At 67.2% G+C, this 113877-nt stretch carries 102 protein-coding genes and 1 pseudogene (1 of these 103 only partly in view); 35 read left to right on the plus strand and 68 right to left on the minus strand.

Annotated elements, in window-relative coordinates; all coding sequences use genetic code 11:
- Positions 1-519: 519 nt before the first annotated feature.
- The 7 genes from CFB81_RS26575 to phnS are packed head-to-tail and all read right to left on the minus strand — an operon-like array spanning position 520 to position 7814.
- A complete protein-coding gene (locus CFB81_RS26575; protein WP_089437153.1) occupies positions 520-1074 on the minus strand; it encodes a phosphonate degradation HD-domain oxygenase in 555 nt (184 codons plus the stop codon).
- Positions 1075-1078: 4 nt separating this feature from the next.
- Positions 1079-2533: a phosphonoacetaldehyde dehydrogenase gene (gene phnY / locus CFB81_RS26580; RefSeq protein WP_089437154.1), complete on the minus strand. Its 1455-nt coding sequence runs from the start codon at positions 2531-2533 to the stop codon at positions 1079-1081.
- Positions 2530-3840: a phosphonoacetate hydrolase gene (gene phnA, locus CFB81_RS26585; protein WP_089437155.1), complete on the minus strand. Its 1311-nt coding sequence runs from the start codon at positions 3838-3840 to the stop codon at positions 2530-2532. The genes phnY and phnA overlap by 4 nt, the downstream gene beginning before the upstream one ends.
- The gene (gene phnV / locus CFB81_RS26590; RefSeq protein ID WP_089437156.1) at positions 3837-4697 is read right to left on the minus strand and encodes a 2-aminoethylphosphonate ABC transport system, membrane component PhnV; all 861 of its coding nucleotides are present in this window, start codon (positions 4695-4697) and stop codon (positions 3837-3839) included. The genes phnA and phnV overlap by 4 nt, the downstream gene beginning before the upstream one ends.
- Positions 4687-5607 carry a 2-aminoethylphosphonate ABC transporter permease subunit gene (gene phnU, locus CFB81_RS26595; protein ID WP_089437157.1) on the minus strand — a complete coding sequence of 307 codons (921 nt, stop codon included), beginning with the start codon at positions 5605-5607 and terminating at the stop codon, positions 4687-4689. The genes phnV and phnU overlap by 11 nt, the downstream gene beginning before the upstream one ends.
- Positions 5585-6688 carry a 2-aminoethylphosphonate ABC transport system ATP-binding subunit PhnT gene (gene phnT / locus CFB81_RS26600; protein ID WP_089437158.1) on the minus strand — a complete coding sequence of 368 codons (1104 nt, stop codon included), beginning with the start codon at positions 6686-6688 and terminating at the stop codon, positions 5585-5587. Before phnT ends, phnU begins: the two co-directional genes overlap by 23 nt.
- Before the next feature lie 34 nt (positions 6689-6722).
- Positions 6723-7814, minus strand: coding sequence for a 2-aminoethylphosphonate ABC transporter substrate-binding protein (gene phnS, locus CFB81_RS26605; RefSeq protein ID WP_069621235.1), 1092 nt, complete (start codon positions 7812-7814; stop codon positions 6723-6725).
- Between the two features lie 259 nt (positions 7815-8073).
- Between phnS and CFB81_RS26610 the strand changes: the two genes are divergently transcribed.
- A complete protein-coding gene (locus CFB81_RS26610; protein ID WP_089437159.1) occupies positions 8074-9183 on the plus strand; it encodes a 2-aminoethylphosphonate--pyruvate transaminase in 1110 nt (369 codons plus the stop codon).
- 102 nt (positions 9184-9285) lie between these two features.
- On the opposite strand, the gene CFB81_RS26615 is transcribed toward CFB81_RS26610, so the two are convergent.
- The 3 genes from CFB81_RS26615 to aroQ are packed head-to-tail and all read right to left on the minus strand — an operon-like array spanning position 9286 to position 11973.
- Positions 9286-10629, minus strand: coding sequence for an MFS transporter (locus CFB81_RS26615; protein ID WP_069621237.1), 1344 nt, complete (start codon positions 10627-10629; stop codon positions 9286-9288).
- Between the two features lie 37 nt (positions 10630-10666).
- Positions 10667-11521, minus strand: a complete 855-nt coding sequence (locus CFB81_RS26620; protein ID WP_069621238.1) for a shikimate dehydrogenase — start codon at positions 11519-11521, stop codon at positions 10667-10669.
- Positions 11518-11973: a type II 3-dehydroquinate dehydratase gene (gene aroQ, locus CFB81_RS26625; protein ID WP_050017300.1), complete on the minus strand. Its 456-nt coding sequence runs from the start codon at positions 11971-11973 to the stop codon at positions 11518-11520. Before aroQ ends, CFB81_RS26620 begins: the two co-directional genes overlap by 4 nt.
- A gap of 272 nt (positions 11974-12245) precedes the next feature.
- Here aroQ and CFB81_RS26630 point away from each other — a divergent pair, with 272 nt between their 5' ends.
- Complete coding sequence (locus CFB81_RS26630; protein ID WP_089437160.1) at positions 12246-14138, plus strand: bifunctional sugar phosphate isomerase/epimerase/4-hydroxyphenylpyruvate dioxygenase family protein; 1893 nt, start codon at positions 12246-12248, stop codon at positions 14136-14138.
- 290 nt (positions 14139-14428) lie between these two features.
- The gene (locus CFB81_RS26635) at positions 14429-14692 is read left to right on the plus strand and encodes a hypothetical protein (RefSeq protein WP_050017302.1); all 264 of its coding nucleotides are present in this window, start codon (positions 14429-14431) and stop codon (positions 14690-14692) included.
- Positions 14693-14769: 77 nt separating this feature from the next.
- Here CFB81_RS26635 and CFB81_RS26640 read toward each other — a convergent pair whose 3' ends face one another.
- Positions 14770-15564, minus strand: coding sequence for an AraC family transcriptional regulator (locus tag CFB81_RS26640; RefSeq protein ID WP_089437161.1), 795 nt, complete (start codon positions 15562-15564; stop codon positions 14770-14772).
- 563 nt (positions 15565-16127) lie between these two features.
- On the opposite strand from CFB81_RS26640, the gene CFB81_RS26650 reads away from it, so the two are divergent.
- A complete protein-coding gene (locus CFB81_RS26650) occupies positions 16128-17306 on the plus strand; it encodes a branched-chain amino acid ABC transporter substrate-binding protein (RefSeq protein ID WP_249190613.1) in 1179 nt (392 codons plus the stop codon).
- Positions 17307-17627: 321 nt separating this feature from the next.
- The gene (locus CFB81_RS26655; RefSeq protein WP_069621494.1) at positions 17628-18938 is read left to right on the plus strand and encodes an MFS transporter; all 1311 of its coding nucleotides are present in this window, start codon (positions 17628-17630) and stop codon (positions 18936-18938) included.
- A 107-nt stretch (positions 18939-19045) separates the two neighbouring features.
- Here CFB81_RS26655 and CFB81_RS26660 read toward each other — a convergent pair whose 3' ends face one another.
- The 4 genes from CFB81_RS26660 to garD all read right to left on the minus strand — a co-directional run bounded on the left by CFB81_RS26660 (position 19046) and on the right by garD (position 22337).
- Positions 19046-19483: a DoxX family protein gene (locus tag CFB81_RS26660; RefSeq protein WP_006491342.1), complete on the minus strand. Its 438-nt coding sequence runs from the start codon at positions 19481-19483 to the stop codon at positions 19046-19048.
- A gap of 192 nt (positions 19484-19675) precedes the next feature.
- The gene (locus tag CFB81_RS26665; protein WP_089437162.1) at positions 19676-20131 is read right to left on the minus strand and encodes an RbsD/FucU family protein; all 456 of its coding nucleotides are present in this window, start codon (positions 20129-20131) and stop codon (positions 19676-19678) included.
- A gap of 79 nt (positions 20132-20210) precedes the next feature.
- Positions 20211-20603: a nuclear transport factor 2 family protein gene (locus tag CFB81_RS26670; protein ID WP_089437163.1), complete on the minus strand. Its 393-nt coding sequence runs from the start codon at positions 20601-20603 to the stop codon at positions 20211-20213.
- A gap of 180 nt (positions 20604-20783) precedes the next feature.
- A complete protein-coding gene (gene garD, locus CFB81_RS26675) occupies positions 20784-22337 on the minus strand; it encodes a galactarate dehydratase (RefSeq protein ID WP_069621498.1) in 1554 nt (517 codons plus the stop codon).
- 229 nt (positions 22338-22566) lie between these two features.
- On the opposite strand from garD, the gene kdgD reads away from it, so the two are divergent.
- Complete coding sequence (gene kdgD, locus CFB81_RS26680; RefSeq protein WP_069621499.1) at positions 22567-23481, plus strand: 5-dehydro-4-deoxyglucarate dehydratase; 915 nt, start codon at positions 22567-22569, stop codon at positions 23479-23481.
- A 116-nt stretch (positions 23482-23597) separates the two neighbouring features.
- Here kdgD and CFB81_RS26685 read toward each other — a convergent pair whose 3' ends face one another.
- The gene (locus CFB81_RS26685) at positions 23598-24152 is read right to left on the minus strand and encodes a hypothetical protein (RefSeq protein WP_089437164.1); all 555 of its coding nucleotides are present in this window, start codon (positions 24150-24152) and stop codon (positions 23598-23600) included.
- 192 nt (positions 24153-24344) lie between these two features.
- Complete coding sequence (locus CFB81_RS26690; protein ID WP_069621501.1) at positions 24345-25922, minus strand: aldehyde dehydrogenase (NADP(+)); 1578 nt, start codon at positions 25920-25922, stop codon at positions 24345-24347.
- A 248-nt stretch (positions 25923-26170) separates the two neighbouring features.
- On the opposite strand from CFB81_RS26690, the gene CFB81_RS26695 reads away from it, so the two are divergent.
- Complete coding sequence (locus tag CFB81_RS26695; protein ID WP_089437165.1) at positions 26171-27562, plus strand: MFS transporter; 1392 nt, start codon at positions 26171-26173, stop codon at positions 27560-27562.
- 67 nt (positions 27563-27629) lie between these two features.
- Here CFB81_RS26695 and CFB81_RS26700 read toward each other — a convergent pair whose 3' ends face one another.
- Both CFB81_RS26700 and CFB81_RS26705 read right to left on the minus strand, forming a co-directional pair.
- Positions 27630-28355 (minus strand): site-2 protease family protein, encoded by a 726-nt coding sequence (locus CFB81_RS26700; RefSeq protein ID WP_089437166.1) that lies wholly within the window; start codon positions 28353-28355, stop codon positions 27630-27632.
- Positions 28352-29305 carry a DUF2167 domain-containing protein gene (locus tag CFB81_RS26705; RefSeq protein ID WP_089437167.1) on the minus strand — a complete coding sequence of 318 codons (954 nt, stop codon included), beginning with the start codon at positions 29303-29305 and terminating at the stop codon, positions 28352-28354. The genes CFB81_RS26700 and CFB81_RS26705 overlap by 4 nt, the downstream gene beginning before the upstream one ends.
- Before the next feature lie 194 nt (positions 29306-29499).
- On the opposite strand from CFB81_RS26705, the gene CFB81_RS26710 reads away from it, so the two are divergent.
- Positions 29500-30348, plus strand: a complete 849-nt coding sequence (locus CFB81_RS26710; RefSeq protein WP_089437168.1) for a helix-turn-helix domain-containing protein — start codon at positions 29500-29502, stop codon at positions 30346-30348.
- A gap of 32 nt (positions 30349-30380) precedes the next feature.
- Here the strand turns inward: CFB81_RS26710 and CFB81_RS26715 are convergent, their stop codons facing one another.
- The gene (locus CFB81_RS26715; RefSeq protein ID WP_069621506.1) at positions 30381-31007 is read right to left on the minus strand and encodes a LysE family translocator; all 627 of its coding nucleotides are present in this window, start codon (positions 31005-31007) and stop codon (positions 30381-30383) included.
- Between the two features lie 168 nt (positions 31008-31175).
- On the opposite strand from CFB81_RS26715, the gene CFB81_RS26720 reads away from it, so the two are divergent.
- On the plus strand, positions 31176-31640 hold the full coding sequence (locus tag CFB81_RS26720) for an Lrp/AsnC family transcriptional regulator (protein ID WP_006494255.1): 465 nt from the start codon (positions 31176-31178) through the stop codon (positions 31638-31640).
- 47 nt (positions 31641-31687) lie between these two features.
- Here the strand turns inward: CFB81_RS26720 and CFB81_RS26725 are convergent, their stop codons facing one another.
- The 7 genes from CFB81_RS26725 to CFB81_RS26755 are packed head-to-tail and all read right to left on the minus strand — an operon-like array spanning position 31688 to position 38091.
- The gene (locus CFB81_RS26725; RefSeq protein ID WP_256976370.1) at positions 31688-31903 is read right to left on the minus strand and encodes a GTP-binding protein; all 216 of its coding nucleotides are present in this window, start codon (positions 31901-31903) and stop codon (positions 31688-31690) included.
- The gene (locus tag CFB81_RS26730; protein WP_179236073.1) at positions 31896-33107 is read right to left on the minus strand and encodes an acyl-CoA dehydrogenase family protein; all 1212 of its coding nucleotides are present in this window, start codon (positions 33105-33107) and stop codon (positions 31896-31898) included. The genes CFB81_RS26725 and CFB81_RS26730 overlap by 8 nt, the downstream gene beginning before the upstream one ends.
- Positions 33104-33946, minus strand: a complete 843-nt coding sequence (locus CFB81_RS26735) for a hypothetical protein (protein WP_069621508.1) — start codon at positions 33944-33946, stop codon at positions 33104-33106. Before CFB81_RS26735 ends, CFB81_RS26730 begins: the two co-directional genes overlap by 4 nt.
- Before the next feature lie 51 nt (positions 33947-33997).
- The gene (locus CFB81_RS26740) at positions 33998-34654 is read right to left on the minus strand and encodes a methionine ABC transporter permease (RefSeq protein WP_050017321.1); all 657 of its coding nucleotides are present in this window, start codon (positions 34652-34654) and stop codon (positions 33998-34000) included.
- Positions 34647-35810 (minus strand): methionine ABC transporter ATP-binding protein, encoded by a 1164-nt coding sequence (locus CFB81_RS26745; RefSeq protein ID WP_089437169.1) that lies wholly within the window; start codon positions 35808-35810, stop codon positions 34647-34649. Before CFB81_RS26745 ends, CFB81_RS26740 begins: the two co-directional genes overlap by 8 nt.
- A gap of 18 nt (positions 35811-35828) precedes the next feature.
- On the minus strand, positions 35829-37241 hold the full coding sequence (locus CFB81_RS26750; RefSeq protein WP_069621510.1) for an LLM class flavin-dependent oxidoreductase: 1413 nt from the start codon (positions 37239-37241) through the stop codon (positions 35829-35831).
- Between the two features lie 10 nt (positions 37242-37251).
- Entirely contained in the window at positions 37252-38091 is an 840-nt protein-coding gene (locus CFB81_RS26755; RefSeq protein ID WP_074805377.1) for a MetQ/NlpA family ABC transporter substrate-binding protein, read from the minus strand.
- A 433-nt stretch (positions 38092-38524) separates the two neighbouring features.
- Between CFB81_RS26755 and CFB81_RS26760 the strand changes: the two genes are divergently transcribed.
- From CFB81_RS26760 to CFB81_RS26780, 5 genes are all read left to right on the plus strand, one after another.
- Positions 38525-39889, plus strand: coding sequence for a 2-hydroxycarboxylate transporter family protein (locus tag CFB81_RS26760; RefSeq protein ID WP_089437170.1), 1365 nt, complete (start codon positions 38525-38527; stop codon positions 39887-39889).
- A gap of 158 nt (positions 39890-40047) precedes the next feature.
- On the plus strand, positions 40048-41934 hold the full coding sequence (locus CFB81_RS26765) for an ATP-binding protein (RefSeq protein WP_089437171.1): 1887 nt from the start codon (positions 40048-40050) through the stop codon (positions 41932-41934).
- Complete coding sequence (locus tag CFB81_RS26770; protein ID WP_089437172.1) at positions 41924-43285, plus strand: sigma-54 dependent transcriptional regulator; 1362 nt, start codon at positions 41924-41926, stop codon at positions 43283-43285. Before CFB81_RS26765 ends, CFB81_RS26770 begins: the two co-directional genes overlap by 11 nt.
- 25 nt (positions 43286-43310) lie before the next feature.
- On the plus strand, positions 43311-43640 hold the full coding sequence (locus tag CFB81_RS26775) for a DUF3579 domain-containing protein (protein WP_089437173.1): 330 nt from the start codon (positions 43311-43313) through the stop codon (positions 43638-43640).
- Positions 43641-43878: 238 nt separating this feature from the next.
- Positions 43879-44730 carry an alpha/beta fold hydrolase gene (locus CFB81_RS26780; RefSeq protein WP_069621515.1) on the plus strand — a complete coding sequence of 284 codons (852 nt, stop codon included), beginning with the start codon at positions 43879-43881 and terminating at the stop codon, positions 44728-44730.
- A 92-nt stretch (positions 44731-44822) separates the two neighbouring features.
- Here the strand turns inward: CFB81_RS26780 and CFB81_RS26785 are convergent, their stop codons facing one another.
- Positions 44823-45263 carry a PACE efflux transporter gene (locus CFB81_RS26785; protein ID WP_089437174.1) on the minus strand — a complete coding sequence of 147 codons (441 nt, stop codon included), beginning with the start codon at positions 45261-45263 and terminating at the stop codon, positions 44823-44825.
- 101 nt (positions 45264-45364) lie between these two features.
- On the opposite strand from CFB81_RS26785, the gene CFB81_RS26790 reads away from it, so the two are divergent.
- A complete protein-coding gene (locus CFB81_RS26790) occupies positions 45365-46255 on the plus strand; it encodes a LysR family transcriptional regulator (protein ID WP_089437175.1) in 891 nt (296 codons plus the stop codon).
- A gap of 142 nt (positions 46256-46397) precedes the next feature.
- Here the strand turns inward: CFB81_RS26790 and CFB81_RS26795 are convergent, their stop codons facing one another.
- On the minus strand, positions 46398-47333 hold the full coding sequence (locus CFB81_RS26795) for a LysR family transcriptional regulator (protein WP_069621518.1): 936 nt from the start codon (positions 47331-47333) through the stop codon (positions 46398-46400).
- Positions 47334-47710: 377 nt separating this feature from the next.
- Between CFB81_RS26795 and CFB81_RS26800 the strand changes: the two genes are divergently transcribed.
- From CFB81_RS26800 to CFB81_RS26810, 3 genes are read left to right on the plus strand one after another with little or no spacing between them, the layout of a single operon-like run.
- Positions 47711-49147, plus strand: a complete 1437-nt coding sequence (locus CFB81_RS26800) for an NAD-dependent succinate-semialdehyde dehydrogenase (RefSeq protein ID WP_089437176.1) — start codon at positions 47711-47713, stop codon at positions 49145-49147.
- Between the two features lie 12 nt (positions 49148-49159).
- Complete coding sequence (locus CFB81_RS26805) at positions 49160-49537, plus strand: carboxymuconolactone decarboxylase family protein (protein ID WP_069621520.1); 378 nt, start codon at positions 49160-49162, stop codon at positions 49535-49537.
- Positions 49534-50529: an NAD(P)H-quinone oxidoreductase gene (locus CFB81_RS26810; RefSeq protein ID WP_089437177.1), complete on the plus strand. Its 996-nt coding sequence runs from the start codon at positions 49534-49536 to the stop codon at positions 50527-50529. Before CFB81_RS26805 ends, CFB81_RS26810 begins: the two co-directional genes overlap by 4 nt.
- A gap of 93 nt (positions 50530-50622) precedes the next feature.
- Here CFB81_RS26810 and opcM read toward each other — a convergent pair whose 3' ends face one another.
- From opcM to CFB81_RS26830, 4 genes are read right to left on the minus strand one after another with little or no spacing between them, the layout of a single operon-like run.
- A complete protein-coding gene (gene opcM, locus CFB81_RS26815) occupies positions 50623-52158 on the minus strand; it encodes a multidrug efflux transporter outer membrane subunit OpcM (RefSeq protein ID WP_089437514.1) in 1536 nt (511 codons plus the stop codon).
- A gap of 10 nt (positions 52159-52168) precedes the next feature.
- Entirely contained in the window at positions 52169-55354 is a 3186-nt protein-coding gene (ceoB, locus tag CFB81_RS26820; protein WP_069621522.1) for a multidrug efflux RND transporter permease subunit CeoB, read from the minus strand.
- 45 nt (positions 55355-55399) lie between these two features.
- Entirely contained in the window at positions 55400-56617 is a 1218-nt protein-coding gene (gene ceoA, locus CFB81_RS26825; protein ID WP_050017333.1) for a multidrug efflux RND transporter periplasmic adaptor subunit CeoA, read from the minus strand.
- A 32-nt stretch (positions 56618-56649) separates the two neighbouring features.
- Entirely contained in the window at positions 56650-57510 is an 861-nt protein-coding gene (locus CFB81_RS26830; protein WP_050017334.1) for an alpha/beta hydrolase, read from the minus strand.
- A 174-nt stretch (positions 57511-57684) separates the two neighbouring features.
- Between CFB81_RS26830 and ceoR the strand changes: the two genes are divergently transcribed.
- The 4 genes from ceoR to CFB81_RS26850 all read left to right on the plus strand — a co-directional run bounded on the left by ceoR (position 57685) and on the right by CFB81_RS26850 (position 61479).
- The gene (gene ceoR, locus CFB81_RS26835; RefSeq protein WP_069621523.1) at positions 57685-58689 is read left to right on the plus strand and encodes a putative multidrug efflux transcriptional regulator CeoR; all 1005 of its coding nucleotides are present in this window, start codon (positions 57685-57687) and stop codon (positions 58687-58689) included.
- Positions 58690-59094: 405 nt separating this feature from the next.
- On the plus strand, positions 59095-59388 hold the full coding sequence (locus tag CFB81_RS26840; RefSeq protein WP_069621524.1) for a DUF4148 domain-containing protein: 294 nt from the start codon (positions 59095-59097) through the stop codon (positions 59386-59388).
- Positions 59389-60095: 707 nt separating this feature from the next.
- On the plus strand, positions 60096-60707 hold the full coding sequence (locus CFB81_RS26845; RefSeq protein ID WP_256976342.1) for a M35 family metallo-endopeptidase: 612 nt from the start codon (positions 60096-60098) through the stop codon (positions 60705-60707).
- A gap of 13 nt (positions 60708-60720) precedes the next feature.
- Entirely contained in the window at positions 60721-61479 is a 759-nt protein-coding gene (locus tag CFB81_RS26850) for a hypothetical protein (RefSeq protein WP_089437179.1), read from the plus strand.
- Between the two features lie 82 nt (positions 61480-61561).
- On the opposite strand, the gene CFB81_RS26855 is transcribed toward CFB81_RS26850, so the two are convergent.
- The 4 genes from CFB81_RS26855 to CFB81_RS26870 all read right to left on the minus strand — a co-directional run bounded on the left by CFB81_RS26855 (position 61562) and on the right by CFB81_RS26870 (position 66252).
- Positions 61562-62641 carry a purine nucleoside permease gene (locus tag CFB81_RS26855; protein ID WP_069621527.1) on the minus strand — a complete coding sequence of 360 codons (1080 nt, stop codon included), beginning with the start codon at positions 62639-62641 and terminating at the stop codon, positions 61562-61564.
- A 230-nt stretch (positions 62642-62871) separates the two neighbouring features.
- Complete coding sequence (locus CFB81_RS26860; RefSeq protein WP_089437180.1) at positions 62872-63465, minus strand: LysE family translocator; 594 nt, start codon at positions 63463-63465, stop codon at positions 62872-62874.
- Between the two features lie 70 nt (positions 63466-63535).
- Positions 63536-64600 carry a selenide, water dikinase SelD gene (selD, locus tag CFB81_RS26865; protein ID WP_084044546.1) on the minus strand — a complete coding sequence of 355 codons (1065 nt, stop codon included), beginning with the start codon at positions 64598-64600 and terminating at the stop codon, positions 63536-63538.
- 143 nt (positions 64601-64743) lie between these two features.
- Complete coding sequence (locus CFB81_RS26870; RefSeq protein WP_089437181.1) at positions 64744-66252, minus strand: PLP-dependent aminotransferase family protein; 1509 nt, start codon at positions 66250-66252, stop codon at positions 64744-64746.
- A 120-nt stretch (positions 66253-66372) separates the two neighbouring features.
- Here CFB81_RS26870 and CFB81_RS26875 point away from each other — a divergent pair, with 120 nt between their 5' ends.
- Positions 66373-67662 (plus strand): 4-aminobutyrate--2-oxoglutarate transaminase, encoded by a 1290-nt coding sequence (locus CFB81_RS26875; protein WP_179234954.1) that lies wholly within the window; start codon positions 66373-66375, stop codon positions 67660-67662.
- Between the two features lie 90 nt (positions 67663-67752).
- Entirely contained in the window at positions 67753-69222 is a 1470-nt protein-coding gene (gabD, locus tag CFB81_RS26880) for an NADP-dependent succinate-semialdehyde dehydrogenase (protein WP_089437182.1), read from the plus strand.
- 116 nt (positions 69223-69338) lie between these two features.
- Here gabD and CFB81_RS26885 read toward each other — a convergent pair whose 3' ends face one another.
- Together CFB81_RS26885 and CFB81_RS26890 are read right to left on the minus strand one after the other, a co-directional pair.
- On the minus strand, positions 69339-70883 hold the full coding sequence (locus CFB81_RS26885) for a PAS domain-containing methyl-accepting chemotaxis protein (protein WP_089437183.1): 1545 nt from the start codon (positions 70881-70883) through the stop codon (positions 69339-69341).
- A gap of 412 nt (positions 70884-71295) precedes the next feature.
- Complete coding sequence (locus CFB81_RS26890; RefSeq protein WP_069621534.1) at positions 71296-72840, minus strand: PAS domain-containing methyl-accepting chemotaxis protein; 1545 nt, start codon at positions 72838-72840, stop codon at positions 71296-71298.
- 525 nt (positions 72841-73365) lie between these two features.
- Between CFB81_RS26890 and CFB81_RS26900 the strand changes: the two genes are divergently transcribed.
- Both CFB81_RS26900 and CFB81_RS26905 read left to right on the plus strand, forming a co-directional pair.
- The gene (locus CFB81_RS26900; protein WP_089437185.1) at positions 73366-73926 is read left to right on the plus strand and encodes a GNAT family N-acetyltransferase; all 561 of its coding nucleotides are present in this window, start codon (positions 73366-73368) and stop codon (positions 73924-73926) included.
- Positions 73927-73994: 68 nt separating this feature from the next.
- Positions 73995-74522, plus strand: a complete 528-nt coding sequence (locus CFB81_RS26905) for a DUF523 domain-containing protein (protein WP_089437186.1) — start codon at positions 73995-73997, stop codon at positions 74520-74522.
- A gap of 101 nt (positions 74523-74623) precedes the next feature.
- Here CFB81_RS26905 and pcaF read toward each other — a convergent pair whose 3' ends face one another.
- On the minus strand, positions 74624-75826 hold the full coding sequence (pcaF, locus tag CFB81_RS26910; RefSeq protein ID WP_069621538.1) for a 3-oxoadipyl-CoA thiolase: 1203 nt from the start codon (positions 75824-75826) through the stop codon (positions 74624-74626).
- Between the two features lie 227 nt (positions 75827-76053).
- Here pcaF and CFB81_RS26915 point away from each other — a divergent pair, with 227 nt between their 5' ends.
- The gene (locus tag CFB81_RS26915) at positions 76054-76842 is read left to right on the plus strand and encodes an IclR family transcriptional regulator (protein ID WP_069621740.1); all 789 of its coding nucleotides are present in this window, start codon (positions 76054-76056) and stop codon (positions 76840-76842) included.
- 229 nt (positions 76843-77071) lie between these two features.
- Here the strand turns inward: CFB81_RS26915 and CFB81_RS26920 are convergent, their stop codons facing one another.
- Positions 77072-78187, minus strand: a complete 1116-nt coding sequence (locus CFB81_RS26920; protein ID WP_089437188.1) for a succinylglutamate desuccinylase/aspartoacylase family protein — start codon at positions 78185-78187, stop codon at positions 77072-77074.
- Positions 78188-78242: 55 nt separating this feature from the next.
- Entirely contained in the window at positions 78243-79016 is a 774-nt protein-coding gene (locus tag CFB81_RS26925) for a transporter substrate-binding domain-containing protein (protein WP_089437189.1), read from the minus strand.
- A gap of 136 nt (positions 79017-79152) precedes the next feature.
- On the opposite strand from CFB81_RS26925, the gene CFB81_RS26930 reads away from it, so the two are divergent.
- Positions 79153-80073 carry a LysR family transcriptional regulator gene (locus tag CFB81_RS26930; protein WP_069621541.1) on the plus strand — a complete coding sequence of 307 codons (921 nt, stop codon included), beginning with the start codon at positions 79153-79155 and terminating at the stop codon, positions 80071-80073.
- 46 nt (positions 80074-80119) lie between these two features.
- Here CFB81_RS26930 and CFB81_RS26935 read toward each other — a convergent pair whose 3' ends face one another.
- The 5 genes and pseudogenes from CFB81_RS26935 to CFB81_RS26950 all read right to left on the minus strand — a co-directional run bounded on the left by CFB81_RS26935 (position 80120) and on the right by CFB81_RS26950 (position 84793).
- On the minus strand, positions 80120-81451 hold the full coding sequence (locus tag CFB81_RS26935) for an MFS transporter (protein ID WP_089437190.1): 1332 nt from the start codon (positions 81449-81451) through the stop codon (positions 80120-80122).
- 56 nt (positions 81452-81507) lie between these two features.
- Entirely contained in the window at positions 81508-82698 is a 1191-nt protein-coding gene (locus CFB81_RS26940; RefSeq protein WP_059487458.1) for a M20 aminoacylase family protein, read from the minus strand.
- Between the two features lie 210 nt (positions 82699-82908).
- A pseudogene (locus CFB81_RS36695) lies at positions 82909-83062 on the minus strand (2-pyrone-4,6-dicarboxylate hydrolase); the annotation flags it as partial.
- A 20-nt stretch (positions 83063-83082) separates the two neighbouring features.
- Positions 83083-84003: a type 1 glutamine amidotransferase domain-containing protein gene (locus CFB81_RS26945; protein WP_256976344.1), complete on the minus strand. Its 921-nt coding sequence runs from the start codon at positions 84001-84003 to the stop codon at positions 83083-83085.
- Positions 83984-84793 (minus strand): SDR family oxidoreductase, encoded by an 810-nt coding sequence (locus tag CFB81_RS26950; protein WP_089437192.1) that lies wholly within the window; start codon positions 84791-84793, stop codon positions 83984-83986. Before CFB81_RS26950 ends, CFB81_RS26945 begins: the two co-directional genes overlap by 20 nt.
- 42 nt (positions 84794-84835) lie before the next feature.
- Between CFB81_RS26950 and CFB81_RS36280 the strand changes: the two genes are divergently transcribed.
- Positions 84836-85003: a hypothetical protein gene (locus tag CFB81_RS36280; RefSeq protein WP_176730273.1), complete on the plus strand. Its 168-nt coding sequence runs from the start codon at positions 84836-84838 to the stop codon at positions 85001-85003.
- Between the two features lie 104 nt (positions 85004-85107).
- Entirely contained in the window at positions 85108-86055 is a 948-nt protein-coding gene (locus CFB81_RS26955) for a GlxA family transcriptional regulator (protein WP_060303536.1), read from the plus strand.
- A gap of 146 nt (positions 86056-86201) precedes the next feature.
- Here CFB81_RS26955 and CFB81_RS26960 read toward each other — a convergent pair whose 3' ends face one another.
- The 11 genes from CFB81_RS26960 to CFB81_RS27010 all read right to left on the minus strand — a co-directional run bounded on the left by CFB81_RS26960 (position 86202) and on the right by CFB81_RS27010 (position 97882).
- On the minus strand, positions 86202-86597 hold the full coding sequence (locus CFB81_RS26960) for a tautomerase (RefSeq protein ID WP_069621546.1): 396 nt from the start codon (positions 86595-86597) through the stop codon (positions 86202-86204).
- Positions 86598-86774: 177 nt separating this feature from the next.
- Entirely contained in the window at positions 86775-87707 is a 933-nt protein-coding gene (locus CFB81_RS26965; RefSeq protein WP_089437193.1) for an amidohydrolase, read from the minus strand.
- Between the two features lie 2 nt (positions 87708-87709).
- On the minus strand, positions 87710-89032 hold the full coding sequence (locus CFB81_RS26970; protein WP_089437194.1) for an MFS transporter: 1323 nt from the start codon (positions 89030-89032) through the stop codon (positions 87710-87712).
- Positions 89033-89043: 11 nt separating this feature from the next.
- Positions 89044-90282: an MFS transporter gene (locus CFB81_RS26975; protein WP_089437195.1), complete on the minus strand. Its 1239-nt coding sequence runs from the start codon at positions 90280-90282 to the stop codon at positions 89044-89046.
- Positions 90279-91559, minus strand: a complete 1281-nt coding sequence (locus CFB81_RS26980) for an MFS transporter (RefSeq protein WP_089437196.1) — start codon at positions 91557-91559, stop codon at positions 90279-90281. The genes CFB81_RS26975 and CFB81_RS26980 overlap by 4 nt, the downstream gene beginning before the upstream one ends.
- The gene (locus CFB81_RS26985) at positions 91556-92602 is read right to left on the minus strand and encodes an amidohydrolase (RefSeq protein ID WP_089437197.1); all 1047 of its coding nucleotides are present in this window, start codon (positions 92600-92602) and stop codon (positions 91556-91558) included. Before CFB81_RS26985 ends, CFB81_RS26980 begins: the two co-directional genes overlap by 4 nt.
- 11 nt (positions 92603-92613) lie before the next feature.
- Entirely contained in the window at positions 92614-93765 is a 1152-nt protein-coding gene (locus tag CFB81_RS26990; RefSeq protein WP_089437198.1) for a porin, read from the minus strand.
- Positions 93766-93814: 49 nt separating this feature from the next.
- Positions 93815-95194: an MFS transporter gene (locus CFB81_RS26995; RefSeq protein ID WP_089437199.1), complete on the minus strand. Its 1380-nt coding sequence runs from the start codon at positions 95192-95194 to the stop codon at positions 93815-93817.
- 91 nt (positions 95195-95285) lie between these two features.
- The gene (locus tag CFB81_RS27000; RefSeq protein WP_089437200.1) at positions 95286-96215 is read right to left on the minus strand and encodes an SMP-30/gluconolactonase/LRE family protein; all 930 of its coding nucleotides are present in this window, start codon (positions 96213-96215) and stop codon (positions 95286-95288) included.
- A 21-nt stretch (positions 96216-96236) separates the two neighbouring features.
- A complete protein-coding gene (locus CFB81_RS27005; RefSeq protein WP_089437201.1) occupies positions 96237-97184 on the minus strand; it encodes an NAD(P)-dependent oxidoreductase in 948 nt (315 codons plus the stop codon).
- Positions 97184-97882, minus strand: coding sequence for a methyltransferase (locus CFB81_RS27010; RefSeq protein ID WP_062885014.1), 699 nt, complete (start codon positions 97880-97882; stop codon positions 97184-97186). The genes CFB81_RS27005 and CFB81_RS27010 overlap by 1 nt, the downstream gene beginning before the upstream one ends.
- A 165-nt stretch (positions 97883-98047) precedes the next feature.
- Here CFB81_RS27010 and CFB81_RS27015 point away from each other — a divergent pair, with 165 nt between their 5' ends.
- Positions 98048-98758 carry an IclR family transcriptional regulator gene (locus CFB81_RS27015; protein WP_058902368.1) on the plus strand — a complete coding sequence of 237 codons (711 nt, stop codon included), beginning with the start codon at positions 98048-98050 and terminating at the stop codon, positions 98756-98758.
- Between the two features lie 118 nt (positions 98759-98876).
- On the opposite strand, the gene CFB81_RS27020 is transcribed toward CFB81_RS27015, so the two are convergent.
- Complete coding sequence (locus CFB81_RS27020; RefSeq protein WP_089437202.1) at positions 98877-100211, minus strand: MFS transporter; 1335 nt, start codon at positions 100209-100211, stop codon at positions 98877-98879.
- A 67-nt stretch (positions 100212-100278) separates the two neighbouring features.
- A complete protein-coding gene (locus CFB81_RS27025) occupies positions 100279-102627 on the minus strand; it encodes a cytochrome P450/oxidoreductase (protein WP_089437203.1) in 2349 nt (782 codons plus the stop codon).
- 113 nt (positions 102628-102740) lie between these two features.
- On the opposite strand from CFB81_RS27025, the gene CFB81_RS27030 reads away from it, so the two are divergent.
- The gene (locus tag CFB81_RS27030) at positions 102741-103571 is read left to right on the plus strand and encodes an IclR family transcriptional regulator (protein WP_089437204.1); all 831 of its coding nucleotides are present in this window, start codon (positions 102741-102743) and stop codon (positions 103569-103571) included.
- Positions 103572-103774: 203 nt separating this feature from the next.
- Here CFB81_RS27030 and CFB81_RS27035 read toward each other — a convergent pair whose 3' ends face one another.
- On the minus strand, positions 103775-104311 hold the full coding sequence (locus tag CFB81_RS27035; protein WP_050012119.1) for a carboxymuconolactone decarboxylase family protein: 537 nt from the start codon (positions 104309-104311) through the stop codon (positions 103775-103777).
- A 122-nt stretch (positions 104312-104433) separates the two neighbouring features.
- Here CFB81_RS27035 and CFB81_RS27040 point away from each other — a divergent pair, with 122 nt between their 5' ends.
- Both CFB81_RS27040 and CFB81_RS27045 read left to right on the plus strand, forming a co-directional pair.
- A complete protein-coding gene (locus CFB81_RS27040) occupies positions 104434-105414 on the plus strand; it encodes an AraC family transcriptional regulator (RefSeq protein ID WP_256976345.1) in 981 nt (326 codons plus the stop codon).
- Positions 105415-105464: 50 nt separating this feature from the next.
- Positions 105465-106370, plus strand: a complete 906-nt coding sequence (locus tag CFB81_RS27045) for a LysR family transcriptional regulator (RefSeq protein ID WP_089437206.1) — start codon at positions 105465-105467, stop codon at positions 106368-106370.
- An 89-nt stretch (positions 106371-106459) separates the two neighbouring features.
- Here the strand turns inward: CFB81_RS27045 and CFB81_RS27050 are convergent, their stop codons facing one another.
- The 6 genes from CFB81_RS27050 to CFB81_RS27075 form a co-directional block, all read right to left on the minus strand.
- Complete coding sequence (locus CFB81_RS27050) at positions 106460-106939, minus strand: nuclear transport factor 2 family protein (RefSeq protein ID WP_058902375.1); 480 nt, start codon at positions 106937-106939, stop codon at positions 106460-106462.
- A gap of 50 nt (positions 106940-106989) precedes the next feature.
- Positions 106990-109059 (minus strand): pyridoxamine 5'-phosphate oxidase family protein, encoded by a 2070-nt coding sequence (locus tag CFB81_RS27055; protein ID WP_089437207.1) that lies wholly within the window; start codon positions 109057-109059, stop codon positions 106990-106992.
- A 65-nt stretch (positions 109060-109124) separates the two neighbouring features.
- A complete protein-coding gene (locus CFB81_RS27060) occupies positions 109125-109742 on the minus strand; it encodes a glutathione S-transferase family protein (protein ID WP_069621563.1) in 618 nt (205 codons plus the stop codon).
- A gap of 53 nt (positions 109743-109795) precedes the next feature.
- Positions 109796-109999, minus strand: a complete 204-nt coding sequence (locus CFB81_RS27065) for a hypothetical protein (protein WP_089437208.1) — start codon at positions 109997-109999, stop codon at positions 109796-109798.
- Between the two features lie 2 nt (positions 110000-110001).
- Positions 110002-110877, minus strand: coding sequence for an SDR family NAD(P)-dependent oxidoreductase (locus CFB81_RS27070; protein ID WP_058902378.1), 876 nt, complete (start codon positions 110875-110877; stop codon positions 110002-110004).
- 153 nt (positions 110878-111030) lie between these two features.
- Positions 111031-111609, minus strand: coding sequence for a TetR/AcrR family transcriptional regulator (locus CFB81_RS27075; RefSeq protein WP_058902379.1), 579 nt, complete (start codon positions 111607-111609; stop codon positions 111031-111033).
- A 202-nt stretch (positions 111610-111811) separates the two neighbouring features.
- Here CFB81_RS27075 and zwf point away from each other — a divergent pair, with 202 nt between their 5' ends.
- Entirely contained in the window at positions 111812-113287 is a 1476-nt protein-coding gene (gene zwf, locus CFB81_RS27080) for a glucose-6-phosphate dehydrogenase (protein WP_069621566.1), read from the plus strand.
- 61 nt (positions 113288-113348) lie between these two features.
- Here the strand turns inward: zwf and CFB81_RS27085 are convergent, their stop codons facing one another.
- Positions 113349-113877, minus strand: partial view of a LysR family transcriptional regulator gene (locus tag CFB81_RS27085; protein ID WP_069621567.1) — the 3' portion only. Its footprint extends 413 nt past the window's final position; the window shows 529 of its 942 coding nt (coding positions 414-942); its start codon lies off the right edge, out of view; its stop codon occupies positions 113349-113351.

The following is a 113877-nucleotide window of genomic DNA, read 5'->3' on the forward strand; positions in this document are numbered from 1 at the left end:
AAACTCTTCAGTTCAAACCTGTTACTGTTTTCGGTTCTTTCGAACCGGTCGCTCACTCAAAGCTGACAGGAATATGAATCACTTCATAAACCTGACTTACTTTAGTGTGAGACTCTTGATACTTTCGCTTTTCTGATCCGAGGATCAGCTCGCTACCATCAAGCGCCCACACTTATCGGCTGTTAATTTTTAAAGAGCATTCTGCGAGGAACTTCGTGTTTCCCGGCAGCGCTGCGTTTTCAGCAGCAGAGAAGCGAGATTATGAACCGTGTTCCGCAGTTCGTCAACAACTTTTTACACTACATCGTTGCGACCGCCGGGCCATCTTCCTGCGCCGCCACGGCTCGCTACATCCCGAACCCGACAACACCGCTTCCCTTCCTCCCGCGCCGCGTTTCCGTTAGCGCGAAAGAGGCGTGATTCTAAGCATCCTCCGGCAATCGCACAAGGGGTTTCGCGAAAAATATAAGGCGCCGCACGCCGTCGCGTGCGGCGCCTTATATGGACGCAACCGAACCGTCAGGAGACCCCGCGCACCTGGCGCGCGACGATCTCCATATAGTGATCGAGATCCGGCGTCACCTTGCCCTCCTCCTTCGCCATGTCGTCCCAGCGGCGCAGCCGCAGCGCGTCCTCCGCGAACGGGCGCTGCAGGAATGCCGCCGTCTCCTCTTCACTGAAAATGCCGCCCTGCAACGACAGACTACGCACCGAGTCCGGCGACAGGCTCTCGAAGTAGCCGGCGTCCGTGCGGCACAGGCAGCGCTTCGCGTCGACGTGCAGCCGAATCGGCTCCAACACCGCATCGGCAAACAGCGGCCGCAGGAACGGCAGCACGTAATACTGATGCAGATCGTCGATCCCGCGCGCGCTCGGCGTTTCGCCCTGACGATTCAGCAGATGGCCGAGATCGTGCAGGAATGCCGCCGCGACCAGCGCTTCGCCCGCCCCGGATTCCTCCGCCAGCCATCCACTCTGCAGCGCATGTTCGAGCTGCGTGACCGGTTCGCCGCTATAGGCCACATGGCCATGCTCGCGATACAGCCCGTAAATCTCTTCCACCGTCAGCGCCATTCGTTTACTCCCACGGCAGCGAAAACGTCTTCAGGTTCGTGAAGCTCTTCATCGCCTCCTGAACGCCTTCCTTGTAACCGAGCCCCGAATCCTTGATTCCGCCGAACGGCGACAGCTCGATCCGGTATCCGGGCACTTCCCATACGTTCACCGTGCCGACGTTCAGTTCGTTCACGAACCGCACGACCGCCGCCGTACTATCCGTACAGACGCCCGACGACAACCCGAATGCCGTGCCATTGCTGATCCGGATCGCGTCGTCGATCGTGTCGAACGCGATGACGGGCGACACGGGCCCGAAGGTCTCCTCGCGCACGATCGTCATCGACGGATCGACGTTGTCGAGCACGGTCGGCGCATACAGCGCGCCGCGCCGCACGTTGCCGGTCAGCAGACGCGCGCCCTGCGCAACCGCCTCGTTCACGCGCGCCTCGAACAGTCGCGCCGCCGCCTCGTCGATCACCGTGCCCATTTCGTTCGCGGAATCGAACGGATCGCCGTATTTCCATGCGCGCGTCTTCTCGACGAGCAATTCGGTGAATGCGGGCGCGATCGAGCGCTGCACCAGCATCCGCTTGACGGCCGTGCAGCGCTGACCCGAATTCCGGTACGAGCCCAGCACCGCCAGCGATGCCGCACGGTCGAGATCGGCATCGGCGAGGACGATCAGCGGATCGTTGCCGCCCAGCTCCAGCACGATGCGACGGTAGCCGGCCCGCGCGGCAATCGCCTTGCCGATCGCGACGCCGCCCGTGAAGGTAATCAGCGACGCATGCGGATGCGTGACGAGTTCGTCCGCGATTTCGACCGGGCTGCCAGTCAGCACCTGCAGCATCGGCTCCGGCAGCCCGGCTTCATAGAGCAGATCGGCCAGATAGAACGCCGACAGCGGCACCTTCTCCGACGGCTTCACGATCACGCGGTTGTTGGTCGCGATCGCCGGCGCGATCTTGTGCGCGACCTGGTTCATCGGATGATTGAACGGCGTGATCGCGACGATCACGCCGTCGAGCGGCTGGCGCTGCGAGAACACGCGCCGCGTCTTGCCGTGGGGCGTCAGGTCGCATGAGAAACTCTGCGCGTCGTCGCGCAGCGCCTCGAGCGCCGCGAACTTCAGCACGTCGGCCACACGGCCGATCTCGTAGCGCGAATCCTGTTTCGACAGCCCCGACTCGAGCGTGATCAGATCGGACGCTTCCTCGGTGCGCTCGCGCAGCAACGCAGCCGCACGTTCGAGAATCTGCGAACGTACGTAGCGCGTAAGCGTCGGCCGGTAGGCCATCGCGTAATCGAACGCCGCGCGCACGTCGTCGACGCTGGCGAGCGGCACGGTGCCGACGCGTGTGCCCGTGTACGGATCGGTGACGTCGAGCGTGCGCTCGCGCATCGCGCGCGTGCCGCACCAGCGCAATGCTTCGGCACGAAACGACGGATGATCCTGCCGCGGATGAGCCATCATGTCGCGATCCGGTTCAACACGAAATCGAACACGTCGAAGTTGCGCGGCCGCCGGCTGGGATCGTCGCGCTCGATACGGCGATTGAACAGCAGCGGCACTTCCTGCTCGGACACGCCGCCATGCGAACGCAGCGGCACCGTGAGGCCCGACAGGTCGTGTTCGCGCTCGCGGGTGCCGAGCGTCATGTCGCGGCGGCCGATCACGACGAGATCGCCGATCCGGTCGGCCGGCAGTTCGAAACGTGCGGCGGCTTCCGCGTTGTCGAGCACGAGCTCGACGCCGTCGAGGCCGCCGACGCGCCACATCGCCTCGGCCCGGTCGACACCCGGCGCCAGGTAGATCGTCGCGAACGAACCGAGCGCACCGTGATGCACGACGTACGGATCGGTAATCGGCAGGATCACGCGCGCAGCCTGCGCGCCGTACCAGCCGTCGAACGCATCCTGCAGATAGATCACGTTCGGTCGGCCCGTCGCCGGATCGTGCTTCGCGTTCATCCCGTGGTCGGCCGTGAGGCCGATCGCCCAGCCAAGCGCGTCGAGCTGCGCGAGGTAGCCGTCCATCATCGCGTAGAACGCGTTCGCGCCGGCACTCCCCGGCTCGCACTTGTGCTGCACGTAGTCGGTGGTCGACAGATACATCAGGTCCACCTGCCGCGTCTGTGCGAGCCGCACGCCGGCCGCGAACACGAATTCGGACAACGCCGCGCTGTATACGTCCGGCGACGGCAGGCCGACCCAGTCGAGCACGTCGACGATCCCGTTTTCCGCGAGATTGGCCTGCGCCGCCTTCTCGGCCGAAAAGCAGATACCCTTCAACCGCCAGCCGAGCAGCCGGCGCAACTTGTCCTTCGCGGTCACGACGGCCACCCGCGTGCCGGCGTCGGCCGCCGCCGCGAGCAGCGTGCCGGCGCGCAGGTAGGCCGGGTCGTTCATCATGACTTCGGCGCCGCGCCCACCGTCGGCGGCCGGGTCCCAGAAATAGTTGCCGCAGATGCCGTGGACCGACGGCGGCACGCCGCAGACGATCGACAGGTTGTTCGGGTTGGTGAAGGTCGGCACGACGCAATCGGCACGCCACGCGGTGCCGTGCTCGATCATCCGGCCGATGAACGGCGCGACACCCGCTTCCACCGCGCGTTCGAGATAGTCGTATTCGCAACCGTCGACGCAAACGACGACGGTCGGCTCGACCGGCAGCCGGTAGCATCGGCCGTTGACGTCGATCGAGCGTCCCGCGCGATTCGTCGACCCGTTGCCGGCGGCCGCTTGCTCGCCGGGGCGCCACAACGCGAACGCGGCGTTCATGATGCCGCCCGCGTGCCGCGCGGCACGCGCGCGGCGATCAGCAGCAGCGCCGCGAGCGATGCGCCGAGCATCACCAGCGACAGCGCCGATGCCGGCAGGTAATAACCGCGCTCCACTTGCCCGATCACGACGATCGGCACGGTCGCGAAGCCCGGCGGATACACCGTCAGCGTCGCGCCGAGCTCGCCGAGCGACAACGCGAAGCCGAGCGCGAGGCTCGCGCGCAGCGCCGGCACGAGCTGCGGCAGCAGCACGCGGCGCAGCACCATCGCGGGCGGCGCACCAAGGCTCGCGGCGGCTTCGCGCAGCACGGTCAGTTCCGGGCGCAGCGCGGCGGCCGCGCAGCGATAGCAGAACGGCAGAATCAGCGCGAGCTGCACGAGCACGACGATCGCCGCCGAGCTCGACAGGTCCAGCGGCTTCTGGTGATACGCGATCAGCACCGCGAGCCCGAGTACGACGCTCGGCACGCCGTTCGGCACCATCACGAGCGCGTCGACGACCGCGCCGAGGCCGCGCCGGTCACGCCCTTCGAGCGCGAGCGCCAGCCACAGCCCGAGGGTCGTGCCGAGAACCGACACGCCGAAGCCGATTTCGAGGCTCGTCAGCAGCGCATCGTATTCCGGCGAACCAAGCCGCTCGAACCAGCGCAGGCTGTAGCCGGCCGGCAAAATCGTCCCCGACCACTGCGTCGACACGCTCGACAGCGCGACGACGATCACCGGCAGCACGAACAGCCAGAAGCACGCGAACGCGGCCAGAGCGAGCGCGGCGCGCGACGCATGCTTGAGCAGCGTGTCGCTCCAGCCGATCCGGTGGCGCGGCACGGCCTGCCCGATACGGAATTCAGCGGACATCGTTCCCTCCCGTCGCACGCCGGTTCACCCGGCGATAAACCGCATACAGCGCCAGTGACAGCGACAACATCACGACCGCGCCGGCCGATGCGGTCGGCAGGTCGAGATCGACGGTCGCGCTGCTGTAGATCGCAACCGGCAGCGTGACGAGCCGCGCGCTGCCGAGCACGAGCAGGATGCCGAACTCGTTGAGCGTCAGCAGGAAGCACAGCACGGTGCCGGCGGCGATGCCCGGCCACGCGATCGGCAGCACGACGCGGCGCGCGAGCATCCAGCCGGGCGCGCCGAGGCTGCGCGCGGCTTCGATCAGCCGCAAGTCGAGCGTCGCGAACGATGCAAGCGTCGGCCGGACGACGAACGGCGTGTAGAACACGGTCTGCGCGAGAATCACGCCGCCGATGCCGAACAGGAAATCGAGCGGCGGGTTCTCCAGATGGAACAGGTGCTGCAGCGCGATGCTGATCGAGCCCTGCGAGCCGTACAGGAAGATCAGCGTGAACGCGACGAGGAACGACGGAAACGCGACGTACAGCTCCAGGAAGCGCGTGACGAGCGACGCACCCGGGAACGGCCTGAAGAACAGCAGCGCGGCCAGCAGCACACCGAGCACCGACGCGGTGCCGGCGCTCGCGAACAGCACGCCGAGCGTCGTCAGCAGCACGTTGCGCGTGTCGGGATTGCCGAAGAAAGTCCGGTACGCGGCGAAACCGAGCCCGTGATCGCCCGACACGCTCAGCAGCACGAGCCGCACCAGCGGGTAGACGACGAGCGGGCCGAGCACGACGATCGCGAGCGCGGCCAGGTGCAGGTCGCCCATTCGCCTGCGGCGTCGCGCGGCGGCGGCATGCGCGGCGGCCGACGCGAGCACGTGCGGCGGCAGGCCGGCTTCAGGGCTCGATAAGGACGACATCGTCTGCCTCGCAATGCAGGGACACGCGTGCGCCGCGCTCGGGAGCCGCGCCGCGGCCGCGCTGCATCGTGACGCGCACGGGCTCGTCGGGCGCTGCGTCGATCACGACCGCGATCGACAGGTCCGCGCCCTGCCATTCGACCGACGACACGGTGCCGTGCAGACCGCCGGCCGCGGGCGCCATCACGGTGAGGCGCTCGGGGCGCACGCAGGCGACCTTGCCGCGTATCTCGTGGCGCGGATCGCCGAGCGGGAAGATCACGTGCGGCGGCAGCAGGTTCGCCGGGCCGAGATAGCGCGCGACGTAGCCGTCCTGCGGCGCGTCGTACAGCTGCTGCGGCGTGCCGAGCTGCGCGATGCGGCCGTCGCGCATCAGCAGCGCGCGGTCGGACAGCACGAGCGCGTCGTCGCGGTCGTGCGTCACGCAGACGACGGTCAGGTTCGGCAGGCGCTCGTGCAGCGCCTTCAGTTCGCTGCGCACCGACGCGCGCAGGTTGGCGTCGAGCGCCGACAGCGGCTCGTCGAGCAGCAGCACGTCCGGCTCGATCACGAGCGCGCGGGCCAGCGCGACGCGCTGCTGCATCCCGCCAGACAGCTGCGCGGGCAGATGATGGCCGGCGTCGCCGAGCTGCACGAGCTTCAGCGCGTCGGCGACGCGGCGCGTCACTTCCGACGACGCCATCCCGCGGGCGCGCAGCCCGAATGCGACGTTCTCGAATACCGACAGGTGCGGGAACAGCGCGTAATTCTGGAACAGCAGACCGAGGTTGCGCTTGTGCGGCGGCGCATAGGTCAGGTCGCGGCCGGCCACGGTCAGCGTGCCGGTCAGGCCATCGGCCTTCACGAACCCGGCGATGAAGCGCAGCAGCGTGGTCTTGCCGCAGCCGCTCTTGCCGAGCACGGTCAGAAATTCGCCGGCGCCGATCGACAGCGACAGATCTTCGAGCACCGTGCGCGCGCCGTAGCGCACGCTCAGGTGCTGGATCTGCACGCCGCCCGGCGCGCCGGACCGCAGCGTCGCGTGCGGTTCGGCGGCGCCGAATGCGCCGGGATGGGTCAGGGCGGTGTCCACCGGGTTCATCCTCTTGCTCGCTGATACGGGCGGCGTGCGCCGGTCATTTCGGCTTGACGACGTCGAGCTGCTTGCCCGAGCTGCCGATCACGTCCTTCTTCCAGCGCTCGATCCATTCCGGTTTCTTCGCCATCACCTGGGTCCAGTCGACCGGGATCAGATTCACGCCCGCGATCGCCTTCTTGACCGCTTCGCCGTTCTTGCCCGCCAGCGGCACGTCGGTGCGGCCCGGGATGCCGTACATGTCCGGCACCTTCGACTGCACTTCCGTCGACATCAGGTAGTCGATCAGCTTCCTGCCGGCGTCCTGGTTCGGGCCGCTCTTGATCAGGCCGATACCGTACGGCAGCTGGAACGTGGTCGGCCGGTCGCCGTCCTTCGCGGCCAGGAAGATCGGCTTGACCGACAGCGCGCCATGTTCGGCGTCGTCGAGATCCATCTGCAGATCGCCATTCGCGACGCTGATCTCGTTGCGCGACAGCAGCACGTTCAGGTAGCCCGTGCCCTTGGTGTGGAACTTCACGCTCTGCGACAGCTTCGCGAGGTAGTCGAACGCCTTGTCCTCGCCCATCAGCGACGTCGTCAGGATCAGCACGGCCATCCCGTCACCGGCCGTGGCCGGGTTCGAGTACGCGACCTTGCCGGCGTAGGCCGGCGCGAGCAGGTCGGCGAACGTCTTCGGCTGGTTCTTCACGACGTCCGGGTTGATCGCGAACGAGAAGTAGTTGTTGACGAAGGTCGCCCACGTGCCGTCCTCGGCCTTCGCGATGGCCGGCACGTTCTTGTAGTTCACGCTCTGGTACGGCTGCAGCAGGCCCATCTGGCCGGCTTGCTGGATGAACGGCGGCAGCGTGACGATCACGTCGGCCTTCGGGGAATGCTTCTCGATGTTCGCGCGGTTCACCACCTCGCCACTGCCCGCCGTCACGATGTTGACCTTCACGCCTTCCTTCTTCTCGAAAGCCGGCAGCACATCGCGATAGAGGTTCTCGAGGCCGTCCGCCGTGTACAGCACGACCGCATTCGCCGCATGCGCCGACATCGCGGCGCCTTGCAGCAGACCGGCGGCGCAGGCGGCCAGCGCGAGCTTGCGGAATGCGCCGGCGGCGGCGCGCGAGGGTTTCTGCAGTGTCATCTCACTTCTCCGTAGGCGGAACACCAAACGGCCGGGGCACGATCCGGCTCTCCTGTTATCTGGGGGCAGGCCGCTGAACGACCGCCGTGTTGCCGCGCTCGGCTGGGTGTCGCGCGGCAACCGAAGGATCACAGCGTTCGATGACAAAGCCGTGACGAATGCCACAATTTCCAAAAAATGACACATTTTGCCACTATCATGCAAGTCATCCGGAAATGCCGCCCGGCGTTTCGCTCGCCCTTTGCTGGAGATAAAAGCCATGCCCGACCCGATCCTGCTCACGCCCGGCCCGCTCACCACGTCCGCCACAACACGCCACGCAATGCAACATGACTGGGGGTCGTGGGACGCCGCTTTCAATCAACTGACGGCCAGCGTCTGCGCGGATCTCGTCGCCATCGCGCAGGGCGGCGACGCGTACGTGTGCGTGCCGATGCAGGGCAGCGGCACGTTCTCGGTCGAAGCCGCGCTCGGCACGCTGGTGCCGCGCGACGGCGTCGTGCTGGTGCCTGACAACGGCGCATATTGCGCGCGGATCCTGAAGATCCTCGGCCGGCTCGGCGTCGACGCGATCGCGTTGCCGTTCGGCGAGGACGCGGCCGTCGACGCGGCGGCCGTGGAGGCCGCGTTCGCGCGCGAGCCGCGCATCACGCACGTCGCGCTCGTGCACCTGGAAACGAGCGCGGGGATCCTGAATCCGCTCGATGCGATCGCGGCCGCATGCCGGCGGCACGGCAAGCGGCTGATCGTCGATGCGATGAGTTCGTTCGGCGCGCTGCCGATCGCGCTGGCGGACAGCGGCATCGACGCGCTGATCTCGGCCAGCGGCAAATGCCTCGAAGGCGTGCCGGGAATGGGGTTCGCGATCGTGCGGCGCGACGCGCTCGACGCGAGCGAAGGCAACGCGCGGTCGCTCGCGCTCGATCTCCACGATCAGTACGCGTATCTGCGCAAGACGGGGCAATGGCGCTTCACGCCGCCGACGCACGTGATTGCCGCGCTGCGCGCCGCGCTCGACCAGTACCTCGCCGAAGGCGGCCAGCCGGCGCGCGGGGCACGTTATGCGGAGAACTGCCGGACGCTCGTCGAATCGATGCGTGCGCTCGGCTTCGCGCCGTTCCTCGACGCGGGCGTGCAGGCGCCGGTGATCGTCACGTTTCACGCGCCCGACCATCCGGCCTACGATTTCCGCCGCTTCTACGACGCGGTGCGCGACGCGGGCTTCATCCTGTATCCGGGCAAGCTCACGCGGCTCGAGACGTTCCGCGTCGGCTGCATCGGCGCGATCGATGCGGGCGATATCCGGCGCGCGGTCGCGGCGATCGCGGCCGCGGTCGAATCGCTCGGCATCGCGATGCAGCACGCATGAAGTGGCGTACATGCCGGCCCGCCCGCCGGCGCCCGCGAACAAAAAAGCCCGGCGGCCGATTGGCCGCCGGGCGAACGCACCGTGTGTGCGGGGAACGGGTGCTTACAGCTCGATCCGCTTGATGTCGCCGACGACGAAGATGTACGACAGCGCACCGACCAGCGCGATCACGCCGATGAATACGAGCGCGCCGACGAACGAGCCGGTCGACGCGACGATGAAGCCGACGACGAGCGGGGTGATGATGCCGGCGAGGTTCGCCGCGAAGTTGAAGATGCCGCCCGTCACGCCGAGCAGGCCGTCCGGTGCGATATCCGACACGAGCGTCCAGCCGAGCGCGGCCATCCCCTGCGCGAAGAATGCGACCGACATGATCGCGATTACCGCTTCGTTGCTCTGCACGTAGTTCGCGAGAATGATCGTCGACGCGAGCAGCAGGCCCGCGATGATCGGCAGCTTGCGTGCGAGGTTCGCGGACTTGCCGCGGCGCAGCAGCCAATCGGAGAAGATTCCGCCGAACATCACGCCGACCGACGCGGCGATGAACGGCATCACCGCGAAGAAGCCGATCTTCAGCCAGCCCATGTGGCGCTCGGTTGCCAGATAGGTCGGGAACCACGTCAGGAAGAACACGAGCGTCGAGTTGCCGGCGAACTGGCCGAGGCAGATGCCCGCGAGCTGGCGCTTCTTCACCAGTCGGCCGACCATCGACCAGCTGAACTTCGGCTGCGCGGCCTTGCCGCTCTTGTCGTCGGTCTTGCGCACGCCGTGCACGAGGCCGCCGCCCGCTTCGATGTACGCGAGTTCCTCCGAGTTCGCGCCCGGATGGTTGCGCGGCTCGTGGTAGAACTTCCACCAGACGAGGCCGAATGCAATGCCGACCGCGCCCACGACCCAGAACAGCGAGCGCCAGCCGAATGCGCCCATCAGCGCGAACAGCACGGGGCTGAAGAACGCGAGGCCGATATATTCGCCGACGGTATAGGTGCCGGTCGCCATCGCGCGTTCGTTCTGCGGGAACCACGTCGCGACGACGCGGCTGTTGGTCGGGAAGCATGGCGCTTCCGTCACACCGAGGCCCAGCCGGCACGCGAGCAACGTCGCGACGCCCGGCACGAAGCCTTGCAGGAACGTGCACAGCGACCACAGCGTCATCGACCAGTAATAGGTGATCTTGCTGCCGAAGCGGTCGAGGAACAGGCCGCCGGGCACCTGCATCGCCACGTACGTCCACGAAAACGCGGAGAACATGATGCCCATCACGGCCGCGTTGATGCCGAGCTCCTTGGTGAGCTGCGGCGCAGCCACGCCCAGCACGGTTCGGTCGAGGTAGTTGATCATCGTGCCGATCGCGAGCAGCGCGAGGATCTTGTAGCGCGCCGACGTGCGCCGGACCGTGCCGGCCGCCTGCGCCGGCGCGGCGCTCGTGTGGGTGGTGTGCTGCATGGTCGTCTCCTGGTCTCTTTCTGTGTCTGTAAGGGGGTCAGCGCGCGACGAGCGACTGAAAGTGATCGAACATCCGCTCGGCGTCGGGCGTGCGCCCGGTGAAGAGCTCGAACGCGTCGACGGCCTGGTACACGGCCATCCCGCCGCCCGGCAGCGTCGCGCAGCCGGCCGCGCGCGCGGCGCGGATCAGTTCGGTTTCGAGCGGGAAATACACGATGTCGGCCACCCACATGCCCGCATGCAGCAGCTCGGCCGGCAGCGGCAGGCCCGGATGCTTGGCCATGCCGGTCGGCGTGCAGTGGATCAGGCCGGTCGCCGCGCGCATCGCGGCGGCGAGATCGCTGCCCGGCGTGACGCGGGCGGCGGGGAAGCGCTGCTGTAATTCGCCCGCCAGCGCGGTGGCGCGCGTGCCGTCGACGTCGAAAATCGTCAGTTCGGCCGCGCCCATCTGCAGCGCCGCGTGCGCGACGGCCGCGCCCGCGCCGCCCGCGCCGAGCTGGACGACGCGTTCGAGCGACGCGCCGGGCAACCCACGGCTAAACGATTTCGCGAAGCCCGACCAGTCGGTGTTGTGGCCGATCCGCTTGCCGTCCTTGAACAGCACGGTGTTCACCGCGCCGAGTGCTCGCGCGTCGTCCGACAGCGCGTCGAGGTGCTCGATCACGCGCTGCTTGCACGGGTGCGTGATGTTCAGCCCGTTGTAGCCCATCCGCTGCGCGGCGTCGAGCAGTTCCGGCAGCGCGTCGGCGGTCACGCCGAGCACGTCGAGATCGATGCGCCGGTACACGTAGCCGAAGCCCTGGCGGAATCCCTCTTCCTCGTGCATCGCGGGCGACAGCGAACCGCCGATGCCCTGGCCGATCAGGCCGATCAGGAACGACGGGCGGCTCATCGTGCGGCTCCCTTCGCGAATACCGTCGCCAGGCGCTGCAGCGCGAACACGTAGCCTTCGGTGCCGCAGCCGCAGATCACCGCTTCGGCCAGCGCCGACACATACGAATGGTGGCGGAACGCCTCGCGGCGATGGACGTTCGAGATATGCACTTCGATCACCGGCTTCGCGATCGCGGAAAGCGCGTCGGCCAGCGCCACCGACGTATGCGTGTAGGCGGCCGGGTTGATCACGATGCCGTGCGTGTCGTGACGCGCGGCGTGCAGCCAGTCGATCAGCTGGTGCTCGGCATTCGACTGGCGAAAGTCGATTTCCAGGCCGAGCCCTTCCCCCGCCGTGCGGCAGCGCTGCTCGAGGTCGGCGAGCGTTTCCGCGCCGTAGATATGGGGCTCGCGCGTGCCCAACAGATTCAGGTTCGGGCCGTTCAGCACCAGTACCTTGTGCTTGCTCATCGTGTTTCTGCTCCTGAAACAGGGGCGGACCACGATCGGCGCCGCCCCGAAGACATCGGAATTTGGCGCTAGTGTGCGCCCGTGCAAGCGGGCTGTCTTTTCGGGTTTTCGCTAATTTGTACCATCTAGTTAGTTTGTACAATACGGATGACTAGCCCAGTAAATTCGGGATATGGCGCCCGCGCCGAACTCAACGACTGGTTCATTCAGGGTCGGTTCGACACGGTCGGTTAGACCGGCGTCATGCCCCGCTCATCCGCAGGAATCGCCCCATGCAGCGCTCGATTGCCACCGTGTCACTGTCCGGCACGCTCGCCGAGAAGCTCGCCGCCGTCCAGGCCGCGGGCTTCGACGGCGTCGAAATCTTCGAAAACGACCTTGTCTATTTCGACGGATCGCCGGCCGACGTCCGGCGCATGGCCGCCGATCTCGGCCTCGACATCGTGCTGTTCCAGCCGTTTCGCGACTTCGAGGGCGTGAGCGCGGCCCAGCTTGCGCGCAATCTCGATCGCATCAAGCGCAAGTTCGACGTGATGCATGCGCTCGGCACGGACCGCATCCTCGTCTGCAGCAGTGTGGCGGCCGATACGATCGCCGACGACGGGTTGCTCGTCGACCAGCTCGGCGTGCTGGCCGAAGCCGCGCGGCAGGCCGGCGTGGTGGCCGCGTACGAAGCGCTCGCGTGGGGCCGCGTCGTGAAGCGGTACGGCCACGCGTGGAAGCTCGTGAATGCGGTGAACAGCCCGCACCTCGGCCTCGCGCTCGACAGCTTCCACACGCTGTCGCTCGACGATTCGCCGGACGGAATCGCCGATATCCCCGGCGACCGGATCGCCTTCGTGCAGATCGCCGACGCGCCGAAGCTCGTGATGGACGTGATCGAATGGAGCCGCCACTACCGCTCGTTCCCGGGCCAGGGCGACTTCGACCTGGCGCGCTTCACCGCGCGCGTGATCGAGTCGGGCTATACGGGGCCGTTGTCGCTGGAGATCTTCAACGACGGCTTCCGCGCGGCGCCGACCGCGCTCACGGCTGCCGACGGCCATCGCTCGCTGCTCTATCTGGAAGACCTGACGCGCGCGCGGCTCGCCAAGGAGGGCCGCGCGCCGGCCGCCAGCCAGCCGCTGTTCGCGCCGCCCGCGCCGCCCGCGCACGTCGGGTTCCAGTTCATCGAATTCGCGGTCGACGCGCAGGCGGCGGCGACCGTCGGCGAATGGCTCGGCCGGATGCGCTTCCGGCTCGCCGGCCGGCATCGCTCGAAGGACGTGACGCTGTTCCAGCACGGCGCCGCATCGATCGTGCTGAACGCCGAGCGCGACTCGTTCGCCGATGCGTTCTTCCAGCAGCACGGGCTGTCGCTGTGCGCGTCGGCGTTCCGCGTCGACGACGCCAAAGTGGCGTTCGAACGCGCGGCCGGCTTCGGCTATGCGCCGTTCTCCGGCCGCGTCGGGCCGAACGAACGCGTGCTGCCGAGCGTGAAGGCGCCGGACGGCAGCCTCGAATATTTCGTCGACGAAGCGCCGGATGCGCCGACGCTGTATGAATCGGACTTCGTGCTGACCGACATCGACGGGCCGACCGAAGTCGGCCCGCTGACGGGCATCGACCATGTGTGCCTCGCGCTGCCGGCCGACGCGCTCGACACGTGGATCCTGTTCTTCAAGACGGCGTTCGGCTTCGAGGCCGAGCGCAGCTGGCTCGTGCCCGACCCGTACGGGCTGATGCGCAGCCGCGCGGTGCGCAGCGCCGACGGCTCGGTGCGGATCGCGCTGAACGCGTCGGTCGACCGTCATACGGCCGTCGCCGAATCGCTCGACCGCTACCACGGCACGGGGCTGAACCACGTCGCGTTCCGCACCGACGACATCGTGAAGACGGTCGCCGCGTTCGCGGCCGACGGCGTCCCGTTCCTGCGCATTCCGGCCAATTACTACGACGATCTCGCGGCGCGCTACGCGCTGCCGGACGAACTGATCGACACGCTGAGCGCGCATCACCTGCTCTACGACCGCGACGAGCACGGCGGCGAATTCCTGCATGCCTATACGGAACTGGTCGACAACCGCTTCTCGCTCGAGATCGTCGAGCGGCGCGGCGGGTATGACGGCTATGGCGCGGCGAATGCGGCCGTACGGCTCGCCGCGCAGGCGCAGCGGCGGAAATAAGGAGGAGAGAAGTCCGGGGCCGGATCGCGCTCGCGATTCGGCGATCGATTCGGCGATCGATTGGACCGCGCGATCTCGCCGCGCCATCGTCGCCGATCGGGCAGCCAAGTACCGGCCCGCGCGGTCGGCCGCGGCCATGCCGGAACCCGCGCGCCGTCCGCCGTTACATCCCGTAACCCGTACCGCGGCGCAGCATTGCGCCGCCCGCCCCGGTTTTAAGAATCGCTTAAGTCTTCGACGGCACCATCCGCAACCAGTACCCGATGGTTATCTCGAAAAGGAGGAAAGCGATGAGCGCCGTAGAAGCACCCGCGGGCCGCCCGGCCGCGCCCCCTGCAAAGAAGACGATGCTGCGCCGCCTGCTCAGTCATCATGAAATCGCGACGTTGCTCGTGCTGCTGCATGCACCGATCGGCGCGAACGCCAAACCCGAATTGCCCGCGCTGCAGGAAGCCGGCCTCGTCGAAATGGTCAAGCTCGACCCCGATACGTCCCCGAGCTTCCGGCTGACCGAAGACGGCACGGCCGTCCTGAAAGGGCTCGGCTACCGCTGAGCCGCCGCTTCACCCTTTCCCGTTTCCCCCGCCCGACCCTGATCCCAGCGACGCGCCGGCCATGCCGGCGAGTTGCGTCACCCTGCCCGCTCCTGCAGCATCAACCGGTATTCCGTCGGCGTCACGCCGACCGTCGCCTTGAACTGGCGCGTGAACGCACTGTGATCCGTGTAGCCGCATAGCGCGGCGACGTCGGTCACCTTGTCGTGCGTGACGAGCAGCGCGGTGGCCGCGTCGAGCCGCGTCTTCAGCAGCACCTGGCGCGGCGTCAGGTGAAACACCTTGTGGAAGTAGCGCTCGAGTTGCGCGACCGACATCCCCGCCATCTGCGCGAGGTGCTTCAGGTTCAGCGGCTGCACGTAGTGATCCTGGATGTGCTGGACCACGTCGGCGAGGCGGCTGTACGCCGGGTGCGATCCCTCGTGCGCCTTCAGGTCGCGCGAGATGCCCGCGAGACCGACCACCCGGCCCGCGGCGTCGCGCAGCGGCTCCTTGCAGGTCAGGCACCAGCCCGGCTGGCGGCCCGGATACAGGTGCAGCTCGAGCTGGTCCATCAACTGCTGGCCGGCGTTGATCGTCGCCATGTCCTGCTCGAAATAGCTGCGGCCGAAGCGGCGCGGAAACACCTCGTCGGCCGTCTTGCCGAGCAGGTCGCCCTTGTCCTTGTAGCCGCAGCGCATCGCCAGCGTGCGATTGACGATCGCGTAGCGGCCACTCGCATCCTTCACGAAGAACGCGACGTCCGGCAGCGCATCGAACACCGGTTCGAGCAGGCGAAAATGCGCGAGCATCGCGCCGAAATCGGCGTTGTCGGGCTGGTAGCGCAACGTGTCGGACAGGCTCATGGGCGGTACGGCAAGCAAGGTCGTCATCCCGGCAACCGCGAAGCGAGTGGCAGATGGCGTCGATTATAGGAGCGCCCCTTCGATCGCGTCGCATCGAATGCGGGGCGGGCAAGACGGTGGCCGGCGGCATCGCGCGCCCCGATCGCGGGCGACGCTGGTTGTGCACGCAACCAATGCAATGACGTGCGGGCCAGCAGCCGTTCGCTTTCGTCGCAGCCGGCGCAGCGCGTCGCATGCCGGCACCACCCACCCGAATCCGTCATCCTAAAAATGCCGACGGCCCGCGTCTTGGCGGGTTTGCGCATTCGCCATGACGATTTCGGCATATATCAGGGTAATCGACGATATGCCGATATCGTCGCCGGCCGCGCACCGAACGCGCAAGACGCACGCATTTTCGCTAACTAGACTTCGTTTCACGGTCACGAGACGACCTCCCGTCGCTGCCGCAATCGGCACGCACGGCCCGCCGCATCCGCTGTCGCACACGCCGATTCCGGCACAGCGCGCGCGGCATGCGACGCGCGTGCATGGCCTGCGCATCGGCCTGCCGACCGAACCGTCTCGCCCGGTTTACCGGCGCCGCCCGCATGCGCGCGGCGCCCCAACCACGCCATCAAGGGGAAGTGAAAGTGAAGCTGAAGGTATCGCACGTCGCGCTGGCCGCCGCCTGCGCACTGTCGGGCGCGCACGCCGTCGCCGCCGACGTCGTCAAGATCGGTTTCGCCGCACCGCTGACCGGCCCGCAGTCGAATTACGGCACGGACATGCAGAAGGGCGTGCAGCTCGCGATCGCCGATTTCAACGCGACGCATCCGACGATCGGCGGCAAGCCCGTCACGTTCCAGCTCGACGCGCAGGACGACCAGGCCGACCCGCGCACCGGCACGACCGTCGCGCAGCGGCTGATCGACGACAACGTCCGCGGGATCATCGGCCATTTCAACTCGGGCACCAGCATTCCCGCGTCCGACCTGTACGATCGCGCGGGGCTGCCGCAGATCTCGATGGCAACGTCGCCGCAATACACGGCGCGCGGCTACAAGACGACCTACCGGTTGCTGACGAGCGACGCGCAGGCGGGCCGCATCGTCGGCACGTACGCGGTGAAGACGCTGCGCTTCAAGCGCATCGCGATCATCGACGACCGCACGGCCTACGGCCAGGGCATCGCCGACGAATTCGCGAAGGCCGTCGAAGCGGCCGGCGGCACGATCGTCAAGCGCGACTTCACGAACGACAAGGCGCTCGATTTCTCCGCGATCCTGACCAACCTGAAGGGCGTGAATCCGGACGCGGTCTTCTACGGCGGCGGCGACGCGCAATCGTCGCCGATGATCCGCAAGATGCGCCAGCTCGGGATGAAGTCGGCATTCGTGACGGGCGAGATGTCGCGCTCGCCGACGTTCCTGAAGGTCGGCGGCGACGCGGCCGAAGGCGCGATCGTCTACATGGGCGGGCTGCCGAAGGAAAAGATGCCGGGCTTCTCCGGCTACGCGGCACGCTACAAGGCGCGCTTCAACGAAGACGTGATCACGTACTCGCCGTATTCGTACGACGGCACGATCGCGCTGCTCACCGCGATGAAGGACGCGAACTCGACCGATCCGAAGGTGTACACGCCGTATCTCGGCAAGGTGTCGATCAAGGGCGTGTCGGCGCCCAGCATCGCGTACGACGCAAAGGGCGACCTGAAGGATGCGCCGGTGACGATCTACAAGGTCGAGCGCGGCGCGTTCAAACCGGTCGACACGATCGCCGGCAACTGATAACCGATACGCGGCCGCGGCCCCGCGCGGCGCGCCCCCGGCTCACCGGCCGCCCGCGTCGCGCGCATCGGCTGCATGGTCCGAAGCCGCTCCCGGCGCGCGCCCGCGCGCAGGCATTTCGCGCTCCTGTAGAATCCCCCCACCCGCTTCGACGCTTCGTCTCCGCCGTGCCCCATCCCGGTGCGGCGGCGCGTGTTGCGTGCCTCACCCGGCACGCGGCGCGCTTCGACGACGCAAGCCGCGCCTTGTCAGTCCATGCCGAAAAGCGGGCCCTGGAGACGCAGCACCGACAACTACATTCGAAAACCGATCGTCCTGACCATGCAAGCTTCCGAATTGAGCGGCGTGCCTCGCGCCGCCGAACGCGCGCTCACGCGCAGCGACTACAAGACCCTTGGCCTCGCCGCACTCGGCGGCGCCCTCGAGTTCTACGACTTCATCATCTTCGTGTTCTTCGCGCCGGCGATAGGGCAGCTCTTCTTCCCGCACGACATTCCGGACTGGCTGCGCCAGTTGCAGACGTTCGGCATCTTCGCGGCCGGCTATCTCGCGCGCCCGCTCGGCGGCGTGATCATGGCGCACTTCGGCGACCTGTTCGGCCGCAAGCGGATGTTCACGCTGAGCGTGCTGATGATGTCGGTGCCGACGCTGCTGATGGGCCTGCTGCCGACCTACGACACGATCGGCATCCTCGCGCCGGTGTTGCTGCTGCTGTTCCGCGTGCTGCAAGGCGCGGCGGTCGGCGGCGAAGTGCCGGGCGCATGGGTGTTCGTGTCCGAGCACGTGCCGTCGCGCCACATCGGCTATGCCTGCGGCACGCTGACCGCGGGCCTCACGGCCGGCATCCTGCTCGGCTCGCTCGTCGCGGCCGGCATCAACAGCCGCTACTCGACGGCCGAAGTCGGGGCGTTCGCATGGCGCATCCCGTTCCTGCTCGGCGGCGTGTTCGGGCTGTTCTCCGTGTACCTGCGCCGCTGGCTGCATGAAACGCCGGTGTTCGCCGAGATGAAGGCGAAGAAGGCGCTCGCGGCCGAGATTCCGCTGAAGGCCGTGCTGCGCGACCACGGCCGCGCGGTAATCGTGTCGATGCTGCTCACGTGGATGCTGTCGGCCGCGATCGTCGTCGTGATCCTGATGACGCCCGCGCTGCTGCAGAAACAGTTTCACCTGACGCCCGCGACGACGCTGTTCGCGAACAGCGTCGCGACGCTGTGCCTGACGGCCGGCTGCATCACCGCGGGCTCGCTCGCGGGCTGGATCGGCGCGAAGCGCGTGCTCGGCATCGGCGGTATCGGGCTGGCCGCGTGCTACTACCTGCTGTTCGTGCAGGTCGCGGCCGATGCGTCGACGCTGCCGCTCTACTACGGGATCGCGGGCTTCATGGTCGGCACGATCGGCGCGGTGCCGTTCGTGATGGTCAAGAGCTTCCCGGCCGTCGTGCGCTTCTCGGGCATCTCGTTCTCGTACAACGTCGCGTATGCGATCTTCGGCGGGCTCACGCCGGTGATCGTGTCGCTGATGATGAAGTCGAATCCGCTCGCGCCGGTCGTGTACGTCGCGGCGATCTGCGTGCTCGGCGCGATCGCCGTGCAGTTCTCGAAGGATGCGAAGGACGCGAAGGACGCACGTTGAATGTCGGCGCGCACGCGCCGGCCGGATGAACGAAGGGCCGAATCCCGCGGCGTGCGGGATTCGGCCCTTTTGTCTTGCGTCGGCGTAGCGCCGCGAATTGGCTTAGCTCAACGCAGCACGCCGTACGACGAACTCGGCCGGCGCAGCGCGTCGATGCTCGCGCCGCCGGCGCCCGTGACGAACAGCAGCAGGAACCCGCCGGCGATCGCGACGTTCTTCCAGAAGTGAATCACCATGTCGTGCTGGACGGCGGCGTTCGTCGCGTCCCAGAAATTGTGCCCGACCATCGCGGTCGCGATCGTATAGACCGCCATCAGCAACGCGAGCGGCCGCACCTTGTAGCCGACGATCAGCAGCAGGCCGCCCAGCCCCTCGATCGCGACGACGATCGGCGCGACGACCTGTTGATAGGGCACGTTCATTCCGTGCAGATACGCGACGAAATCGCTGTAGCCGAGCAGCTTCATGATGCCGCCCCACAAGAACAACGCCGCCAGCGCCAGGCGTGCGAAAAAAATGACGCCGGAATCGACGGTACGCGTCATGCCTCTCTCCTCGTATGCAATTCGGCCGCCCGCGCGGGGCGCGCCCGGGCGGTTCGGCGCCGCGCGGCCCGGAAGGGCGCGCGGCAAATGGGCCAGCATAGAGGGTCTTTCCGCGGTGTCCAAGAAAAAGGTTGTAGCAAATCTTTACACTGCGGCGGCCGCGCCGGCGGCCCGGCGCGCTGAAAAACGCGTTTAGCCCGCGTCGCTCAACAGCACGCCTTTCTTGAAGATGAAGCAGCCGTAACCGCGCGTTTCGCCGGTGACGATCACCGCATACGTCTGCTGCGCGCGCTCGTAGAACGCGAAACGTTCGACGCCGGTCAGCGGCACCGGGCGCCCTTCCGCGCGGTCGATCTCGGCCTGCACTTCGCGCTGCACGGGCGGCACCGCCGCCGCGTCGCCGACGACTTCCATCCGCCACGCGGGTGTGTCAACGAACGTGTCGAGCGGCAGCACCGACAGCACCGCGCGCACGACGCGCGCCGAATCGGCGCCGTCGACGCGCAGTGCGCGGCCGACCACCGTGTGCTCCGCGACGGATTCCGCGGGGAAGTTCGCATCGCAGATCGCGATTTCGTCACCGTGGCCCATCGCGCGCAGCGTGTGCAGGATGTCGGCGTGCAGCAGCGGGTCGAGGTTCTTCAGCATGTCGGTGGGTCTCCGGGGTGGGGAACGAATCGCATAACGTTACCCGATCCCGGCGGCCGTGGTGCATGCATCGTTCGCGTCACGACGCCGCGGCCGGCATTTCGTCGATGAAGCCCGTGACCGACGCGAGGCGGCCCGACGCGTCGACGATGCCGAAGTCCGAGCCCTTCACGATCGCCGCGCCGTCGGGCGACACGAGCGCCCACGAGAACCGCAGGTGCGGGCCGAACCCGTCGACGTCGGTCGTGCGGCGAAAGCGGTAGGCGGGAAAGCGTTGCTGCACGGCCGCGATCATCGTGTCGATGCCCGCGTGGCCGTCGCCGGTCATCAGCGGATCGCGATAGGCTGCGTCGCTTGCGTACGTCGCATCGATCAGTTCGCGGCGGCGCGCGGCGTCGGATTCGTTCCAGGCGTCGAAGTAGCGGTCGATCAGGTCGGCGTGAACGGACGAAGCGGATTGAGCGGTGTTCATGGCGAGGCTCCTTGTGTCGGTGGACGATGTCGCGGACGTTTCGGGTCCGCGTGTCGCTATCGTCGCCGGGGCCGCGCGGGCGGTCGATTACGTACGAGGTAAGAAAATCGCGTGCGCCATCCCACAAGAAAACGGGCGCCCGAAGGCGCCCGCATCGTCTTGCCGCAACCACCGCACGCGTCAGGTCACCGGCGCCGGATTGAACAGCGTCAGCGCATTCGCGAGCTTCCATTGCTCGGCCCACGTGCGGCGCTTGCCGCTCGCGACGTCGAGCATCAGCCGGAACAGCGCCCAGCCCGTGTCCTCGATCGTCGCCGCGCCGGTCGCGATCTGCCCCGCATCGAGATCCATCAGGTCATGCCAGCGGCGCGCGAGATCGCTGCGCGTCGCGACCTTGATCACCGGCACCTGCGCGAGCCCGTACGGCGTGCCGCGGCCGGTCGTGAAAATATGCAGGTTCATCCCCGCCGCGAGCTGTAGCGTGCCGCAGATGAAATCGCTCGCGGGTGTCGCCGCGTACAGCAGCCCCTTCTGCCGCGCGCGATCGCCGGGGCGCACGACGCCGGCGATCGGCGCGCTGCCCGACTTCACGATCGACCCCATCGCCTTCTCGACGATGTTCGACAGGCCGCCCTTCTTGTTGCCGGGCGTCGTGTTCGCACTGCGGTCGACGCGGCCGCGCTGCAGGTAGCGGTCGTACCAGTCCATCTCGCGGATGATCTCGCGGGCCACTTCTTCGTTCGCCGCACGCGACGTGAGCTGCGCGACGCCGTCGCGCACTTCGGTCACCTCGGAGAACATGATCGTCGCGCCCGCGCGCACGAGCAGGTCGGCCGCGAAGCCGACGGCCGGGTTCGCGGTGAGCCCCGAGAACGCGTCGCTGCCGCCGCACTGCACGCCGACGACGAGATCCGACGCGGGGCACGTCTCGCGGCGGCGGCGGTTGAGCCGCTCCAGATGCGATTCGGCCATCTTCATGATCGAGTCGATCATCGAATTGAAGCCGACGTGCGCGGCGTCCTGCAGGCACACGACGCCGCCGTTGCCGGTCGCGCCGTCGGCCGCCACCGGAATCGCGCCCGGCGGCAGCAGGCGCTCGGGCTGCAGCTTCTCGCAGCCGAGGCTCACGGTCATCACCTCGCCGCCGAAGTTCGGATTCAGGCTGATGTTGCGCAGCGTGCGGATCGGGATATCGGCGTCGGGCGCATCGATCGCGACCCCGCAGCCGTACGTATGTTCGAGCCCGACCACGTCGTCGACGTTCGGGTAGCGCGGCAGCAGCTCGTCCTTGATCCGCTTCACCGCGTGCTCGACGACGCCCGACACGCACTGCACGGTCGTCGTGATCGCGAGGATGTTGCGCGTGCCGACCGAGCCGTCCGCATTGCGGAAGCCCTCGAACGTATAGCCGTCGAGCGGCTCGAGCGGCGGCGCGGCGCGCGTGGCGAGCGGCAGGTCGTCGAGCCCCGGCGGCTCGGGCATGCGCATCGTGCGCTCGTTGACCCAGCTGCCGCGCCGCAGGTCGGTCAGCGCATAGCCGATCACCACGTTGTAGCGAATGACCGGATCGCCGGCCGCGAGATCGACGAGCGCGACCTTGTGCCCCTGCGGCACGCCTTCGCACAGCGTCAGCCCGTCGGCGAACGTCGCGCCTTCGGGCAAACCGCCGTCGTTGACGACGATCGCGACGTTGTCGTCCGGATGCACGCGGATGTAGAGCGGGGAAGCAGTCATCGGAATTCCTGGAGCCTGTCTGCGATATCGTTAGTCATCATACGACATTCAACCTCAATTGATGATGCTACGTAAACCCTTATCCGGAAAGACCCTATCCTTGACCCGCCAGCAAACCGCTTGCGCCGCTCATGCTTGCGTTGTACGATGACATACAACGACATCGCCAATTCGGCTCGTATGCCGTTCCCGACGAACCAGCACTCGCGCTAGACGGACGACCTCAACCATGACTTCACCGCAAGAACTCAAACAGATCATCTCCCACGGCCTGCTGTCGTTTCCGCTGACGGATTTCGACGCGGACGGCAGCTTCCGTCCGACCACCTACGCCGAGCGCCTCGAATGGCTGGCGCCGTATGGCGCGAGCGCATTGTTCGCGGCCGGCGGCACCGGCGAATTCTTCTCGCTCACGCAGCGCGAGTATTCGGACGTGATCCGCGTCGCGACGGAAACCTGCAAGGGCAAGGTGCCGATCCTCGCCGGCGCGGGCGGCGCGACGCGCGTCGCGATCGAATATGCGCAGGAAGCCGAGCGCCTCGGCGCGAGCGGCGTGCTGCTGATGCCGCACTACCTGACCGAAGCGAGCCAGGAAGGGATCGCCGAGCACGTCGAGCAGGTGTGCCGCGCGCTGAAGATCGGCGTCGTGGTGTACAACCGCGCGAATTCGAAGCTGAATGCGGACATGCTCGAGCGCCTCGCCGACCGTTGCCCGAACCTGATCGGCTTCAAGGACGGCGTCGGTGAGATCGAAAGCATGGTCACGATCCGCCGCCGCCTCGGCGATCGCTTCGCGTACCTCGGCGGCCTGCCGACGGCTGAAGTCTATGCGGCCGCGTACAAGGCGCTCGGCGTGCCGGTGTACTCGTCGGCCGTGTTCAACTTCATCCCGAAGACGGCGATGGCATTCTACGAAGCGATCGCGAAGGACGACCACGCGACGGTCGGCCGCCTGATCGACGAGTTCTTCCTGCCGTACCTGAAGATCCGCAATCGCCGCGCCGGCTACGCGGTCAGCATCGTGAAGGCGGGCGCGAAGCTCGTCGGCCACGACGCGGGCCCGGTGCGCGCACCGCTCGTCGACCTGACCGACGAAGAAGCGGCGGAGCTCGACGTGCTGATCAAGAAGATGGGCCCGCAGTAAGCCGGGTTCGCCGGCGGCGCGGCGCCTTCATCGGCACGGCGCGCCGGCTGCCCACGACGTCCGTATCCGTATCACGCGATGGCCGCGCGGCTCGACGAGCCGGCGCGGCCATCGCATTACATCTGCGCGATCGCGCCGATGATCCGCTGCCGCACGCTCGCGAGCGTGCGCTGCGTCTCGTCGATCCCCTTGCGCGCCGCGAGCGGCCGGCCGCGCGCCGGCGACTCGGCGCCCACGATCTGTTCCAGCACGTCGCGATCGACGACCGCATCGAAGAAGCGCCCGACGGTAAACATCGCGTACTGCTTCGCGGTCGCGAGATGCGTGTTGGCCTGCGTGAGCGCGTCGGCGCGCTGCGCGCCGTTCGGCCCGTCGATGCTGCGGCGATGCTTCAGCGCGAACACCACCGCCTCCATGTCGTACTTGAAGCGCTCGACGGCCCTGCCGAAGATCAACGAATGCGGATCGGAGCCCGCGACGGGCCGCCCCTGGTTGATCGTCACATCGAATTCGCTGCCGCCCAGCTCGCGCTGCAGCGCGAACAGCGCGTCGGCCAGCACACGCCCTTCGCTGGTTTCGCCGATCTGGGTACGGACCGATTTCGCGACGTCGCCGATCGCTTTCCACAACCCGGCCGCGAACAGGTGGTCGCCACGCTTGCTGATAGTCATCGGATGGTTCCTTGTTGGTCTTGTGATCTCTCAGGCTCGCCTGCGGGCCGGACGGCCCGCGGCTTCGCTACTGTAGGAGAAACGCGGGCAACAGGAAAGCCACCGCGAAAAAAAGCGGAGACGGCCACCGGCCGCCTCCGCTTTCGCCCATCCGGCAAGCAGCCCGGCGCTCGCCGCCGGGCCGCCGCCACGTCACTCCGCCTTGCCGTCCCGCAGCCGCGGAATCGCGAGCGGATTGCCTTCCCTCAGCCCTTCGGGCAGCAGGTCGTCCGGGAAATCCTGATAGCACACCGGCCGCAGGAAGCGCTCGATCGCGGTCGCGCCGACCGACGTGACGGCCGGGTTCGACGTCGCGGGGAACGGCCCGCCGTGCACCATCGCATCGCACACCTCGACGCCGGTCGGGTAACCGTTGACCAGCAGCCGCCCGGCCTTGCGCTCGAGGATCGGCAGCAGCCGGCGCGCGAGCGGCTTGTCGTCGGCGTCGATTTGCAGCGTGGCCGTCAACTGGCCTTCGAGCGCGTCGAGCACGCGCGCGACTTCGTCGAGATCGCGGCAGCGCACGATCAGCGACGCCGGCCCGAATACCTCGTGGCTGAACGCCGGCTCGCCCAGGAATGCCTGCGCGCCGACTTCGTACAGCGCGCCGCCCGCCTGGCAGTCGGTCTGCGCGGCCTCGCCCGCGCCGATTTCGCGCACGCCCGGCAGTTCGGCCAGCTTGCCGCGGCCATTGCGGTACGCATCGGCGATGCCGGGCGTGAGCATCACGCCGGCCGGCTTCTTCGCGAGCGCCTGCGCGGCGACCGTTTCGAAACGGTCGAGATCGGGGCCGTCGATCGCGAGCACGAGGCCCGGATTGGTACAGAACTGGCCGACGCCGAGCGTCAGCGAATCGACGAAGCCCGTCGCGATCGCGTCGCCACGCGCGGCCAGCGCGGCCGGGAACAGCACGACGGGGTTGATGCTGCTCATTTCCGCATAGACGGGAATCGGCTGCGGGCGCGCGTTCGCGAGTTGCACGAGCGCCATCCCGCCCTGCCGCGAACCGGTGAAGCCGACGGCCTGGATCGCCGGATGGCTGACCAGCGCCGCGCCGGTCACGCGGCCGGGGCCGACCAGCAGCGAGAACACGCCGGCCGGCATGCCGGTTTTCTCGACCGCGGCGCGAATCGCGCGGCCGACCAGTTCGGACGTGCCGAGGTGCGCCTCGTGCGCCTTCACGATCACCGGGCAACCGGCCGCGAGCGCCGACGCGGTATCGCCGCCGGCCACCGAGAACGCGAGCGGGAAATTGCTTGCGCCGAACACGGCGACGGGCCCGAGCGCGACTTTCTGCAGCCGCAGGTCGGAACGCGGCAGCGGCGTGCGCGCCGGCTGCGCGGGATCGATCGACGCGGCGAGGAAGCGCCCGTCGCGCACCACGCGCGCGAACAACCGGAGCTGGCCGACGGTGCGGCCGCGCTCGCCCTGCAGCCGCGCGACGGGCAGCCCCGTTTCGGCGTGCGCGCGGTCGATCAGCGCATCGCCGAGCGCGACGATCTCATCGGCAATCGCTTCGAGGAACGCCGCGCGGGCCGCGAGCGGTTGCGTGCGGTACGCATCGAACGCGTCGCGGGCGAGTTCGCACGCGCGATCGACGTCGGCCTGCGTCGCGACGCCGAACGCCGGGGCCTCGATCGGCGCGCCCTTCGTCGGATCGAATGCGTGCAAGGTGCCTGCCGAGCCGGCCACCGCTTCGGCGCCGATCAGCATCTCTCCTGTCAGTTGCATGGGGTGTGCTCCGTGGTTCGGGAATGGATGGCTCATTGTAACGCAACAGATACGATGTCTGCCGACGGCATGGGGTCATTCTCGCCGTCTGCGAGGGCGCGGACGATACACCGGCAAGCGTTGTCCGGGCCAGCAAATCCCGACGTTCCCATATTGTGAGGCCGACCTCAAAGGGAAAACCCGAGGTTTCTGAGTCCGGGCATTGTCAATACACTTTCGCCCATGTCATACGACGACGTATGTTTAAAATGAGCAATCAGTCCTCCCCTCGCGATCTTCCGCTCGATCTCGCGCGCACCGCGCGCCGAACCGCGGTGCGCTACTGGATCCTGGCGATGCTGTTCGTCGTCACGACGCTCAACTATGCGGACCGCGCGACGCTGTCGATCACCGGCACGCCGATCCGCAAGGCGTTCGGCATCGACCCGGTGACGATGGGCTACATCTTCTCGGCGTTCAGTTGGGCGTACGTGCTCGCGCAACTGCCGAGCGGCTGGCTGCTCGACCGCTTCGGCGCGCGGCGCGTGTATGCGGCGAGCATCTTCCTGTGGTCGGCGTTCACGCTGCTGCAGAGCACGATCGGCGTCGGCGGCAGCGCCGCGTTCGCGGTGGCCGCGCTGTTCGCGATGCGCTTCGCGGTCGGCATCGCGGAGGCGCCGGCGTTTCCGGCGAACGCGAAGGTCGTCGCGAGCTGGTTCCCGACCGCCGAGCGCGGCACCGCGTCGGCGATCTTCAACGCCGCGCAGTACTTCGCGGCCGTGGTGTTCTCGCCGCTGATGGCCTGGCTCACGCATGCGTACGGCTGGCATCAGGTGTATCTGTGGCTCGGCCTGGCCGGCATCGCGCTCGCGTTCCTGTGGCTGCGCGTCGTGAAGGACCCGGCCGACCATCCGGCCGTGAACCGCGCGGAACTCGACCATATCGAGCAGGGTGGCGGCCTGGTGCGGTCGACGGGCGGGGCGCGCGGCAGCGGCAGCGGCGGCGGCGCTTCCGAGGGCAGCCGCGTGGCCGGCTGGTACTACGTGCGCCAGCTGCTGTCGAACCGGATGCTGATCGGCGTGTACCTCGGCCAGTACTGCGTGAACGTGCTCACCTACTTCTTCCTCACGTGGTTCCCGATCTACCTCGTCCAGGCGCGCGGCATGTCGCTGCTGAAGGCCGGCTTCATGACGTCGCTGCCGGCAATCTGCGGGTTCCTCGGCGGCGTGCTCGGCGGAATGCTGTCGGACGCGCTGATCCGCCGCGGCGTATCGCTGACGTTCGCGCGCAAGATTCCGATCGTCGGCGGGATGCTGCTGTCGATGACGATCATCGGCTGCAACTACGTCGACAGCGAAGCGCTGGTCATCATGCTGATGGCCGTGTCGTTCTTCGGCAAGGGGATCGGCTCGCTCGGCTGGGCCGTCGTCGCGGATACCGCGCCGAAGGAAGCGATCGGCCTGTCGGGCAGCCTGTTCAACATGTTCGGCAACACGGCGGGCATCGTCGCGCCGATCGCGATCGGCTACCTCGTCGGCGCGAGCGGCTCGTTCAACGGCGCACTGGTATTCGTCGGGCTGAACGCGCTCGTCACCGTGTTCAGCTATCTCGTGATCGTGAAGGACATCAAGCGCGTCGAACTGCGTCATCGCGACGCGTGACGTTCGATGTGTCGCAAGGAACGGCGGCCGCGCAACAGCGGCCGCCGTTTTTTGCATCGGATCGACGTCAGGTCGACGCGTGCACGACGCGCAGCATGTCGTGCACGCCGGACGTCATCAGCGCGAGGAACGCGAGCAGGCCGACGTAGCAGAGCGCGTAGGTCGTCTTCGTCTCGATCGACGTCGCGTAGTACACGCGGTTCTCCGGCGCGTCGGGATCGTAGCGCCACGCACGCTTCAACTGAGGCAGCGCGAGGATCGCCATCACGATCAGCAGCGGGCTCGGCCGATACGCGAACAGCGCGATCAGCACCGGCACGCCCGCGAACCAGATGCGCGGCGACAGCACCGCGGTGATCCGCCCGCCGTCGAACGGCGACAGCGGAATCATGTTGAACAGGTTGAGAAAGAAACCCGTGTACGACAGCGCAAGCAACAGGTTGCTGTCGGTGTGCCGCGCGGCCGCATAGCAGGCCAGCGCGCCCAGCGTGCCGACGAACGGCCCGGCGAGCCCGACGTACGCTTCCGTTTCCGCGTCGTGCGGCATTTCCTTCAACTGGATCCACGCGCCGACGAACGGGATGAAGGTCGGCAGCCCGACGTCGAGCCCGCGCCGCTGCGCGGCGACGTAGTGGCCGGCTTCGTGCACCAGCAGCAAGGCGACGAAACCGGCCGCGAAACGCCAGCCGTAGAACAGCGCATAGACCGCGATCGACGCGAGCATCGTGCCCGCCGATACGAGCACCTTGCCGAGCTTCAGGCCGCCGAAGATCAGCAGCAGCAGCTTCGTCATTCCTTGCGCTCCGTGGCGACCGCGTCGGATGCGTCGGCGACGGCCGGCACCCCGGCCGCCTTCGGCTTGCGCCCGAAGAAGCGCTTGAGCGCCGCGCCGCCGGCCAGCAGCGCGACCGCGCCGATCTTGAAGAACTTCACCGCGAACGCGCCGATCAGCGCGAGCAGGCCGAGCTTTTTCGCGCCGACGCCGACGATCAGCGCCGCGAGCCCGTACTCGGCGACGTGGTCGGTCGATTGGTTGAAGTCGGCATAGCGCTTGCCGTCGTTGAAGCGGATGTTCGACAGCAGTTCGTCGGCCGAGGCCTTGTACTTCGGCAGGTCGGCGAGCGTCGACGCCATCGTCAGCGACAGGTAGCCGTCGCGGCCGAGCACGAGCGTCCGGTAGTTCACGCCGTCGTTCGCGGCATTCGGCGCCGCGCCCTTGTCGCGGATGATCGCCGACCACACGAGCCGGTGCGTGGCCGCGTCGTACGCGGGCGCCTTCGCCCAGCCGACCACCTCGGTTTCGGGCAGGCCGCGCTCCTTGCGCGCCGGGTTGCTTTCCTCGGTGCCGGCCTGCAGGCTTTTCAGCAGTTCGTCGGGCTTCCAGTCCTTCGCGTCGTCGTCGCGGATGTAGCCGCTCGGCTCGAACGACACGACCGAGATCCAGTCGGCGTCCGGATCGTCGGGCAGCACGAGGCCGACCAGTTTCGATTCGTCGATCGCGTTGCCCATCGAGCGCAGGTAGCGGCCGGCTTCGGCGGCCGGCACGAACGACTCGCCGGCCTTCAGCTTCAGCACGGCTTCGTGTTTGACGTCGATGTCGGTCGGCCCCTTCACGACCGCTTCGTTGGCGGCCGCGGCGGCGGCCCTCATTTCGACCTGCGCAGCTTCGGTCTGCGCGTGGCCGCTGGTCGCGGCGAGTGCGAGCGTCGCCACGCAGGCGAGCCGGACGGCAAGTTTTTTCATTGTTGGATTCCCCTGGAATGCCTTGTTGTCGATGTGCGCGGCGGCCGGCCCATGCGTTGTCGTCGCGAGTCCGGCGCCGCCTCTCAGGTGGCACGGGGGCTATGGTAACGCAGCGGCTGCGCGCGACCGGCGCGGCGCGATGCTTACCTCGCAGGTAATGCCGAAAACGCGCGGGATTGCCTATCATCTGCGCCATGAACCCGACCGCCCCCCTCCATTCGCTCTCTCCGTCCGCCGGCCGCGCGTCCGGCATCGGCCCGCTGCTGCGCACGTGGCGGCAACGCCGGCGCCTGAGCCAGATGGCGCTCGCGCTCGACGCGGAAGTGTCCGCGCGCCACCTGAGCTTCGTCGAATCGGGCCGCGCGCAGCCGAGCCGCGAGATGGTGCTGCATCTCGCCGAGCGCCTCGACGTGCCGCTGCGCGAACGCAATGCGCTGCTCGTCGCGGCCGGCTTCGCACCGCTGTTTCGCGAACGGCCGTTTTCCGACCCGCAACTGGATGCCGCGCGTCATGCGGTCGAAGCCGTGCTGCGCGGGCACGAGCCCTATCCGGCGCTCGCGGTGGACCGCCACTGGACGCTGCTCGCGGCGAACCGGATGCTCGGCGCGCTGGTCGCGCAGGCCGATCCGGCGCTGCTGCAGCCGCCCGTCAACGTGCTGCGGCTGAGCCTGCATCCGGACGGTCTCGCGTCGCAGATCGTCAACTGGCACGAATGGCGCGCGCATATCCTGCATCGGCTGCAGCGGCAGATCGACGCGAGCGGCGACCGCACGCTGCATGCGCTGCGCGACGAACTGGCCGCGTATCCGGCGCCCACCGAGCAGCCCGACGATTCGCACGCGCGCACCGATTTCGCGGATATCGCCGTGCCGCTGCGGCTACGCACGGCGAGCGGCGAGCTGACGTTCTTCAGTACGACGACGGTATTCGGTACGCCGGTCGACGTGACGCTGTCGGAACTCGCGATCGAGGCGTTCTTTCCGGCGAACCCGGAAACGGTGGAGGCGATGCGGGCGCTGGCGGAGGCGTTGCCGGCGGAGTAGAGCCGGCAGGCGTGCCGGCACGGTGGCCGCGATCAGCGGCGTTCGAGCGCGAGCTTCACGCCGAGCGCCAGCAGGACCACGCCGCTGACGCGATGCATGCGCGTCAGGATGCGCGGGTTGCGACGAATCGACGCCGACAGCAGGCCGGCGAACAGCGCAACCGGCCCCTTGACGAGAAACGTCAGGCCGGCAAACGTCGCGCCCAGCACGAACAGCGACAACATCGGGTGCGCGGCGCCCGCCGGAACGAATTGCGGCAGAAACGCCAGGTAGAAAAGCGCGACCTTCGGATTCGACACGTTGGACAGCGCGCCTTGCGCGAACGTCCGGAGCCGCGATTCCGGCGCGGCGCCGCTGCCCGCGAGCGTCAATTCGCCCGACGAACGCAACAGCGTGATGCCGAGATACAGCAGGTACAACGCGCCGATCATCTTCAGTGCGGTGAACAGCCATTCGGATGCCTGAAGAAGCGCGCCCAGCCCCAGCGTCGCGAGCATCGTGTGGACGAGCAGCCCGACGCTGACGCCCGCGGCGGTCACGAGGCCTGCGCGCGTGCCGCCGGACAGCGTGCGCGACATCACGAGCACCATGTCCTGGCCGGGCGTCAGGATGATCAGAAGGGAGGTGGCCATGAACGGCAACCAGGCGACGTGCGGCATCGGGAATCTCCTGAGGGCGGCGCCGCGGCGGGCGGGAATCGCGCGCTTGCGGGCCGGGGTAGTCGTCAGATTATCGGGAATTTCCCGTGGAGATTGGATGCAAACCCGGCTATTTCCAGCGTCAAATTTGGCGTTATTATCCAATATCAACTTCATTGATAGCCAAAAATGCCAATCAAACTGGACGCGATCGATCGACGCATCCTCCGTGCGTTGCAGCAGAACTCGAACCAGACGAACGCCGACATCGCGCAACAGGCCGGGCTCTCGCCCACGCCATGCCTGCGCCGCGTTCACCTGCTCGAGGAACAGGGCGTGATCGATGCGTACGTCGCGCTGCTGAATCCCGCAGCCGTCGAGTTGCGCTTCACGGCATTCGTCCGCGTCACGCTGGAGCGACAGGACAAGACGACGGTCGAACGCTTCGCGCGGGAGATGGAGCAGGCCCCCGAAGTACTCGAATGCCACCTGATGGCCGGCAGCTACGACTATCTGCTGCGCGTGATCGCGAAGGATCTCGACGACTATCAGCGCTTCCAGATGGAGACGCTCACGCAGATCGAAGGCGTACGCAACGTCGAAACCGAGATCCCGCTGAAGCGCATCAAGCAGACGGTGCGGCTGCCGATCTAGGTGTCGAGGAACGCCATCCGGATCGATGCAGGCAGCGCGCGTTCACGTCAGGCCCCGTCGCGAAACGGGTTGTCCCACGTGGTCCAGTGTTGGGGGACGGCGGCCATTTCGGCGTCAGTCAGCAGACACGCGTCGAAGCGCGCGCGCAACGCCGGCTCGTCCATGTCCATGCCGATCAGCACGAGTTCCTGCCGTGCATCGCCGACGCGCTCGTCCCAGCGCGCGGCGCCGAGCCGGCACCGCCCTGCTGCGTATTTACGTATAGAGCGACGCCGGCGGCAATTCCGCGGTCAGCGCGAACCGGCCCACGTCGCGCAGCCGGTAGTCGAGCGGGTCATGCAGCGTATGCGTGCGCGCGTTCCGCCAGAAGCGGTCGAGGCCCAGCGACGCGGCCGTCGCGCGTGCGCCGCATGCGTCGAACAGCGCCTCGCCGTTGTCGAGTGCCGCGCGCTGCGCGACGATCTTCGCTTCCGATACCGCGAGCGCGACTTCGGCGCGTTCGTCGGCCGTCAGCGCATCCTGCCGTGCCCACGCGTACTGCAACGCGCTGGCCGCGCGATCGGCCAGCGCCGCCGCGGCGATCGCGCGCACGCGCATGTCGCCGAAGCGCTGCAGCGTGTACGGATCGTCCTCGGCCCGCTCGACGCCCGAGTGAATCCACGGGCGGCCATGCTGCCGCACGTAGTCGCGCGCCTCGGCCAGCGCGCCTTCCGCCAGGCCGACGAACAGGTTCGTCAGCACGAGCTGCGACACGAGCGTGCGCAGCGTCGCGCGCGGCGTCGGAGCAGTCTCGGAACGGTGCAGCACTTCGTCCGGCGCGAGCGTCACGCCGTCGAAACGCACGCTGCCGCTGTCGGTCTGACGCTGGCCGACCGGATCCCAGTCGTCGTTGACCGTGATTCCGGCCCGATCGGTCGGCACCACGCCGAACACGGTGCGGCCGATCGCCGGATCGTGCGCGGACACAGTCATCCGCTGCGAGCCGCGCGTGCCGGAACAGAAACCCTTCACGCCGTCGAGCCGGTAGCCGCCGTCGGGCGTCGCCGTGGCGACGAGCCGCGTGTCGAGCGGATTGACCGCGTTGCCCCACCACCAGCGCCCGTCGACCGTGCCGCGCAGATAGCGCTCGCGCTGCGCGGCGCTGCCCCACACGTCGACGCTCACCACCTGCAGGCACTGGAAGCCGACGAGATGCGCGAGCGCGCTGTCGACCCGCGCGACCTGCCGGATGACGTCGTAGATCGCGGGCCACGCCGCTTCCTGCCCGCCGAACGCACGCGGCACCGCGAGCGTCAGCAGGCCCGCGTCGGCGAGCCACTGCTTCTCCTGCCCGGCGTGACCACCGGCGCGGTCGCGCTCGGCGGCGCTCACGCGCAGCGCATCGATCGCGCGCGCGAGCGCGGGGCGGTCGACGGCCGGTGTATCGGTATCCGGCGCCAGCGTCGCCGGGCCGCGTGGATCGTTCATGCGACAGCTTCCTGTTCAACGGTTTCGCCCGACAGCGGTACGAGCGCGCCAAGCTGGCGGCCGGTCAGCCGCGACAGGATCTCGCGCCGCCAGTCGTCGTAGATCGCACGATATTCGGCGATATCCGCGCCGAATACCAGTGCGGTATGTGCGTACTCGTCGTGCAGATAGCCGTCGAGTCGCGCCTGGGTTTCCTCGTCGGCCGCGATCACGCGATCGATCAGCGCGTCGCGCTCGGCCGCCGGCAGCGCCTGCAGCGTGTCGAACCACCACTGGACGATCTGCACGCGATGCCATTCCTCGTCCGGGCGAATCCGGTTCTCGCCGTGCTCGCGCATCGCGCCGTCGCCGATGCGGCCGGTCTTGCGCTGAATCCACAGCTTCGCGAGGATGTGCAGCTCGTAATGCCATTCGAACGCGAGAAAGCCCGCGACGTCGCGCACCGCGATATCGCCGATGCGCGCCCAGTGCGCGGCGACGAGCCGGTCGACTTCCGGCAGCGGATCGCGCCCCGTCAGTTCGGTCACGCGCTCACGGCCGATCACCGCGTGCGCGCCGTCGTCGCCGAGCTGGCGCGACAGGATCAGCTGGAAATGCGGATCGTCGCGGAACAGCGTGTCGATCGCCTTCGCGACGACCTGCACGATGAACAGGTCGTGCGACGCCATCTTCGTGTAGTAGTCGGCGACGGCGGCCAGCTCGTCGCCGTTGCGCGGCTCGCGCGGCGGCGTCGCCGCTTTGTCGGGGAAGTCCGGACGATGGCGTCGCGCCACCTCCAGAAACAGCGTTTCCTCGAATTGTCCGTTCCATTCGCGTGGCGCGCCGATGGGCAAGGTCATGGTTTTTCTCTCAGGATCAGGAATGAAGCGAGCGGACGCTCGTGGCGTCGCTCAGGTTCGCCGGGTCACGCGTCGGACCAGGCGGTCGCCCGTGATTTGCACGGCCGAAACGAGTGCGATCAGGATTACGATCACGGTCGCCATGACGGTCGTGTCGAAACGTTGATAGCCATAGCGGATCGCGAGATCGCCGAGGCCGCCCGCGCCGACGGCGCCCGCCATCGCGGTCGAGCCGATCAGCGCGACGACGGTGATCGTGAAGCCGCCGAGCATGCCGGGCAGCGCTTCGGGCAGCAGCACGTGCCACACGATGTGGCGGCGTTTCGCGCCCATCGCGAGCGCGGCCTCGATCAGCCCGCGATCGACTTCGCGCAGGCTCACTTCGGCGATGCGCGCGAAGAACGGGATCGCGGCGATCGACAGCGGCACGACGGCCGCCCACACGCCGATCGTCGTGCCGATCAGGATGCGCGTGAACGGCAGCAGCGCGACGAGCAGGATGATGAACGGCGTCGAGCGGAACACGTTGACGAGCGCGCCGAGCACCGCGTTTACGCCGCGCCGCGCGTAGATGCCGCCGGGCGCGGTGGTCACGAGGATCACCGCGAGCGGGATGCCGATCAGCGCCGCAATCGCGGCCGACGCGGCGACCATCGACAGCGTGTCGCGGATCGCGTCGAGCAATTCGGGCCACCAGAGCTCAAACATAGCCGAGCACCTCCGCGTGATTCGCATGGCGGCGCGCGCGTTCGAGCAGCGCGGCGACCGGGCCGGCGTCATCCGCACGCGGCGTCGCGGCGATCACGAGCCGCCCCTGCGCATGCCCCTGGATGCTCTCGATGCCGCCGTGCAGGAACCGCACGGAGCCGCCGAGCGCCGCCGCAAGCGCGCCGACGTCCGGCTCGCCGCCGCTCTCGCCCGTGTAGCGGACGTCGAGCACGATCTGCGCGCCGTCGGGCAGCGCGGCCTGCTCGGGCAGCGGCCGCACGCGCGCGGCCAGTTCGGCCGGCAGATCGTGCTGCAGCGTACTCAGCAGCGCGCGCGTCGCGCCGTGGCGCGGATCGCCGAACACGCGCCACACCGGGCCGGCTTCGACGACTTCGCCCTGTTCGATCACCGCGACCGTGTCGCACACCGCGCGGATCACTTCCATCTCGTGCGTGATCAGCACGATCGTCAGCCCGAGACGACGGTTGATGTCCGCGAGCAGCGCGAGGATCGATTGCGTGGTTTCCGGATCGAGCGCCGACGTCGCTTCGTCGCACAGCAGCACCTCCGGATCGTGCACGAGGGCCCGCGCGATGCCAACGCGCTGCTTCTGCCCGCCCGACAGGCTCGCCGGATACGCGTCGCGCTTCGCGGCGAGCCCGACGAGATCGAGCAGCGCCTCGACCTTGCGCACGCGCTCGGCCTTCGGCACGCCGGCGATCTTCAGCGGCAGCGCGACGTTCTCGAACACCGTCTTCGCGGACAGCAGGTTGAAATGCTGGAACACCATGCCGGTGCGGCGCCGCAACGCGACGAGGCCATCCTCGTCGAGCGCGCCGACGTCGACGCCCTGCACGCGCACGCGGCCCGAACTCGGCCGTTCGAGGCCGTTCAGGAGCCGTAGCAGCGTCGACTTGCCGGCGCCGCTGCGGCCGATGATGCCGAACACCTCGCCGCGCCGCACGTCGAGCGTCACGTCGCGCAGCGCGGCGGCGTGGCCGCGCGGCGTCGCGAATACCTTGCCGACCTGCTCCAGCGACACGGCCGCGCCGCCGGCCGGCACGGCCGTTCCCTCATGCGCGGTTGCATCGACGCCGGCGCCGGCGCGCACGGCCGATGCCTCGATGAAACCCAGCGTATCGAACAATTGCGTCATCGCTTCGCTCCGTCACGTTCAGGCATGCGCGGGATGCGCAGGTTCGGCGGCGGCCGCCGGCCGGTGCTGCGCGCCGGTGTGCCAGGCGGGCAGGCGCGGGCCTGCGCCGAACAGCTTCTCGCGCAGCGTCGGCGCGGGATCGTAGTCTTCCTTGTAGACGCCGCGGTTCTGCAGCTCGGGCACGACCCAGTCGACGAAATCCTCGAACGACTCGGGCATCACGGTGCGCGTCAGGTTGAAGCCGTCGATGCCGGTCTCGTCGATCCATGCCTGCAGTTCGTCCGCGACCTGCGACGGCGAACCGACGATCGGCGCATAGCGGCCGCCCAGCGACATCTGTTCGAGCATCCGGCGCACGGTCCACGTGCCGGTCGTGCTCTTGCGCGAGATCGCGTCGACGGCCGACTGGATCGAATCGGTCTTCACATACGAGATCGGCTCGTCGAGGCCGTACTTCGCGAAATCGATGCCGGTCGAGCTCGCGAAATGCGCGAGGCCGGCTTCGGGGCTTGCATAGCGCCGGTACTCGTCGAACTTCTCGCGGGCGAGCAATTCGGTCTCGGCCGTCACGACGCTCACACCGGCAAAGATCTTGATCGACGCCGGGTCGCGCCCCTGCCGCGCGGCGGCCGCGCGGATGTCGAGCGCCGCCGCGCGCGCCGCGGCCTTGCTCTGCCCGTTCACGAACACGCATTCCGCGTGACGGCCCGCGAACTCGACGCCGCGCGCGGACGAGCCGGCCTGGTACAGCACCGGCGTGCGTTGCAGCGACGGTTCGCTCAGATGGATCGCATCGATCGAATAGAACGGCCCGTCGTGCTTCACGCGCCGCACCTTGCCCGGCTGCGCGAACACGCGCGCCTGCGTGTCGCGGATCACCGCGTCGTCGTCCCAGCTCTGTTCCCACAGCTTGTAGACGACGTCCATGTAATCGTCGGCGCGCTCGTAGCGGTCGTCGTGGCCGATCTGCTGCGCGAGGCCCATCCCGCGCGCGGCGCTGTCGAGGTAGCCGGTGACGATGTTCCAGCCCACGCGCCCTTTCGTCAGATGATCGAGCGTCGACATGCGGCGCGCGAACAGGTACGGCGGCTCGTAGGTCAGGTTCGCGGTCACACCGAAGCCGAGATGCCGCGTAACCTGCGCCATCGCGGGCACGAGCAGCAGCGGATCGTTGACGGGCACCTGCACCGATTCGCGCAGTGCGGCCTCGGGCCCGCCGCCGAACACGTCGTACACGCCGACGATGTCCGCGAGAAAGATCCCGTCGAACTTGCCGCGTTCGAGCGTCTTCGCGAGATCGGCCCAGTAGTCGAGGTCGGTGTAGTGCGCGGAGCGGTCGCGCGGATGCGTCCACAGCCCGTGGTTGATGTGCCCGACGCAGTTCATGTTGAACGCGTTGAGCAGGATCTTCTTGCGGTTCGCCGTCGTCATGCCGCCTCCGTCACCACGCGATCGCGTACAGCGAGCCGAACGCGTTGTCGAGCGCACGGCGCACCGCCGGCGAATGCTGGTAGATCGAGATGAACTTGCGGATGCGCGGATCGTTCGCGCTCTCCGGTCGCACGACCCACTGGATCGCGAAGTTCTTGTTCTCGGTGCCGTCGAACAGCAGCGCGCTGTTCGGGTCGGTCGTGCCGGCCAGCTTGATGAAGCTCGGATAACCCTGCGCGAGATCGACGTCGTCGAGCGAGCGCGCGAGCTGCGACGCTTCGAGCGGGATGATCTTCAGGTGCTTCGGGTTGGCGACGATGTCGTGCGTCGTCGCGCGGTAGTCTGCGCCCGGCTTCAGCGTGATGAGCCCCGCGCGCTGCAGCAGCAACAGCCCGCGCCCGCCGTTGACCGGATCGTTCGCGATCGCGACGCGCGCGCCATCCTTCAGCTCGGCGAAGCTTTTCACCTTCTTCGAATAGAGGCCGATCTTCATGATCGTGCCGGGCGCGATCGAGATGAAGTTGTAGCCGCCCTGCTTCTTCGCGTTTTCGAGAAACGGGATGTGCTGGAAGTAGTTGACGTCGATGTCCTTGTTCGCGAGCGCCGCGTTCGGCGTATTCCAGTCGGTGAATTCGACGATCTTCACGTCGAGGCCCTGCTCCTTCGCCTCCTTCGCGGCGATCTTCAGCGCCTCGATCTGCGGGCTGGTCGAGATGCCGACCTTCAGCGGCGCGGTGTCGGCGCGCGCGCCGTTCAGCAGCACGACGCCGAGCAGCGCGGCCGTCAGCAGGCGGGCGAGGCGGGCCACTCGGCCGGCGGAAAAGCGGGCGGAAAACACGGGATGCAGCATGGGAACCACTCTCCTGTCCAAAGACGGTATCGACGGATGAGCGAAGCCGCGGCGAACGCGCGGGCGTTCTCCGGACAGTCGTCGTCGCATCGGAAAAAGATCAGCCGATGATAGAGAGCGGCGGGAAGGCGGTCTACGAAGCGATTGTGCGAAGAAAATCGCGCGCGGCGATATGGCGGGCGGTACGGCGGGCGGCTGGCATGGCAGGCGCCCGGGCCGCCACGAGGCCGAAATCTCGGCCTCATGGCCGCGGGAATTCCGAAATTTCGGCCAGCCCGCGTGGAAAACCCTTTCCGCAGACGAAACAAATCCCTTACGAATCAATGGATTGGAAATACTCCGGCAGGCCGGAATTCTGGCACGGGGGTTGCGTAATAGACGGCACACGATGCCGCGAAGCGATGCAGGCATTCCAAACATCAGGAGACACGTCTTGCAGACCTCTATCCATACCCCGTCCCATCCCGAGCCGATTGCCGCAGCCGGTCCCGCCACGCGCGAACGCTTCTGGCCGGAAGGCTGGTGGAAGCTGATGGAAATCCGCATCGGCATCATCCCGCTGCCTGTCTACGTGATCCTGTTCGGGCTGATCGTCGGCTTCGCGGTGACGGGCAAGGTGCCCGGCGAAATCTCGATGGCGATCGCCGTGCTCGCGTTCTTCGGCTTCACCTGCGCCGAACTCGGCAAGCGCCTGCCGCTCCTGCGCAACATCGGCGCGGCGGCGATCTTCGCGACCTTCGTGCCGTCGGCGCTCACGTACTACCACGTGCTGCCGAAGCCGGTGCTGAACCTGACGGTCGAATTCACGAAGTCGACCAACTTCCTGTACCTGTTCATCGCGTCGATCATCGTCGGCAGCATCCTGAGCATGGACCGCCGCGTGCTGATCCAGGGCTTCGTGAAGATCTTCATTCCGCTCGCGGCCGGTTCGGTCGCCGCGGCGATCGTCGGCACGGCGGTCGGCACCGCGCTCGGCCTCGGCGCGCGCCACACGCTGCTGTACATCGTCGTGCCGATCATGGCGGGCGGCGTCGGCGAAGGCGCGATTCCGCTGTCGATCGGCTATTCGGAACTGATGCACCTGCCGCAAGGCGAGATGTTCGCGATGGTGCTGCCGCCGGTGATGCTCGGCAGCCTGACCGCGATCATCCTGTCGGGCGCGCTCGACATGCTCGGCAAGCGCCTGCCGCACCTGACCGGCAACGGCCGCCTGCAGGTCGGCGAAAGCGGCGACATGGCGCCGCAAAGCGAGGAGATCCGCGGCCACGTCGACGTCACGCACATCGCGGGCGCCGGCATCACCGCGATCACGCTGTATCTCATCGGCCTGATGGCGCACAAGCTGTTCGGCCTTCCCGCGCCGGTCGCGATGCTGTTCCTCGCGGTGCTGGTGAAGCTCGCGCGCGCGGTGTCGCCGCCGCTGCAGGAAGGCGCGTTCGTCGTCTACAAGTTCTTCTCGACCGCCGTCACGTATCCGCTGCTGTTCGCGATCGGCGTCGCGATGACGCCGTGGGACAAGCTGACCGCCGCGTTCACGATCGTCAACGTGGTCACGATCGTGTCGACCGTCGCGACGCTGATGGGCACCGGTTTCGTGGTCGGCCGCCTGCTGAAGATGTACCCTATCGACACCGCAATCGTGAACGCCTGCCACAGCGGGCAAGGCGGCACCGGCGACGTCGCGATCCTGACCGCCGCGAACCGGATGCAGCTGATGCCGTTCGCGCAGATCGCCACCCGCATCGGCGGCGCGATCGTCGTCACGGTGACGCTGATCCTGGTCGCGCACTTCGGATAACGCGCGGCCGCGCGCACCGTCGCGCCGGCTGCTTCGCACGCGCCGCCGCCGGCCCTGCCGGCGCGCGGCGCGCGTCGTTCCGGGCGGGCGATTGCGGGCGGGCGATTGCGGACGGCCGGTTGCGGACGGCCGGTTGCGGACGGCCGGTTGCGGCTTCGATGAGGGCGAACGTGCAGAAGAGCTTCAAGGGAATCCCGTGGTGGGGCTGGGCATCGGCCGCGGTGCTGTATGTCGGCGTGGCCGGCGCGGCCGTCGATTTCGCATGGGAACGCGCGATCGACGCGCTCGAGGAAGCCGGCGCGCACCGGCTCGACCTGTACGCGTCGAGCCTGAAAAGCGAGCTCGGCCGCTTCGAGATTCTGCCCGGCCTGGTCGCGCGGCAGGACGGCGTGCGCGCGATGCTGAAAGCCGCGCCGAACGATGCCCCCGCGCTCGTGCATGCGGTGAACACCTACCTCGAAGCCGTGAATCGCGACGCGGGCAGCGGCGCGGTCGACGTGATCGATCTGCAAGGCGACGTGATCGCCGCGAGCAACTGGAACGAGACGATCAGCTTCGTCGGCACCAACGTGTCGTACCGACCGTACTTCAAGGACGCGCTCGCGCGCGGCAGCGGCCGCTTCTTCGGCATCGGGACCAACACCGGCGTGCCGGGCGTCTACTTCGCGAGCGCGGTGCGCAGCGACGGCGCGCCGATCGGCGTGGCCGCCGTGAAGATCAGCGTCGACCCGCTCGAATCGGCGTGGCGCGCGCCGGGCGTCGCCGCGCTGGTCGTCGACGGCAACGGCGTGGTCGTGATCTCGACCGAGCCCGCGTGGAAATTCACCGCGCTGCGCCCGATCACCGCGCAGCAGCAGCGCGACATCCAGGCGTCGCGCCAGTACGCGGGCCGCACCGTCGACGCGCTGCTCTATCGCCGCATCGGCGACCGCAGTTCGGCCGCGTGGTTCGGCACCTTCCCCGATCCGCGCCACGCCGGCCGCACCACGCGCTATCTCGTGATGTCGCGCCCCGCGCCGCAGGGCGGCGATTCGTTGATGGTGCTGCTCGACATCGCCGGCGCGCGGCGCCAGCAGCAGACGGCGTTCGTGTTCGTCACCGGCGCGTTCCTGATCGTCGCGCTGCTGGTCGGCTATGCGATCCAGCGCCGCCGGGCGATCCTCGCGCGGCTGAGCGCGCAGGACGCGCTGCGCCGCGCGAACGACCGGCTCGAACTGACGGTCGCGCAGCGCACGGCCGCGCTGACCGCCGCGAACGAGCGGATGCAGCGCGAGATCGTCGAGCGCGAGCGCACCGAGCAGCGGCTGCGCGATTCGCAGCAGGAAGTCGTGCACGCGGGCAAGCTCGCGGTGCTCGGGCAGATGGCCGCCGGCCTCACGCACGAACTGAACCAGCCGCTCGTCGCGATCCGCACGTTGTGCGACAACGCACGCACGTTCTTCGAACGCGGCCAGCCGGCGCCGGCGCTCGCGAACCTCGAACGGGTCGGCAAGCTGGTCGACGGCATGGCCGTGCTCACCGGAGAGCTGAAGACCTTCGCGCGCAAGCCCGACGTCGAGCGCGTCGCCGTGTCGCTGAACGAGGCCGTCGCGCATGCGCGGCTCATCTACGATGCGCGAATTCGCGACGAAGGCGTGCGGCTCGACGTGAACATCGCGCCCGGCACGACGGTCTCGGCCGAATCGAGCCAGTTGCAGCAGGTGATCGTGAACCTGCTCGGCAACGCGCTCGACGCGGTGCACGACGCGCCGGTGCGCCGCATCGTCATCGACGCGGCCGGCCCGGACGACGACGGCCGCGTGCGCTTCACGGTGGCCGACAGCGGCGCCGGCATCGCGCCCGACGTGCTGCCGCACCTGTTCGAGCCGTTCGTCACGACCAAGCCGCGCGGCCAGGGCCTCGGGCTCGGCCTCGCGATCACGTCGCGCATCGTCGAGGCGTTCGGCGCGAAGATCGCCGCGACGAACCGCGACGAAGGCGGCGCGCAGTTCACCATCGAATTCGCGGCGGCGATGCCGCAACAAAGGACAGAGCATGGAAGATGAGATTCGCGTGCTGGTCGTCGAGGACGATGAGAACGTCCGGATCGGCGTCGAGCAGGCCGTCGCGCTCGCCGGGTTCCCGGTCGACGCGTTCGCGTCGGCCGCCGACGCGCTCGCGCACGTCGCGCCCGGCGCGCCGGTGGTGATCGTGTCGGACGTGCGGATGCCGGGCATCGACGGGCTGCAGCTGCTCGACCGCGTGATGGCCATCGACGCGCAGATCCCGGTCGTGCTGATCAGCGGCCATGCGGACATCTCGACGGCCGTCGGCGCGATGCAGGTCGGCGCGTACGACTTCATCGAGAAGCCGTTTTCGTCGGACGTGATCGCCGGCCGCGTCGCGCGCGCGGTCGAGAAGCGTCGCCTGACGCTCGAGGTACAGGGCTTGCGCGCCGCGCTGAACAACTGGCAGGGCATCGAGGCGTTCGTGCTCGGCAAGTCGCCCGCGATGGCCGACGTGCGCAAGAAGATCCTGCGCCTCGCCGATACGTCGGTGTCGGTGCTGATCACCGGCGAGACCGGCACCGGCAAGGAGCTGATCGCGCGCAGCCTGCACGACTTCGGCAGCCGGCGCGACGCGCATTTCGTCGCGCTGAACTGCGGCGGCCTGCCCGAGCAGGTGTTCGAAAGCGAGCTGTTCGGCCACGAGGCCGGCGCGTTCACCGGCGCGATCAAGAAGCGGATCGGCAAGATCGAATGGGCGGACGGCGGCACGTTGTTCCTCGACGAGATCGAGACGATGCCGATCGCGCTGCAGGTCAAGATGCTGCGCGTGCTGCAGGAGCGCGTGGTCGAACGGCTCGGCGCGAACGACCTGATTCCGGTCGACTGCCGCGTGGTGGCCGCGTCGAAGGCCGATCTCGCCGAACTCGCGGTCGACGGACGTTTCCGTGCGGACTTGCTGTATCGCCTCAACGTCGCGCAGATCGAGCTGCCGCCGCTGCGCGAGCGGCGCGAGGACGTGCCGCTGCTGTTCGAGCATTTCGTGCTCGCGGCCGCGCGGCGCTTCGGGCAGCCTGCGCCGGTCGTCACCGCCGCGCAGGTATCCGAACTGATGACGCATGCGTGGCCCGGCAACGTGCGCGAACTGCAGAACGTGGCCGACCGCTTCGTGCTCGGGCTGACCGGCGACAGCCTGCTGTCGTCCGGCGGCGCGCCGACGGCCGGCAGCACGCTCGCGGAACAGCTCGCGTATTTCGAACGGATGCTGATCGAGGACATGCTGCGGCGTCACAACGGCAACGTCGCGGACGCGAGCGACGCGCTCGGCATGCCGAAGAAAACGCTCTATCACAAGCTGCGCAACCTGCGGATTCCCGCGCGCGGCGACGCGGCGGCCGACGGCGGCGAATGACGCGCACGAGGACACGCACCACAGCATGGATCGCATCGACATCACCGAACACGGTCGTATCGCCGGCCACCTGATCCGCGGCGTCACGCGCGCGCAGAAAACCTTCCGCCCGAGCGACTGGCCCGAGCGGCTCGCGGGCGTCATCACGCTGTTCGTCGGCGAACGGCGGTCCGGCTATCCGTGCGCGCTGTCGCGGCTCGCGATGCCGGTCGTCGACGGCAGCGTCAAATGCCTGTTCGTGTCCGACGAATTGCGGGCCGTGTGTGCGGATGCGTTCGAGTTCGCGATGCAGTTCGCGGCCGACAACGATCTGCCCGTCGAGCTTCGGACCGCGCCCGCGCTGGCGGTGCGCTGACGCGCCCCCTTCCCTTTCTCTACGTAAAGACGCGTGCGCGCACGCCGCCGCATGCCCTTTCCACGTCGCACTCAATCGTCAGACGATTGAAGGCTTGGGCGCATGACCACGCTCCGACAAGGGTTTCCGGCGCAGCCATCAATAAAATTGATCGTCACGATGAAAATTATGCGTTTTCCTTGCAGGTCGCCGTGATGCATAGTTGCGTCGTGTTGACGCACCTTTGAGTCTTTCAGTCATGAACATGCGAATCGAGCCGTCCGTGCTCGCGAACCCCGACCTGCAATTTGCGACGCTTTCGTCAGGCATCAGCCTGCCGTATGTCGAGCGGGGCAGCGGTGCGCCGATGGTGTTCGTGCACGGCTCGCTGTGCGACTACCGCTACTGGGATCCGCAACTCGCGGCGCTGTCGGCCCACTACCGCTGCATCGCGCCGAGCCTGAGCCACTACTGGCCGGCCGTCGAAGCGGGCATCCAGGACGAGTTCAGCTGGCAGAACCACGTCGACGAGCTCGCCGAATTCATCGACGCGCTCGATCTTGGCCCCGTGCATCTGGTCGGCCATTCGCGCGGCGGCAGCGTCGCGTTCAACGTCGCGCGGCAGCATCCGCACCTCGTCGAATCGCTGACGCTCGCCGATCCGGGCGGCCCGCTCCAGCAGCCGGGCGTACGCGAAGCCGCGCTGCCGGCCGCCGCACTCGCGCTGCGCACGACGGCCGTGAACCTGATCGATCGAGGCGAAGTGGAAGCCGGCCTCGAGATGTTCGTCGATTCCGTGAGCCTCCCCGGCGCATGGAAGAAGAGCACGTCGCGCTTCCGCACGATGGCGATCGACAATGCAAGCACGCTGCCGAAGCAGCTGCGCGACCCGCTGCCCGCGTATTCGCAGCACACGGCCGGCGATATCGCGTGCCGCACGCTGCTGATCGACGGCCAGCGCAGCCCGAAGATGTTCCGCCACAACGTCGATACGCTGTCGCAGTGGATCGGCAATGCGCAGCGGCAAACCGTCGCCGGTGCATCGCACGGGATGAATGCGGCGAGCCCCGCGGTGTTCAACCGTTACGTGCACGAGTTCGTCGCCGCGTAACGCGAGCGGGCGGCATGCGCGCCACCCGTCTTCCTCTCTCTTGCAGAAGCGAAACGGCGCGGGCGGTCCGCGTCGTTTCGCATCCCGCTGCGTCACGCCCCCGACGCTGCCTTGCGCGTCACCGCGTCCGGCAACCCGAACACGCTGTCGAACGCCCAGTTGTACGTGAACGTGAAGATCGGGAAGAACACGATCAGCACCGCGTCGTACAGGAAAGCCTGCCATAACGACACGTCGAGCCACCACGCGATCAGCGGGATCAGGAACGTCACGAGCGCGACCTGAAACCCGATCGCATGCACGACACGTCGCCCGACGGTGCGCGTCGTTTCGGTGCGCCGCCGCTCCCACGCCTCGAACCCGAGGTTGTACAGAAAATTGACGGTGACGCCCGTCGTCGAGATCATCACGCCGAGCAGACCGCTCGCCGCCGCGCTCGCGCCGCTCAGCATGCCGAGCACCGACGATGCGACGAGGATGCCGAGTACCTCGAACAGCACGACGTAGACTATGCGTCTCTTCCATCCTTGCATGACCGACCACCTTCGTTTCGAACAAGGTGGCGAGACTACAGCGGGCACTGCGTCCGCAAAAGTCAGGACCTTTCAATTTTTCTGACAGGAGGCGGCGGACCATGCTGACCAGCGACCACATCGACATGCTGCTGACGGTCATCGACAAAGGCTCGTTCTCGGCGGCCGCGCGTGCGCTCGGCCGCACGCCGTCGGCGGTCAGCATGGCGATCGCGAACCTCGAGGCCGAACTCGACCTCGTGCTGTTCGATCGCGGCTCGCGCGAGCCGACGCCGACCGCCGCGATGGCCGCGCTGCTGCCCGACGCGCGCGCGATCGCCGAACGGCTGCATGCGCTGCGTGCGCATGCGCAGCACTTGTCAGAAGGGGTCGAGGACACGCTGCGGCTCGGGCTCGCGGCCGAAATCGACGGCGCGCCGATTGCCCGCGCGCTGACCGCCGTCGCCGCGAAATATCCGGCACTCGCGGTCAGCGTCGTCACCGCGCCGCAGGATGCGATCGTCGATGCGCTGCATCGCGGCGCCGTCGATCTTTGCGTCGCGTACGGCGGGCTCGATCTTCATCCTCAGGAACGGATTCACGCGCTGTGGACCGAGACGTTGATCGCGGTCGCCGCGCCCGATCATCCTGCGATTGCCGAGGCCGCGCATCCGGAGGCGATCGAGCGGTTGTCGGGGTTCCGGCAGATCGTGATCGCCGATCCGGAGCGGCCGCTCACCGACGTGCGGCCGCTGATCGGCAACCGCACGTGGAAGGTGACCGACATGGCGACCGTGATCGCGCTCGTGAAGGCCGGGCATGGCTGGGCGAACTTGCCGGAATCGATCATCGGCCGGTATGTGGCCGACGGCGAACTCGCGCCGCTCGTGTTCGCGAACATTCGCAACGGGCTGCCGCTACCTGTGTATTTGCGGCGGCCGAAATATACGGGACTCGGCAAGGCCGCCGGGGAACTCGTGCGGGCGCTGCGGGCTGAAGACGGTCCGCATTGAGCGGTGCGGCGATGGCGTCGCCGCACCGTCCGTCAACACGCGACGGATTGACCGTTAGTTGCGATCACCGGGCCGCCGCGCACGTTCGGCGCCAGAAACGCATTCCCGGTCGATCCCTAGACCTGCCCGACCATGAGACGGATCATACGACCGTGATAGCGAGTTCCTCCGCATACGCCGCCAACCGGTCGCCTACCCGCACCTTCAGGACATCGATGAACCGTTTGATCTTCGCGTCGACGAACTGACGGGACGAATACACCGCATAAACGTTGCGCTGAGCGGTGTGAAATTCGGGCAGGACGCGAACGAGCGAGCCTTGACGCAAATCGTCGATTGCCGAGAAGGCGGCGATCAGCCCGATCCCCGCGCCCTCGCGCAGCACCGTGGACATCGCATCCATGTCGTTGACGCTGAAGTGCGACCCCGCTGGACGATACACCGCCTCGCCGGCCCTGCCTTGCAGACGCCATTCGTCCGGCGCGTAATCGACCGTGCTCAGGCGCACACATGTGTGATCGACGAGGTCTTCCACACACGCGGGAGCCGGACGACGTGCCAGATAATCGGGCGACGCCGCCAGAATGCAATGGCTGACGCCGATCTTCTGGCTCACATACGCCGAGTCCGGCAGCGTGCGCGCAATCACGATCGCCACGTCGAGTTGCTCTTCGAGCAGGTTCGGCATCCGCTGCGACAGCATGAGATCGACCGATACTTCCGGATATGCGTTCCGATAGGCCAGCACGGCTTGCGAAACGAGCTGACGGCCCAATCCCGGCACCGCATGCACGCGCAATACGCCACGCGGCTCCAGCAGCGCATCGCGCGCTTCCGCTTCTGCCCGTTCGATGTCCGAGAGGATCGCCACGCTGCGCTCGTAAAACCGTCGCCCCGCATCGGTGACGACGAGCCGTCGCGTCGAACGCTGCAGCAACCGGGTGTTGAGATTGTCCTCGAGTACCGAGACCGCTCGGGAAATGTTGCCGACCGTCGTATCGAGGTGGTTTGCGACAGCCGTGAAACTGCCCATCTCGACCACCTTCGCAAACACCGACATGGTGTGAACCTTGTCCATTACGCACCCTGGTTTTGAATTGATCGCCGCATCGCCGCGTATCGGCCCTCGCGAGCCCGTTGATCATAGGGCCCGCGCTCGTTTCGCGCAGGCAGCGCGCAATCCTCTGTCGTTTTTGCGCATCCTTTCAACACGCTTTCACATTGGCCGGGGATTTTCTCTCCCGAGACAAGATTCATTCTTTCCGGCCCCTCTAAGTTGCGGGCCGCTTCACGCCTAGACTGGGTCCCGAAGTCAGGCAATCAGAACGCGGACGTATCGAACCCGAGCTTGGCCCGCCACGGCGAATCATCCAGAGACGGCGTGGCGCAGGTTTCCCTGTCGGGCTCGAGGCGAACACACATTGAATCGCAATCCTAATCATAAAGGTGACTACCATGGACATCCATTACGACGCACTTCATCTTTTCATCAACGGCGAATGGATCGCTGCGAGCGAACGCGAAACGGCGCCGGTGATCAACCCGGCCACGCAAATCGAGATCGGGCGCGTCCCACTGGCGACGGCAGCCGATCTGGATCGCGCGCTGCAGGCCACCGCATCGGCTTTTGACGTCTGGCGCAACACCGTGCCAGCCGAACGCGCACGCATCCTGAAGCGTGGGGCGGAACTGATGCGCGAGCGCGCCGAGCACATCGCTACCGTCATGACGCTCGAGGAAGGCAAACCACTGGCAGAAAGCCGCGACGAAGTCCTGCGCGCCGCCGACTATTTCGAATGGTTCGCCGAAGAGGCGCGCCGTATCGACGGCCGCGTGGTGCCATCCAACCGCCCGGGCGTGCAACAGCTCGTGAAGAAACAGGCGATCGGGCCGGTCGCCGCATTCACGCCGTGGAATTTTCCCGCGATCACCCCGGCGCGCAAGCTCTCCGCCGCACTCGCCGCCGGATGCAGCGTCATCATCAAACCCGGCGAGGAAAGCCCCGCAACGGCGCTCGCGCTGGCACGCGCACTGGATGACGCCGGTTTGCCGAAGGGCGTGCTTCAAGTCGTATTCGGCGTGCCCGACCAGGTGTCGAAGCATCTGATCGCTTCCCCGGTCATCCGGAAGGTGACGTTCACGGGCTCGGTGCCGATCGGCCGCCTGCTGTCGGCACGCGCCGCCGAAGGCGTCAAACCCATCACGCTGGAGCTGGGCGGCCACGGGCCCGTCCTCGTATTCAACGATGCGGATGTCGAGAAGGCCGCGGTCGACGGTGCGGCGAATCGCTTTCGCGGCACGGGCCAGGTCTGCATCTCGTCGACGCGCTTCCTGATCCAGCGCGAAGTCTACGACACGTTCGTCGGGCACTTCGTGCGCGCGACCCTGGCCCTCAAGGTCGGGAATGGCCTGGACGCCGGCACGCAGGTCGGGCCGCTGGCCAATCCGCGCCAGCTTGCCAAGATGGAAGAACTCATCGCCGATGCGGTGGAACGCGGCGCAACGGTCCTCGCCGGCGGAAAGCGCATCGAGGGCGAAGGATATTTCTTCGAACCCACCATCCTCGCCGACGTACCGAAGGATGCGCGCGTGATGCACGAAGAACCGTTCGGCCCGATCGCGCTGCTGCTGCGCTTCGACGCCCTCGCCGACGGGCTCGCCGAAGCGAACCGGTTGCCCTACGGGCTCTCCGCCTATGCGTTCACGCGCAGCGCGCGCACGGCCATTGATGTCGCAGACGGTCTCGAAGCCGGCATGATCGGCATCAACCAGTACCGCATCGTGTCGACCGAACTGCCGTTTGGCGGCATGAAGGAAAGCGGCCACGGCTCGGAAGGCGGCACCGAGGGCATCGAGTACTACCTCACGCACAAGTTCATCAGCCAGGCTTGAAGGAGTATCGCCATGTCTCATACGCATTTCGACAGTCCGCGCGAGGCCGCGCGGGCCTTCACGCCGACGCTCGCGGCATTCGTCGACGACACGCTCTATCCGCGCATCTGGAGCGATCCGGCGCTCGCGCCGCGCGACCGCAGCCTCGTGACCGTCGCCGCCCTGATCGCGGGGGGCCATCTCGACGAATTGCCGGCGCACCTGCGGCGCGCGTTGGCGAACGGCGTCACCCGCGAAGCGCTCTCCGCGGCAATCACTCACCTCGCGTTCTATGCCGGGTTTCCCGCGGCAATCTCCGCGTCCGCCGTGGCGCAGGCAACGCTGGGCGCGCAACCCCGGTCCGACGATCTCGCCGGTAATTCAGCTACGACGCAGGAAGGCATGAAATGAAAGCCATCACATTCAAGGAATTCGGCGAGGCCGAAGTTCTCCAGCTGGCCGAAGTCCAGGCACCCGAGGTTCGCCCCGACGATCTGCTGGTACGCGTGCATGCCGCGGGCGTGAATCGCGCGGATCTGACCCATCGGCGAGGCGGATACGGCCAGCCGAATTTCGGCGACTCCACCCTCATGGGGCTCGAAATCGCCGGCGAGGTGATCGAGACCGGAAGCGCCGTGCAGGGCTACAAGGTGGGGGATCGTGTAATGGGCGTCGTGGGCGGCGGGGCCTATGCGGAACTGGCGCGCATCGACTGGAGAATGGCGATGCCCATTCCCGCACAGATCGACTACGTGCACGCGGCTGCCATACCGGAAGTCTTCGTCACCGCACACGAAGCGTTGTTGCATCTGGGCCGCTTGCAGCGCGGCGATTCGGTGCTGATTCACGCGGCGGCGGGCGGGGTCGGTTCCGCAGCGGTCCAGCTCGCCTACGCAACCGGCGCGACGATATTCGCGACCGCCGACGCCTCGAAACTGGAACGGATCGTTCAACTCGGCGTGGACCATGCGATCGACTACAACGCGCAGGATTTTTCGGAAGTCGTCGCAAGCAGGACAGGCAAACGCGGGGTCGACATCGTTATCGACTTCGTGGGCGCGCCGTATTTTTCGCGGAATGTCGCGTCATTGGCCAACGGCGGCCGGCTGGTGCAGGTCGGCATACTCGGCGGCGGCGGCGACGTGAGCGTTGCGCTCGATCAGATTCTGTACCGCCATCTGCAAATCATCGGCACGGTGATGAAGTCGCGCGACCCGCGCGAGAAACACGCGATGGTTCGGCGATTTCGCGAGCATTGGCTGGAGCGCTTCGCGGGTGGCGCGGGCCTCGAGCCGGTTGTCGACAGCGTGTTTCCGCTCGCAAATGCCGCGGCGGCTCATCGACGGATGGAGTCGGCCGTGAACGTCGGCAAGATCATCCTGACGATGAACGAAAACGCCTGACGCCATAAAAAACCCCGGCATGCAGACCTGAGCCTGCATGCCGGGGTTCTTCGCTTCACTGCCGGCGAGCGACGCATCGCCCGCCGTGCGCACTCACCGCGCAGCCATGTCAGCCCTGACGGCCCCCGCATCGCCGACCGCCGTCGGCGCCGGGCCCCAACCGCCGCCGAGCGCGCGAATGAGGTTGACGGTCGACACCGCCTGCGCCCCCGTCAACTGGTTCGCCTGCAGTTGCGACTGCAACACCGACCGCTCGCTGTCGATCACGTCGAGATACGCGACCTCGCCTTCCTGATACTGCGTCCGCGACAACGTCGCCGCCCGACGCGACGCGTTGACGGCCGCATCCTGCGCGCGGATCTGGTCATCGAGCAGGCGCAGGTCGGCAAGATTGTCCTCGACCTCGCGGAACGCGACGAGCACCTGCTGCCGGTAGTTCGCGACCTGCTCGTCGTACTGCGCGCGCGCCTGCTGCACACCGGCGGCACGTCGCCCGCCGTCGAACAGCGGCAGCGTCAGCGCGGTGCCGGCGAACGGCCCGAGCAGGAACGTGCGGCTCGACCACAGGAACAGGTTGCCGAGCGTCGACGCTTCATACCCGAACGCCCCGGTGATATCGAGCTTCGGGAAATACGCCGACTTCGCGAGCCCGATCCGTGCGTTCGCGGCCGCCATCGCGCGCTCGGCCGCCGCCACGTCCGGGCGCCGTTCGAGCAGCGCGGACGGCAGGCCCGGCGGAATCTTCACCGCGACCGGCACGATCGGCGTTTCCTTGAACGCGAAATCGGCCGGAGCCTTGCCGAGCAGAATGGCCAGCGCATGCTCGGACGCCGCGCGCCGGCGCGCGACGCCGACCGCATCGGCCTGCGCGCTCGCCAGTTCGTTCTTCGCGCGCGACACGTCGAGCTCGCTGATGTCGCCTTCGTTGAAGCGACGCTGCACGAGCTTCAGCGCCTGCTCGCGCAACTCCACCGTGCGGCGGTACAGGTCCTGATCCGAATCGAGCTGGCGCAGTTCGAAGTAGTTCTGCGCGACGTCGGCCTGCAGCGCGAGCTGCACCGAGCGGAACAGCGCTTCGCTCTGCGCCTGGTCGGCACGCGACGCCTCGACGTTGCGACCGACGCGGCCGAATAGGTCGGCCTCGTACGATACCGTGCCCTGCGCGCGCCACAGCGTCGCGTTGGTCGGGCCGGTGCCCTGCGGCTGGAACTGCGACGCCGACGACAGCCCCTCGCGCGTCGGCCCGAACCCGGCGCCGATCTGCGGGAACCATTGCGAGCGCGCGGAACGGGTCGCCGCACGCGCTTCCTCGACCCGTGCGGCCGCGGCCTTCAGGTTCTGGTTCGCGGCGAGCGCCTGCGTCTCGAGCGAATCGAGCACCGGGTCGCCGAACACCTTCCACCATTCGCCGCGATGTTCGCTGTCCGACGGCTCGGCCGTCTTCCACGTGCCGGCCTGCTCGCCGGCGGCGAGAGTCGGCGCTTCCTTGAACGCGGCGGGCGCCGCCGCGTCCGGACGCTTGTAGTCGGGGCCCACCGCGCACGCGGCGAGCAGCGTCGCGAGCAGGGTGCTCGCGGCCGCCACCTTCGCGAAGCGCATCAAGCCGTTCGTGTTGTGCAAGTTATTCATTTTCTGGTCCTCAAGCATCGGGCGCCGGCACGCCGTACCCCGCCGAATCCTTACCGGCGACGTGGATCTTGCCGCCCGCGAGCGTACGCAGCACGACGTAGAACACCGGCGTCAGCATCAGCCCGAACAGCGTCACGCCGAGCATCCCGAAGAACACCGCGACACCCATCGCATGGCGCATTTCCGAACCGGCGCCGGTCGACGTGACGAGCGGCACCACACCCATGATGAACGCGATCGACGTCATCAGGATCGGGCGCAGCCGCAGCCGGCTCGCCTCGATCGCGGCCTCGAGCGGCGTCCTGCCGTCGTGTTCGAGCTCGCGCGCGAATTCGACGATCAGGATCGCGTTTTTCGCGGAAAGCCCCACCAGCACCATCAGGCCGATCTGCGTGAAGATGTTGTTGTCGCCCTGCGTGAGCCACACGCCCGTCAGCGCCGACAGAATGCTCATCGGCACGATCAGGATCACCGCGAGCGGCAGCGTCAGGCTTTCATACAGCGCGGCGAGCACGAGGAACACGAGCAGCACGCTGATCGGGAACACGTACATCGCGGAATCGCCCGCGAGGATCTGCTGGTACGTGAGGTCCGTCCATTCGAACCGCACGCCGCGCGGCAGCGTTTCGTGCGCGATGCGCTCGACCGCGGCCTGCGCCTGACCCGACGAGAAGCCGGGCGCCGGGCCGCCGTTGATGTCGGCCGCCGTGTAGCCGTTGTAGCGCACGACCATTTCGGGGCCGAACGTCGGCGTCACCGTGACGAGCGACGACAGCGGCACCATCTCGCCCTTGTCGTTGCGCGTCTTCAGTTGCAGGATGTCGTCCGCGCGCTGGCGGAACGGCGCATCGGCCTGCACGCGCACCTGGTACACGCGACCGAAGCGGTTGAAGTCGTTCACGTACAGCGAACCGAGATACACCTGCATCGTGTTGAACACGTCGGTCACCGGCACGCCGAGCTGCTTCGCCTTCACGCGATCGAGATCGACGTTGAGCTGCGGCACGTTGATCTGGTAGCTCGTGAACAACGGGCCGAGTTCAGGCGCCTGCTGCGCGCGCTTGATGAAGTCGTTGGTCGCATCCGACAGCTTCGCGTAACCGACCGCGCCGCGATCCTCGATCTGCATCTTGAACCCGCCGAGCGTACCGAGCCCGAGCACCGGCGGCGGCGGGAACACGGCGACGAACGAATCCTTCATCGCGCTGTATTGCTGGTTCAGCGCACCCGCGATCGCGCCGGCCGACAGCGCCTTGCCGTGCCGTTCCGAGAACGGCTTCAGCGTGACGAACACGATGCCCGCGCTCGAGCTGTTCGTGAAGCCGTTCACCGACAGCCCCGGGAACGCGACCGCGCTCTCGACGCCCGGCTGCTTCAGCGCGATCGAACCCATGTCGCGGATCACCTTCTCGGTGCGGTCGAGCGATGCACCGTTCGGCAACTGCGCGAACGCGATCAGGTATTCCTTGTCCTGCGCGGGCACGAAGCCGCCCGGCACGACCTTCGACACGAGCACCGTCGCGCCCACCAGCACGAGGTACACGCCGAGCATCAGCGTCTTGCGCGACAGCACGCCGCGCACGCCGCGGCCGTAGTTCTCCGCGCCGCGATGGAACACCTTGTTGAAGCCGCGGAAGAAGCCGCCGAGCACGCGGTTCATCACGCGCGTGAGCCAGTCTTCCTTGTCGCCATGGCCCTTCAGCAGGATCGCGGACAGCGCCGGCGACAGCGTCAGCGAGTTGAACGCCGAAATCACCGTCGAGATCGCGATGGTCATCGCGAACTGCTTGTAGAACTGGCCGGTCAGGCCCGACATGAACGCGAGCGGCACGAACACGGCGACGAGCGTCAGCGCGATCGCGATGATCGGCCCGCTCACTTCCTGCATCGCCTTGTAGGTCGCCGCCCGCGCGTTCATCCCGCTCTCGATGTTGCGCTCGACGTTCTCGACGACCACGATCGCATCGTCGACCACGATACCGATCGCAAGCACCATCCCGAACAATGACAACGCGTTGATCGAATACCCGAACGCCAGCAGCAGCGAGAACGTGCCGATGATCGACACCGGCACCGCGATCAGCGGAATCAGCGACGCGCGCCAGGTCTGCAGGAACACGATCACGACGATCACGACCAGCGCGATCGCTTCGAGCAGCGTGTGCACGACGGCCTTGATCGACGAGCGCACGAACTGCGTCGGGTCATAGACGATCTTGTAGTCGACGCCCGCCGGCATGTCCTGCTTCAGCTCGGCCATCGTCTTGCGCACTTCGTCCGAGATCTGCAGCGAGTTCGCGCCCGGCGACTGGTTGATCGCCATCGCGACGGCCGGCTTGTTGTCGAGCAGCGAGCGCAGACCGTATTCGGACGCGTCGAGCTGGATCCGCGCGATGTCGCGCAGGTGCGTGACGCCGCCGTCCGGCGTCGTCTTCACGACGATGTCGCCGAATTCGTCTTCCGTCTGCAAACGGCCGCGCGCGTTCACCGACAACTGCAGCGGCGTGCCGGGCAGCGACGGCGATGCGCCGATCACGCCGGCCGCGACCTGCACGTTCTGCTCGCGGATCGCCTGCACGACGTCCTCGGCCGACAGCCCGCGCTGCGCGACCTTCTGCGGATCGAGCCACACGCGCATCGCGTAGTCGCCCGAACCCCACAGCTGCACCTGGCCGACGCCCTGGATCCGCGACAGGCGATCCTTCACGTTGATCAGCGCGTAGTTGCGCAGGTAGGTCATGTCGTAACGGTTGTCCGGCGAGATCAGGTGGACCACCATCGTCAGCGTCGGCGAGCTCTTCACCGTCGTGATGCCGAGCCGCTGCACGTCTTCCGGCAGGCGCGGCAACGCCTGGTTCACGCGGTTCTGCACGAGCTGCGTGGCCTTGTCCGGATCGGTGCCGAGCTTGAACGTGACGGTGATCGTCATGTTGCCGTCGCTGTTCGCCTGCGACTGCATGTAGAGCATGTCCTCGACGCCGTTGATCTGCTCTTCCAGCGGCGACGCGACCGTCTCGGCGATCACTTTCGGGTTCGCGCCCGGGTACTGCGCCTTCACGATCACGGAAGGCGGCACGACTTCCGGATACTCCGAAATCGGCAGCAGGAACATCGCGATCACCCCGCCCAGCAGGATGATCACCGATAGGACTCCTGCGAAGATCGGCCGGTCGATAAAGAATTTGGAAATGTTCATGGGTTGCTCTGTCTGGTTGAACGCGGATGCGAAGCGGCGCGCCGCTTACGAATCCGCCTTCGCCGGTGCGGCCGGCTTCGCGTTATCCGCGAGCGGCGCGGACGGCTCGTCGCCGCCCGTCATCGGGACCATGTGCGGCTTCACCTGCGCGCCGGGGCGCACGCGCTGCGTGCCGTTCACGACCACGCGATCACCGGCGGCAAGGCCGCTCACGATCACGCGCCGGTTGCCGTGCTGCATCCCCGGCTGCACTTCGCGGTACGACACGCGGCCCTGCTGATCGACGACGAACACGAACTTCTTGTCCTGGTCGGTGTTGATCGCCGCGTCGTCGACGAGCAGCGCCTCGTGCGGCGCGCTGCCGCCCACCTTCACGCGTGCGTAGAGGCCCGGGACGAGCGTGCCGTCCGCGTTGTCGAAGCGTGCGCGCACGCGGATCGTGCCGGACGACGTGTCGAGCCGGTTGTCGACCGAATCGATCTCGCCGCTGCGCGAGTAGCCGGTTTCGTTCGCGAGGCCGAGCTCGACCGGCACCTTGCGGCCGCTGCGCGCGCCGTTGATGTATTGCAGGTAGGTCTGCTCGTCCGCGTCGAACGACGCGTAGATCGGCGACACCGACACCAGCGTCGTCAGCGGCGCGGCCGACGCGCCGGCCGACACGACGTTGCCGAGCGTGATTTCCGCGCGCGACACGCGGCCCGATACCGGGGCGGTGATGCGCGTATAGCCAAGGTTGATGCGCGCCGTTTCCAGCGCGGCTTCGGCGGCCTTCAGGTTCGCGTTCGCTTCACGCGCCGCGTTCTGCTTCTCGTCGTAGTCGCGCTTCGCGATCGCGTTGTCGCCGATCAGCCGCTGTGCGCGCTGCCAGTCGGTCTGCGCATAGCCGTTGCGTGCCTGCGCGGCCGCGAGCTGCGCGGCGGCGCGGTCGACTTCAGCCTGGTACGGGCGCGGGTCGATCACGAACAGCACGTCGCCCTTCTTCACGAGCGCGCCGTCCTTGAAATTCACCGCGACGATCGTGCCCGACACCTGCGGGCGCACGTCGACTTTTTCGACCGCTTCGAGGCGGCCCGAATAGCTTTGCCAGTCGGTGACGGTCTGCGGCACGACGGTCGCCACGTCGACTTCGGGCAGCGGCGCCGCCGCTTTCTCGGGGGCGTTCGCGTTCACGCGCATCGCGCCGAACGTGCCGAGGCCGACGACGGCGAGCGTGACGATCGCCGCGGTCGCGATTCGGGAACGGGAGGTGCGTAGGATGGCCATGTGGATCTCCGGTAAGCGTGGATTGGTTCTGGTTATTCGGAACGGTTCGGCTGGCGCGCCTGGAAGCGGCACTGGAAGAAGCGCACGGCTTCCTCGAATGCGGCTTCGTGCGTGGCGAGCGCGGCGTGCGTGATGTCCGGATAGCGGATCACCTGCGTGAGCACGCCCGACGAGATCAGGCAGCCCGCATATTTCTCCGCCTCGACGTGCAGCACGTCGTTCTGCGCGGTAACGACGAGCGTCGGCGGCAGCCCCGCGAGGCGCACCGATTCGATCGGCGCCGCGTACGGGTGCATGCGCTGCGCCGCCTGCGGCAGATATGCGCGGTAGCAGGCCGCGCATTCGCGCGCGGTGATGTCGGACGCAAGGCGCTCGGCGTCGCCGATGCGCGTCATGCTCGGGTCGAGCATCGGCCCGAACAGCGCCTGCGCGGCGATCGACACCTCGCCGCGGTCGCGGGCGATGAAGGCCAGGCAGTTCGCGAGCTGGCCGCCCGCGTCGTGCCCCGCCACGCCGATCTTCTTCGGGTTGCCGCCAAACGCGCGGGCGCGCGTCGCGGCCCACACGGCGGCGCGATACGCATCCTCCGGCGCGGCCGGAAAAGGAAAGGCCGGCGCGAGCGAATAATCGACCGACACTACGAGAGCTGGTAAGCGTTCTGCTAAAAAGCGCGCGGCGAAATCAGCGTCTTCGAGCGAACCGCGGACGAAGCCACCGCCGTGGAAATAAAGCACTACTGGCAACCCGGTCTTGTCCGGACGGCGGTAGAGGCGCAGCACGATGTCCTGTGCGTAGCCGGGAATTTCCACTTCGGCAACCGTCAGCGCCGCGCCGGCTATGGCTTGCGCGGGCAGCGCGGCTTTCAGGAATTTGCTGAATTCAGAAGCGTCCATGACGATGCAGCGTCCATTTCGAGATGGAACGAATTCTGAGTCCGGCAGACATTGGGATAAATGCCTATAATCCGGCAACACAATTCAACGCCCCCGAACAATCCGAGGCTGCGTTTACCCACGAGGTAGCGCAGCCTTGTCGTTCAGGAGGCTCATTAGATTGCGGAGGTTGTGATGGACCGGCTTCAGGCCATGCAGGTATTTACTCGCGTCGTCGATACAAGCAGCTTCACCAAGGCAGCAGAAACGCTCGGCTTGCCGCGGGCGTCCGTCACGACGATCATCCAGAATCTCGAAGCCTTCCTCGGCGTGCGGCTGATGCACCGGACCACGCGCCGGCTGTCGCTCACGCCGGACGGCGCCGCGTACTACGAACGATGCGTGCGGATCCTCGCGGACGTCGAGGAAACCGAAGCAAGCTTCCAGGCCAACAACCGGAAGCCGCACGGAAAGTTGCGTATCGACATGCCGGGCTCGATCGGGCGGCTGCTCGTGATTCCGTCGCTGTGCGAATTCCATACGCGCTATCCGGACATCGACCTGCAACTCGGCCTGTCCGACCGGCCGGTCGACCTGCTGCAGGAGGGCGTCGACTGCGTGATCCGCGTCGGCGCGCTGCAGGACTCGTCGCTCGTCGCGCGCCGCGTCGGCCTGTTCGAATGCGTGACGGTCGCGTCGCCCGACTATCTCGAGCACCACGGCGAGCCGCAGACGATCGACGACCTGAGCCAGCACAAGGCCGTCAACTACTTCTCGAGCCGCACGGGCCGCACGATCGACTGGACGTTCCTGATCGAAGGCAAGGAAGTCGAGATGAAGATGGAGGGCATCGTGTCGGTGAACGACGCGGACGCGTACGTGACGTGCGGGATCGAGGGCTTCGGGCTGATCCAGCCGCCGCTGTTCATGGTGCTGCCGCACCTGCGCGAAGGCCGGCTCAAGGAAGTGCTGCCCGGCGTCAAGCCGCTGCCCATGCCGATCTCGGTCGTGTATCCGCACAGCCGCCATCTGTCGCCGAAGGTGCGCGTGTTCGTCGACTGGATTGCAGAAGTGTTCGACCGCTGCCCGCTGCTGAGCGGCAAGGGCAGCCTCGACGCGACGTGCAGCAAGCGCACGTTCGAGGAGGCCGAGCGCGCGCCGGTGCTCGATACGCCGGTGATCAACGAGTGGGTTGCGTAATCCTCTGAACAACGCGCGCGGGCCGTGGCGCCCGCGCGTCGTCCCGCCTCGGCGCCGCGCCGGCACGCCCTTCAAGCGCAGCGCCCTCGATCCTTCCTGAAACGGCAGTAAACCTTTGCGTCGCCCGCGGCAATCGGCCACGTGCGTCGTCGCGCGTCGTCGCCGCACCCGCGCGAAGCCCATGCCACGGGGCTGCCGGCCGTTTGCGCATAACCCTGTCGACCGTGCGGATGGCGATTGTTCCACTGACACGACAATTCAATTCGCGTCTGCCGCATTTATCGCGACGGAACGGATACCTAGAGTAAACCCTGTCGCGCACCTCGTTGCGCATCGAACAGATCCCGCCTGGCGGGACCGGAGTCAGCGCTCGGCGCCAGCTCCGACATCTCTAGGAGTTACGCCATGAACCGCCGCCATCTTCTCTCGGCCCTCGCGCTCGCGCTCGCCGTCTCCGCACCGGCGTTCGCCGATTCGGGCACCCCGCACGCCGGCGACTACGCCAACGCGTCGTGGTACGCGCAACACAATGGCCCGCGTACGCGCGCCGAAGTGAGCGCGGAAGTCGAGCAAGCGCGCAAGGACGGCACGCTCGCGTACCTGCGCAAGGCGACTTCGTATCCGCAGGGGCTCGAACTCGCGCAAGGCCCGTATCGCCCGATCCCGGAAGGCAACCAGCTCGCCGGCGGGGGCCGGTAAACGCGCGGCGCCGCGCAGCGGGTTGCCCCGTGCGCGGCGTCTCGAACGATCTTATCGACGATTTGATGAGCCAGTTAGTTGCAGGAGCACATGATGAACGACCAACTTCCTTCGCCGCTCGATCACTGGGACGACACCACGCCGGTGTGGACGCCGTTCCGTTCCGGGCCGCAATCGCATTAAGGTTCGCGTCGACGCGTCGCTGACACCGTCCTGCGGCGATCAGCGGCGCGGCGCCCCATCGCGCCATTCGCCCCAGTGCGTGACGATGTCCTGCACCAGCGGATTGCCCGCGCGATACAGGTTTTCGGTCGCCGGGGGGCCGACAGGCAATGGATATCGTCATTGAGCGCACGTCGAAGTGACACGATTCGTGACGTTACCCGAGGAAAATTCGTCCAGCTGAGTCGGCCGCACGCTCGACACATCAATTGACACGGACAGATTCGTCTGTCAGATCGCGTTCGCCGCGATCCTTCGGGATCCGGTGAATGCAAATCGTATGTCCGGACAGCCCGGATCGCCGCCCTCATACCGGTTGAACTTGCCGACGATCATTCTTCTCCGAAAGAAACAGGAGCCTGACGCACCGTCTATTCACATTTCCCCACACTCGCTCACCTCGCCACCTGCAATTTGACGCATGGCTCGTCGACTTCATATGTCTAGCATCAGCACCCTCAACGATGCCCATATGGAGCGTACCGATGACAGCACCACAAGAATTCAGCGTATCGCTCGACGGACCGCCGATATGTCCGAACATGAGCGATTCGACGTTCAAGAGGCGGATGCTCGAATTGCGAGGCGAAGCGGTGGCGATCACCGAGCAGCGCCGCCGGGATTTGATGCGATGGAGTCCCGCCATTGAAGCGCGGGTCATCGAATGGTTCGGTTCAGCGCGTGTCGATACGACGCGCACGCTGATTCGAGGACTGGGCGCCCTTGCCAGCGTGATGGGCGCGCTCGGCCCACGGAACTTTGTCCGCATCGATTCCGAGGCCGATCGCGCCACAGGATGCCTGCCGAACATGAGTCATCGTGACGCGGAAGCCGCGCACGTCTGTCGCACGGACACGTCCGCCCATATCATCGCCATCAATCTCCCTTTTTGCTCACTACCCGAGCGATCGGCCGGTAATCTCTCGTCGCAGCAACTGACGATCGTGCACGAATGCGCGCACCTCGCGGACACATTCAACGCACATGATCATTCCGGGGCGTACGGGCGCGCCGCGTGTGTCCAGTTTGCAAGACGTCACCCGGATAGAGCCATCAACAATGCGGACAACATCGCGTGGTTCATTCTGGCGCGGTAGATCGGGGAAATTCATGCGACGAGCCTTCTTCGCGATACTGATCGCCCTCCTCACCCTTCCGATACAGGCCGATGCGTGCAAGATCATGCTGACCGACAGCATGCAATTGCCGCTGAACTCAATCGAAATCAGCAACGCCGACAGGCTCTCCGTCGTCAGACACTACCTGACCGCCAAGGAGTGGACGCTCGAAGGCACGATGGCATCGGTCGACGCGGCGGCCTACGATTGGGAAAACCGGCCCATGCAACTGGCTCGCCAACGCGGCACGCAGATGAAGTCCTTTCTTGTGCAACTCGGCATGGCTCCCGACGACGTCTACGTCAGCGAGCGAATCATCTCGCGCACGAACGGCAAGCTCGATCGCGACGACGCGAAACAGCTATGGGTTCAGTTCGCTCCCAAATGCCCGCCAGCCGGATGTCAGAGCCTCTGCAACTCCCCGCGTACATCGGGCGTAGTCAGCTATGCGCTGACACCGCGCACGCCGGGGCCCCGGGCCGACTCCGCTCGATTTACGTGCGGCGACAGCCGGGAACCGACACCCGCGCGGTTCGTGACGACTGAACGCTGGACCGAACGCACGCGAAATCAAACCCTGTTTCTGAGAAATGACCGCAAGAAGCCGCTGGCGCACATCTGCTATCGGATCAGCACCAGCGCAATGCAGTATGTCGGCATGACGGACGAGCAAGGTCAGACGGGGACCATCAAGTTGTTGGGGCCCGAATACACACGAATCGAACTCAAGCTCGCAGCGCCGCAGCCGTGAAGATTGCTCCGGGCGATCGTCAATCGCCCGGAGCCCGACTCTACGCGCAGGCTCCGATTAGCCCGCGCGTCTTGCCATCAGCTTAGCGGCGCGGCACCCCATCACGCCATTCGCCCCAGTGCGTGACGATGTCCTGCACCAGCGGATTACCCGCGCGATACAGGTTTTCGGTCGCCGGCGCGAAGCCGCCTTGATCCGCGTAGTTCAGCAGGTTGTCGGCGCTCGTCTGCCCCGCGTACGGTCGGTCGAAATCGGACCCCGTGCGCAGCACGGCCACGCGCGACAGGTCGACCCGCTTCACGCTCGCCGCGCGCTTGAGCGCTTCGAACGTCGCGTTGTCTTCCTGCGCGGTCATGCAGTAGGTGCCCTTGCCGTCCGTCAGGATCTTGGTCCACTGGCGCGCGCGCTCGCCGATCAGCGTGCCCGAGAACCACGTGTTGCCCGATGACGTATCGCACTGGATCACCGTCGGCGGCCGGTTCGCCGGCGCGTACGTGAACTTCGCGCGCGCGGCCTGCGCCTGTGCGCTATCGGCGAGCACGACGTTGCGCGACAGCGCGTAGGCGGCGTCGGTCAGCTGCGGGTTGAGCTGGAACACTTCGGTGCGATAGTCGAGCGGCGGCTTGTCGTTCGGGCTCTTCGTGTTGATGCCGAGGAAGCCGGTGTTCCACCCGGCCGGAATCTCGCGCGCATCGAGCTCCCACTGCAGGCTGAAATCGACGAGGTATTTCGACCACGCGGCCGATCCGACCGTGCCCTGTGCAGGGTCGACGCCCGCGATGCCCGAGACCAGGAAATACGTGCGGCGCAGATCGAAGCGCTGCGAGAACGTGAGCGCCATGATCGTCGCCGACGCGTTCGCATAGCCCATGCCGGTCGTCACCACGCATACGTCCTGCTTGTTGCAGTGGACGGCCGGATAGTCGGGCGACAGGCCGGGCACGGTGATGTCGCGCCACGGGCCGAGCCGGTCGAGCCACGCCTGGCCTTCCGGGCCGAACATCGTGATGATCATGACCTTGACCGGGCGGCCATGCGAGCCGGTCTCGGCGAATGCGGCGTTGCCCGCATCGTTGCCCTGGTTGTCCTGCGCGATCGACGGCGCGGTCGCACAGGCGGCGAGCGAGAATGCAGCGGCGGAAAGGATGGAGCGAGTCAGCATCGGCGTTCCTTGTTTCGATGATGTTGGGTGAGAACGGCTGTCGGAGACTGCGCGACGAGTATAGAACGGGCGTGCGCGATGCGGAACCCGACTACGAAACGGCTGCCCGTGTTTCGTGCGGACGAATGCGTGTTGCGTGTCCGAAAATCGCGCGTTCGGCGCGGTGTTGCAAACATCAGGAATGCTATTTGGTTCGCCGTCACTCGCGACATCGACCGTTTCTCGCCGCACTACACGCGCATCAGTCCCGCGACGCCATAACCGAGCACGACGAGTGCGGCGACCACATGGCTCGCGGCGAGCCACCCCGGCGATTTCACGAAGCGCCCGATCGCACTGCCGCCGAACGCGAACACGAGCTGCCCCGCGAGACTGCCCGCAAACACGCACGCGGCGCCGACCAGCCAGTGTCGGTGCGCCCCGGCGGCAGCGGTCGCATAGCCGTAGAACAGCAGGATGGTCAGCGGGTTCGCGAGCGTGACGAAGAACATCGACATGAACGGGCGATCGCCCGGCGGCGTCGGTACGTCGCCATCGAGCGTGCGGCGCCGGTCGCGCAGCGACTGCCACAGCATCCGCGCACCCATCGCGAGCAACACGAGCGCACCGACGACGCGGAACAGCGGCAGATGCGACGCGAGCGTGCTCGCGAGCATCGCACCGATCGTAAACGCGACGACCGCATAGCAGCCGTCGGCAGCGGCCACGCCGATCGCCGCGCGCACGCCGGTCGCGGTGCCGGCGCGCATGCCGTAGTTCGCGATCATCAGCGCGACGGGCCCGACCGACAGCGCGATCACGAGCCCGAACAGGAAGTCGTTCATCGGTCGTCGAGACCTTCAACGGAAGGCATCGATTCTATCGACCGACGGCACGCCAGCGTGAAAAACTGCGTCAGGCGACGTCGACGCGTGCCGGCCCGTCCACCATCTCGCCGATCACGGCCGCGCGGTCGAAACCGTCGGCGCGGAAGCAGGCGAGCACGTCGTCGACCGCTTCCGGCGCACACGCGACCAGCAACCCGCCCGACGTCTGCGGATCGGTCAGCAGCGCCTGCGCGACGGGCGGCAGCCCGTCGGCGAGCCGCACGTCAGTGCCGTACGCGGCCCAGTTGCGGCCCGACGCGCCGGTGAACACGCCGTCGGCAACGAACGTCTCGACGCCCGCAAGCCACGGCAGCGACGCATAGTGCACGCGCGCGGTGAGATTCGCGCCGCGCGCCAGTTCGAGCGTATGGCCGAGCAGCCCGAAGCCCGTGACGTCGGTCAGCGCATGGACGCCCGGCAGCGCGGCGAGTTCGGCGCCCGGCCGGTTGAGCTTGGTGGTGGTCGCAACCATCTGCGCGTAACCGTCGGCATCGAGCTGGTTCTTCTTCAGCGCGGCCGACAGCACGCCGACGCCGAGCGGCTTGCCGAGCACGAGCACGTCGCCCGCGCGCGCGGCCGCGTTGCGCTTCACGCGCGACGGATGCACGACGCCGATCGCCGCGAGCCCGTAGATCGGCTCGACCGAATCGATCGAATGGCCGCCCGCGACCGGAATGCCGGCATCCGCGCACACCGACTCGCCGCCGCGCAGCACGGCCGCGATCGTCTCGTGCGGCAGCACGTTGATCGGCATGCCGACCAGCGCGAGCGCGAGGATCGGCTTGCCGCCCATCGCATAGACGTCGGACAACGCATTGGTGGCCGCGATACGGCCGAAGTCGAACGGATCGTCGACGATCGGCATGAAGAAATCGGTGGTGGCGACGATCGCCTGCTCGTCGTTGAGCCGGTAGACGGCCGCGTCGTCGGACGTTTCGGTGCCGACCAGCAGATCGGGGAACAGCGCGGGCGGCGTCGCGCGCTTGAGCAGCTCGGACAGCACGCCCGGCGCGATCTTGCAGCCGCAGCCGCCCCCGTGCGACAGGCTCGTGAGGCGCGGAACGGCAGGCTGGGCTTGGGTGGCTTCGGTCATCGTCGGCATCCGGTGAATAACAACGTTCTATTATCGACAATTCCGCGCGAGCGCGCCCGATACGCAGTCCACGTTGCGCAGAGAATCGCGCTTCGATCGCCTTTGACGGATTCGCGACGAGTCGATATGGCCATGCGCCCGCGTCAAGCCAGCGCAACGGCCCCGCCGAACGCCCGCTCGTCGATCGCCTCGGCGAGCGTCGCGAACGCGGTCCCGATCTCGTCTTCCGGCACGCACGCATAGCCGAGCAGCAATCCCGATGCGGCGCGCGAGCGATCCGCGTAATACCCGGACAGCGGCCGCACGACGATGTTGCGCTCGAGCGCCGCCTGCGCGACCCCGCGATCGTCGACGCCCGCCGGCAATTGCGTGACCAGATGCAGCCCCGCATCGCTGCCGAGCGCGTGCAGCGTATCGCCGTAGCGGCGCGCGACCGCGTCGAGCAACACCTCGCGGCGCTGCCCGTACAGCGTGCGCATCTTGCGGATATGCGACACGAAATGCCCTTCCGCGATGAATTCGGCGAGCACCGCCTGCTGCAGCAACTGCCCTTCGCGATACAGCTCGGCGCTCGCGGTCGCGAAACTCTCCGCGAGCGGCTCCGGCGCGACGAGGTAACCGACCCGCAGCCCCGGGAACAGCGTCTTGCCGAAACTGCCGACGTAGATCACCTGCCCGGCCGTGTCGAGGCCCTGCAGCGACGCGAGCGGCCGGCTGCCGTAGCGGAATTCGCTGTCGTAGTCGTCCTCGATGATCCAGCACCCGTGCTGGCGCGCGTATTCGAGCAGCATGCGCCGCCGCGCGAGGCTCATCACCATCCCGAGCGGATACTGGTGCGACGGCGTGACGAGCATCAGCTTCGGCGGCTCGGCCAGATCGGCGGCCGACGGCGCGATGCCTTCGTCGTCGACCGGAATCGGCCGCGTGGTCAGCCCCGACACGTTCAGCACGCTGCGCACGCCCCAGTAGCACGGATCTTCGGTCCAGATCGCGTCGCCCGGGTCGGTCAGCAGGCGCACCGCGAGGTCGATCGACTGGTGGATGCCGGTCGTGATCACGATCTGCTCCGGCGTGCAGCGCACCGAGCGCGACGTGCGCAGGTAGTCGGCCAGCGCCTCGCGCAGCAGCGCGAGCCCGCCGCCGGGCGCGTAGGTCAGCAGGTCCGGGCGCAGGCGCCGCCAGTACTTGTTATGCAGCCGCGTCCACACCCGCGCCGGAAAGCGCGACACATCGGGCACGCCCGGCATGAACGCACCGCCCTGGCGCTTCGACACGCCGGCCCCTTCGACGAGCCGCGTGCCGCGCGCGGACAGCCGCCGCGCGGACGGCGTCGCGACGGCCGGGCCGGCCGCCGCGTCGGACGGTGCGCCGACGATCTCGTCCGGCGCGCTGTCGGCGACGAACGTGCCGCGGCCCGTGGCCGAGTTCACATAGCCTTCGAGCGCAAGCTGCTCGTAAACCTGCGTGACCGTGTTGCGCGCGATCCCGAGCTCGGCGGCCAGCAGCCGCGACGACGGCACGCGCGTGCCGGCCGGCAGTTCGCGCGACAGGATCGCCTGTTGCAGCAGGCGATGCAGCTGCCGGTAGATCGGCTGCGCGCCGCCGCGCACGAGGCGCTGCGCCAGCCAGTCCGACAACACGCTTGCGCGCATGATTGGCTCCTGAATATTTATTGAAATGGCTCTGATTGCCAGAGCCAAATGTGATTATAGTCGCCTCCATGGGCTGCCAACGCGGCCGATTTCTACCTCACCGGACAGAACATCAAGGAGATGACCGTGAAGAATGCCGACCTGCAGGCCCGCAAGAACGCCGCCACCCCGCGCGGCGTCGGCGTGATGTGCGATTTCTACGCAGCCCGCGCCGAGAACGCGGAGCTGTGGGACGTCGAAGGCCGCCGCTTCATCGATTTCGCCGCCGGCATCGCGGTGCTGAACACCGGCCACCGCCACCCGAAGATCGTCAAGGCGATCGCGGATCAGCTGAACAGCTTCACGCACACCGCCTACCAGATCGTCCCGTACGCGTCGTACGTCGAGCTGGCGGAGAAGATCAACGAGCGCGCGCCGGGCGACTTCCCGAAGAAGACGGCGTTCTTCACGACCGGCGCCGAAGCCGTCGAGAACGCGATCAAGATCGCGCGTGCGGCAACCGGCCGTCCGGGCGTGATCGCGTTCTCCGGCGGTTTCCACGGCCGCACGATGATGGGCATGGCGCTGACCGGCAAGGTCGCGCCGTACAAGCTGAACTTCGGCCCGTTCCCGGGCGACGTGTTCCACGCGCCGTACCCGAACGCCGTGCACGGCGTGACGACGGCCGACTCGATCAAGGCGATCGAAATGCTGTTCAAGGCCGACATCGATCCGAAGCGCGTCGCCGCGATCATCTTCGAACCGGTCCAGGGCGAAGGCGGCTTCAACCCGGCGCCGGCCGAATTCGTGCGCGCGCTGCGCAAGATCTGTAACGAACACGGCATCCTGCTGATCGCCGACGAAGTGCAGACGGGCTTCGCGCGTACCGGCAAGCTGTTCGCGATGCAGCACTACGACGTGCTGGCCGACCTGATCACGATGGCGAAGAGCCTCGCGGGCGGCATGCCGCTGTCGGGCGTCGTCGGCCGTGCGGACGTGATGGACGCGGCCGCGCCCGGCGGCCTCGGCGGCACCTACGCGGGCAACCCGCTGGCCGTCGCATCGGCGCACGCGGTGCTCGAGATCATCGACGAAGAAAAGCTGTGCGAGCGCGCGACGCAGCTCGGCGACGTGCTGAAGGCGAAGCTGAATGCGCTGCAGGCCGACGTGCCGCAGATCGCCGACGTGCGCGGCCCGGGCGCGATGATCGCGGTCGAGTTCCTGAAGCCGGGTTCGGGCGAGCCGGATGCCGAATTCACGAAGCGCGTGCAGGCGCGTGCGCTCGAGCGCGGCCTGCTGCTGCTCGTGTGCGGCGTGTACTCGAACGTCGTGCGCTTCCTGTTCCCGCTGACGATCCCGCAAGCCGTGTTCGACGAAGCGCTCGCGATCCTCGAGGAAGTGCTGAAGGAAACGGTTGGCGTGCCGGCCTGAGTGCCCGTCCGCTTCAACTGAATGCGCCGCCGCCGTCGTCACGACGGCGGCGGCCGTTTTCATCCGTCCTTTTCATAGCAGGCGATTCATATGAGCACCGTTCAGGAAACCCTGGCACTGAAAGATCCGTCGCTGTTCCGCCAGCAGGCGTACATCAACGGCGAATGGCAACGCGCGTCGAACGGCGAGTCGTTCGACGTCCGCAACCCGGCCACCGGCGGCCTGCTCGGCACCGTGCCGGCGATGGGCGCGGCCGAGACCCGTCACGCGATCGAAGCCGCGAACGCCGCCTGGCCGGCGTGGCGCAAGAAGACCGCGAAGGAACGCGCGGCGATCCTGCGCAAGTGGCACGACCTGATGATGGAAAACGCCGACGACCTCGCGCTGATCCTGACGACCGAGCAGGGCAAGTCGCTGGCCGAAGCGAAGGGCGAGATCGGCTACGCGGCGTCGTTCCTCGAGTGGTTCGCGGAAGAAGGCAAGCGCGTGTACGGCGACACGATCCCGACGCCGGCGAGCGACAAGCGCATCGTCGTGACGAAGGAAGCGATCGGCGTGTGCGCGGCGATCACGCCGTGGAACTTCCCGGCGGCGATGATCACCCGCAAGGTCGGCCCGGCGCTCGCGGCAGGCTGCCCGATCGTCGTGAAGCCGGCCGAAGCGACGCCGTTCTCGGCGCTCGCGATGGCCGTGCTGGCCGAGCGCGCGGGTGTGCCGGCCGGCGTGTTCAGCGTCGTCACGGGCGACCCGAAGGCGATCGGCGGCGAACTGACGTCGAACCCGATCGTGCGCAAGCTGTCGTTCACGGGCTCGACGCCGGTCGGCCGCCTGCTGATGTCGCAATGCGCGGCGACGGTCAAGAAGGTGTCGCTGGAGCTCGGCGGCAACGCGCCGTTCATCGTGTTCGACGATGCCGATCTCGATGCGGCCGTGCAGGGCGCGATCGCGTCGAAGTACCGCAACAGCGGGCAGACGTGCGTGTGCACGAACCGCTTCTACGTGCATGAAGCCGTGTACGACCAGTTCGCGCAGAAGCTCGCGGCGGCCGTCGGCCAGTTGAAGGTCGGCCGCGGCACGGAGCCGGGCGTCACGCAGGGCCCGCTGATCAACGAGGCGGCCGTGCTGAAGGTCGAGGCGCACATCGAGGACGCGCTCGCGAAGGGCGCGACCGTCGTGACGGGCGGCAAGCGCCACGCGCTCGGCCACGGCTTCTTCGAGCCGACCGTGCTGACGGGCGTCACGCCGGCGATGAAGGTCGCGAAGGAAGAGACGTTCGGGCCGCTCGCGCCGCTGTTCAGGTTCGGCAGCGACGACGAAGTGATCCGCCTCGCGAACGACACCGAGTTCGGCCTCGCCGCGTACTTCTACAGCCGCGACATCGGCCGCGTGTGGAAGCTGGCCGAAGCGCTCGAATACGGGATGGTCGGCGTGAACACGGGCCTGATCTCGAACGAAGTCGCGCCGTTCGGCGGCGTCAAGCAGTCGGGCCTCGGCCGCGAAGGCTCGCACTACGGCATCGACGACTACGTCGTGATCAAGTACCTCTGCCTCGCCGTCTGACGGTTCGGGGCCTGCCGCCTCGGCGACAGGCCCTGGCCGCCCGGCTGGAACCGGGTGGCCCGACGCGGGCCGGTACCCCTCTCCGTCGCGCCCGCGTCACCTTCCCCCTCCCGCGATCAGCGGAATACGTTCACCGCCTCGACCAACCGCGTCGCCTGCTGCTTCAGGCTTTCCGACGCCGCCGTGCTCTGCTCGACCAACGCCGCGTTCTGCTGCGTGATGTTGTCCAGGTGTACGACCGCCTGGTCGACCTGCGCGACCCCCGTGCTCTGTTCGGCCGTCGACGAGCTGATCTCCGCGATCAGGTCCGACACGCGCTTCACCTGCGTGACGATGTCCTCCATCGTCTTCCCGGCGCCATCGACGATCCGCGCGCCCGACTCGACCCGCTCGACGCTCGCGCCGATCAGCGTCTTGATCTCCTTCGCCGCGTTCGCGCTGCGCTGCGCGAGCGCGCGCACTTCGCCGGCCACCACCGCGAAACCGCGCCCCTGATCGCCCGCGCGCGCCGCCTCGACCGCCGCGTTCAACGCGAGAATGTTGGTCTGGAACGCGATGCCGTCGATCACGCCGATGATGTCGGCGATCTTGCGCGAGCTGTCGGTGATGTCGTTCATCGTCGCGACGACTTCGTTCACCGCCTGTCCGCCGCGCTCGGCCGCCTCGCTCGCGGACACCGACAACTGATTCGCCTGCAGCGCCGTCTCCGCGTTGCTCGACACGGTCGCCGTCATCTCGGCCATCGACGCGGCCGTCTGCTGCACGCTCGTCGACGCCTGTTCGGTACGCGCGCTCAGATCGTTGTTGCCTTGCGCGATCTCGTTGCTCGCGCGCTGCACGTTCAGCACCTGCTCGCTGACGTCGTCCACGAGCCAGCGGAACATCAGCCCGAGCTGGTTGATCGTGCGCAGCGTCATGCCGATCTCGTCGACGCGGTTCATCCGCACGCCGCTGCGGCTTTCGCCGGTCGCCACCCGCAACGCCTCGTCGCGCAGTTGCCGCAGCGGCCGCACGATCTGCGCGTCGAGCCATAGCCCGGCCGCCGCCGTCACGCCGACCGCCGCACCGGCAAACGCCGCGAGCCCGCCGCCGGTCAACCCGGCCGCCCAGCCGGCGCCGATGACGGCCGGGGAAAGCACGCACAGCGTCGACACCAGCCGGGCCCGCACCGACATCGTCTGGAACAGCGACGCGACGCGCATCGCGCCCGTGCGGACGATCAGTCCCTTGTGGAACCGGCGGCTGCCGGCCTTGCCTTCGCGGAAATCGCGATACAGCGCCTCGGCGGCCGCGATCTCGTCGCGCGTCGCCTTCGTGCGCACCGACATGTAGCCCTTCGGCTGCCCGTTGCGCATCACCGGAATCGCGTTCGCGCGCACCCAGTAGTGATCGCCGTTCTTGCGGCGGTTCTTCACGAGCGCGGTCCACGGCTCGCCGCCCTTGAGCGTCGCCCACATGTCGGCGAACGCTTCCTTCGGCATGTCCGGATGCCGCACCACGTTGTGCGGCTGGCCTTCGATCTCCTCGGGAGAAAAGCCGCTGACCTGGATGAACGCCGCGTTCGCGTACGTGATGTGGCTGTCGACGTCTGTCGTCGACATCAGCGTCGCATCATCGGCAAATTCGAATTCGCGTTGCGTGACAGGCTGGTTGTTGCGCATGGTGTGGAGCTCCGGGTGACGGATCTTGCGTCCGTTCGTCGATTGATTCGAGACTCCACGCATGGCGATCGATTCGCCTGCGTGTGAGTCGACTCCTGCGCTTTCGGCAAATTCGGCGAAAACATGATGCCGTATTCGGGTAAATATGCATTAAAGATGCATGAACGTGTTTTTGCCGAATGATTTATTTATGGATAAACCGGAATGGGTGACCGGACAACGGCCTGACGGCCACTCGCCCGATCGTTCAACGTAATGTGCTCGGCCCGATTTAACGCACAACGATAAAGTCGTAAATACGAATATTTCGCGTTTGGCGTCATTCGATTGAATTCGCCAATCCGGACATGTGCCGTGCGCGACATGCCGGATTCATCGATCGAATCCGCACGTCGCGCACGCTTGCCACCCTTCACCTGAACACGTTCACCGCATCCACGAGCCGCGTCGCCTGCTGCTTCAGGCTTTCCGACGCCGCCGTGCTCTGCTCGACGAGCGCCGCGTTCTGCTGCGTGATGTTGTCCAGGTGTACGACCGCCTGATCGACCTGCGCGACCCCCGTGCTCTGTTCGGCCGTCGACGAGCTGATCTCCGCGATCAGGTCCGACACGCGCTTCACCTGCGTGACGATGTCTTCCATCGTCTTCCCCGCGCCATCGACGATCCGCGCGCCCGACTCGACCCGCTCGACGCTCGCGCCGATCAGCGTCTTGATCTCCTTCGCCGCGTTCGCGCTGCGCTGCGCGAGCGCGCGCACTTCGCCGGCCACCACCGCGAAACCGCGCCCCTGTTCGCCCGCACGCGCGGCCTCGACCGCCGCGTTCAGCGCGAGGATGTTGGTCTGGAACGCGATGCCGTCGATCACGCCGATGATGTCCGAGATCTTGCGCGAGCTGTCGGTGATGTCGTTCATCGTCGCGACGACTTCGTTCACCGCCTGTCCGCCGCGCTCGGCCGCGCCGCTCGCGGAAACGGACAGCTGATTCGCCTGCCGCGCCGTCTCCGCGTTGCTCGACACGGTCGCCGTCATCTCGGCCATCGACGCGGCCGTCTGCTGCACGCTCGACGCGGCCTGTTCGGTGCGCGCGCTCAGGTCGCTGTTGCCCTGCGCGATCTCGTTGCTCGCGCGCTGCACGTTGTGCACCTGCTCGCTGACGTCGTCCACGAGCCAGCGGAACATCAGCCCGAGCTGGTTGATCGTGCGCAGCGTCATGCCGATCTCGTCGACGCGGTTCATCCGCACGCCGCGCCGGCTCTCGCCGGTCGCGACGTTCAGCGCCTGCTCGTGCAGCCGCTTCAGCGGTTGCACGATCTGCGCGTCGAGCCACAGCCCGGCCGCGGCCGCCACGCCGACCGTCACGCCGGCAAACGCCGCGAGCCCGCCGCCGGTGAGCCCGCAGGCCCACCCCGTGCCGACGACGGCCGGCGCCAGCACGCACACTGCCGCATGCACGCGCGCGCGCACCGACATCGTCTGCGGCAGCGAAGCGATCCGCAACAGCCCGGTGCGGATCACGAGCCCCTTGTGGAATCGGCGCCGGCCGGCCTTGCCGTCCCGAAACGCGCGATACAGCGCGTCCGCGGCTGTGCTCTCGTCGCGCGGCGCCTTCGTGCGCACCGACATGTAGCCCTGCGGCGCGCCGTCGCGCATTACCGGAATCGCGTTCGCGCGCACCCAGTAGTGGTCGCCGTTCTTGCGGCGGTTCTTCACGAGCGCGGTCCACGGCTCGCCGCGCCGCAGCGTCGCCCACATGTCGGCGAACGCCTCCTTCGGCATGTCCGGATGGCGCACCACGTTGTGCGGCTGGCCGACGAGCTCCTCGTTCGAGAAGCCGCTCACCTGCGCGAACGTCGTGTTGGCGTAGGTGATGATGCTATCGGCATCGGTCGTCGACATCAGCGTGACGTCGTCGGGAAAATCGAATTCCTGTTGGGTAACGGGCTGGTTGTTGCGCATGCAAGGCTCCGAAAGGCGGATCTGTCGTCCGCGCCGCGCTGAAATCGCGCTCAGTAGCCGAAAAACGGTTGTTCGCTTTACGACACTCTCGTCCTTACTGTCGGCAGTTCACCGGCAAACCTTAATTCCGATGCGGATAAAACGGGCAACCCGGCCATTACCATGATTTGGATCAAATAATCCGGCGATAATTACCGCGCACGTTATCTGGCCGTCACGGAGCGCCGCATGGCATTGACAATGCCGGCGGCCGTTGCGCGCAGCGAAACGATTGACCTATCCTGCGCCATTCCACTGGAATTCGAATTCGATGAAAAAGGCATTGCATGAGCTGAATCGGCTGTCCCGGAATACCGCGACGGCCGCGCATGAGCGTCGTCAACGCGCTCAGGCCGCGTTTTTCCGGAATGGCGGCGCCACGCGGTTTCCGGGACAACGCGAACCGGACGGCTATCGGATGGCGCCGCCTGACGGCATGCCGCGCCTGCCGCTGACGGGTACGATCGCCGCGCACCGGAGGGCCGCATGACGCGCCGCACGGCCGCCGAACGCGACGCGCTGTCGGCCCGCCCGCTTGCGCGCGACGACATCCCGCTCGTATGGACCATCGACCGGCGCGAAATCATCGAACACCTGTACGTGCTGCGCGACCGCACGCTGCATCTCGTGCCCGAGTTCTACGACGTGGCCGGCTGGCCCGACGGCGAAGCCGATCACTACACGCCGATCCTGCTCGATTGCCACGACCGCGGCGGCTGGTTTCTCGGCAGGTTCGACGGCGCGCGGCTCGTCGCGGCAGCGGTCGTCGACAGCCGGCCGCTCGGCCCGCAACGCGACATGCTGCAACTGAAGTTCCTGCACGTAAGCCACGACTGGCGCGGCTGCGGGCTCGGCGAACAGCTCTACCGCACGGCCCGCGCGCAGGCGCGCGCGATGGGCGCCGAGCGGCTTTACGTGTCGGCCACGCCGTCGCAGCGCACGATCGATTTCTATCTGCGGCTCGGCTTCACGGTCAGCGCGTCGCCCGATCCCGAGCTTTACGCGCTCGAGCCCGAGGACATTCATCTGGAAGGGCCGACGGCCTGACGGCCGGCACGCGGATCGAGCGTGGAATTTTCCGCTCCGCCACGGCCGCCACGACACGGAGCACGATATTGAACGACGACCCGCCACCGCCTGCCACGCCGAAGATCCTCGTCAGCATGTGCGTGGCCGGGCATCCGGTCCGTTACAACGGCTCGGCGAAGACCGCCGCGCACACGGCGCTCGAACGGTGGCGGCGCGAAGGGCGTCTCGTGGCGATCTGCCCGGAACTCGCCGGTGGCCTCAGCGTGCCGCGCCCGCCTGCCGAGATCGCCGGCGGCGCATCGGGGCAGCAGGTGCTGGCCGGGCACGCACGCATCGTCGACGTGAACGGCGTCGACGTGACGGCGCCGTTCATTGCCGGCGCGCGGACCGCGCTGGCCGTCGCGCAAGCACACGACTGCCGCTTCGCGATTCTCGCCGACGGCAGCCCGTCGTGCGGCAGCACGTTCATTTACGACGGAAGTTTCGAGAGCCGGCGGCACGCGGGCGCCGGCGTCACGGCCGCGCTGCTGCGCGAGCACGGCATCGAGGTGTTCGCGGACACCGAGATCGATGCGCTCGATGCACGTCTCCGGCAATTGTCGCGGGCCGGTTAACGACGCTGGGCGGCACGAGACACCTCGTGCCGCCCAGCGTGGGGGGACACGGCGCAACGGTGAAGCGGTGCGTATCCGGCCGCTTCACCGCATCACGCCGCTCACACGCGTTCGATCGCGATCGCGATGCCCTGGCCGACGCCGATGCACATCGTGCACAGCGCAAAACGGCCGTTCGTGCGATGCAACTGATACATCGCGGTGGTCACGAGGCGCGCACCCGATGCGCCGAGCGGGTGGCCGAGCGCGATCGCGCCGCCGTTCGGGTTCACGCGCGGATCGTCGTCGGCGACGCCGAGCATGCGCAGCACCGCGAGGCCCTGCGACGCGAACGCTTCGTTCAACTCGATCACGTCGAACTGGTCGATCGTCATCCCGAGCCGCGCGAGCAGCTTCTGCGTGGCGGGCGCCGGGCCGATGCCCATCACGCGCGGCGCGACGCCGGCCGTCGCGATCCCCAGCACGCGGGCGCGCGGCGTCAGGCCGAAGCGCTTCGCGGTTGCCTCGTTCGCGAGCAGCAGCGCGGCGGCGCCGTCGTTCACGCCCGACGCGTTGCCGGCCGTGACCGAGCCGTCCGGGCGCACGACGCCCTTCAGCTTCGCGAGCGCCTCGAGCGACGTTTCACGCGGATGCTCGTCGCGCGACACGATCACCGGATCGCCCTTCTTCTGCGCGATCGTGACCGACACGATTTCTTCGGCGAGCGTGCCGTCCTGCTGCGCGCGCGCGGCCTTCTGCTGGCTGCGCAGCGCGAACAGGTCCTGATCCGCGCGGCTGATGTGGTAATCGACCGCGACGTTCTCGGCGGTTTCCGGCATCGAATCGACGCCGTGCAGTTGTTTCATCAGCGGATTGACGAAGCGCCAGCCGATCGTCGTGTCGTAGATGTCGGCCTGGCGCGCGAACGCGCTCGCGGCCTTGCCCATCACGAACGGCGCGCGCGTCATGCTCTCGACGCCGCCCGCCACCATCAGCGCGGCTTCGCCCGACTTGATCGCGCGCGCGGCCACGCCGACCGCATCCATCCCCGAACCGCACAGGCGGTTGATCGTCGAACCCGGCACGCTTTCCGGCAAACCCGCGAGCAGCGCCGACATGCGCGCGACGTTGCGGTTGTCCTCGCCGGCCTGGTTCGCGCAGCCGTAGATCACGTCGTCGATCGCCGCCCAGTCGACGTCACGGTTGCGCTCGACGAGCGCCTTGAGCGGCACCGCGCCCAGATCGTCGGCGCGCACGCCGGACAGTGCACCGCCGTAACGCCCGATCGGCGTACGGATCGCATCACACAGAAAAGCTTCGGTCATCAGTGTCTCCGGTCCCATGGAAGGCTGGGAAATGAACAGGGCGCGCCCCTTGCATTGCCCGCCGGGATGCGCTTAAATGTTCTATATACGAACATAAGATCGTGTATCGAACGTTCAACGCATCATAGGGAGTGCAGGGACGACCTGTCAAGCGCGCGGTCCGCCGCGCGGTTGGCGTGTCGGGCCCCATGCGCTATCTTCTCGGCTGCACGACATTCCAGGCGCTCATGACAACCGACGATATTCAAACGAAACCCGGCGACTCCTATGTGCAGTCGTTCGCGCGCGGCCTCGCGGTGATCCGCGCGTTCGACGCGACGCGCCCGGAGCAGACGCTCACCGAGGTCGCGTCGGCCACCGGCCTCACGCGCGCGGGCGCACGCCGGATCCTGCTCACGCTGCAGACGCTCGGCTACGTCGAGGCCGACGGCCGGCTGTTCCGGCTCACGCCGAAGATCCTCGAGCTCGGCTTCGCGTATCTCACGTCGATGCCGTTCTGGAATCTCGCCGATCCGGTAATGGAGCAGCTGTCCGAGCAGATCCACGAAAGTTGCTCGGCCGCGGTGCTCGACCGCACCGAGATCGTCTACGTGCTGCGCGTGCCGACCCGCAAGATCATGACGATCAACCTGTCGATCGGCAGCCGGCTGCCCGCATACTGCACGTCGATGGGCCGCGTGCTGCTGTCCGCGCTCGACGACGCGGCGCTCGACGAAACGCTCGCGCAGAGCGGCATCCGCGCGCATACGCCACGCACGATCACAGACATCGGCGAGTTGAAGGCGGCGATCGCGCAGGCGCGCCAGCAAGGCTGGGCGGTGGTCGACCAGGAACTGGAAGTGGGGCTGATGTCGCTGTCCGCGCCGATCCGCAACCGGCGCGGGCAGATCATCGCCGCGATGAACATCAGCGGCAACGCGCAGCGGCATACCGCGAAGCAGATGGTGAAGGAGTTTCTCGGGCCGCTGCAGCAGGCCGCACAGACGGTGTCGGAACTGGTGGCGCGGCGCGGGTGAGCGGTTACTTCGCTCGTGGGATCGGCACGATGGGCATTCGCAGGTCGCGCGGATAAAAAGACGGGCGGCATTCGCCGCCCGCTCAACTCTCTGACTCTGCTTGCAACGTCCTTCTCACGGAACACGGAGCGCGCTCCGCATCACCCAATTTAGGGGCGCGGCAACGCCCGGTCAATTTGACGAGAACGAAATTGAGTGGCGCCGTTCGGACACGCGCCCGTCCCGGCACTCACGCACCCAGCAGCATCCCCTTGCGCACCGGCACCGTGCCCGTCACGCGGCCGAGCGGCGCGCCGGCCGTCACGAAGCGGATCGCGCGGCGCATGTAGAACACGCCGTCGGTCGCGCTCGAAATCGTCGTGACCGCATCCGTCAGCGGATCGACGATGTCGAACAGCGGATCGCCCGCGCGGATCGTCGCGCCGATCGCCGCGCGGTGCACGAGAATCCCGCTGACCGGCGCGTAGAACTGCTCGCTGCCCGCGAGCGGCGTGGCCGGCGCGGCCAGCGGCGGCAGCGGCGCCCGTTCGCCGCGCACCGCGCCGCACCACACGAGATAGTCGACGAGCGCGTCGGCGTCGCGTTGCGCGTATTCGTACGTCACGTCGCGCTGGCCGCGGCACTCGACCGTCACGGCCACGGTGCCGACCGCCATCGGCGTGCCGTCCGGCAAATGCGCGCGCAACCGCGACCACAGCAGGTGATGCGCATCGTCGAACGCGTGCCCGCCCGAATCCTCGGCGAGCAGCGACACCTGCGCACCGAGATACCGCGCGAGCGGTTCGACGTCCGGCCACGCGGTGTCGCTCGTGTACACGTGCATCACCGCTTCGAGCGAGCAATGCAGGTCGATCACGACGTCGGCATCGTGCGACAACTTCAGCAGCGCAAGCTGCAGCGCATCGAATTCGGTGTGCGGCGCGATTTCCGCGAGCGCCGCCCCGACGCATTCGCGCACGATCGCGCGATTGCGTGCGCCGTCGTCGCCCAGCCGGTCGCGCGCACGCGCGGCGATCTCCGCGAGCGGCAGGAAGCCGCGATTGAAGTTGCGGCCGCTCGCGAGGTCGAAACGGCCGATGAACTGCCCGAGCAGATGATGATTGAGGCCGACCGGGTTCGACACCGGCACGAGCACGATCCCGGCCGAGAGCCGGCCTTCCGCGTCGAGCTGCGCGAGGCGCTGCTTCAGCACGACCGCCGCGAGCATCGCGGGCGTCTCGTCCGCGTGCAGCGCGGCCTGCAGGTAGATCTTGCGGCCGCTGTCGGCAGGCCCGAAATGAAAGCTCGTGAGCGTGCGCTGCGTGCCGATCGACGGCGACAGGAGCGGCGTGGTGCGAATCTGCATCGATGATCTCGAACGGATGGAAACGGGGAATCGGAAGAACGGGCCGGCACGGCGCTCAATCGCCGTACGGGTTGAAATCGAAGTACTGCTTCGCGATCCGCTCGTACGTACCGTCCTTCAGCATCGATGCGATCGCGCCGTCGATCGACGCCTTCAGCGCGGCATCCGACTGCCGCATGCCGATACCGACGCCGCGATCGCCCATGTCGAGCGGCGCGCCGACAAACGCGAAACCCTTGCCGCGCGGCTGGCGCAGGAATCCGTAGTCGGCTTCCACGGCCCCGAGCAGCGCCGCGTCGAGGCGGCCGTTCACGAGATCGGCGAACACGTCGTCCTGGCTCTTGTACGGCACCACGCCGACGCCGGCCGGCGCCCAGTGCGCGAGCGCCCACGACTCGAACTGCGTGCCCGACTGCACGCCGACGCGCTTGCCGGCCAGCGACGCCGCCGTGCCGTCGAGCCCGCTGCCGGCCCGCGCGACGAGCCGCGACTTGAAGCGGAACAGCTTCGACGAGAACAGGATCTGCTTCTCGCGCTTCGCGGTGATCGCCATCGACGACAGGATCGCGTCGATCTTGCGCGCCTGCAGCGCGGGGATCATCCCGGAGAATTCGAGCTCGACCCACTGGCAGCGCAACTGCGCGCGGCGGCAGATTTCGTTGCCGAGATCGACGTCGAAGCCCTTCAGGCTGCCGTCGGGCGCTTTCGCATCCATCGGCGGATAAGTCGGATCGATGCCGAGCCGCACCACGTGCGCGTCGAGCGCGTACGCGGACGTGGCCGCCAGGCCAAGGCACAGGGAAACGAGCGGGACGAGGATACGTTTCATGGTCGACGATGGGCAGGAAGCGGGACACACGGCATGAGCCGGACTGCCTGCGATCGTAGAAGCCCGGGGCCAGCGCCGGAACCATCGGCTGACTTATCATGATCGGCATTTCCGATCACCGGCTTCGCTGCTTCCCATGGCGTTCACGCTGTCCCAGCTCCGCATCTTCCAGGCCGTCGTCGAGCACGGCAGCCTGCGCGCGGCCGCACGCGCGCTCGACCTCGCGCAAAGCGGCGTCACGCAGCAACTGCAGGGCCTCGAAGCAACGCTCGGCGCGACGCTGTTCACGCGCACCAATCGCGGGATCGTGCCGACGGCGGTCGGCCAGCGGCTGCTCGCGCGCTCCGGCTCGATCCTCGGCGAATGCGAGCAGGTCGAGCGGGAAATCCGTCAGTTGAGCGGCGCCTACGAAGGCACCGTCACGCTCGGCCTCGTGACCGAGCCGCTGATCGACGCGTTCGCCCCCGTGCTGACCGCGTTTCGCGCGCGCTTCGACAAGGTGGACGTGCACCTGCGCACCGGCACGTCGCGGATGATGATCGGCTGGCTGCGCGAAAGCGCGGTCGATTTCGCGATCGCGCTGGTCGCGAAGCAGACCGACACGACCGATCTCGCGGTCACGCCGCTGCGTACGTCAGCGCCGGTGGTCGTGTGCCGCAACGGGCATCCGGCGATGCATGCGCAATCGCTCGCCGAGCTGGCCGACTATGGATGGGTGTCGACGCGCTCGCCGAACCTGAGCGCCGATCCGGTCGTCAACCGGCTGCTCGCGTACTTCGACGCGCACGGCCAGCCGCCGCCGAGGATTCTCGCGACCGTCGAAGGGATGTTCGAGACGCTGCAGATCGTCACGCAGACCGATTCGCTCGCGCTCGAAACCGAGGCGATCACGCGGCACGGGCCGTTCGCCGGCGCGCTGGCGAAGGTGCCGGTGCGCGAACCGGCCGAAGCACAGGACGTGTGCCTGCTGCAGCGCGCGGCCGTGCCGCTGACGCCGGCCGCGCAGGAACTCGCGACGATGCTCGCGTCGTATCTGAGGGTGGTGCGCGGGCGGTAAGCGCGCAGGGCCGTGCCGCCGCCCGCATCGCGCATTGCGCGCCGGGTCAGTCCAGCGATTCCCGCGCCGTCTCGCGCAGCATCGCGACCGCGATCAGCGACAGCACCACGCACGCGGCCACGTAGCCGGCCGGCGCGAGCTTGCTGCCGGTCGTCTTCACGAGCCAGGTCGCGATCAGCTGCGACGTGCCGCCGAAGATCGTCACCGCGAGCGCATACGCGATCGAGATGCCCGTCGCACGTACGTGGCGCGGCAGCGACTCGCACATCAGCGCCATTTCCGACGCCGAACCGAGCGAATAGAACAGCAGCATCAGCGCGGTCAGCGGCAGGATCACCGACAGCGTCGGATGATGGTTCATCAGCCAGAACGCCGGGAACAGCAGCGCGACCAGCACGCCGCGGCCGACGAAGATCGGCAGGCGGCGACTGCCGAGCCTGTCCGACAGCCAGCCGAACAGCGGGCACGTGACCAGCATCACGCAGCCCGACGCGACGCCGACGAACATCGACAGCTTCATCGGCAGGCCGAGCGTATGGATCGCGTAGGTCGGCATGTAGAACGTCAGGATGTAGGTCGACACCGTGCCGCCCATCACCGTGAGCATCAGCAGCACCACCGTGCGCGTGTGCTTCGAGAACAGCTCGTGCAGCACGCCGCGCTCGATGCCGTGATGGCGGTCGCCGGGCGCGTCGTCCGCGAGCCGGCGACGCAAATACATGCCGACCGGCGCGATCAGCACGCCCACGAGGAACGGCAGCCGCCAGCCCCAGCCTTCGAGCGCGTCCTTCGTCATCGTGTTCGACAGCAGCGCCGCGAAGCCCGAGCCCATCAGCGCGGCGCCGCCCTGCGTCGCGAGCTGCCAGCTCGCGCGGAACCCGCGGCGCGACGTGCCGCCCTGCTCCAGCAGCGTCGATGTCGCCGCGCCGAATTCGCCGCCCTGCGAGAAGCCCTGCAGCAGGCGCGCGAGCACGACGAGCAACGGCGCGGCCACGCCGACCTGCGCATAGGTCGGCGCGATCGCGATCAGGCCGGTGCCGAGCGCCATCAGCATGATCGTCAGGTTCAGCGCGGCCTTGCGCCCCTTGCGGTCCGCATAGACGCCGAGCACGACGCTGCCGAGCGGCCGCGTGAAGAAGCCGGCGGCGAACGTCGCGACCGACAGCAGCAGCGACGTGGTCGGGTCGCTCGACGGGAAGAACAGCTTGCCGATCAGCACCGCGAAGAAGCCGTACACGGTGAAGTCGAAGAATTCCAGCCAGTTGCCGATCACGGCCGCCGCGATCGCGCCGCGCCGCGTGACGGCAGGTGCGCCCGGCGCGCCGGCTTCGGCCACGCCCGTCGGCGCGGGGTGCAGCGCGAGATGGTCTTTCTGCATCGCTATCCTCTTCTGTCAATGCGGCCGGAAGCGGCGGCCGCGCGCCGCCGCCGCGATCACTGCCCGAGGTAACGCTCGACGAGGCGCGTCCAGAACGCCGCGCCGATCGGCAGGTTGCGATCGTTGAAGTCGTATTTCGGGTTGTGCACCATGCAGCCGTCCTCGCCTTCGCCGTTGCCGAGCCGCACGAACGAGCCCGGCCGCTGCTGCAGCATGAACGCGAAATCCTCGCTGCCCATCAGCAGGTCGGTCTGCTCGACCACGTGCGCATCGCCGACGAGTTCGCGCGCGACCTGCGCGGCGAAATCCGTTTCGGCATCCGTATTGACGACGACCGGATAGCCCTCGATGTACTCGACGTTCGCGCTCGCGCCGTAGCTCGCGGCCTGCGTTTCGGCCAGCTCGGTGATGCGGCGCTTGAGCAGCGCGCGCACTTCGGGGCTGAACGAACGCACGCTGAGTTCGAGGCGCGCGCCGTTCGGAATCACGTTGTTCGCGGTGCCCGCGTGCATCGAGCCGACCGTGACGACCGCCGGCTGCGACGGGTCGACGTTGCGCGCGACGATCGTCTGCAGCGCCATCACGATGCTCGCGGCGACGACGACCGGATCGACCGTCAGGTGCGGCCGCGCCGCGTGGCCGCCGACGCCTTCGATCGTGATGATCGCCTTGTCGCCCGCCGACATGAACGGGCCGCGCCGCGTGAGGAACACGCCGGGCGCCGCGCCCGGATGGTTGTGCATGCCGAACACCGCATCGCACGGGAAGCGCTCGAACAGGCCGTCGTCGATCATCTTCTTCGCGCCGCTGTCGACGCCGTGCTCTTCCGCCGGCTGGAAATACAGGTGGACGGTGCCCGAGAAGTTGCGCGTCTTCGCGAGATGCTGCGCGGCGCCGAGCAGCATCGTCGTGTGGCCGTCGTGGCCGCATGCGTGCATCTTGCCGTGCGTGCCGCTCGCATACGGCAGGCCGGTCGCCTCGACGATCGGCAGCGCATCCATGTCCGCGCGAATGCCGATGCTGCGCGCGCCGTCACCCACCCGCAGCGTGCCGACCACGCCCGTCTTGCCGACCCCGCGCGTCACCTGCCAGCCCCATTGCTCGAGCTTGTCCGCGACGAGCGCGGCCGTGTCGTGCTCTTCGTACGCGAGTTCGGGGTGGTGATGGATGTGGTGGCGGATCTCGCGCAGCCCGCCGGCGGCGGGCATCAGATCCTCGACTTCGGTGAAGCGGGTATCGGTGGTCATCAAGGGGCTCCTGCGTTTGTCTGCGCGCGCCGGTGGCGCGTGCGGGGAAGCGAGCCACTATAGCCAGCCGATATCGGTTCAATAAGATGCGGAATTTTTCACCGTGATAAGTGTTTTTAATCAGGGTTAATACCAAGATATCGGTCGAACCTGCACCGTTTCGCCGCACACGCTCCATATCGATGGCCCACCCGATAGATGCGGCCGCTATGCGGCCGATCCCAGCCCGCCGGGCTGCGGTACGCGCGCGATATGGTCGGTGACGAGCGGGCAACGCAGCGCCGCGAGATGACGCTCCAGCGCCGGCAGCCGCGTGCCCTGCCCCCCGCTCGATATGCGATCCGAGGTTCGCGATACGCGCGGCCGCCGCCAGCGCAGACGAATTCAGTTCGTACGGGCCTTCAGTTTCGCCACGAGGACGTCGCCGAATTCAGGCGCCGACATTGGCTGCTGCCCCGTGATCAGTTCGCGATCGACGACCACGTTGCTGTGCCAGTTCGCCACCGTGTCGACGTGAGCGCCGGCTTCGGCCAATGCGTTCACCGGATAGAACTGCACGTTGCCGCCGAGCCCGCTCGGACCTTCGAGCTGCTGCTCCTCGCCCGTCGAGAAGACAGTCATCCGGTAACCGGCATACGGCCAGCCAGCCGCGAGGGAATTCGCGTTGCCGTCGTTGGCGACCATCGATGCAACGAAGGCATTCGGGTCGCGCAGCGTGGACAGCAACACGATCGGCCCGTGACAGATGATCCCGGTGGGACGCCCGCTGTCGTGGAAGCTGACCAGGATCTTGCCGAGATTCCGGTCCTTGAGCAGGTCGGCCATCGGCGCATGGCCGCCCGGGATAAACAGGCCGACATAACCGCCGGTCCCCTCCGAGACGACGGAGGCCAGCGTCTTCGGATGCTTCAGTTGCGCGATACCTTGCGCGTATTTCAGTGCATCCGCGCGCGCTGCATCGTCGCCGCCGAAAAACAGCTTGTTGTTCGAGTTCGCGTCCATCACCGGCATGTCGCCGTTCGGATTGGCGATCACCGGCTCGTAGCCGGCCTCGACAAGCTTGCGGTACGGCACGACGAATTCGTTGAGGTAATAACCCGTCGAGTACTTCTTGCCGTCGCGCAGATCGAGCTCGTGAGCGCTCGACATGACAACCAGCACCTTGCCGCGCGACTGCGCCGACGCGCCCACCGGCAATGCAAACGCGGTGGCCGTTGCGAGTACGGCCGCACCGATCTTGAGAATGTTCATGATCAATACCTTCTGAAAAATTGGGTGGGCCGGTTCAAGCGCCGGTGTTCGCATCCGCCACGTAGCGCGCAGCGGCCTTGGCGTTGGCGAATTTGGGCGTGAGTGCGCGGCGGGCCGCTTCCCATTGCGTCCAACCATCGGCGTCATGGAGCGTCGGAATCGTCACGAGCTCGCCCTGATCGAGGCCCGCAAGCGCGGCATCCACCAGGTCGTCGGCCGTCATCGTGCTGGCGGCCTCCTTCTGCTTCGCATAGCCGGCCACATCCCAGAACTCGGTCGCCGTCGCTGCAGGCAGCACGGTCTGCACGCGCACGCCCTTGTCCGACAGGTCGCGCTGAAGTGCGTGACCGAAGCTCAGCACATACGACTTCGATGCGCTGTACACGCCGTTGAGCAGTTCGACCGCAATACCGACGACCGAGCTGATGTTGATGATGGTGCCCGTGCCCTTGCTGGCGAATACCGGTGCGACGGCGTAAGTCAGGCGCGTGAGCGCGGTGATGTTCAGGTTGATCATCGACTCCATCGTGTCGACGTCGCCGTTGAGAATCGACGCGACCGAGCCGATTCCCGCGTTGTTCACCAGCATCGTGATGTTGCTGTTCTCGCGCAGGATGCGTTCGATCTTCGCGAGCGCCGCCTTGTCGTTCAGATCGGCGGCGACGGTCTCGACCGAGCGGCCGGTTTCGGCCATGAGGCGGCGCGCAAGCGTGTTCAGACGGTCCTGGTTACGCGCCACGAGGATGAGGTCGTAGCCGCGCTTCGCGAGGCGGTCTGCGTAAATGGCGCCGATGCCAGCCGATGCGCCGGTGATCAGCGCGGTGCCTTGCGTGGAAGTGGTCATGATTTTTCCGTTCCGTGAATTGAGCCGACCGGGTGTCGGTTCGTGGAACGAATTCTGGCGTCGACCGAACTCATCCTCAATGTCATATATGCAATGATTCATGCCATCCGCACGCTGACCGGAAACCTTGCAGATTCGTCCTTTGAAACAGGCGCCCGGTTACCCAAAATCGGTGTTGTCGGTGGCTCCGCTCGGCGCATTGCTTCCTGAAGGCGACCGCGCGCCATGCCATCTGATGACACGCCGCCGCCGCCCGTGACGATGTCCGTTTTATGCTAGATTCAATTGATCAGGACACACACATGGCGGACGTCATGCACACCGTCGGGCTTGTTGTTTACCCCCAGTTCCAGTCGCTCGCGCTCGCAGTGGCGAGCGTGTTCGAGTACGCGAATCTGCTGCGCGGCGAAGAGGTGTACCAGTTCCGGATCGCGTCCGAGCACGGCGGCGCGGTCATGTCGTCGCAGGGCTTTTCGGTCAACACCGAACCGCTGGCCGAAGCGGGATATGACACGTTGATCGTCGCCGGCGACAACGAATGCCGGCTGCCGTCGGCAACGCTGGTGGATTTCCTGCATCGTGCGCCCTTCCGCTCGCGGCGCATTGCGTCGATATGTACGGGGGCCTTCGTCCTCGCGGCCGCCGGGCTCCTCGACGGGAAACGTGCCACGACGCACTGGTATCACGCGCGGGCCTTCAAGAAGCAATATCCGAACGTGCAGCTCGACGAAGATCGCATCTTCGTCGTGGACGGTCAGGTCTGGACTTCGGCCGGCATGAGCGCCGGGGTGGATCTGGCGCTGGCGATCGTCGAAAGCGACTTCGGGCTGGAAACGGCGCGCATGGTCGCGCGCAAGCTCGTGCTGTACCAACGGCGCGGCGGCGGCCAGTCGCAATTCTCGACCTTGCTGGAACTGAACGCGCGATCGGACCGCGTGCAAATGGCGCTGACCTACGCGAGCGAAAACCTGGCGAGCGATCTGTCGGTGGAGCGCCTGGCAGAGGCGGCACGTTTGAGCCCGCGCCAATTCAGCCGCGTGTTCCGGGAGGAAACGGGGCAATCCCCCGCCAAGGCGGTTGAGCGGCTGCGCGTCGAAGCCGCCCGCCTGATGATGGAAACGACGCGCCACCCGATCGAAATCATTGCGAGAGAAACCGGATTCGGCGACCGCGAGCGCATGCGCCAGGCATTTCTGCGCGCGTTTGGGCAACCCCCGCAGACCATACAGCGAGCCTCCGGGGTGGCGCCGCTCATGAATTAGGACTTGTTGAACCAACAGGCGGACAGGTACCGCGCAGTCTTGCTGGCTCAAACCATGAGCGCTCGCTTCGTCCATCGCGCATGACGAGTGGGGCCCCGTCAACGACGTGCCGAGGCTGCCAGCCGCGCGCTGTCCAGGCGGAAAATCTACTGCTCGCCGGGAGCCCACTCCGGGCTATAGCCGCCAAGCGCCGGGTGGTACATTTCATCGCCGGAATGCTGCGTGAATTCGACATTGAGCCGATCCTCACGCAAGCCGAGAATCTCCACGCAATGCGCACAGAGTGCCTGCGCCACTTCCATGCGCTGTTCGGGCGGGCGCCCCCGTCGGATATCCAGCATCATCACCGCGACCGGGACTGGCGCTTCGCCGGCCTCGGCAATACGCCAGACAGCGCCTTGCCCCAGTTCGCGGATCGCGACGCTGATACGCCGAATATCGACCGACATCATCCGCGCATAGGTCTCGCTCATTTTGGCGGCGAGCGCTTGCTTGGTTTCCACCGAATAGTGGTCGTTCACGTCCAGTTGCAGATAGGGCATGGTATTCAGGATTCCGGGTGATTGATCGAACGCGTGCGGCATCGGCCTGTTCAGATGCCGCCAGCCGATTCTGGCATCCGGCTCGCCGCCCTCACAATGTCGAATAAGCAATGATTCTGGACACCGGTTCAAAAACGACGCCTGTTCGCGGAGGAGTCGCGCGACATCCTCCCCGCGCTATGCAAATCCGTACAACTTCGCAGGGTTGGTGACGAATATCCGCTGCTGCCAGTCCGGACGCCCGATCCACCCGGCGATCGCGTCCAGCATGCTTGCGTCGTCCGGCTTGTCCGTCTTCTGCGTCGGGTGCGGCCAGTCGGTGCCCCACAGCATGCGTTCCGGTGCCATGTCGATCAGCGCCTTCGCGACCGGCGCGACGTCGTCGTAGGCAGGCGCGCCCGTCTTGCTGTCGACGTACGGCCCCGACAACGTGATCCACGTATGGCCCTTTTCGACGAGGCGTTGCGCGGTGCGAAACGCGGCCGACGACAGCCCGCCGGGCTGCGGCACATGCGCGATATGGTCGATGACGAGCGGACAAGGCAGCACCGCAAGATGACGCTCGAGCTCCGGCAGCCGCGCGCCCTGCACCACCAGTTCGATATGCCAGCCGAGGTCCGCGATACGCGCGGCGAGCGGCGCCAGCATGTCGAGCGTCGTCGCGCCCGGATAGCTCAGGTTGAACCGGATCGCGCGGATGCCGCCGCGATCGAGCGCCCGAAGTTCGTCGTCGCTCACGGTGCCATCGACGACGGCCACGCCGCGCGCGTCGTCGCCGAACTGCGCGAGCGCCGCCAGCGTGCAGCGGTTGTCCGTCCCGTACGTCGACGGCGTCACGACCACGTTGCGCTTCACACCGATACGCGTCTGCACGCGCCGATATTGCGCGACGGTCGCATTCGGCGGGCGCAGTGTCGTGCCCGGCGCGACCGGAAACCGGTCGTCGTAGATGTGCATGTGACAGTCGATCGCCCCTTCGGGCAATCGGAACGCCGGCCGCTCGGTGCCGCTCGACCACGTTTCGTCGGCAGCGGCCAGCCTCGGCAATGCAGTCGAAGCCAGCGTCGCGCCGGCGATCCTGAGGAATTCGCGTCTCGCGATGCGCGCCATGATCAGATGGTCCCCGTCTTGCCGACCAGCTTGCCGGCCGCATGATTGCGCGTGAGCAGCAGCAGCGTCGCGACGCTCACGAGCGTGAGGATCGCGAGCGGCATCAACGCCAGCGCGTAGCTGCCCGTCGCCGCCTTCACCCACCCGTACACGTTCACCATCAGCCCGCCGCCGAGCAGGTTCGCGATCGCATTGACCGTCGCGAGCCCGGCCGCCACGGTGCTGTTGGACAGCATGTCGGTCGCGAGCGCCCAGAACGGACCCTTGAACGAATACGCGCCGACCAGCACTGCGCAGAGCATGCAGACCGTCGGCAGCAGCGATCCGCTCAGCGACGTCGCGAACAGGCCCACGCCGATCAGCAGCATCGGCACGACGGTGTGCCAGCGCCGTTCGCCGACACGGTCCGAGCGCCGGCCCCAGTACACCATCAGGACGGAAGCCACTGCGTACGGCACCGAATTCAGCAGGCCCGTCTCCATGACGGTCAGGCCGAACGACTTGAGCAGTTGCGGCTGCCACACGGACAGCGTGCTGCCTGCCGCGGAAGCACACGTGTCGACGAGCGCGAGGCACAGCACGTAGCGGTTGCGGAACAGTTGCGTGAGCGGCAGCGACGGCACCTTCTTGCGCGCCTTGTGGCCGGCAGCCAGCGCGCTCGAGAGCCATGCGCGCTCGTCGTCGTCGAGCCACCTCGCGTCGTCCGGCTTGTTCGTCAGCACGAACAGGCACGCGATGCCGAGCAGCACGGTCGGAATGCCTTCGAGGATGAACAGCCAGTGCCATCCGCGCAGGCCCCAGAGGCCGTCCATCTGCAACAGCAGCGCGGAGATCGGCGAGCCGATGAAGCTCGCGGCCGGAATCGCGACCATGAACGTCGCGACGATCCGCGCACGATACTGCGTAGGAATCCAGTACGACAGATAAAGCAGCACACCCGGGAAGAAGCCGGCCTCGGCCGCACCCAGCAGGAAACGCAGCACGTAGAACGTCGTCGCGTTGTGCACGAGCGCGGTCGCCGCCGACACGATGCCCCACGTGATCATGATTCGCGCGATCCAGATTCGCGCGCCGTATTTCTGCAGCGCGAGATTGCTCGGCACTTCGCAAAAGAAGTACGAAATGAAGAACAGGCTGCTGCCGAAACCGAAGACCTGCGCCGACATCCCGAGGTCATGGTTCATCTGCAGCGACGCCATCCCCACGTTGCCCCGATCGATGAAGGCAAGCAGGTAGCAGATCATCAAAAAGGGAATGAGTCGCCAGACGACCTTTCGTATGGTCCGGCGCTCGATCGCGGACGCGTCCATGAAACCGGTTTGCATGTTGTCTCCGTTTATTGTGCGCTTACGCGCGTAATGGTGAACCGTTGCCACGCGATGACCGCCACGATGCCGCACGCGAGCACGACGGCCATGGCGGCGAAGGTGTGTCGCACGCCGAGCGCCTCGGATGCGCTGCCCACGAGCAGATAACCGAACGGCATCGTGCCGTTGTAGGCCATGCCGTACATCCCGACGAGCCCGCCGCGCACGTGTTCCGGACACTGCCGCTGAATCGTCGCGTTCGTCGACGTGGCCGCGAACGTGAGGCTGAAGCCGAGCGCATAGAACGCCGGGATCGATCCCGCCGCATCGGTCGTCGCGGCCAGCACGGCCAGCGCGCCGACCGCCGTCCACGGCGCATACGCGATGAACCGGCGCGACGCGCGCGGCCCGAACGCCGACGACAGCAACACCGCCGCGCTCAACGAACCGGCGCCGGCGCACGCGAAGAACACGCCGGTAAAGCGCGCCGCATCGTGAAAGCCCTGGTCCGCGAGCAGCGGCACGAGCGTCTGGTAGCTGCCGGCGAACAGGCCGATGCACGCGAGAATCGGCAGATAGCGGGCCGAGAACGCATCGGACAGGACATAGCCGACCGCGTCGCGCAGGCCGCTTTCCGCGCGCGACGGGCGGTCCACCGACGCAACCCGGATCGACCGCACGCATGCCGCCATGAAGCACAGCGCGAGCGCATAAATCGCAAAAGATGTCCGGGGGCCGAGCGTCGGATAAACGAATCCCGCGATGGTCGGGCCGACCATGCGCCCGACGTTGTAGACCATCGTGTTCATCGCGACCGCATTGGAGGTGTGCGTCGCATCCTGCAGGCTCGTCAGCAGCAGCACCTGCCGCGCCGGCGTTTCCACCGCGCTCGACACGCCGATCGCCAGCGCATGCGCGAGGATCAGCTTCACGCCGAGCAGCCCGAGCAGCGACAACGTGAAGAGGCTGCCCGTGAGCAGCAGCGACGCGGTCAGCACGCATAGCGTCACGCGGCGCGCGTTGGCCGAGCCGATGCGGGAGCCCGCCACCGGCGCGACGATCAACTGCGGCCCGTACAGCAGGAAATTGAGCAGCGCGAGGATCGCCGCCGAGCCGGACAGGTGATAGATCAGCAGATTGAGCGTGACGTTCTGCGTCCAGCTGCCAAGCACCGACGCGACCTGCCCGCTCAGATAGCGCCGCAGCGATGCCTCGGTCAGCGCGGGAAACAGCCGGCTCACCCACCCCGCTTGCGTGGCGACGTTCATGACAACGTCTTCCCGCGCGTTTCGGGCGCGAACAGCACGACCGCGGCCGCGGCGAGGAACGCGACGATCGTCGTCGCGAGTCCGAGCACGAAGCCGCCCGACGTCGACGCCAGCGCACCGATGATCAACGGCGCGATGAAGCCGCCAAGCCGGCCGCCGTTGTATGCGAGGCCCATGAAGAAGCCGCGCGATGCCGTGTTGCCGATGATCTCCGCGAGGAACGGGCCGGCGCCCGCGAAGATGCCGTTCACGCTGAAGCCGGTCAGAAAGATGGCGGTCGTCAGCAGCAACGGATTCGCCGACACGATGTACACGCCGACGGCCAGCGCACCGACCAGCAGGTAGGCCAGGAACATCGGACGCCGGCCGATGCGGTCGACCCATGCCGAGAACAGCAGGAATCCGGCGATCGCGCCGAACTGCAGCGCCAGCACGAACTTCAGGCTATGCACGAAATCGAGGTGCTTCACCGTGATGAGGAACGTCGGCGTCCACGTGAATACGCCCCAGTACAGGTATTGCAAAAAGAAGATGAAGCAGAAAGCGGTAAGCAGGCCGCGCACGTTCAGCTTCTCGTGACTCGCGGTGTCGAGCTTGCGGGCCTGCGACTTCGCGTGCCGCCGTTCGAGCCAGATCGGCGATTCCGGCGTCTTGCGCGCGACCCAGAACAGGATGAAGAACGGCGACGCACCGATCAGGAACAGCAGACGCCAGCTGTCGCCGCCCAGTCCGCCATGCACCGCGCCGACGATGCCCGAGATCACGATCGCGAGGATCGCGCCGATCGGCAAGCCCATCTGCATCAGCGCGCCGCCTTTGCCGCGCCGGCTCGGGTGCCAGGTCTCCGCGATGAGCGCGGCGCCGGCGGTCCAGGTTCCGCCCATGCCGAGCGCGCCGAAAAAGCGCAGCGCGGCAAACGAGTGCGCGTCGGGCGCAAACGCGATCAGGCCGGAGAACAGCGAGTAGATGCCGACGCAGAGCAGCGCGGTACGCACGCGTCCGATCCGGTCCGACACGAAGCCGAACAGAATGCCGCCGATGATCTGTCCGGCCGCCGTGACGCTCGTGAACATGCCGAGCTGCGCCTTGCTCAGCCCGAACTGCAGCGCGAGCGTCGGCAGCAGCAGCGACAGCAGGAACGAGTCGTAGCTCTCGAACGTCCAGCCGAGCCCCGCGAGCGACAGCGAACGCCACTCGATACCGGTCACGTGCGTGAACCCTTTTTCAGCGGCTGCGGACTCCACGTCCTGCGTCGCCACGGTTGCACTCGTCTTCATGGGTTGTCTCCGGGATTCGCGATGCGATACGTCGAGGCGGCCGTCCGGCTGAACAGCGCGGCCTTTTCATCGGCCGACATCGACGATGCGAGTCGTTTGAAGGCGTTCCACAGCACGCGATAGCCGAACATCCCCTTGTCGACGGGGAAGTTGCTTTCGAACATGCAGCGATCAACGCCAAAGCATTCGACGCAGGTATCGAAATACGGCTGCCACGCCGCCGCCAACGCCTGCGACGACGGCGGCAGGTCGCGCGCGGCGAAGTCGAAGCCGAATACGGTCATGCCCGCGCCGCCGAGCTTCATGCGCGTGTTCGGCAGCGCGGCGAGACGCGCAAGTTGTCGTTTCCATTGCGCATGCACTTCCGCACGCCGGCCGGCATGCGGACCCACGCCGACCGGACCGCCGAAATGGTCGATGACGATGGTGACGCCCTCGCATGCGCGCGCGAGTTCGTACAGGTCGTCGAGTTGCGTGTGATAGACCCAGGCGTCGAGCGACAGTCCATAGCGAGCGAGCGTCGTCACGCCCTGCCGGAAAGCGGGATCCGACATCCGGTCGCGCGGCGGCGTCACCGGGCTCGATCGCACGTCGGGGCTCGCATGCCACGCGAGCGGATTGCGGATCCCGCGCAATCGCCCGCCGGACACCTGGAGCATCGTGTCGAGCACCCCATCGAGTTCGGCGCCGACCGACAGATCGGCGCCGCCGACGATGGCCGCGCAGCACCGCACGGGGCCGTATGCGCCGCTTTCGAACATCGCGGCGACGCCATTCGCGAATTCCACTTCGCCCACCGGCTTGAACGCGTCCGGCCCGCTTGCACGCAACATCGAGCGACACTGCACGTAGACCGTCGACACGACCCGATGTCCGCTGCGCACGTCTGCGCCGAACTCGTCCGCGAGATAGCGGCCCGTCTGGCGGTCCCACAGGTGATGATGGGCGTCGACGATGGCAAGCGCGGGTTCGAGCACCGGCTCGTCGCGCAATGCGAGCCACTCGGGCCTGACAGGCAGATGGGGCGCGTGAACGGTCTGCATCGCACTCACCGTCAGAACTTCTGGCGCATGCCGATCACCACGCCCGTCTGGTTGTGATCGGGTGCGACCGTGCCATAGCCGTTCACGCCGAGCGCGGAGCCGCCCTTGTTGCGCGCGAAACCCGCCGTCGCGTAGATATCGGTACGCTTCGACAGCAGATAGTCCGCACAGAGCACGGCCAGCCACGGATCGGCACTCGTCGAATGCACGTCCTGGTAATAGGCCGTGGCCGTGACCACGAACGCCGGCGACACCGCGTACTGCGCGCCGGCCCAGTACAAGTTCGCCGCGCTGGCTTCGGCGCCATTCGCGACATGGATCGGGTTCGCCGGCAGGAACGCGTTCGACGCATGGAGATAGCGATAACCGGCGAAGCCCTTCACCGGTCCGATCGCATACGACGCGGCGGCCGTCGCGCGACGCTCGGTGCCCGTGTTGGTCGCGACGGTGTTGCTGTTGCGCTGCTCGTACGACACGCTCGCGGCGAGCGGTCCTTGCGCGAAAGTCAGCGCCCCGCTGAAGAAGCGGCCGGTGAGTTGCGCGCCCGGCACTTCGGCGCCGTACCCGGTGTCGTAGCGGGTGCTATACATGGCCTGCGCCGTCAGCGGACCGAACACGCCGGTGTACTTCGCCGAATTGTCGATACGCGCGGCCGCCGCGTAGTCGACCGACAGCACCGAGTATCGCGACGACGCGCCCATCGGGTCGAAGGCCACGGCCTGTTCGTAGAAGAGCGAATTCTGGCGGCCAAACGTCAGTTGCTGGCCCCGGTACGCCAGCCCGACCCACGCCTGCCGGCCGAAAATCCGCGACGTCGTGGCGGCATTCGAGCCGAGGCCTTTCGTCGACTGCGCGGTCGTGCCGTCGTTGATGTTGAAGCCGTCTTCCAGCTGGAACATGGCCTTCATGCCGCCGCCGAGATCCTCGACGCCCTTCAGCCCCCAGCGCGAACCGGACAGATTGCCCGACGCTTCGCGCGTCTGCGCGCCGCCGGTACTCGTGTTGTTGATGTGCTCGATACCGACGTCGGCAATGCCGTACAGCGTGACGCTGCCTTGCGCATGCGCGGCGCCGCACCACAAGGCCGCGCTCGCGACGGTGACGGCCCCGAGCGCAAGGCGGGGTTTCGGGCGGGTATGCAGGGTGGCCGGATTCGACAACATGGAGTCTCCAAACTGATTTTTGTGGGTGGGTTTTCTGGCGAGAGAAAGTTCACGGCTCGCGGGCGGCAGGCGCTTCGCCGGCGCCCGAGCCCGGATCGCCGAGCCACACGATGGTCAACGCGCCGAGCAACAGCACACCCGACACGGCGATGAGCGGCGCGGTGAAGCCGCCGGAGAATTGCCGGAGCGCGCCGATCAGCGACGGCCCGACGAAGCCGCCGAGATTGCCGACCGACACGATCAGCGCGAGTCCGCCCGCGGCGGCCCGGCCGGTGAGGAATCCCGACGGGATGGCCCAGTAAGTCGCCTGGAACGCGAGGATCCCGCTCACCGTGACGCACAGTGCGATCAGCTTGAAAACCGGCGCATGAATGAAGGCGCTCGCACACAACGCCGCCGCGGCGAGTGCCAGTGCACCGGCGACATACGGGATGCGGTTGGCCGCGCGATTGGCGAGACGCGCCCACCAGAGCATCGCACCGGCGCCGAGCGCATACGGAATGGCCGTCAGCCAGCCGACCACCGCGTGTTCGACGCCGAACTGCTTGATGATCTGCGGCATCCACAATCCGACGCCGAGCGAGCCGACGATCCCGCAGAAGTTGACGAACGCGAGCACGAACACGCGCCAGTTCGTCATCGCGTCGCGCAGTTTGCTGCCGTGCCTGGCGCCGATGTCGCGCTGCTCGAACGCGAGGCGCTTCGCGAGCGACGCCTTCTCTTCGTCACTGAGCCACGCGGCTTTCTCGGGACGGTCGGCCAGCACGAACAGGCACGCGATGCCGAGCATGACGGCCGGTACGCCTTCGATCAGCAGCAGCCACTGCCAGCTGCGCAGCCCGTGCAGGCCGCCGAGTTCGAGCAGCGCACCGGAAATCGGCGAGCCGATCATGTTCGCGACGGGGATGCCGACGAGGAAGGCGGCCGTCACCTTCGCGCGCCACTTGCCGGGAAACCAGTGCGTGAAATACAGGTAGATGCCGGGCGTGAACCCTGCCTCGGCGAGCCCGAGCAGAAAACGCGCGGCCGCAAAGCTCTTCGGGCCGACGACGAACGCCGTCGCCATCGAGAACACGCCCCACGTGATCATGATTCTCGCGATCCACACGCGCGCCCCGACCTTCTGCATGATCAGGTTGCTCGGAATCTCGAACAGGAAATAGCCGATGAAGAACAGGCCGGCGCCGAAGCCGAACTGCTCGGCCGTGAGACCGAGATCCTTGTTCATCGTGAGCGCGGCAAAACCGACGTTGGTCCTGTCGAGATAGCTGATCACGTAGCAGACGAAGATGAACGGCAGAATGCGCCGGAACGCCTTCGCGAGCGTGCGCTCGCTGGCCGCGTAATCGTCGGCGGCCAGGCGCTCCGCCGATGACGCATCGGCGCGCGGTACGTCGTCGCCGGCATGCAGCGCGTGCGAAATGGTCATGCTTGTCTCCTTCGTCGCGCGGCTGGCGGCGCGATCTTTCGGCATACGGGCGGGAGGCCGACGTGCGGCTTCCCGGCTCGGCTCGTGGGTCTCAGTCCTGCTTCGCGGCCTGCTTCGGCAGCGGGCCGGCAATGCGCATGTCCGCTTTCAGCACGGAACCGGATGTCGATTCGGTGATGAAGAGCGTCTTCATGTCCGGGCCGCCGAAGCACACGCTCGTGAGCGACGCCCCCTTCGGCCCGGTCAGGATCTCGACGGGCTCCGCGCAGTGGTTGAGCACCCATACGCGGCCGAGCCCCGGATTCGCGACGAACAGGCGGCCTTCGAGATCGACGGTGAGGCCGTCGGGACCGCTCGGTCCGTAGGACGTGAAGAACTGGCTGACCTTGGTGACCGATCCGTCGGTCTGCAGCGGCATGCGCCACACGGCATTGCCGCGCGTCATCGCGACGAACAGCACCTTCTCGTCGCGCGACAGCACGAGGCCGTTCGGGCTCGGGCAGGTGCCGAGCAGCATGTCGAGCTTGCCGTCGGGCGACAGCCGATACACACGGCCCGTCGGATCGTGCAGCCCGGTCTGCCCTTGATCGGTGAAGTAGATATTGCCGGCCGAGTCGAACGTCAGATCGTTCACGCCCTTGAAGCGCTCGGTGTTGCGGCGCTCGAGATAAGGGCGAACTTCACCGCGCTCGATATCGAGCAGCATCAGGCCGTTCCGGTAGTCGGTGATGATCAGGTGCGATGCGTCGAAACGCTTCATCCCGTTGGGCTCGCCGTCGTATTCGACGACGAGATCCCAGTCGCCCGACGGCGAAATGCGGAAGATGCGCCCGTGCGGAATGTCGGTGACGAACAGATAGCCGTCCGGATCCCACACCGGCCCTTCGAGAAAGGAATCCGTGACCATGCCGCCGCGATTCGCGCGCGCCCATTCCGTGCGGACGTCCGGCTTGCGAAACTTCTCCGGCATGCGCGTGAACACGTCGGCTTCGCGCACGTCGGGACTCGTCAGATAAAACATGCGTACCTCGATGTTCGGGGTTCAAGCCGCGCTGTGCGCGCGTTCGTCCAGCACCGCGAGAACGTTGGCGGCCGCACCCTTGCCCATGTTCACGTACGCGGCATCGCTCACGCCGCCGATATGCGGAGACAGAATCACGTTGGGAATCTGCTGGAACGGGTGCGGCGCCGTCATCGGCTCGACGTCGAAGCTGTCGAGGCCGGCTGCGCTCAACCGGCCGCTTGCCAGTGCCTCGGCAAGCGCGGCTTCGTCGATCAGGCCGCCGCGTGCGGTATTGACGAGCATCGCGCCGCGCTTGAAACGCGCGAGCGCGTCTCGGTCGAGCATCCGGCGGTTGTCGGCCGTCAACGGACAATGCAGCGACACGACGTCCGACTCCGCGTACAGCGTGTCGAGCGGTACCAGCGTCACACCGGCCGGCGCTTCCTTCGCGAACGGATCGAACGCGAGCACCTTCATGCCGAACGCCGCGCCGATCGCGGCCACGCGCCGGCCGATCGCGCCGAGTCCGACGAGGCCGAGCGTGCGCCCGTCGAGTTCGACGGACTTGTGCGTCGACTTGTCCCAATGGCCTTCGCGCATGCGCCTATCGAGCTGCGGAACCGACTTCGCGCACGCGAGCAGCAGCGCCCATGTGTGCTCGGCGACGGCGGCCGCATTCGCGCCGACCGCGGCGCGCACCGCGATGCCGCGCGCGGCGGCGGCGGCCTGATCGATCACGTCGATCCCGCTGCCGTGCTTCGAAATCACCTGCAGATTTTCGGCCGCATCCATGATGCGGGCGTTGACCTTGCCGTACCGGACGATGATCGCGATCGGCTTGTGCCGGGTGCAGAGCGCCACGATGTCGTCTTCGGTCGGTTGCTTGCCGGCGAACACGACGTCGAACTGCGCAAGCATCTCGAGCGCCTGCGGCGCCAGGTCGGCGGCGGTCACGAGGACCACGGGCTTGTGCGAAGCGGCCTGCATCACAGTGCCTCGCCTTCTGCCAGCATGCCGGCTGCGCGCAACTCCTTCTCGATCCAGCCCGGGCGAAGGTCGCCCTTGTGGATCGCCGCGATACGCGCGGTTTCGAAGTCGAGCTTTTTCTGCGCGAGATCGACGATGCGCGCGACGTCGGCGCGCGCAATGACGACGACGCCGTCGGCGTCGCCGACCACCAGATCGCCCGGATTCACCGTCGTGCCGCCCAGCGAGATCGGCGCATTCACGCGCCCCGCGACGCTCTTGGTCGGGCCGCACGGATTGAGGCCGGCCGCGAAGATCGGATAGTCGCCGTTGGCCAGTTCGTGCGCGTCGCGCACCGCGCCGTCGATGACGATACCGGCGATGCCGGTCGCCTTCGCCTGCGCCGCCATGATTTCACCGAGCAACGCGCACGAGATGTCGCCCTTGCCGTCGACCACGACGACGTCGCCCGGCTTCGCGACGGCGAGCGCCGCATGAATCGCAAGGTTGTCGCCCGGCCGGACTTCGACCGTGACCGCGGGGCCGGCGACCTTCATCTTCGGCGACAACGGCCGCACGCGGCCATGCACCGTGCCACGGCGGCCCGCGACGTCGGCCAGGATCGCGGCCTGGTAGCGCGCGGCCGCCTGAACGAGTTCGGGCGACACGCGTTCGATGTCGCGATTGATCGGAGAAGTGCTGACGGATGGCTTGCTCATGTTTCGACCTCGGGTTATGCGTTGTACTCTGTACAACACTGGTGTACGCAGTGAAATCACTATAGCCAGAGGACGCGCACGAAGGCACTGGCGTTTACCCTTTTACGTGGTAAACCATCGTTTTACTCTGTACAATTCCGAATGAATGTCGACGGGAGAGAAGGAATGGGAAACGACGGGGTCGTTGCCGTGGAAAAGGCGCTTTCGCTGCTGGACTGCTTCAAGCCCGGCGCCGAATCGCAGTCGCTCGCGATGCTGTCGCAGGCATCCGGCATGCACAAGACGACGGTCTATCGGCTGATGAATTCGCTGGAGCGAATGGGGTATGTCGTGCGCGCGCAATCCGGCAACTATTCGCTCGGACATCGCGTGCTGTACCTCGGCAAGCTGTACGAGCAGTCCTTCCATCTGTCCACGGTGGTGGAACCGGCGCTGCATGCGCTGGCCGCGTTGACGAAGGAAAGCGCATCGTACTACGTGCACGACCACGGGCAGCGGCTCTGCCTGTTTCGCGTCGAGCCGTCCGAAGGTCTACGTGAAACCCGGCTCGCCGGGACGATGCTGCCGCTCGACGACACGGCCATCAGTCACGTGATCCGCTTCTGGGGGCTCGGCGAGCCGATCTACGACAAGCCGCCTGCACTGCCCCTCTTCACCGCGGGTGCGCGCGACGTGCACACGGCGGCGTTCGCGGTGCCGGTCTTCGGCGCCGGCGACAAGTTCATGGCGGCGCTGACGCTTTCCGGTCCTGCGTCTCGCCTCAGCGTCGCGCACGAGTCGGGCGAGCTGGATCGACCGCAACTGGATGCGGCCGCCGATCTATCGCGGAAGCTGGGCGCGAGTGTCGCGCTCTGCGAGAACGTCTACGGCACCTGATCGCCGCTTCGGCAAAGGCCGGGTTCAACTCGGCGAGCCGTAACAGGGCTAGTACGGACCGGTCGAGCCGGCACGCGCGCAACCCGCTTCTTCGCCCGCATGACGCGGCCGCCGTTCTTTACGCATGCGTCGAGCGCGGCCGGTCGTTCGTCCGCACAACCGCATGGCCGGCGGACATCGACCGTGACTCGAAGTCCTCGCCGCGCGATTCTCGCGACGCGATCACCGCGACGAACGCAGGGAGCGCCATCAGCATCGCGTAACCCGCGACGAAGATCGCCGAGCCCGTATAGCTGACGAGCAGCGTGCCGACGATCGGGGCGATCGACCCGCCGAGCACCGATGCGAGCTGATAGCTGGTCGACAATGCGGTAAAGCGCACACGCGTCGGAAACAATTCGGCCATGTACGCGGCCATCGGTCCGAGAATGATGCCGTGGCAGGCCAGGCACGCGATCAACGCGAGTTGCAGATGCGCATAATCGCTGCCGGGCGACAACGTGAACAACGAGCAACCGGCGACCGCCGCGCCGAGCAAGCCGGCGATCAGCACCGGGCGCCGTCCGACCCGGTCCGACACGTGCGCGGCGACCAGAATGACGACGACCTCGAGCGCCGACGCCCACATCAGCGCGGACAGCGCCTGCGGCCGGCTGAAGTGCAGATAGCCGGTCGCGAGTCCGAGTGCGAACGTCGAGAACAGATACAGGAACGTGTTTTCCGCGGCCTTCACGAAGAACGCACGCACCATCTGCCGCCAGTTGCCCGCACACGTTTCGCGCAGCGACGCGCGCTCGACCGTCCGATGCGCGGCGGCCAGCTCGGCGAACGCCGCCGATTCCTCGACGCGCCGACGCGTCCAGAAACCGACGATCACGAGCAGCGCGGAGACGAAGAACGGGATCCGCCACGCCCAGTCGACGAATGCGGCATCGCCGTAGAACCGCTGCACCAGCCCGATCACGAGCGCGGTCAGCACGTTCGCGAGCGGGCCCGCGAACATCGTGAAGCTGGTCCAGAAGCCGCGCTGCGTGGCGGGCATCGATTCGGCGATCATCAGGATCGCACCGGTCGCCTCGCCGCCGACCGCGATCCCCTGCACGATCCGCAGCAGCACGAGCAGCAGCGGCGCCGCGATGCCGATCGACGCATAGGTCGGCAGCAGGCCGACGCAGAACGTGCTGATGCCCATCATCAGCAGACTGACGACGAGCGTCTTGCGGCGGCCGATGCGGTCGCCGATCATCCCGAACACGATGCCGCCGAGCGGCCGCGCGACGAAGCCGACCGCGAACGTCGCGAGCGCGAGCAGCGTGGCCGCGAGCGGATTGCCGACGACGAAGAACTGCTTGTCGAACACGAGCACCGCACACGCGGCGAACGCGAAGAAGTCGTACCACTCGAGCGTGGTGCCGACGGTGCAGGCGAACATCAGGTTGGCACGCTTTTTCATCGCACATGTCTCCGGTATTTTTTGTGGTTGATAGCGGGGCGAACGGCGCCGCGGCGCCACCACGCGCTCAAAGCTCGAGAACGAGCCGCTCGCCGCCGCACGCGCGCGAACAGCAGGTCATCATCCGGTCGTGCGCGTCGCGCTCCGCGCGCGTGAGCACGCTGTCGCGATGATCGACTCGACCGGCCAGCACGCGGACTTCGCACGATCCGCACAGCCCTTCGCGGCAGTCGCTCTGCACGTCGATGTTCGCGTGCTGCAACGCGTCGAGCACGGTCTGGTTCGCCGAGACCGTCAGCGTGATGCCCGAATCCTTCAGTTCGACTTCGAACGGCCGCTCCTTCGACGGATCGAGCGCCGCCTTCGTCGACACGAAATGCTCGACCCGCAGCGCATCGCGCGGCCAGTGCGCGCAGCTCGCTTCGAGTGCATCGAGCATCCGTGCGGGGCCGCACGCGTAGATGTGCGTGTCGTCGGCCGGCTGCGCGAACAGCGCGCGAAAGTCGTTACGCGAGCCTTCTTCCGACACGTACACGTGCAGACGCTCCCCATGCAGCGCGGCGAGCGTGTCGAGCATCGCCATCGACGCGCGTCGCGAACCGCTGTAGTGGATTTCGTAATCGATGCCGCGCGCCTTCGCTTCGCGCGCCATCGCACTGATCGGCGTGATGCCGATGCCGCCCGCGACGAAGATGGCCTTGTCGGCGTCGGCGGCGAAGCGGAAGTGATTGCGCGCACCGCGAATCTTCAGCCCATCGCCGGCGCGCAGATTCGCATGCACCCACGCCGATCCGCCGCGGCTTTGCGCGTCGTGCAATACCGCGATCTCATACGCGTCGCGCTCGGCCGGGTCGCCGCACAGCGAATACTGGCGCGTGATGCCGGTATCGCCGCAGATCACGTCGATATGCGCGCCGGGCGTCCAGCGCGGCAGCGGGCGGCCGTCGGCGGACACGAGCCGGATGTGGGCGATGCGATCCGCGCACATCGACACGCGTTCGACCGTGACCGCGCGGCTCACCGCGTGCGACGACGGCTCGCCGATGCGCACCGCCGCGCGCGGGCGCAGCACCGACGGATCGCGGCGCTCGGGATTCAGCGCAGGATCCCATTCGACGTACAGGTGTTCGGGGCCGCGGAACGACGTGTTCGGCACATACGTGAAGCGCTGCTCGGCAAGCTTCATGTGCGGCAGGCGGCGCGTGAACTCGTCGAGGAAGACCTGCATCTCCATGCGGGCGAGATTCTTGCCCATGCACTGATGCGATCCATAGCCGAACGTCAGCTGATCGTTCGCGTTCTCGCGGCGGATGTCGAACAGGTCGGCGTCCGCGAAGCGCGCTTCGTCGTGATTCGCGGACGACGTGACGATCAGCAGCTTCGAGCCCGCCGGAATGTCGATGCCGCCGATCGTCACGTCCTTCGTCGCGAGCCGTCGCCATGCGGCGACCGAGCCGTTGTGCCGCAGGCACTCCTCGACCGCATTCGGGATCAGCGACGGATCCTCGCAGATGTCGCGCCACGCGTCGGGATGCTGCAGCAGCAGCTTCATCGCGTTCGCCGTCGCGTTCGCGGTCGTCTCGTGCGCGGCGACGATGCCCGCCATCATCATCGAATGCAGATACGAATCGGTGATCACGTCCGGCAGTTCCTTCTGCTTGCGGATCCCGTACTGCATCCAGCCGGGCCCGGACGGATTCTCGCGCATCTTGTCGAGCACCTTGCCCGCGAACTGCCAGAACTTGCCGACCGCATGCGCGACCGCGACCTGCTCCTCCGGTTTCGGACGCCCCCACGTGTTGATCGTGTGCGCGATCGAGTATTCGCGCAGCGTGTCCATGTCCTCTTCGGGCACGCCGAGAAAGTGCAGCGCGACCGTGAGCGGCACTTCCCACAGCATCTGGTCGACCAGATCCGCTCGACCGTCGTCGATGAAGCGGTCCACGTATTCGCGCGCGAGCCGGCGCACCATCGGTTCGTGATGCTTCAGCGCGTCGGGCGTGAACGGGTCGAGCAGCGCGCGGCGGCGCGGCATGTGCGCGGGCTCGTCCTCGTTGACGAGCGTGCGGTTCAACGCAAAGCCGTACGACGCGAGCACCGCGTTCGCGTCGGGCCCGGTGGGCGTGATCTTCTCCAATGCGATCGACGGGCTGAACGTGATGTTGTCGCGAAAGATCGCCTTGATGTCGTCGTAGCGCGTGACGACCCAGTAGCCGAGTTTGGGGCTGTAGAACACGGGCTCCTGCTCGCGCGCCCAGCGCACGTACTCGGGCGGATCCTGCTGGTAGCCGTCGTCGAACGGGTCGAACGCGGCTGCGGCGGCGCTCACCGGACAGCCGTTCGGCGCGGTCGCCGCGGCCGGCGCAGGATGAAACGGACATTTCGACGATGACGCGTGGCGCTCCGTGACGGACATGATTCGCTCCCGTGCTATGATTTTGCGTAAATCTAATACGCAATGCGTAATCAAACGACTGGGGTAAACCTTGGCGGTCGGGCGCCGCCGGTCGTCCGGCTAGAATCGGGCTTATGGAAAAAATCGCCAGAACGAAGAAGACCGCGCCGCCCGAGCGCGACCGCAGGCAGCGCGTCCAGTCCGCGTCGACCGGCCTGCTCGTGCTGAAGGAACTCGCCGCGTGCGGCGGCCGCGCCACGCTGACCGCGCTCGCGGCGCGGCTCGACGAGAATCCCGCGAAGGTTCACCGCTATCTGGCGAGCCTGATGGAGGAATCGTTCGTCACGCAGGAGCGCGCCACCCAGCAATACGTGCTCGGGCCCCAGTGCATCTCGATCGGGCTCGCGGCGATCCGGATGGCCGATCCGATACGGCTCGCCGAACCGTCGCTCGTGCGCCTGCGCGAGCGTCTGGAAGTAACGTGCTTCGTCGCGATCATGGGCAACCGCGGGCCGACGATCATGCGCTTCGAAGAGCCCGGCCTGCCGGTCACGGTCAATGTGCGCGCCGGCTCGGTGATGTCGTTGCTATGGTCCGCAACCGGGCGGCTGTTCCTCGCGCTGCTCGACGAGCCGCGTGTGCGACAGCTTGCGGAAGACGAACTCGCGTCGGCGCCGGCCGAGTTGCGCGCCCAGCTCGATCGGCGCGATCCGGTCGGTAAATTGCAGCGCGAGATTCGCGCGGCCGGCCTCGCGACCGTCTGCGACACCAACCTGAAGGGCATCAGCGCCGTGTCGGCACCGCTATTCGATGCGAACGGACATATGTGCGCGGCGATCACCGCGTTGGGCGCGACCGGCGGCTTCGACGCATCGATCGACGGGCCGGTCGCGACGTCACTGCGCCACGAGGCCGGGCTGATCAGCGGCGAACTCGGGTACAGGACCGATCCCGACGGCCGGTAGTGCGTCAGCGTATCGACGCAGACGGCGGCTTCCTGTCCGCGATACATGCGCGGCGAATTGCGCGGTGACGCAGCGTCAGGCGCCAGCGCGATGGTGCAGCAGCAAGTTGCTGCCCCATCGCGCTGGCGTTACCGACATTCGCGGATGCGGATTGCGCCGTTGATCCGCAGGTTCGGTAAAGGCGGCCCCGATCTGCCGCGCCGTTACGCCACGGCCGGAAAATCGAGCGTCGTATCGTTCACGCGATTGACGAGGTTCGTGAACGTGATCGACGCGATGGCGAGATTGATCTCGATGAGCTGGCGTTCCGTATAGCCCGCTGCGCGCACCGCATCGACGACCGCGACGGGGACCGTGCCGTGCGTACCGACGAGCGTACGGACATACGCGACCAGCGCGTCGCGCGCGGCGTCGCCGGTTGCCGCACCCGCGCGCACCTGCTTCATCTGATCGCTCGTCAGGCCGGCCAGCTTGCCCATCAGCGTGTGAGCGGCGACGCAGTAATCACATCCCGCGTATTCGCTGACCGCCAGCTTGATCGCTTCGATATCGGCCTTGCCGAGCGTGCTCGCCGCGACCGCCGCATCGAACGCCAGCGCCGCGCCGAGCGCTTCGGGGCTTTGCGTGCCGATGGTTGCGTATGCGTTGGGCACCTTGCCGACGGCCTTCTTGATCTTCGCGAACACTTCAGCGGCCGCGCCGGTTGCCTCTTCAGGGCGAATGGTGGTGAGACGGGACATGATCGACTCCTTGCTTCATGGTTGAACGGTTAGCCATGTCGTATGGCATGGGAGTCAGTGTAGGGATGCGCGACCGTTTCTTTAATGCCATACTGCCGCAACTCCATGCTCAAACGTCTCATATGGAAATGCTCGACCGATTGCTGTCGATGATGCCGGTCACGGGGCGACTTGACGTGCGGTGCCACTTCGGGTCGCCGTGGCGCATCGACCATCCCGAGTCGAGCGAGTGGGAACTCCCCTATCACATCCTGTTGCGCGGCGAGGCCGTCGTCGAGTGCGAGCCGGACGGAGAAGACGAACCGACGCTCCGGATGAAGGCGGGCGACATCGTGGTGTTTCCGTCCGGCAGCGCCCATCGGCTGCACGACGGCAGCGGCGAGGCGCCGCGCGCGGCGCGCGAGCGGCACAGGAACGGCCTGACCGTTGCGACGAACGGCAGCGCCAATGCGAACACCGACGTGCTGTGCGGGCGCTTCGTGCTGCCTGCCGTCCCGCAGCAGTTGCTGCGCGACCATCTGCCTCGACGTCTGCTCGTGAGCAGCGTAACGGCGGGGGACGAACAGATGCGCGACGCCGCGTTTGCAGCCACGCGGCTCGCGCGGGTCATCGAGTTGATGCGCGAGGAAGCGCTGGAGCAACGCGCCGGCAGTGCCGCGGTCGTGGATCATCTGTCCGGCGCGCTGTTCGCGTTGACCCTGCGCAGTGCGTCCGACGCAGGCCAAGCGCCGCGCGGGCTGCTTGCACTGGCACAACGTCATCGGCTGCAGCCGGCGCTCGCGGCCATGTTCGACGAGCCGGAAAAGCCCTGGACGCTGGCCCGGCTGGCCGAGCGCTGCCACATGTCGCGCGCGACGTTCGCACGCCACTTCGACGAGGCGATCAGCCGCTCGGCAACCGATGTCCTGACTGAAATCCGCATGGCGCTTGCCGGGCGCAAGCTCGCGCAAACGACAATGTCGGTCGCCGAGATCGGCGAATCGGTCGGATATCGATCCGAGGCCGCGTTCCAGCGGGTGTTCAAACGGCAGGTAGGCATGACGCCGGCGAAGTGGCGCATGCGATCGTCGAGAGTCGCGGAGCCGGAAGCGCGTTCATCCTGACGCACGATGCGCGCGAGGCCACGTTCACTTCACCCGGATATCTTTCATACATGGACAGGCTCCAGGCCATGACCACCTTCGTCACGGTGGTCGAGACGGAAGGGTTCGCATCGGCGGCGCGCAAGCTGAACGTATCGCCGTCGGTGATCAGCCGCGTGATGACGGAACTCGAGGAATATCTGGGCGTGCGGCTGTTGACGCGGACGACGCGCGTGGTCCGCATCACCGATGCGGGCGCGTCGTTTTACGAAGACTGCCGGCGCATTCTGGCGGACATCGACGCGGCCGAGCTTTCCGCCACCGGCACCGGCAATACGCCACGCGGCCAGCTCACCGTCACGGCGCCCGTGCTGTTCGGCAAGAGCTACGTGACGCCGATCGCGCTCGAGTATCTGGAGCAGCATCCTTTCGTCAATCTCAACTGCTGGTTTCTGGACCGCGTCGTCAATCTCGTCGATGAAGGCGCCGACGTTGCCGTGCGCATCGGCGAGCTGCCGAACTCGTCGCTGCAGGCGATCGCGGTCGGCAAGGTACGCCGCGTGCTGTGCGCTTCCCCCGCTTATCTCGGTGCGCACGGCACGCCGCAGCATCCGGACGATCTCGCGGCTCACGTCACGATTCAGGCGACGGGAATCACGCCCGCGCCCGAATGGCGCTTCCGCGCGCGGGACAAGACGCTCACCGTCCCCATCCAGCCGCGCCTGCTCACCACGACGAACGATTCCGCGATTGCCGCGGCAACGGCTGGTCTCGGCATCGTGCGCCTGCTGTCCTATCAGGTGGTCGACGAACTCGCGCAAGGCACGCTGTGCGTGCTGCTGGCCGAACACGAACTTGCGCCGCTTCCGGTTCATGTCGTGCATCGCGAAGGCAGGTACGCGAACCGGAAAGCGCGCGCGTTCATCGATCTCTGCGTCGAAAGGCTGAGAGCCCAGGCGCCGATGTGGTCTGCATAGCCGACACCGGCGAGTCGGCACGGCGCAAGCGGCGGAACCGTCCCGACCGGCACGCGTATCGGGCGTCGCGTTCCGTATGCAAGCAGGCCTTACAGACCGAGATCGCTCAGGCCCGGATGATCGTCGGGCCTGCGCCCGAGCGGCCAGAAGAACTTGCGGTCGGCCTCGGCGATCGGCAGATCGTTGATGCACGCATGGCGGTGATGCATGAGGCCATCGTCACCGAATTCCCAGTTCTCGTTGCCGTACGAGCGATACCAGTTCTGCGCGTCGTCATGCCACTCGTAGGCGAAGCGTACGGCAATCCGGTTGCCGCCGTACGCCCACAACGCCTTGATGAGCCGGTAGTCGAGTTCGCGCTGCCACTTGCGTGTGAGCAGCGCAACGATCGCCGGACGGCCCGTCGCGAATTCGGCGCGGTTGCGCCACACGCTGTCGACGCTGTACGCGAGCGAAACCTGCTCCGGATTGCGCGTGTTCCACCCGTCTTCCGCGAGCCGCACTTTCTCGATCGCCGTCTCCAGCGAGAACGGTGGAACCGGCGGGCGAACAACGTTGACGTCTTTCATGATCAAACTCCTTTCGTTGGGAATCGTCGCCGGGCGACGAGGGTTCTGAATCACACGTCGAGCAGCAGACGGTCGCCGCCGCCCGATTCGCGATGCGCGGGCACCGCGCAGCAGATCAGCGCTTCGTCGTCCGGTACCTTGAATTCCGGCGCGACCGGATACGTCACAGCGCCTTCGACGATCCGGGTGCGGCAGGTGCCGCAACTGCCTCCTCGGCACCCGTATTCGGGCGTCAGGCCGCGCGCCTCGGCCAGGTCCAGCAGCGAGCCGCTGCCCGGCTGCCAGCGCGCTTCCTTGCCCGACTTGACGAACGCGACGGGTGTCGGCGTATCCGCCGGCGCACGCAGCGGGGTACTCGCGCCCGAATCGGCTCGACGCTTGAGCCCGGAAGGACCGAACGACTCCGCGTGGATTCGGTGGTCCGCCACGTTCAGGTCGCGAAGCCCGTCATAGACCGCTTGCATGAAGCCCGACGGTCCGCACAGATAGAAGTCGTAGTCGTCGAACGGCAGCGTGGCGCGCAGCAGGTTCGCATCGATGCGGCCGACGACGTCGAACTCGTCGCCCTCGCGCGCGCCGGTCGCGTCCGACAGGACGCGCACCACGTTCACCGCGCCGTTCGCCGCCGACGCGAGCTCGCCGATCTCGTCGCCGAACGCGCGCTCCTTCACGGAGCGTGCGGCGTGAAAGAACCAGGTCTTGCGCGTGCCGCGCTTGCGCGCGCCTTCGTAGACGATGTGACGCAGCATCGCCAGCATCGGCGTCACCCCGACACCGGCCGCCAGCAACACGGCAGGACGCCGCTCGAGCGCATCGATCGTGAATTGCCCGGCGGGTGCCCGGACGTCGATGCGGTCACCGACCTGCACCCCGTCATGCAGATGCGACGACACGCGCCCTTCCCGCTTCACGCTGATGCGATACACACCGTCCGACGGCGCGCTCGACACCGTATAAGTGCGAATGAGCGGATCGCCGCCCTCCGACAGATTCACGCGAATCGGCACGTGCTGGCCCGCCAGGTGCGGCACCAATCCGGCGCCGTCCGCAGGCTCGAGCTGGAACGAGCGAATCAGCGTGCTCTCGTCGGTGATTTTCGCGACCCTGAACGGACGCCACGCCCGTGCCAGTTCGGCGGCCCTCAGGCGGCTCGCGGCCTCGTCCCAGCTGCCCGTCATCAGCGAGTTGGGCGACCAGCCTTCCGCCCGGAACGTCCAGCGCAACGGCAATGCGCCGGCGCGATAAACGACGCGGCGCGGCTTGAAACGCCACAGTCGCTCCGCGCCCTGAAATGCGGCGATCTCGGGCGAATCGAGGTCGACTTCGGCTTCGCCGGTCATCTGCAACACGTCGCCGGTTTCGAAGTCGGCGAACACGATGCCCGCGCGCGGATTGACCCGAAAATTGCCGAGCGTCGCGAAGAACAGGTTGCCGGCGAAATCCGGGATCGTCAGCACGCCGTCGTCGCCGATACGCACGAACCCGGCCTTGCCGCCGCGATGCGAAACGTCGACCTGACGCTCGGCGCCGTCGCCGACGTAGGATGCAACGAACAGCGTGTCGGCCGCCGCGATGATCGCGCGGGCGCGATCGTCGAGACGATCGCTTTCCTCCGGTGCGATTCCCGAGAACGTATCGGGTTCGCGGACGAACGCGAAATCGCGCAACTGGATGTATTGCGGGCAGTTGCCGAAGCTCTGCACGACGTCGAGATCGAATGCGCGCGTCTCGCCGCGACGGATCATGCCGTTCAGGCGATTGCGACGCCGCGTATGCAGTTCGATGCCGAGCAGGCCGATCGCCGCGCCGTCGTGCGTGCCGCCGGCAGCCGGATCGTTCGGATCGAATACGGTGTCGATGCGCAGGCGTTTGTCGTTCGGCGACTGCATGAAGCCGGGCTGGCCGAATGCGAAGGTCGCCCATACGTCTGCGTCGTCGGCCACCGCGCCGACGACGACGAAAGGCAACTGCGCGAAGAACGCGCGATGCTGGTCGGGCATGTGATCCCTGACGAAGCGTCGTCCCACGCTGTCCATCTTCTGCATCACGCCCGTCTTTTCCTGCAGCTCGAGTTCGCCCCGATGCCATGGCGAGTTCGCTTCATTCGATACCGTGCTCACGATGTGTCTCCTCGACGGATTCTGCACATGACGCATTCGGCGCGCCTTGACGCGCCCGGCGTCGCTCACGCAGCCGCCGCGAGCCCGACCGGCGTCTTCACGAACTCGACGAAGCCCGGCAACGCTTCGATGCGGCGCAGCCATGCCGCGACGTTCGAATAGCCCGACAGGTCCACATTGCCTTCGGGGGCGCGCGCGACGTAGCCATACAACGCGACGTCGGCGATGGTGGGCTTCGGCCCGACGATGAAGTCGCGCTCCGCGAGTTCGGCGTCGATGAGCGCGAGGATGCGATGCGCACGGGCAATCACTTCGTCGGCGTTGAACTTCGCACCGAAGACCGTGATGAGCCGCGCGGCGGCCGGGCCGAAGGCGATCTCGCCGGCCGCGACGGACAACCAGCGCTGGACGGCGGCTTCCTGCGCGGGCGATTGCGGGAGGAAGTCGCTGTTGCCCGACGTGCGGGCGAGATACACGAGGATGGCATTCGAATCGGCGATCACGGTGTCCCCGTCGACCAGCACCGGCACCTGACCGAAGCGGTTCAGCGCCAGAAATTCAGGCGACTTGTGCGCGCCGGCGGCCAGGTCGACTTCAATCAGTTCGTGCTCGATGCCGAGCAGCGAGATGAGCAGGCGTGCGCGGTGCGAATGACCGGAAAGCGGGTGAACGTAGAGCTTCATGACTGTGTCCCTTTGGAAGGTGCGACGAGCAGGTCTCATCGCTTGAGGCAAGTCTAGAAACTCGGCGGTTGCGACAGAATCCCCGCTGAGGAGAATTGATCGTTCTCGTTTCGCGAATGGTCGGGCGAGAGCCGGCGGGCGATGCGGACCCACGCGGCGTTTTTGCGCGCCGGGCCGCCGGCGAAATCGATCGCGCCGGCATGCGACCCGGCTTGCGCGAGCGACGCCGTCGATGCGCCGCCCGCGACGACGGCCACCCTTACTCGATCGCCTTGAGCGCCTGCAGCCCGTCCGGCAGCTTCGCGTCCGGAAACTGCGTGGACAGCGTGGCGTCCCGCCACCGCGCCGCCTCTTCCGCGCGCTGCCGTTCCGCCTGCTCGCAGACGAACAGCGCATCGCCGCCGAGCAGCAGGCGCAGCGGCACGTCGTCGCGGCGCGACAGGTCGACGATCAGCGCCGCGATCCGCGCGGGATCGCCGACCTCGTGCCCGCCATACGCACCGAGCAGGTCGAGGATCTTGCCGACCGACGGCTGATAGTCGGGCAGCAGATCGTCGATGCCGCGCTTCGCCCGCGCGGCCCATTCGGTCCGCATCCCGCCCGGTTCGAGCGTGCACACGCGCACGCCGAACGGCGCGACTTCCTTCGCGAGCACGTCGCTGAATCCGCCGACCGCCCACTTCGCGGCCTGATACGCGGACAACCCGGGTGTCGACGTCCGCCCGCCGACCGACGACACCTGGAAGATGCGCCCCGCGCGTTGTGCGCGCATCGTCGGCAGCACCGCGCGCGTCAGATTGATCACGCCGAACAGGTTCGTTTCGATCTGGTCGCGGAACACGTCGGCGCCCATCTGCTCGAACGGCGCCGTATGGCCGTAGCCCGCGTTGTTCACCAGCACGTCGATGCGGCCGAACGCGGCGCATGCCGCCGAGACAGCCTGCTCGGCCGCCGCTTCGTCGGTGACGTCGAGCGCGACCGGCAGCAATCGGTCGCCGTACCGTTCGGCCAGATCGGCCAGTTGCGCCGGATCGCGTGCGCCGGCCACCAGTCGGTCGCCCGCCGCCAGCACGGCTTCCGAAATCGCGCGTCCCAGGCCGCGTGCGGCCCCTGTTACCAACCAGACTTTCGACATTTTCCACTCCTTGATCGTGGTGAAACAATTAAAATGAATGATTACTCACTCATTAATATGGACGATGAATCGATCCTTCCCGACCTGCATCGCCCTGCCTGAAACGCCCTGCCCGTCGTCGCGGCACGCGCCGCCCCGACGGCCATGCCTGACTCATACCGTGTGCAACACGGCCCACAACGCGCGAAACCCGGCTTCCCGGTACGCATCGGCCCGCGCGGGATCGCGTGCGATCGATTCCATCGCGATGTCCGCGATCGACGTAAACACCGCCGAGCAGAACGCATGGGCTTCGTCGCGGTTCAGCGCGCCCGACGCGGCGACCTGTTCGCGCAGCAGCGCGCGAATCGCGCCGAAACCCTCGGCGCCGGCCGCGCGATTCGCGTCGTCGATGCGCCCGCTCACGCCGAGCTGCTGCAGCGCGCGCCGGCCGTCCGGATTCGCGACACCCCACGACACATAGCCGTTCCACGCATGCCGCACCGCCTGCTCGGCCGGCGCATGTTCCGGAAACCCGGTCATCATCGCTTCGCGCATGTCGGCCTTCAGGCTCACGTACAGCGCGTTCAACAACGCATCCTTGGTCTCGAAATACGTGAACACCGTGCCTTCCGCCACGCCGGCCAGCCTTGCAATACGCGCGGTCGTCGCGGTCGCGCCGTCCTCGGCGAGCGCGCGCGCGGCCGCGGCGAGGATGGCTTCGTGCTTGTCGGGACTGCGCGGTCGGGCCACGTTCGACTCCTTTAATGAGTGAGCGCTCAATCATAATCGGACCGTCGTCGGAAATGCAAGCCCTGTTACATCCGGACGAACGCGCACGCAAACCATCAAAACGGTGCACTATTGCGTTTTGCCGTACCGGCGCCCGCTCATCCGGCGCCTCATTGCCCTCGACGTTCGTTTCACGTTCACCGTTTCAAACCGCGAACCTCCCATGACGAATCAGCCTTCCCAAACCGCGGCCGACCGGCCCGTCGACATGATCATCTTCGGCGGCGGCGGCGACCTGGCCGCCCGCAAGCTGTTGCCCGCGCTGTACATGGCGCACCTGCACTGCAATCTTCCGCCCGAGACGCGCATCATCGCCGTCGGCCGCCGCGACTGGGGCATCGACGGCTATCGCAAGTTCATGGACGAGCAGTCGCGCCCGTTCATCGACGAGAAGGCGTTCGACGCCGACGCGTGGAGCCGCTTCCTCGACCTGTTCAAGTACGTGCTGATCGACGTGAACGCGCCGGACGACTACCTGCGGCTCGCCGAAGCGGCGCGTGGCGACGCGATCCGCGTGTTCTACCTGTCGACGTCGCCAGAGCTGTTCACGACGATCTGCGACAACCTGTCGGCCGCGCACCTCGTCGACGCGCACTCGCGCGTCGTCCTCGAAAAGCCGCTGGGGCACGATCTCGCGTCCGCGAAGGCGATCAACGACGCGGTCGGCAAGCACTTCGAGGAATCGCAGATCTACCGGATCGACCACTATCTCGGCAAGGAAACCGTGCAGAACCTGATGGTGCTGCGCTTCGGCAACCCGATCTTCGGGCCGCTGTGGCAGGCGCCGAACATCCGCAGCGTGCAGATCACGGTCGCGGAAACGGTCGGCGTCGGCAGCCGCGCGGGCTTCTACGACCATACCGGCGCGCTGCGCGACATGGTGCAGAACCACCTGCTGCAACTGCTGTGCATCGTCGCGATGGAGCCGCCCGTGTCGCTCGACCCGGACGCGGTGCGCGACGAGAAGCTGAAGGTGCTGCGCTCGCTGCGGCCGATGTCGCTGTCGGACGTCGCGCGCGACACGGTACGCGGCCAGTACACGGCCGGCGCCGTCGACGGCCAGCCGGTCAAGGGCTATCTCGAGGAAGACAACGTGCCGGCGGACAGCCGTGCGGAAACCTTCGTCGCGCTACGCGCGCACATCAACAACTGGCGCTGGGCGAACGTGCCGTTCTTCCTGCGCACCGGCAAGCGGCTGCAGCGCCGCCAGTCGGAAATCGTGATCGAGTTCGCGGACATGCCGTTCTCGATCATCCCGACCGGCCCGCGCAATTACGGCAACCGTCTCGTGATCCAGCTCCAGCCGGAAGAGTCGATCCAGCTGCAGATGCTCGCGAAGGAACCGGGCAGCGGGATGAACATGGTGCCGGTGAGCCTGAACCTCGACCTGCAGCAGGCGATTCCGGAACGGCGCGCGGAAGCGTACGAACGGCTGCTGATCGACGTGATCCGCGGCCGCCTCACGCACTTCATGCGCCGCGACGAACTCGAAGCCGCCTGGTCGTGGGTCGAGCCGATCCTCGACGGCTGGAAGCAGCTCGGCGACCGGCCGCGCCTGTACACGGCCGGCACGTTCGGGCCCGCGGCTTCGTCGGCGCTGCTCGCGCGCGACGGGATGTCCTGGGCTGAAGAGGCGTAATCGCCGCACGACGGCGTGCCGCCGCGCGGCACGCCGGATCCCGCAGGGCAGCGCCGCGTCGCTACTGCGACTCCATCCACGCGGCCTTGCGCCGCGCCGGCGCATCGCCGCCGCTGCCGCCGCCCAGCACCTCGATCAGGTAATCGACGAACGACGCGATCCGCGACGAGATCGCGGTATTGCGGTAGTACACCGCGTGAATCGGCTGCCGGACGTCGAGCGTCTGGCGCGCAAGCACCTGCACCAGCCGCCCCGCTTCGCGATCCTGTGCGGTCACGAAATCCGACAGGCAGACGACGCCCGTGCCCGCCAGCGCGAGTTGCCGCAGCGTCTCGCCGCTCGAAGACCAGACGTCGGGCTCGATGCGGCAGGGCTCGCCGTCCGTGCCGAGGATCGGCCATACGTTCAACGATTCGGGCTGCGTGAAGCCGAGCAGCGTGTGCTTCGGCAGATCCTCGACCTTGCGCGGCTGCCCGTGCGCTTCGATGTAGTCGGGGCTGGCCAGGATGCGCACCCGGCTGTTACCGATGCGCCGGCTGTGCAGCGTCGAATCCTTCAGCCGGCCGATCCGGATCGCGACGTCGGTGCGC

It is taken from the genome of Burkholderia sp. AU28863 (assembly GCF_002223195.1).
GTDB lineage: Bacteria > Pseudomonadota > Gammaproteobacteria > Burkholderiales > Burkholderiaceae > Burkholderia > Burkholderia sola.

Coding starts and splice junctions, on each gene's coding strand:
- CFB81_RS27070 (WP_058902378.1), bottom strand. CDS start 110,877: ATGTCGAAAGTCTGGTTGGTAACAGGGGCCGCACGCGGCCTGGGACGC.
- CFB81_RS27015 (WP_058902368.1), top strand. CDS start 98,048: ATGGGAAACGACGGGGTCGTTGCCGTGGAAAAGGCGCTTTCGCTGCTG.
- CFB81_RS26785 (WP_089437174.1), bottom strand. CDS start 45,263: ATGCAAGGATGGAAGAGACGCATAGTCTACGTCGTGCTGTTCGAGGTA.
- CFB81_RS26980 (WP_089437196.1), bottom strand. CDS start 91,559: ATGAAGACGAGTGCAACCGTGGCGACGCAGGACGTGGAGTCCGCAGCC.
- CFB81_RS26970 (WP_089437194.1), bottom strand. CDS start 89,032: ATGCAAACCGGTTTCATGGACGCGTCCGCGATCGAGCGCCGGACCATA.
- CFB81_RS26750 (WP_069621510.1), bottom strand. CDS start 37,241: ATGACGACGGCGAACCGCAAGAAGATCCTGCTCAACGCGTTCAACATG.
- CFB81_RS26975 (WP_089437195.1), bottom strand. CDS start 90,282: ATGAACGTCGCCACGCAAGCGGGGTGGGTGAGCCGGCTGTTTCCCGCG.
- pcaF (WP_069621538.1), bottom strand. CDS start 75,826: ATGACCGAAGCTTTTCTGTGTGATGCGATCCGTACGCCGATCGGGCGT.
- phnU (WP_089437157.1), bottom strand. CDS start 5,607: ATGTCGTCCTTATCGAGCCCTGAAGCCGGCCTGCCGCCGCACGTGCTC.
- CFB81_RS27025 (WP_089437203.1), bottom strand. CDS start 102,627: ATGTCCGTCACGGAGCGCCACGCGTCATCGTCGAAATGTCCGTTTCAT.
- CFB81_RS26660 (WP_006491342.1), bottom strand. CDS start 19,483: ATGACGCGTACCGTCGATTCCGGCGTCATTTTTTTCGCACGCCTGGCG.
- phnV (WP_089437156.1), bottom strand. CDS start 4,697: ATGTCCGCTGAATTCCGTATCGGGCAGGCCGTGCCGCGCCACCGGATC.
- phnY (WP_089437154.1), bottom strand. CDS start 2,533: ATGATGGCTCATCCGCGGCAGGATCATCCGTCGTTTCGTGCCGAAGCA.
- gabD (WP_089437182.1), top strand. CDS start 67,753: ATGAGCACCGTTCAGGAAACCCTGGCACTGAAAGATCCGTCGCTGTTC.
- opcM (WP_089437514.1), bottom strand. CDS start 52,158: ATGAATAACTTGCACAACACGAACGGCTTGATGCGCTTCGCGAAGGTG.
- CFB81_RS26615 (WP_069621237.1), bottom strand. CDS start 10,629: ATGCAGCACACCACCCACACGAGCGCCGCGCCGGCGCAGGCGGCCGGC.
- CFB81_RS27050 (WP_058902375.1), bottom strand. CDS start 106,939: ATGAAAGACGTCAACGTTGTTCGCCCGCCGGTTCCACCGTTCTCGCTG.
- CFB81_RS26635 (WP_050017302.1), top strand. CDS start 14,429: ATGAGCGCCGTAGAAGCACCCGCGGGCCGCCCGGCCGCGCCCCCTGCA.
- CFB81_RS26875 (WP_179234954.1), top strand. CDS start 66,373: ATGACCGTGAAGAATGCCGACCTGCAGGCCCGCAAGAACGCCGCCACC.
- zwf (WP_069621566.1), top strand. CDS start 111,812: ATGACGAATCAGCCTTCCCAAACCGCGGCCGACCGGCCCGTCGACATG.
- CFB81_RS26990 (WP_089437198.1), bottom strand. CDS start 93,765: ATGTTGTCGAATCCGGCCACCCTGCATACCCGCCCGAAACCCCGCCTT.
- CFB81_RS26745 (WP_089437169.1), bottom strand. CDS start 35,810: ATGACGCAATTGTTCGATACGCTGGGTTTCATCGAGGCATCGGCCGTG.
- CFB81_RS26930 (WP_069621541.1), top strand. CDS start 79,153: ATGGCGTTCACGCTGTCCCAGCTCCGCATCTTCCAGGCCGTCGTCGAG.
- CFB81_RS26670 (WP_089437163.1), bottom strand. CDS start 20,603: ATGAACACCGCTCAATCCGCTTCGTCCGTTCACGCCGACCTGATCGAC.
- CFB81_RS26830 (WP_050017334.1), bottom strand. CDS start 57,510: ATGGACGCTTCTGAATTCAGCAAATTCCTGAAAGCCGCGCTGCCCGCG.
- CFB81_RS26795 (WP_069621518.1), bottom strand. CDS start 47,333: ATGGACAAGGTTCACACCATGTCGGTGTTTGCGAAGGTGGTCGAGATG.
- CFB81_RS26890 (WP_069621534.1), bottom strand. CDS start 72,840: ATGCGCAACAACCAGCCCGTTACCCAACAGGAATTCGATTTTCCCGAC.
- CFB81_RS26860 (WP_089437180.1), bottom strand. CDS start 63,465: ATGAACGACTTCCTGTTCGGGCTCGTGATCGCGCTGTCGGTCGGGCCC.
- CFB81_RS27045 (WP_089437206.1), top strand. CDS start 105,465: ATGGACAGGCTCCAGGCCATGACCACCTTCGTCACGGTGGTCGAGACG.
- CFB81_RS26965 (WP_089437193.1), bottom strand. CDS start 87,707: ATGGCGCGCATCGCGAGACGCGAATTCCTCAGGATCGCCGGCGCGACG.
- CFB81_RS26945 (WP_256976344.1), bottom strand. CDS start 84,003: ATGCGAACACCGGCGCTTGAACCGGCCCACCCAATTTTTCAGAAGGTA.
- CFB81_RS26695 (WP_089437165.1), top strand. CDS start 26,171: ATGAGCAATCAGTCCTCCCCTCGCGATCTTCCGCTCGATCTCGCGCGC.
- CFB81_RS26915 (WP_069621740.1), top strand. CDS start 76,054: ATGACAACCGACGATATTCAAACGAAACCCGGCGACTCCTATGTGCAG.
- CFB81_RS26685 (WP_089437164.1), bottom strand. CDS start 24,152: ATGACTATCAGCAAGCGTGGCGACCACCTGTTCGCGGCCGGGTTGTGG.
- CFB81_RS26575 (WP_089437153.1), bottom strand. CDS start 1,074: ATGGCGCTGACGGTGGAAGAGATTTACGGGCTGTATCGCGAGCATGGC.
- CFB81_RS27030 (WP_089437204.1), top strand. CDS start 102,741: ATGGAAAAAATCGCCAGAACGAAGAAGACCGCGCCGCCCGAGCGCGAC.
- selD (WP_084044546.1), bottom strand. CDS start 64,600: ATGACCGAAGCCACCCAAGCCCAGCCTGCCGTTCCGCGCCTCACGAGC.
- ceoB (WP_069621522.1), bottom strand. CDS start 55,354: ATGAACATTTCCAAATTCTTTATCGACCGGCCGATCTTCGCAGGAGTC.
- CFB81_RS26935 (WP_089437190.1), bottom strand. CDS start 81,451: ATGCAGAAAGACCATCTCGCGCTGCACCCCGCGCCGACGGGCGTGGCC.
- CFB81_RS26690 (WP_069621501.1), bottom strand. CDS start 25,922: ATGCAACTGACAGGAGAGATGCTGATCGGCGCCGAAGCGGTGGCCGGC.
- CFB81_RS26955 (WP_060303536.1), top strand. CDS start 85,108: ATGCACACCGTCGGGCTTGTTGTTTACCCCCAGTTCCAGTCGCTCGCG.
- phnA (WP_089437155.1), bottom strand. CDS start 3,840: ATGAACGCCGCGTTCGCGTTGTGGCGCCCCGGCGAGCAAGCGGCCGCC.
- CFB81_RS26715 (WP_069621506.1), bottom strand. CDS start 31,007: ATGCCGCACGTCGCCTGGTTGCCGTTCATGGCCACCTCCCTTCTGATC.
- CFB81_RS26855 (WP_069621527.1), bottom strand. CDS start 62,641: ATGCTGACTCGCTCCATCCTTTCCGCCGCTGCATTCTCGCTCGCCGCC.
- CFB81_RS26740 (WP_050017321.1), bottom strand. CDS start 34,654: ATGTTTGAGCTCTGGTGGCCCGAATTGCTCGACGCGATCCGCGACACG.
- CFB81_RS26845 (WP_256976342.1), top strand. CDS start 60,096: ATGACAGCACCACAAGAATTCAGCGTATCGCTCGACGGACCGCCGATA.
- CFB81_RS26730 (WP_179236073.1), bottom strand. CDS start 33,107: ATGAACGATCCACGCGGCCCGGCGACGCTGGCGCCGGATACCGATACA.
- CFB81_RS26780 (WP_069621515.1), top strand. CDS start 43,879: ATGAACATGCGAATCGAGCCGTCCGTGCTCGCGAACCCCGACCTGCAA.
- CFB81_RS26620 (WP_069621238.1), bottom strand. CDS start 11,521: ATGAGCCGCCCGTCGTTCCTGATCGGCCTGATCGGCCAGGGCATCGGC.
- CFB81_RS26950 (WP_089437192.1), bottom strand. CDS start 84,793: ATGACCACTTCCACGCAAGGCACCGCGCTGATCACCGGCGCATCGGCT.
- CFB81_RS26940 (WP_059487458.1), bottom strand. CDS start 82,698: ATGACCACCGATACCCGCTTCACCGAAGTCGAGGATCTGATGCCCGCC.
- CFB81_RS27000 (WP_089437200.1), bottom strand. CDS start 96,215: ATGTTTTATCTGACGAGTCCCGACGTGCGCGAAGCCGACGTGTTCACG.
- CFB81_RS26775 (WP_089437173.1), top strand. CDS start 43,311: ATGGATCGCATCGACATCACCGAACACGGTCGTATCGCCGGCCACCTG.
- CFB81_RS26640 (WP_089437161.1), bottom strand. CDS start 15,564: ATGACGACCTTGCTTGCCGTACCGCCCATGAGCCTGTCCGACACGTTG.
- CFB81_RS26700 (WP_089437166.1), bottom strand. CDS start 28,355: ATGACGAAGCTGCTGCTGCTGATCTTCGGCGGCCTGAAGCTCGGCAAG.
- CFB81_RS26840 (WP_069621524.1), top strand. CDS start 59,095: ATGAACCGCCGCCATCTTCTCTCGGCCCTCGCGCTCGCGCTCGCCGTC.
- CFB81_RS26765 (WP_089437171.1), top strand. CDS start 40,048: ATGAGGGCGAACGTGCAGAAGAGCTTCAAGGGAATCCCGTGGTGGGGC.
- CFB81_RS26800 (WP_089437176.1), top strand. CDS start 47,711: ATGGACATCCATTACGACGCACTTCATCTTTTCATCAACGGCGAATGG.
- CFB81_RS26735 (WP_069621508.1), bottom strand. CDS start 33,946: ATGACCTTGCCCATCGGCGCGCCACGCGAATGGAACGGACAATTCGAG.
- CFB81_RS27005 (WP_089437201.1), bottom strand. CDS start 97,184: ATGCAGGCCGCTTCGCACAAGCCCGTGGTCCTCGTGACCGCCGCCGAC.
- CFB81_RS26920 (WP_089437188.1), bottom strand. CDS start 78,187: ATGCAGATTCGCACCACGCCGCTCCTGTCGCCGTCGATCGGCACGCAG.
- CFB81_RS26610 (WP_089437159.1), top strand. CDS start 8,074: ATGCCCGACCCGATCCTGCTCACGCCCGGCCCGCTCACCACGTCCGCC.
- CFB81_RS26790 (WP_089437175.1), top strand. CDS start 45,365: ATGCTGACCAGCGACCACATCGACATGCTGCTGACGGTCATCGACAAA.
- CFB81_RS26960 (WP_069621546.1), bottom strand. CDS start 86,597: ATGCCCTATCTGCAACTGGACGTGAACGACCACTATTCGGTGGAAACC.
- CFB81_RS26900 (WP_089437185.1), top strand. CDS start 73,366: ATGACGCGCCGCACGGCCGCCGAACGCGACGCGCTGTCGGCCCGCCCG.
- CFB81_RS26885 (WP_089437183.1), bottom strand. CDS start 70,883: ATGCGCAACAACCAGCCTGTCACGCAACGCGAATTCGAATTTGCCGAT.
- CFB81_RS26710 (WP_089437168.1), top strand. CDS start 29,500: ATGAACCCGACCGCCCCCCTCCATTCGCTCTCTCCGTCCGCCGGCCGC.
- CFB81_RS26995 (WP_089437199.1), bottom strand. CDS start 95,194: ATGACCATTTCGCACGCGCTGCATGCCGGCGACGACGTACCGCGCGCC.
- ceoR (WP_069621523.1), top strand. CDS start 57,685: ATGGACCGGCTTCAGGCCATGCAGGTATTTACTCGCGTCGTCGATACA.
- garD (WP_069621498.1), bottom strand. CDS start 22,337: ATGACTGCTTCCCCGCTCTACATCCGCGTGCATCCGGACGACAACGTC.
- CFB81_RS26720 (WP_006494255.1), top strand. CDS start 31,176: ATGCCAATCAAACTGGACGCGATCGATCGACGCATCCTCCGTGCGTTG.
- phnS (WP_069621235.1), bottom strand. CDS start 7,814: ATGACACTGCAGAAACCCTCGCGCGCCGCCGCCGGCGCATTCCGCAAG.
- ceoA (WP_050017333.1), bottom strand. CDS start 56,617: ATGGCCATCCTACGCACCTCCCGTTCCCGAATCGCGACCGCGGCGATC.
- CFB81_RS27035 (WP_050012119.1), bottom strand. CDS start 104,311: ATGTCCCGTCTCACCACCATTCGCCCTGAAGAGGCAACCGGCGCGGCC.
- CFB81_RS26630 (WP_089437160.1), top strand. CDS start 12,246: ATGCAGCGCTCGATTGCCACCGTGTCACTGTCCGGCACGCTCGCCGAG.
- aroQ (WP_050017300.1), bottom strand. CDS start 11,973: ATGAGCAAGCACAAGGTACTGGTGCTGAACGGCCCGAACCTGAATCTG.
- kdgD (WP_069621499.1), top strand. CDS start 22,567: ATGACTTCACCGCAAGAACTCAAACAGATCATCTCCCACGGCCTGCTG.
- CFB81_RS26805 (WP_069621520.1), top strand. CDS start 49,160: ATGTCTCATACGCATTTCGACAGTCCGCGCGAGGCCGCGCGGGCCTTC.
- CFB81_RS26655 (WP_069621494.1), top strand. CDS start 17,628: ATGCAAGCTTCCGAATTGAGCGGCGTGCCTCGCGCCGCCGAACGCGCG.
- CFB81_RS26650 (WP_249190613.1), top strand. CDS start 16,128: ATGCGCGCGGCGCCCCAACCACGCCATCAAGGGGAAGTGAAAGTGAAG.
- CFB81_RS27010 (WP_062885014.1), bottom strand. CDS start 97,882: ATGAGCAAGCCATCCGTCAGCACTTCTCCGATCAATCGCGACATCGAA.
- CFB81_RS26770 (WP_089437172.1), top strand. CDS start 41,924: ATGGAAGATGAGATTCGCGTGCTGGTCGTCGAGGACGATGAGAACGTC.
- CFB81_RS26665 (WP_089437162.1), bottom strand. CDS start 20,131: ATGCTGAAGAACCTCGACCCGCTGCTGCACGCCGACATCCTGCACACG.
- CFB81_RS26870 (WP_089437181.1), bottom strand. CDS start 66,252: ATGCGCGCAAGCGTGTTGTCGGACTGGCTGGCGCAGCGCCTCGTGCGC.
- CFB81_RS26925 (WP_089437189.1), bottom strand. CDS start 79,016: ATGAAACGTATCCTCGTCCCGCTCGTTTCCCTGTGCCTTGGCCTGGCG.
- CFB81_RS26985 (WP_089437197.1), bottom strand. CDS start 92,602: ATGCAGACCGTTCACGCGCCCCATCTGCCTGTCAGGCCCGAGTGGCTC.
- CFB81_RS26755 (WP_074805377.1), bottom strand. CDS start 38,091: ATGCTGCATCCCGTGTTTTCCGCCCGCTTTTCCGCCGGCCGAGTGGCC.
- CFB81_RS27040 (WP_256976345.1), top strand. CDS start 104,434: ATGGAAATGCTCGACCGATTGCTGTCGATGATGCCGGTCACGGGGCGA.
- CFB81_RS26810 (WP_089437177.1), top strand. CDS start 49,534: ATGAAAGCCATCACATTCAAGGAATTCGGCGAGGCCGAAGTTCTCCAG.
- CFB81_RS26705 (WP_089437167.1), bottom strand. CDS start 29,305: ATGAAAAAACTTGCCGTCCGGCTCGCCTGCGTGGCGACGCTCGCACTC.
- CFB81_RS27020 (WP_089437202.1), bottom strand. CDS start 100,211: ATGAAAAAGCGTGCCAACCTGATGTTCGCCTGCACCGTCGGCACCACG.
- CFB81_RS27060 (WP_069621563.1), bottom strand. CDS start 109,742: ATGAAGCTCTACGTTCACCCGCTTTCCGGTCATTCGCACCGCGCACGC.
- phnT (WP_089437158.1), bottom strand. CDS start 6,688: ATGAACCCGGTGGACACCGCCCTGACCCATCCCGGCGCATTCGGCGCC.
- CFB81_RS26850 (WP_089437179.1), top strand. CDS start 60,721: ATGCGACGAGCCTTCTTCGCGATACTGATCGCCCTCCTCACCCTTCCG.